96 protein-coding genes, 1 tRNA gene, 2 pseudogenes and 1 other annotated feature are annotated in these 90,912 nt (G+C 43.4%); of the genes and pseudogenes, 65 read left to right on the forward strand and 34 right to left on the reverse strand.

From position 1 onward, the window contains the following. Positions 1–299: 299 nt before the first annotated feature. Positions 300–512, forward strand: a pseudogene (locus tag Q7J41_RS02500) (tyrosine-type recombinase/integrase); the annotation flags it as partial. 528 nt (positions 513–1,040) lie between these two features. Here the strand turns inward: Q7J41_RS02500 and Q7J41_RS02505 are convergent. From Q7J41_RS02505 to Q7J41_RS02525, 5 genes are read right to left on the reverse strand one after another with little or no spacing between them, the layout of a single operon-like run. Beyond that, the gene (locus tag Q7J41_RS02505) at positions 1,041–1,244 is read right to left on the reverse strand and encodes a hypothetical protein (protein ID WP_304884916.1); all 204 of its coding nucleotides are present in this window, start codon (positions 1,242–1,244) and stop codon (positions 1,041–1,043) included. Between the two features lie 49 nt (positions 1,245–1,293). Next, the gene (locus Q7J41_RS02510; protein ID WP_304884919.1) at positions 1,294–1,647 is read right to left on the reverse strand and encodes an ImmA/IrrE family metallo-endopeptidase; all 354 of its coding nucleotides are present in this window, start codon (positions 1,645–1,647) and stop codon (positions 1,294–1,296) included. A gap of 21 nt (positions 1,648–1,668) precedes the next feature. Continuing rightward, positions 1,669–1,998: a hypothetical protein gene (locus tag Q7J41_RS02515; protein WP_304884921.1), complete on the reverse strand. Its 330-nt coding sequence runs from the start codon at positions 1,996–1,998 to the stop codon at positions 1,669–1,671. Next, the gene (locus Q7J41_RS02520) at positions 1,935–2,189 is read right to left on the reverse strand and encodes a hypothetical protein (RefSeq protein ID WP_304884923.1); all 255 of its coding nucleotides are present in this window, start codon (positions 2,187–2,189) and stop codon (positions 1,935–1,937) included. The genes Q7J41_RS02515 and Q7J41_RS02520 overlap by 64 nt, the downstream gene beginning before the upstream one ends. A gap of 30 nt (positions 2,190–2,219) precedes the next feature. After that, positions 2,220–2,633 carry a hypothetical protein gene (locus Q7J41_RS02525; protein WP_304884925.1) on the reverse strand — a complete coding sequence of 138 codons (414 nt, stop codon included), beginning with the start codon at positions 2,631–2,633 and terminating at the stop codon, positions 2,220–2,222. A gap of 156 nt (positions 2,634–2,789) precedes the next feature. On the opposite strand from Q7J41_RS02525, the gene Q7J41_RS02530 reads away from it, so the two are divergent. From Q7J41_RS02530 to Q7J41_RS02540, 3 genes are all read left to right on the forward strand, one after another. Continuing rightward, positions 2,790–3,002 carry a helix-turn-helix transcriptional regulator gene (locus Q7J41_RS02530; RefSeq protein WP_304884926.1) on the forward strand — a complete coding sequence of 71 codons (213 nt, stop codon included), beginning with the start codon at positions 2,790–2,792 and terminating at the stop codon, positions 3,000–3,002. Positions 3,003–3,379: 377 nt separating this feature from the next. Continuing rightward, positions 3,380–3,562, forward strand: a complete 183-nt coding sequence (locus Q7J41_RS02535; protein WP_370650975.1) for a type II toxin-antitoxin system HicA family toxin — start codon at positions 3,380–3,382, stop codon at positions 3,560–3,562. A 26-nt stretch (positions 3,563–3,588) separates the two neighbouring features. Then, a complete protein-coding gene (locus Q7J41_RS02540; protein WP_304884931.1) occupies positions 3,589–3,987 on the forward strand; it encodes a type II toxin-antitoxin system HicB family antitoxin in 399 nt (132 codons plus the stop codon). Between the two features lie 815 nt (positions 3,988–4,802). Here the strand turns inward: Q7J41_RS02540 and Q7J41_RS02545 are convergent. The 13 genes from Q7J41_RS02545 to Q7J41_RS02605 all read right to left on the reverse strand — a co-directional run bounded on the left by Q7J41_RS02545 (position 4,803) and on the right by Q7J41_RS02605 (position 11,957). Next, positions 4,803–5,003, reverse strand: coding sequence for a hypothetical protein (locus Q7J41_RS02545; protein ID WP_304884933.1), 201 nt, complete (start codon positions 5,001–5,003; stop codon positions 4,803–4,805). A 2-nt stretch (positions 5,004–5,005) separates the two neighbouring features. Further along, positions 5,006–5,218, reverse strand: a complete 213-nt coding sequence (locus Q7J41_RS02550) for a hypothetical protein (RefSeq protein ID WP_304884934.1) — start codon at positions 5,216–5,218, stop codon at positions 5,006–5,008. A gap of 128 nt (positions 5,219–5,346) precedes the next feature. Beyond that, positions 5,347–5,928 (reverse strand): terminase small subunit, encoded by a 582-nt coding sequence (locus tag Q7J41_RS02555; RefSeq protein ID WP_304884936.1) that lies wholly within the window; start codon positions 5,926–5,928, stop codon positions 5,347–5,349. A gap of 255 nt (positions 5,929–6,183) precedes the next feature. Continuing rightward, entirely contained in the window at positions 6,184–6,600 is a 417-nt protein-coding gene (locus tag Q7J41_RS02560) for a hypothetical protein (RefSeq protein WP_304884938.1), read from the reverse strand. A 393-nt stretch (positions 6,601–6,993) separates the two neighbouring features. Next, a complete protein-coding gene (locus tag Q7J41_RS02565) occupies positions 6,994–7,443 on the reverse strand; it encodes a DUF1492 domain-containing protein (protein ID WP_304884940.1) in 450 nt (149 codons plus the stop codon). 124 nt (positions 7,444–7,567) lie between these two features. Then, positions 7,568–7,771 carry a hypothetical protein gene (locus Q7J41_RS02570; RefSeq protein WP_304884941.1) on the reverse strand — a complete coding sequence of 68 codons (204 nt, stop codon included), beginning with the start codon at positions 7,769–7,771 and terminating at the stop codon, positions 7,568–7,570. Then, positions 7,768–7,977 carry a hypothetical protein gene (locus Q7J41_RS02575; protein WP_304884943.1) on the reverse strand — a complete coding sequence of 70 codons (210 nt, stop codon included), beginning with the start codon at positions 7,975–7,977 and terminating at the stop codon, positions 7,768–7,770. Before Q7J41_RS02575 ends, Q7J41_RS02570 begins: the two co-directional genes overlap by 4 nt. A 5-nt stretch (positions 7,978–7,982) precedes the next feature. Beyond that, positions 7,983–8,516, reverse strand: a complete 534-nt coding sequence (locus tag Q7J41_RS02580) for an ERCC4 domain-containing protein (RefSeq protein ID WP_304884945.1) — start codon at positions 8,514–8,516, stop codon at positions 7,983–7,985. A gap of 10 nt (positions 8,517–8,526) precedes the next feature. Then, complete coding sequence (locus Q7J41_RS02585; RefSeq protein ID WP_304884948.1) at positions 8,527–9,171, reverse strand: hypothetical protein; 645 nt, start codon at positions 9,169–9,171, stop codon at positions 8,527–8,529. Between the two features lie 90 nt (positions 9,172–9,261). After that, positions 9,262–10,914, reverse strand: a complete 1,653-nt coding sequence (locus tag Q7J41_RS02590) for a YfjI family protein (RefSeq protein ID WP_304884950.1) — start codon at positions 10,912–10,914, stop codon at positions 9,262–9,264. Next, entirely contained in the window at positions 10,915–11,493 is a 579-nt protein-coding gene (locus Q7J41_RS02595; RefSeq protein WP_304884952.1) for a CHC2 zinc finger domain-containing protein, read from the reverse strand. After that, positions 11,490–11,777: a helix-turn-helix domain-containing protein gene (locus tag Q7J41_RS02600; RefSeq protein WP_304884955.1), complete on the reverse strand. Its 288-nt coding sequence runs from the start codon at positions 11,775–11,777 to the stop codon at positions 11,490–11,492. Before Q7J41_RS02600 ends, Q7J41_RS02595 begins: the two co-directional genes overlap by 4 nt. Further along, complete coding sequence (locus tag Q7J41_RS02605; protein WP_304884957.1) at positions 11,778–11,957, reverse strand: hypothetical protein; 180 nt, start codon at positions 11,955–11,957, stop codon at positions 11,778–11,780. It lies immediately after the preceding gene. 190 nt (positions 11,958–12,147) lie between these two features. Here Q7J41_RS02605 and Q7J41_RS02610 point away from each other — a divergent pair, with 190 nt between their 5' ends. Then, positions 12,148–12,873: a helix-turn-helix domain-containing protein gene (locus Q7J41_RS02610; RefSeq protein ID WP_304884960.1), complete on the forward strand. Its 726-nt coding sequence runs from the start codon at positions 12,148–12,150 to the stop codon at positions 12,871–12,873. 61 nt (positions 12,874–12,934) lie between these two features. Further along, complete coding sequence (locus Q7J41_RS02615) at positions 12,935–14,320, forward strand: site-specific integrase (protein ID WP_304884962.1); 1,386 nt, start codon at positions 12,935–12,937, stop codon at positions 14,318–14,320. Between the two features lie 132 nt (positions 14,321–14,452). On the opposite strand, the gene Q7J41_RS02620 is transcribed toward Q7J41_RS02615, so the two are convergent. Next, positions 14,453–14,528 (reverse strand) — tRNA-Ala (locus Q7J41_RS02620). A 402-nt stretch (positions 14,529–14,930) separates the two neighbouring features. Here Q7J41_RS02620 and Q7J41_RS02625 point away from each other — a divergent pair. From Q7J41_RS02625 to Q7J41_RS02760, 28 genes are all read left to right on the forward strand, one after another. Then, positions 14,931–16,184, forward strand: coding sequence for a PocR ligand-binding domain-containing protein (locus tag Q7J41_RS02625; RefSeq protein WP_304884965.1), 1,254 nt, complete (start codon positions 14,931–14,933; stop codon positions 16,182–16,184). 2 nt (positions 16,185–16,186) lie between these two features. Further along, the gene (locus Q7J41_RS02630; RefSeq protein WP_304884967.1) at positions 16,187–17,305 is read left to right on the forward strand and encodes a response regulator; all 1,119 of its coding nucleotides are present in this window, start codon (positions 16,187–16,189) and stop codon (positions 17,303–17,305) included. Positions 17,306–17,598: 293 nt separating this feature from the next. Further along, positions 17,599–17,874: a propanediol utilization microcompartment protein PduA gene (pduA, locus tag Q7J41_RS02635; protein ID WP_014356948.1), complete on the forward strand. Its 276-nt coding sequence runs from the start codon at positions 17,599–17,601 to the stop codon at positions 17,872–17,874. Between the two features lie 28 nt (positions 17,875–17,902). Next, positions 17,903–18,688, forward strand: a complete 786-nt coding sequence (pduB, locus tag Q7J41_RS02640; RefSeq protein ID WP_026396058.1) for a propanediol utilization microcompartment protein PduB — start codon at positions 17,903–17,905, stop codon at positions 18,686–18,688. Positions 18,689–18,732: 44 nt separating this feature from the next. After that, positions 18,733–20,394 carry a propanediol/glycerol family dehydratase large subunit gene (locus Q7J41_RS02645; protein WP_304885095.1) on the forward strand — a complete coding sequence of 554 codons (1,662 nt, stop codon included), beginning with the start codon at positions 18,733–18,735 and terminating at the stop codon, positions 20,392–20,394. Positions 20,395–20,410: 16 nt separating this feature from the next. Further along, on the forward strand, positions 20,411–21,058 hold the full coding sequence (locus Q7J41_RS02650) for a propanediol/glycerol family dehydratase medium subunit (RefSeq protein ID WP_304884975.1): 648 nt from the start codon (positions 20,411–20,413) through the stop codon (positions 21,056–21,058). 15 nt (positions 21,059–21,073) lie between these two features. Beyond that, the gene (locus tag Q7J41_RS02655; protein ID WP_304884976.1) at positions 21,074–21,577 is read left to right on the forward strand and encodes a diol dehydratase small subunit; all 504 of its coding nucleotides are present in this window, start codon (positions 21,074–21,076) and stop codon (positions 21,575–21,577) included. 36 nt (positions 21,578–21,613) lie between these two features. Further along, the gene (locus Q7J41_RS02660) at positions 21,614–23,428 is read left to right on the forward strand and encodes a diol dehydratase reactivase subunit alpha (RefSeq protein WP_304884977.1); all 1,815 of its coding nucleotides are present in this window, start codon (positions 21,614–21,616) and stop codon (positions 23,426–23,428) included. A gap of 1 nt (position 23,429) precedes the next feature. Beyond that, entirely contained in the window at positions 23,430–23,804 is a 375-nt protein-coding gene (locus Q7J41_RS02665) for a glycerol dehydratase reactivase beta/small subunit family protein (protein WP_304884978.1), read from the forward strand. A gap of 12 nt (positions 23,805–23,816) precedes the next feature. Beyond that, on the forward strand, positions 23,817–24,239 hold the full coding sequence (locus Q7J41_RS02670; RefSeq protein WP_304884979.1) for a BMC domain-containing protein: 423 nt from the start codon (positions 23,817–23,819) through the stop codon (positions 24,237–24,239). Positions 24,240–24,298: 59 nt separating this feature from the next. Next, positions 24,299–24,952: a phosphate propanoyltransferase gene (gene pduL, locus Q7J41_RS02675; protein ID WP_304884980.1), complete on the forward strand. Its 654-nt coding sequence runs from the start codon at positions 24,299–24,301 to the stop codon at positions 24,950–24,952. Positions 24,953–24,956: 4 nt separating this feature from the next. Then, positions 24,957–25,781 (forward strand): ethanolamine utilization protein EutJ, encoded by an 825-nt coding sequence (gene eutJ / locus Q7J41_RS02680; protein WP_304884982.1) that lies wholly within the window; start codon positions 24,957–24,959, stop codon positions 25,779–25,781. 24 nt (positions 25,782–25,805) lie between these two features. Next, positions 25,806–26,645: a flavoprotein gene (locus Q7J41_RS02685; protein WP_304885097.1), complete on the forward strand. Its 840-nt coding sequence runs from the start codon at positions 25,806–25,808 to the stop codon at positions 26,643–26,645. Positions 26,646–26,661: 16 nt separating this feature from the next. Beyond that, a complete protein-coding gene (locus tag Q7J41_RS02690) occupies positions 26,662–26,940 on the forward strand; it encodes a EutN/CcmL family microcompartment protein (RefSeq protein ID WP_026396049.1) in 279 nt (92 codons plus the stop codon). Between the two features lie 12 nt (positions 26,941–26,952). After that, the gene (locus tag Q7J41_RS02695; RefSeq protein ID WP_304884985.1) at positions 26,953–27,963 is read left to right on the forward strand and encodes a cob(I)yrinic acid a,c-diamide adenosyltransferase; all 1,011 of its coding nucleotides are present in this window, start codon (positions 26,953–26,955) and stop codon (positions 27,961–27,963) included. A gap of 27 nt (positions 27,964–27,990) precedes the next feature. Further along, on the forward strand, positions 27,991–28,401 hold the full coding sequence (locus tag Q7J41_RS02700; protein ID WP_304884987.1) for a heme-binding protein: 411 nt from the start codon (positions 27,991–27,993) through the stop codon (positions 28,399–28,401). 35 nt (positions 28,402–28,436) lie between these two features. After that, positions 28,437–29,846 carry an aldehyde dehydrogenase family protein gene (locus tag Q7J41_RS02705; protein WP_304884989.1) on the forward strand — a complete coding sequence of 470 codons (1,410 nt, stop codon included), beginning with the start codon at positions 28,437–28,439 and terminating at the stop codon, positions 29,844–29,846. Positions 29,847–29,860: 14 nt separating this feature from the next. Further along, on the forward strand, positions 29,861–31,186 hold the full coding sequence (locus Q7J41_RS02710; RefSeq protein WP_304884991.1) for a 4Fe-4S dicluster domain-containing protein: 1,326 nt from the start codon (positions 29,861–29,863) through the stop codon (positions 31,184–31,186). A gap of 23 nt (positions 31,187–31,209) precedes the next feature. Then, entirely contained in the window at positions 31,210–32,166 is a 957-nt protein-coding gene (locus tag Q7J41_RS02715; RefSeq protein WP_304884993.1) for a hypothetical protein, read from the forward strand. 61 nt (positions 32,167–32,227) lie between these two features. Then, the gene (locus Q7J41_RS02720) at positions 32,228–32,776 is read left to right on the forward strand and encodes a BMC domain-containing protein (RefSeq protein ID WP_304884995.1); all 549 of its coding nucleotides are present in this window, start codon (positions 32,228–32,230) and stop codon (positions 32,774–32,776) included. 143 nt (positions 32,777–32,919) lie between these two features. After that, the gene (locus tag Q7J41_RS02725) at positions 32,920–34,128 is read left to right on the forward strand and encodes a hypothetical protein (protein WP_304884998.1); all 1,209 of its coding nucleotides are present in this window, start codon (positions 32,920–32,922) and stop codon (positions 34,126–34,128) included. Between the two features lie 135 nt (positions 34,129–34,263). After that, complete coding sequence (gene dnaX / locus Q7J41_RS02730) at positions 34,264–36,021, forward strand: DNA polymerase III subunit gamma/tau (protein ID WP_304885000.1); 1,758 nt, start codon at positions 34,264–34,266, stop codon at positions 36,019–36,021. A gap of 81 nt (positions 36,022–36,102) precedes the next feature. Further along, positions 36,103–36,447, forward strand: a complete 345-nt coding sequence (locus Q7J41_RS02735) for a YbaB/EbfC family nucleoid-associated protein (protein ID WP_304885002.1) — start codon at positions 36,103–36,105, stop codon at positions 36,445–36,447. 7 nt (positions 36,448–36,454) lie between these two features. After that, positions 36,455–37,063: a recombination mediator RecR gene (recR, locus tag Q7J41_RS02740; protein WP_304885003.1), complete on the forward strand. Its 609-nt coding sequence runs from the start codon at positions 36,455–36,457 to the stop codon at positions 37,061–37,063. A gap of 13 nt (positions 37,064–37,076) precedes the next feature. Beyond that, positions 37,077–38,810: a phosphoenolpyruvate--protein phosphotransferase gene (gene ptsP, locus Q7J41_RS02745; protein ID WP_304885004.1), complete on the forward strand. Its 1,734-nt coding sequence runs from the start codon at positions 37,077–37,079 to the stop codon at positions 38,808–38,810. A 25-nt stretch (positions 38,811–38,835) separates the two neighbouring features. Beyond that, entirely contained in the window at positions 38,836–39,099 is a 264-nt protein-coding gene (locus tag Q7J41_RS02750; RefSeq protein WP_304885006.1) for an HPr family phosphocarrier protein, read from the forward strand. A gap of 96 nt (positions 39,100–39,195) precedes the next feature. Beyond that, positions 39,196–39,576: a YtxH domain-containing protein gene (locus tag Q7J41_RS02755; RefSeq protein ID WP_304885008.1), complete on the forward strand. Its 381-nt coding sequence runs from the start codon at positions 39,196–39,198 to the stop codon at positions 39,574–39,576. A gap of 16 nt (positions 39,577–39,592) precedes the next feature. Next, complete coding sequence (locus Q7J41_RS02760) at positions 39,593–39,949, forward strand: DUF948 domain-containing protein (protein ID WP_304885009.1); 357 nt, start codon at positions 39,593–39,595, stop codon at positions 39,947–39,949. 46 nt (positions 39,950–39,995) lie between these two features. On the opposite strand, the gene Q7J41_RS02765 is transcribed toward Q7J41_RS02760, so the two are convergent. The 6 genes from Q7J41_RS02765 to Q7J41_RS02790 form a co-directional block, all read right to left on the reverse strand. Further along, positions 39,996–40,748 (reverse strand): transposase, encoded by a 753-nt coding sequence (locus Q7J41_RS02765; protein WP_304885010.1) that lies wholly within the window; start codon positions 40,746–40,748, stop codon positions 39,996–39,998. Beyond that, positions 40,745–41,245 carry a helix-turn-helix domain-containing protein gene (locus Q7J41_RS02770; RefSeq protein ID WP_304885012.1) on the reverse strand — a complete coding sequence of 167 codons (501 nt, stop codon included), beginning with the start codon at positions 41,243–41,245 and terminating at the stop codon, positions 40,745–40,747. The genes Q7J41_RS02765 and Q7J41_RS02770 overlap by 4 nt, the downstream gene beginning before the upstream one ends. Positions 41,246–41,427: 182 nt before the next feature. After that, positions 41,428–42,240, reverse strand: a complete 813-nt coding sequence (gene fdhD / locus Q7J41_RS02775; protein ID WP_304885014.1) for a formate dehydrogenase accessory sulfurtransferase FdhD — start codon at positions 42,238–42,240, stop codon at positions 41,428–41,430. 75 nt (positions 42,241–42,315) lie between these two features. Then, positions 42,316–42,954 carry a molybdenum cofactor guanylyltransferase gene (locus tag Q7J41_RS02780; RefSeq protein WP_304885016.1) on the reverse strand — a complete coding sequence of 213 codons (639 nt, stop codon included), beginning with the start codon at positions 42,952–42,954 and terminating at the stop codon, positions 42,316–42,318. 620 nt (positions 42,955–43,574) lie between these two features. Next, a complete protein-coding gene (locus Q7J41_RS02785) occupies positions 43,575–44,150 on the reverse strand; it encodes a formate/nitrite transporter family protein (RefSeq protein ID WP_304885018.1) in 576 nt (191 codons plus the stop codon). Beyond that, complete coding sequence (locus Q7J41_RS02790; protein WP_304885020.1) at positions 44,110–44,403, reverse strand: formate/nitrite transporter family protein; 294 nt, start codon at positions 44,401–44,403, stop codon at positions 44,110–44,112. The genes Q7J41_RS02785 and Q7J41_RS02790 overlap by 41 nt, the downstream gene beginning before the upstream one ends. Before the next feature lie 327 nt (positions 44,404–44,730). On the opposite strand from Q7J41_RS02790, the gene Q7J41_RS02795 reads away from it, so the two are divergent. The 7 genes from Q7J41_RS02795 to Q7J41_RS02825 all read left to right on the forward strand — a co-directional run bounded on the left by Q7J41_RS02795 (position 44,731) and on the right by Q7J41_RS02825 (position 53,475). Then, positions 44,731–44,979 carry a hypothetical protein gene (locus tag Q7J41_RS02795; protein ID WP_304885022.1) on the forward strand — a complete coding sequence of 83 codons (249 nt, stop codon included), beginning with the start codon at positions 44,731–44,733 and terminating at the stop codon, positions 44,977–44,979. 504 nt (positions 44,980–45,483) lie between these two features. Further along, positions 45,484–48,162 carry a formate dehydrogenase subunit alpha gene (gene fdhF / locus Q7J41_RS02800; RefSeq protein ID WP_304885024.1) on the forward strand — a complete coding sequence of 893 codons (2,679 nt, stop codon included), beginning with the start codon at positions 45,484–45,486 and terminating at the stop codon, positions 48,160–48,162. A 277-nt stretch (positions 48,163–48,439) separates the two neighbouring features. Beyond that, entirely contained in the window at positions 48,440–49,069 is a 630-nt protein-coding gene (locus Q7J41_RS02805) for a B12-binding domain-containing protein (protein WP_304885026.1), read from the forward strand. Between the two features lie 619 nt (positions 49,070–49,688). Next, a complete protein-coding gene (locus Q7J41_RS02810; RefSeq protein WP_304885028.1) occupies positions 49,689–50,348 on the forward strand; it encodes a B12-binding domain-containing protein in 660 nt (219 codons plus the stop codon). A gap of 17 nt (positions 50,349–50,365) precedes the next feature. Continuing rightward, positions 50,366–51,070, forward strand: coding sequence for a GntR family transcriptional regulator (locus Q7J41_RS02815; RefSeq protein WP_026395095.1), 705 nt, complete (start codon positions 50,366–50,368; stop codon positions 51,068–51,070). A gap of 22 nt (positions 51,071–51,092) precedes the next feature. Continuing rightward, positions 51,093–51,788: a DUF1638 domain-containing protein gene (locus Q7J41_RS02820; protein ID WP_304885031.1), complete on the forward strand. Its 696-nt coding sequence runs from the start codon at positions 51,093–51,095 to the stop codon at positions 51,786–51,788. A gap of 199 nt (positions 51,789–51,987) precedes the next feature. After that, on the forward strand, positions 51,988–53,475 hold the full coding sequence (locus Q7J41_RS02825) for a UDP-N-acetylmuramoyl-L-alanyl-D-glutamate--2,6-diaminopimelate ligase (protein ID WP_304885032.1): 1,488 nt from the start codon (positions 51,988–51,990) through the stop codon (positions 53,473–53,475). A 224-nt stretch (positions 53,476–53,699) separates the two neighbouring features. Here Q7J41_RS02825 and Q7J41_RS02830 read toward each other — a convergent pair whose 3' ends face one another. Next, a complete protein-coding gene (locus tag Q7J41_RS02830) occupies positions 53,700–54,461 on the reverse strand; it encodes an exodeoxyribonuclease III (RefSeq protein WP_304885033.1) in 762 nt (253 codons plus the stop codon). 72 nt (positions 54,462–54,533) lie between these two features. After that, positions 54,534–56,438: an ABC-F family ATP-binding cassette domain-containing protein gene (locus tag Q7J41_RS02835; protein ID WP_304885035.1), complete on the reverse strand. Its 1,905-nt coding sequence runs from the start codon at positions 56,436–56,438 to the stop codon at positions 54,534–54,536. A 163-nt stretch (positions 56,439–56,601) separates the two neighbouring features. Between Q7J41_RS02835 and Q7J41_RS02840 the strand changes: the two genes are divergently transcribed. After that, positions 56,602–57,075 carry a gamma carbonic anhydrase family protein gene (locus tag Q7J41_RS02840; protein WP_304885037.1) on the forward strand — a complete coding sequence of 158 codons (474 nt, stop codon included), beginning with the start codon at positions 56,602–56,604 and terminating at the stop codon, positions 57,073–57,075. A gap of 216 nt (positions 57,076–57,291) precedes the next feature. Here the strand turns inward: Q7J41_RS02840 and Q7J41_RS02845 are convergent, their stop codons facing one another. Together Q7J41_RS02845 and Q7J41_RS02850 are read right to left on the reverse strand one after the other, a co-directional pair. After that, entirely contained in the window at positions 57,292–57,786 is a 495-nt protein-coding gene (locus tag Q7J41_RS02845; protein WP_304885039.1) for an ECF transporter S component, read from the reverse strand. 131 nt (positions 57,787–57,917) lie between these two features. After that, positions 57,918–58,511: a hypothetical protein gene (locus tag Q7J41_RS02850; RefSeq protein ID WP_304885041.1), complete on the reverse strand. Its 594-nt coding sequence runs from the start codon at positions 58,509–58,511 to the stop codon at positions 57,918–57,920. A gap of 222 nt (positions 58,512–58,733) precedes the next feature. After that, positions 58,734–58,959: a binding site (T-box leader), on the forward strand. A 218-nt stretch (positions 58,960–59,177) separates the two neighbouring features. Here Q7J41_RS02850 and ileS point away from each other — a divergent pair. Next, the gene (ileS, locus tag Q7J41_RS02855; protein WP_304885043.1) at positions 59,178–62,276 is read left to right on the forward strand and encodes an isoleucine--tRNA ligase; all 3,099 of its coding nucleotides are present in this window, start codon (positions 59,178–59,180) and stop codon (positions 62,274–62,276) included. An 84-nt stretch (positions 62,277–62,360) separates the two neighbouring features. On the opposite strand, the gene Q7J41_RS02860 is transcribed toward ileS, so the two are convergent. Beyond that, on the reverse strand, positions 62,361–63,269 hold the full coding sequence (locus Q7J41_RS02860) for a prephenate dehydratase (protein WP_304885045.1): 909 nt from the start codon (positions 63,267–63,269) through the stop codon (positions 62,361–62,363). After that, complete coding sequence (locus Q7J41_RS02865; RefSeq protein ID WP_304885047.1) at positions 63,259–63,894, reverse strand: lactate utilization protein; 636 nt, start codon at positions 63,892–63,894, stop codon at positions 63,259–63,261. The genes Q7J41_RS02860 and Q7J41_RS02865 overlap by 11 nt, the downstream gene beginning before the upstream one ends. A gap of 122 nt (positions 63,895–64,016) precedes the next feature. Between Q7J41_RS02865 and Q7J41_RS02870 the strand changes: the two genes are divergently transcribed. The 5 genes from Q7J41_RS02870 (at position 64,017) to Q7J41_RS02890 (ending at position 69,351) form a co-directional block, all read left to right on the forward strand. Further along, on the forward strand, positions 64,017–64,748 hold the full coding sequence (locus tag Q7J41_RS02870) for an HAD family hydrolase (RefSeq protein WP_304885049.1): 732 nt from the start codon (positions 64,017–64,019) through the stop codon (positions 64,746–64,748). A 192-nt stretch (positions 64,749–64,940) separates the two neighbouring features. Continuing rightward, positions 64,941–65,213 (forward strand): Veg family protein, encoded by a 273-nt coding sequence (locus tag Q7J41_RS02875; RefSeq protein ID WP_026395084.1) that lies wholly within the window; start codon positions 64,941–64,943, stop codon positions 65,211–65,213. Between the two features lie 140 nt (positions 65,214–65,353). Continuing rightward, on the forward strand, positions 65,354–66,586 hold the full coding sequence (locus Q7J41_RS02880) for an arginine deiminase (RefSeq protein ID WP_304885056.1): 1,233 nt from the start codon (positions 65,354–65,356) through the stop codon (positions 66,584–66,586). Positions 66,587–66,708: 122 nt separating this feature from the next. Further along, positions 66,709–67,692, forward strand: coding sequence for an ornithine carbamoyltransferase (gene argF, locus Q7J41_RS02885; protein WP_304885058.1), 984 nt, complete (start codon positions 66,709–66,711; stop codon positions 67,690–67,692). A gap of 174 nt (positions 67,693–67,866) precedes the next feature. Then, positions 67,867–69,351 (forward strand): phosphomannomutase/phosphoglucomutase, encoded by a 1,485-nt coding sequence (locus Q7J41_RS02890; RefSeq protein ID WP_304885059.1) that lies wholly within the window; start codon positions 67,867–67,869, stop codon positions 69,349–69,351. A 145-nt stretch (positions 69,352–69,496) separates the two neighbouring features. Here the strand turns inward: Q7J41_RS02890 and Q7J41_RS02895 are convergent, their stop codons facing one another. Both Q7J41_RS02895 and Q7J41_RS02900 read right to left on the reverse strand, forming a co-directional pair. After that, positions 69,497–70,543: a hypothetical protein gene (locus Q7J41_RS02895; RefSeq protein ID WP_304885060.1), complete on the reverse strand. Its 1,047-nt coding sequence runs from the start codon at positions 70,541–70,543 to the stop codon at positions 69,497–69,499. A gap of 309 nt (positions 70,544–70,852) precedes the next feature. After that, a complete protein-coding gene (locus tag Q7J41_RS02900; RefSeq protein WP_304885062.1) occupies positions 70,853–71,563 on the reverse strand; it encodes a FadR/GntR family transcriptional regulator in 711 nt (236 codons plus the stop codon). Positions 71,564–72,044: 481 nt separating this feature from the next. Between Q7J41_RS02900 and lctB the strand changes: the two genes are divergently transcribed. From lctB to larA, 5 genes are all read left to right on the forward strand, one after another. After that, complete coding sequence (gene lctB, locus Q7J41_RS02905) at positions 72,045–72,839, forward strand: lactate dehydrogenase subunit LctB (RefSeq protein ID WP_304885063.1); 795 nt, start codon at positions 72,045–72,047, stop codon at positions 72,837–72,839. Positions 72,840–72,852: 13 nt separating this feature from the next. Further along, complete coding sequence (gene lctC, locus Q7J41_RS02910; protein ID WP_304885064.1) at positions 72,853–74,109, forward strand: lactate dehydrogenase subunit LctC; 1,257 nt, start codon at positions 72,853–72,855, stop codon at positions 74,107–74,109. 1 nt (position 74,110) lies between these two features. Continuing rightward, the gene (gene lctD, locus Q7J41_RS02915; protein ID WP_304885066.1) at positions 74,111–75,511 is read left to right on the forward strand and encodes a lactate dehydrogenase subunit LctD; all 1,401 of its coding nucleotides are present in this window, start codon (positions 74,111–74,113) and stop codon (positions 75,509–75,511) included. An 8-nt stretch (positions 75,512–75,519) separates the two neighbouring features. Further along, positions 75,520–77,061, forward strand: a complete 1,542-nt coding sequence (locus tag Q7J41_RS02920) for an L-lactate permease (RefSeq protein WP_304885067.1) — start codon at positions 75,520–75,522, stop codon at positions 77,059–77,061. Positions 77,062–77,207: 146 nt separating this feature from the next. Further along, positions 77,208–78,479, forward strand: coding sequence for a nickel-dependent lactate racemase (larA, locus tag Q7J41_RS02925; protein WP_304885069.1), 1,272 nt, complete (start codon positions 77,208–77,210; stop codon positions 78,477–78,479). Between the two features lie 119 nt (positions 78,480–78,598). Here the strand turns inward: larA and Q7J41_RS02930 are convergent, their stop codons facing one another. After that, positions 78,599–79,024, reverse strand: coding sequence for a pyridoxamine 5'-phosphate oxidase family protein (locus Q7J41_RS02930; protein ID WP_304885071.1), 426 nt, complete (start codon positions 79,022–79,024; stop codon positions 78,599–78,601). Positions 79,025–79,850: 826 nt separating this feature from the next. Here Q7J41_RS02930 and Q7J41_RS02935 point away from each other — a divergent pair. The 12 genes and pseudogenes from Q7J41_RS02935 to Q7J41_RS02990 form a co-directional block, all read left to right on the forward strand. Continuing rightward, the gene (locus Q7J41_RS02935; RefSeq protein ID WP_304885073.1) at positions 79,851–80,681 is read left to right on the forward strand and encodes a GIY-YIG nuclease family protein; all 831 of its coding nucleotides are present in this window, start codon (positions 79,851–79,853) and stop codon (positions 80,679–80,681) included. A 113-nt stretch (positions 80,682–80,794) separates the two neighbouring features. Further along, positions 80,795–82,255, forward strand: coding sequence for a helix-turn-helix domain-containing protein (locus Q7J41_RS02940; RefSeq protein WP_304885075.1), 1,461 nt, complete (start codon positions 80,795–80,797; stop codon positions 82,253–82,255). A gap of 426 nt (positions 82,256–82,681) precedes the next feature. Further along, positions 82,682–83,239, forward strand: coding sequence for a hypothetical protein (locus tag Q7J41_RS02945; RefSeq protein ID WP_304885077.1), 558 nt, complete (start codon positions 82,682–82,684; stop codon positions 83,237–83,239). A 239-nt stretch (positions 83,240–83,478) separates the two neighbouring features. Beyond that, positions 83,479–83,904: a hypothetical protein gene (locus tag Q7J41_RS02950; RefSeq protein ID WP_304885079.1), complete on the forward strand. Its 426-nt coding sequence runs from the start codon at positions 83,479–83,481 to the stop codon at positions 83,902–83,904. Between the two features lie 264 nt (positions 83,905–84,168). Beyond that, positions 84,169–84,807, forward strand: coding sequence for an acetolactate decarboxylase (locus Q7J41_RS02955; RefSeq protein ID WP_304885081.1), 639 nt, complete (start codon positions 84,169–84,171; stop codon positions 84,805–84,807). A 166-nt stretch (positions 84,808–84,973) separates the two neighbouring features. Beyond that, positions 84,974–85,411: a hypothetical protein gene (locus Q7J41_RS02960; protein WP_304885082.1), complete on the forward strand. Its 438-nt coding sequence runs from the start codon at positions 84,974–84,976 to the stop codon at positions 85,409–85,411. 428 nt (positions 85,412–85,839) lie between these two features. Next, positions 85,840–86,469 carry a hypothetical protein gene (locus tag Q7J41_RS02965; protein WP_304885083.1) on the forward strand — a complete coding sequence of 210 codons (630 nt, stop codon included), beginning with the start codon at positions 85,840–85,842 and terminating at the stop codon, positions 86,467–86,469. Positions 86,470–86,480: 11 nt separating this feature from the next. After that, complete coding sequence (locus Q7J41_RS02970) at positions 86,481–87,038, forward strand: hypothetical protein (RefSeq protein WP_304885085.1); 558 nt, start codon at positions 86,481–86,483, stop codon at positions 87,036–87,038. A gap of 103 nt (positions 87,039–87,141) precedes the next feature. Beyond that, positions 87,142–88,161, forward strand: a complete 1,020-nt coding sequence (locus Q7J41_RS02975; protein ID WP_304885087.1) for a DUF3089 domain-containing protein — start codon at positions 87,142–87,144, stop codon at positions 88,159–88,161. 108 nt (positions 88,162–88,269) lie between these two features. Beyond that, positions 88,270–88,479: a hypothetical protein gene (locus Q7J41_RS02980; protein WP_304885089.1), complete on the forward strand. Its 210-nt coding sequence runs from the start codon at positions 88,270–88,272 to the stop codon at positions 88,477–88,479. A gap of 53 nt (positions 88,480–88,532) precedes the next feature. After that, positions 88,533–89,918, forward strand: a complete 1,386-nt coding sequence (locus tag Q7J41_RS02985; protein ID WP_304885090.1) for a uridine kinase — start codon at positions 88,533–88,535, stop codon at positions 89,916–89,918. A 228-nt stretch (positions 89,919–90,146) separates the two neighbouring features. Further along, positions 90,147–90,912, forward strand: a pseudogene (locus Q7J41_RS02990) (hypothetical protein); the annotation flags it as partial.

Raw genomic sequence — 90,912 nt, forward strand, 5'->3', positions numbered from 1 at the left:
TAAAGTAATCGCCTAATTTGGTGGCAAAAAACTTTCCCACAATCCGCATAGTTGGAAGAGGTAACTCTATCCAATGACTGATAAATCCAGAACTGTTATTTCAAGGGAGGGGGGTCACGCATGCGACCTGCGTGTTATAAGAAAGTTGACCGCCGGTACGTTGTTATAAAAAAACATAAAAAATTAAGGGGGGGGATCGTGGCAAGATCATGATTTTGTCTTTACCCGGTGGAATGGTGAACCGATGAGCCTGGACACGATCGGCGGTTATTTGAAAGAAATTCACAGACAAGCATGGATTAAAGCCGGTGCATCTGCATTCACTCAGGCACACAAACGCCTCGATACTCATTGCCAGCGGTGTGGATCTCAAAACGGTATCCTCACGGCTGGGACATTCTAATTTATCCACAACCGGCAATATATATGCCCATGTGATTAATTCGGCCGATGCAAAGGCCAGTGATGCCTTGGATCATATTTTAGTCACTAAAGCCCGTAAAGCACAGTAACTTTTGTTATTGGGCTTTAATTATTATAAGAACTGTCGCCAAATTGTCCCCAAGGTAGGTGTTTTTTGACACGATTCTATACATGGACATAAAAAAAGAGAACCTCAACGGCTCTCTTGTGTAATTCTTATTGGTGGAGATGAGGGGACTCGAACCCCTGGCCTTCTGACTGCCAGTAAGACAAGTGAAAATCAATGAACTTTCATTAACTCAATAAATGCGGATAATATGCGATACTAGCGTTTTATCTTTTAATAAATGATCATGAATAACAATCAAAAAATCTACTAAAATCCAAAATAAACACCAAATAAACACCAAGGTAGGTATTTTTAATTCCCACTGCAAAGCCATTTAATGACATGCTTCTTAAAATAATTTGAAAATAATAATTTAGATCCGGGCTTTATTGTTTTTGCCCTTTAAAGCCCCATTTAAAGCCCTCAATTCTCCACACATAATCATACAAGCTAAACCCCCTGTTATTATCCAGAATCACCCCCTAGGGGCATAAAAAAAGACCACTCATCAAGTGGCCTGTAAAACAGTGTCGAAAAATCTATGAAAGCTATCATTGTCTAGCTCAGGATACTTCTTTAGCAACCTGTTTTTCTCTTTTAAAATGGTTTTATTGTCACATTTGATTAATAAGTCAGCGTATTCAGCCAGCGCTTTAAATGTTTCAATGTGTTCTGGTTCAATATCTGGGATGTCATTCACCGTTAAATTCAAATTCAATACCTCCAGGGTTAAATTATTTATTCTGGGAAGAGGTCTACCCTCACTGCAAATAACACCATTCAAGACGTATTGCAGCTCTAAGACCGGCCCCAAATGCATCAGCTTCAGCCTCAATAAGTTTGGAATAATTTTCGTCTCTTTGTTCACTCTCACGGCTGTATTTCTTCATATCTATTTTATTTCGATGTAAATAATGATGCCCTAATTCATGGGACAATACTTTTGAGGCTTGCTTGAGGTCATTTTTTAATAATTCCCCAAGATATATACTCGAACAAGATTCGCTATTCACAAGATAAATACCCAGGTCGCTATCTCTGGCCCATGCAAAATCAACCAGCGATTGTTTAGCATATTGCTGCAATATTTTAAATACTTTTTCTTCTTTTGTCATGCTTTTAATTCTCACTTTCTTTTAATTTATGCTGCTGCAAATCTGTTTATGACCGGCGGCCCTTTCAATGGCCTGTAATGATGGTGGGTATACTCGTATCAAGTCTGCCTGTTTTATCGTCCCGATCAGGACATCTGACAATAAATTTCTGAACCCCTGCAGCTGCTCCACCTCTTCCGGGGTGATGCCCTCGACCTTGACGGCCTCAAAATACTTCACCGCATAGAATAACAATAAGCACCGGCTCTTATGATCGAATCCGGCCGCCATGGCTTTGGCTGTCCGGGTCATACCAGCCAGGTAAAGCAGCCGGTAACAGGTATGGTCTGTTGCGTTGGTAAGCTTTTGCATCGATTACCACCCCTTTCAAGCATTCTGTAACGCCCCAATAGCTGTTCACTGTCAAGGCCACATAAGATATCACCCAGAAAATCAAGGGCTGATAAAACCTCATCAGCGGGGTTATTGATACTCAATAGCGTGTTTTGGGCCATCTGTACGGCCTCTTTTACCAGTAGTAACTCTGTGTACTGCGTTCTCATGGGTACAAGCTCCTTTCCTGCCTATACAGGCTATGCAATCTGTGCGTTGATCCGCAACCCATAATATAAGCCATTGCCGCCGACGATCTGTTTTAATGCACCCTTTAGGGCCGTCCCAAAATCCATGACCTTTGATAACCACTCAGCAACCGAAGAGGCCAGATAGCCCACACAGTAGGAATTGCCGTGGATCGTGGCCACTACTTCAACAGCATCGGCTTCAAAGTATCCGGTGGTGTTTCTTTTAAGACTGATGGTAACTTCTGATGGGTCATACTGTTGCATATGGTTGATGGCTGTTTGTCGCTTCCCCTGGGTGACGCCTTTAACAACAAGTGTTTTACCCTTTGCCAGCTCCCAGGCTCTTTTGAATGCCTGGCTTTTGGTTAATCCGGTGGTGGCTAGTTTGTTGGCGGTCCTTGCGATTTCTGATAGGTTATACATGGTGGCTCCCTTCGATGTTTTATTAATTCTATAATTAAATTATAAACTTAAGAGTTAAAAATGTCAAGAGTTATTTAACTTTAAAATTAAATATATAAATAAATATTGATTAAATTCACTTTATAGTTTAATATTAAATGAAAGGAGGTGTTTTAAATGGGTATGACCGAAAAGATAAAAATCGCAATGCTGAAAAGAAATATGTCGCTTAATGATCTTGCTGAAAAAATAGGGCAATCACCACAAAATATAAGTGGGAAGTTTAAACGTGATAACTTCAAAGAAGACGAGCTCAAAGATATCGCCACGGCTTTGGGTTGCACGGTGAATATTGAATTAATTATGGAGGATACCGGGGAAAAGCTTTAACCAATACCAGCCCGGCGACATCGTGGAATATCATGAAGAGGAACCAGAGCCCCAATAGATCGGCTGAAAATTGCGGACATCTTTATAAGCCTGTAAGAAGAGGATCAAACAAAGACCTCTTCTTTTTTATTTTCTGGATCGTGTCGTAAATGTCGTAAATTAATTGGTAACATCTGTTATATATGTTATAAATGTTAGAAACCCATGAAATTAATTCGCAAACGTCCTATTTGTGGGATTCTCAGCACCTCCTATTTTTGATCAAATAAATGGCATAATGAAAATAATTATCACATTCAGGTAAGACATCAATTGACACACGTGTTAACACGTGTTATAATTAATTATGATAAGGAAGTGGGGTTAAGCCAATGCCAATGACACCAAAACAGATGATAAAGCTCCTTAAAGAAAATGGATTTATTGAGGAACGCCAAAACGGCTCCCATAAATTCTTTGTGAATCCAGATACAGGGAAAAGAACCACCGTGCCTTATCACTCAAAAGACCTTAAAAAAGGTACTGAGCAGCAAATATTAAAAGATGCCGGGCTGAAATAGCCCGAACCATAAAGGAGGGAATACCCATGAAGAAATTGTTTTATCCAGCGGTTTTTATTCCTGAAGAGGATGGCGGTTTTTCCGTGTTCTTTCCAGACCTTCCCGGCTGCAATACCTGTGGAGATACCATAGATCAATCGTATGAAATGGCCTTTGAGGCGTTGGGCCTTGTTTTGTCCTATATGGAGGATAAGAAAGAACTGATTCCACAGGCTTCTAACCCACAAGCCATCAAGCTGGAAGAGGGACAGTTTTTAGTAGTGATTGAATTTGATATGGCTGCCTATAAAAAAAGAACTGAATCCAGAGCGGTTAAGAAAACACTTACTATTCCTTCCTGGTTAAATGATGCTGCACTTGAAAAGAATGTCAACTTCTCTCAGGTGCTCCAGGATGCACTCATGGAAAAGCTCCATATTGCATAACCTCAAACCCTTATAAGCCAACCATTAAAGCCCGGGCCAGCGCCTTGGCTTTTTTATTTGCTCAAATTTGAGTAAAAGACGATGGTCAAAATTGTCCACCGTGGGGGTGCTGTTCTAAAATGCACACTATGCACTTTTCAGATATGCATGATCTGCACATCCGGTTTAAGCCTGTAAAGTCAATAATCTTGACAATTCAACTGTCCACTTAAAGGACATTAGGCCTCAGATGTCAACAGTTTTGACGTCCGGTTTCTAAAGTCGGTGATCCCGACTATTCAGGTGTCCGTTTAAAGGACATCAGGCTTCAGATGTCGGCTTTACCGACAACCGGTTTCGCCAACTTGGACAAAAATGTCCGTGTTCAACTGACTATGGTTTTGACAGCCGGTTTCGCTCCTCCAAATTGAGGAACGAGATATGAGGGAATTATCCCACATCTGGCCCTGGCTCCAGTATCTGCAAACAACCGGCAAACAATTTGCTACCGTCATTCGTGTCGGTGCCAGATCCCCGGCCCCTGAAGGGGTTTCCAATATGGTAAGGCCTTGAAGAGGGTATGCCCAACTTGGTAATACCTTTCCCCAAAATTGGGGACATCTTCAGGTATGGTATAACCTGTACCAGACCATTTTTTTATAATTGGTGTGCCTTAATCCGGGGTGTGTCGCGTTTTGCTACCCACTGGCCCTTACTGATGGTGTGCCCTGATCCGGGGTATACGGCGTTTTGCCGTACACCTCCAATAACTCCATAGGTACAAACATAAGCACCACCCAATAAAAACGGCTGTATGAGGCTGTCAGAGGATTATTTTATGGCAATGCGATTGCAGCCACATCACAGCCGAAAATTCCGCCCTGATACCCCTGGTATTTCAGGGTAAACGGTGGAGCCGGTAAAATATCCGTGTCCTGGTGACACGGTTTATTTTCAGCTATAGAGGACTCCTCAATTTTGAGGGCACCCATCACAACCCAGATTTGGGGGTTGACCTTTCGTCGAAATTTCGACAAAACTATGTCCTGGTGTAACTACTCAATTTTGAGCACACCCGGTACAACGGAAAAACCCGTTCTATTTGGCGGCGGAAAATTCCGCTGTGACATTTGGTGGTCGAAAATTCGGCTACCAGATCGGCCCAATTTTCGGCCGGTGTTTCTTCCACAATTGGAATAAAGTATTGGCTCCCGTTTTTTCGGGTACCAATCGCCATGGTACTTTCGCTCATTTTTGCGCAAAAGTCTGAACCCTCAGATTTTTCAGAAAGTTCAGAGGGTACTTTTTCCGTTTTTTCCGATAAAGTCCAACTGTCCGATTTTCCGGATAGTTGGCCAGCCTATATAAAGCTGAATGCCATCATTTGCCATCATTCAACCCCAATGCCTCAATGAACCCGTCATTTTCAAATAGTTCAGACTCTATGTTTTTGCCGTCGATCTCTGCATTTAATTTATCAATCCTGATCCTCTGCTCTAATGTGGCCAGATCCATGTGATCCGATAGCCACTGGAGGGCTTTCATGCGGTCAAGAAGCTTTACCTTTATCCCATTATCCGTTAAGGCTATCTCAGATATTAAGCGACCGTCAACCTCTTCAGAGTTCCTGAGATACACACCATCACTATTGAAAGACACAATATCCGATATATCAGCAAAAGCAATCTCCATGAACAGCTGAAATATATCCTCTGGCCCAATTAACAAGCATTCTGACCTTATCTGCATAAGCTTCTGAATTTCACTTTTTATACTACCATTTATTAACAACCGGGCACCATGGGCGTTGGCCTGGGCATAGTTGCAACCATAAGCCTTCTGATAACTCTTGGTTGCGTTAAAGCAGCATATGTAATGCAAGCAGAAATCCCTCTGTTTGTCCGTTAAATCAGGATTTTCGAAGACTGAACAAATTACTTTTTCGATAACATCTTTAGTCATATTCCCACCTCAAAACATTCCGAACGTTCACTAAAAAAGTTGCAACGTTGCGAACGTTCGCTTTTTTCAATAGTAACGTTACCATTGGAGCATAGGCCATAATAAAGCCCGTATTAAATGTCTCGACCTTAGCATTTCTTAGCATTTCTTAGCATCTGATACCGCCCATACCTTGACATTTCTCAACATCTGAAGAGGTTCTTTTTAGGGTGTCACAAATGTCACCATGCTTCCTTTTTAGGGCCTCTAAAATCTCTAAATATCCTCTTCAGGTGCCATAAAAACCCACGGATAACGTTCGAATAATAAGAGGTGTATTCTGGCTAAATGACCATTAAAACAATAATATAGCATCGTATCATATGGAATTGGGAAAACCGTTGCTGTACCATCGGGATTTATCCGGGTTATCTTCCTTGCGCACATGGCACGGATATACTTAAAAACGGCCTCTGCCGGTTCCGGATCCTGATAGAGCTTAACCAAATTATTGAAGAGGTGCTTTTCATCGTTTGGTAATGTTTCGGGGGCAATGCGCTCATGAACGCCCGTTTTTAATGCGTTGCTATTTCCAGTGGGGGCGCCGTGATTGAGTGCGTTCTTATTGCCGTAAGGTGCACCATGGCCAGCAGCGTTTTTATTTCCCAGTGGCGCACCGCCTTTATTTTTCATGTTTTCACCTCACCGGTTGTTTGTTTGTTTTTGAATGTTGTTATTTTGCACGTTCCTTTTTAGGGCGTCCGATTTGTCCGGATACAATTCAAAAGGTGAGTTTTTCATAGAGATATGAACCTTAACATTTCTTAACATCTGGAAGAGGGGCAATAATTGGTAACCCTTTTTTAGGGACTGACAAATCTGACTATACTTCTTTTTTAGGGCCTTGGAAATCTTGGGATACTGTATTCCGCAGTAGCCCCTTTTTAGGGTGTTAGAAATGTTAGGACACTTATATCTTAACGTTAGCAATAGTTAGCATTTCTAAGCATTTCTAAGCATATTATTCTTGAATGTTAAGTTTTGTTAAGCCCTTTTATTATGGCCATTAGGATTAAATGGTGTACATCAGCGGTCTATTGCCACAAGCTCCAGCGCCTGGTTGTGCAATGCCCCCATTTTTTCACCCCGGCCGATGCCTATTTTATTACCAGCCTCTTTATAGTCCATGCCATTAAGATAAAGCAAGTTTAGCAATAGTCGATATTTTACAGGCTTTACACTATCTATCATTTTTATGGTCTCCGTTCTGATTCTGACTGATTCCCTGACCTCTGCATCAGCTTTTACCCTTAAAGGTTCCAGGTCGTTGATCCGGTCATACAGATCTTTTTTATCCCCGCCGGTTATTCTGTCGCCCTTAATGTATTGGGTGGTCATGGTTGCCCGTTCAAAGGCTTTTAAGTATTTGTCTGTTGCCGCTTCCTGTTTGTCCAGCTGGTACCGGTACCCGGATAAAATCGAGTGCTTCCAGACGTTCCCCGGATCCACCCCGATTGCAATGTTTGTCTTTGCCATTTAAGCCCCCTTATGGTAAAATGATTTCAATGCATTCATAATATCCACAAAGGGGCCCGTTCCTTTCCGGGTCTTTTTTTTACGCCTGTAAGGAGAGGTCACACCATGCGCCGGGCTTGCCATACTAATTGACCTCTGGCTTATTTAACGCTCTAAAATATTCCAATACGGGCTCTAAACGATAAATAGCAGTCTCAACATTACAACAAACGGCCATCTCATCTTCCAACGGATTATCTTCATCAACGATGGGGGTCAGTTCCATTAATGCCAGTGTGATTCTGGTTTCAATTGATTTGTTTAGGCTCGTGTTTTTTTCACTAATCATCGCAAACCCCTTTTTTTACAGTAATGCTTAATTTCTTTATAAACCCGTTCACCTTCATCTTTTGCCCGGTCAGCCATCAAACACAGGTCTTGCCCTTTTATACAGGCCTCTTCCCAGTTTGCGGCGTAAACATCAATAATCACCGGCACGTCTGCACCATATTCCTTGTCTTCAAAGACAAACCCATATTTTTTTAAATTCCTCATGTTTTTCATCCCTTCAAAAATTTATTGCGTACATGGTAGTATAAAAACGAATAAATATATAACCCGGCGTCATTCCGGTCAATGAAAGCCAAATTGAAGCCGTGTTCACTCTGTAAGGACAAGAGGGAAGCCATATAAGCCTTTTCATTGAATTGGGTGGTATACCGGTGGTTTATGATGTCACTGAAGCTTTTGCCCTCAATCATCAGGTGAAATTCTGCCTTTGATGCCCGGGTCAACTCATCTTTGAACCGCTCCCGGCCGTTGGTGAGATTCCCGGACAGCTCTTCCAGGGATCCCTTGCGCTCAATAACCACCGACTGGTCAAAGAAGAGGTCTCTCATGATGCCCATTTCAGCGTTGGCCGGGATCATAGCGGAATAATCGCCAAAACTCAGGGCCTTGGACTGGTAAGGCACCTCTTTCTTTTTTAAATAGCCTGTAATGTGGTCGTTTGCCTGCTCCCTGGTATCACACAAGATCACCATGGTCTTAAGCAGCGCCTTTAATTCGGTGTCAGAATATCGATATAAGTTCATTGGCACCCCCTTAATTCACTAATTTTAAATGCCGTGGCACTGGCTTTTTCACCGGAAATGATCGGCCATCGTCACCCATCATGAAGGTTTGCCCGTCGTCGGTTTCATATTTCCTGAAGGTTTCCACCTTTACGCCCTGATCCTCAAAGAATTGCTCCATTAACCCTTTGCCGGTGTCCATGGTATGGATCTCACTGACAACGCTCATACAATGCACCTGATACATCATGACGGTGGGGTTCATATAGGCCCATAAGAGGGAAGAGGCCGTTTCCGGTAACCGGATCGGCTCATGTAACCCGTGGGCCTGTAATGCCTCCATGGTGCTGAAATAGTCCTTGCACTCGTATTTTGCCCCATCATAGGACTTTGTAACCGGAAAGATCGTCAACAGTTCGGCCGGGGTTAATTCACAGATTTCATTTAAGAGCATCTGATCAAAGACTAGCAAGCTTTCCAGATTTTCACGGTCCATGGCCTTAATATCCACAATGGCCAGATAATTGACAGTGTAAAATATAATCCTCTTCGTAACATCTTTATTATCCGGTACCAATTGTTTTGCCTTTATAGCCCGGATCATGCCTTCAAGGTATTTGCGTTCATAACCAACCGGTGGGTGGTCTTTTTGGGTTCCTTCAATGAGTTTTAACATGTTTGATCCCTCCAAATTATTGATTTACTGTTAGATATGTTGCAAATGTTAGAAAAGATAGTTTTCTTGAATTTACAACATATCTAACATTTACAACAGCTTATTAAAAATAAAATACAATGGGTTAAGCTTATAAATAGTAGCTGACTTTCTGCCTAATCTTCCAGTATCGAGTGGTTTAATTTCAAATAGATAACCGTACTCAATGAGGGTATCCAGTAAAGGCTCTAAATCAGCTGTTACTTTTATCACTGGGTTTCTGCACATGATTAATATTTCATTTTTCTTATATTGTTCTTGTGGGTTCTGCTCCAACTTCCTTAAGACAAATCTAACTTGCTTCATCTGGTCATCTGCACCCATCAGATCATAGGCATTCATTGAATGAATTAAAAAATATCCCCCTATATCCATTGCGTTTGCCATGGTTTCCATACTGACCGGATCGCCATTAAGTAGGCTTTCGTATCCCATGCAATGGAGTATTCCAGCTATCCGCAATACTGCACCGTGTAATTTACTGGCAAAATCTGTCATAGTGCTTAAATCATTTCCAACCTGCTGCCTGTTTTCAATGTCTTCATAAAACAAGCGATATGCAGCCGTTGCCTCTTCTGACAGTTTAATTATTTTAGGCTGATCGTTTTTTATTTCAAGCAAGCTATAAATTAGATCCCTATAGGCTCTTTCATAAACCGGTGATATCGGGGTAGTGTCAAAACTGCGATGCCCAACCATTGAATTAGGTTTGCAATATAAAAATCGTGCTGTTAAGCCCCTGCCTTTAAAGGTGCCATTATCAAACATTCCTTCAATGACATTACTTTGGACGGCCAAAAGAATGGTTAATGTTGGGGCCGGTATGTATTCCGGGGGCCGTCCCCTCCGGTCTACCCTGATCGAGTCGCCACAATGCGCTTTTAATGTAGTATCAATGGAAACTGTGTTTGAATATTTACCGGCCAGTGTGTCAAAGAAACCTCCTTCTGCTGAAATCACTGATAATTTACCGTCATTATCAGCCAACAAAGAGGTTAACGCCTCTGGTGTAACATCATCAGCGATCAACCGAAGAGGCCTGATCTGTTCCGCTTCCAACTCCCTGCATTCAGTTTTAAGGTAATATGCTTCATCGGCTTTGTTTGCGTCCTCAAGCTTTTTAATTTGTTTTTCTTTGGTGCTGAGTTCGATCTTCTGCCTATCTATTTCGGCTTGCCTGCTTTTATTGACTTCCCGTTCAAATTCATGAACATGTTTTGTCATTGCGTTGATAATGGCACTCTTTCTTTCCCCGGGGTTTGCAATAATCAGGGTATATATGTTTAAAGGCTCAAAATAATCAGGTTTACCTCTGATTTTAAATTTACCTTGTACAGTACCGGCAATCACTGCCAGTGATGCAACGGCGCACATATCAATAGGTGTGGCCGTGCTTTCTGAAACAGCCTGGACATAGTTTTTCACCACTGGCGGTAATGATCCAAGTGGAAAAGATGGTAATTTCACTTCTTTTTCAAGCGGTTTTGGCTTTTCCCATTTTATTCCTGGTGTGCTTTCTGGTATAATAGTTGTATTATCACATTCATTCAACACCACAACATTACCCATTATGTCACTGTTATTCGAGGTTTTATGAGGCTCCTCGGCTTTTAAGGCCTCAATTTTTTTTATGATCTCATCTTCATGCTTCTTTTTTTCTTCTTCCTGTAATGCTTCCAAAAGTCGTAATTTTTCGCTGTTCATCTAAGATGCCCACACCTCCAGACTGTTTAAATTTTTGTATAATTCAATTTTTTCCTCATGACTGCCTTTAAGGAGGATATCCAATAAATAATTGACGGTTTCCCATTGGTGCATGGCCTTAACATAACGGGGGTGAAACTCATCCATTTCACTTACCGGCTGGTATTTCAAGATATTTTTCCAGTAAAAACGTGCCAGCTGTGCATGATCCGAATACGTCTTATCACACCAATCATCAAAAGCCTGTTTTAATTGCCGTTGCCGTTCCATTTCCTGTATTTTGGCGGTATTCGGTTGATAATCGCCTTTAAGATCAAGACCTAGCCCGAAATCAGCATTAAGCTTGTTCACTACCTCTAAAGGCTCCAGGTCAAATAGTTTGGCCACCAGATCAATTGCCGATCCACCAGCACCACACGCAAAGCATTTAAAACGGTTGTTTTTAAAGCTCATGCTTTCATGATGATCATTATGGAAGAGGCATAAGGCTTTATGATGCCGGTTGACCTCAAGCCCGTATCGCCTGGCAACCTCTTCAATGTCAAGGGTTTGGCGAATATGATCAAAGGGGTCAATCATTTTATGCGGCCTATGTTCCTTTTAAACTCCGTCATCCTGTCGGTGCTGATATGGGTAACGGCGGCTGGGGCTTCCTCTTCCTGCGCTTCGTCCTGGAAGGGGTTAAGCAAATATGCCAACAGGTCGTCAAAATTAATCAGATGCTTACGGCCTGCCTTAACGCTCTTGATTTTGCCATCCAATACCAGCCGTCTAATGGCGCATTGGGTGAGGGCTGTTTGTTCATCCAGAGCCTTTAATTCGGCTGATGCCTCTGGCACTGTCCGCATACGTGGGATATTCATTTATTTTTCCTCCTTGCTTAATTTTTTGATTGCTTCAAAAATCCGCTGTTTTTCTGTGTCTGGCAGTTCTTTTCTAAGTCGCCTAACAAAAGTGTTTTCGTGTATCCCTAAATAATCGGCTAATTCCCAATGCTTTACACCATTTACCTTTAATGCTTCACGAATATCTTTGTTTTTCATATATTTTCGAACCTCCTATAAATAATTTTCTTGTCAATTAATGGTGATGGTGATAATATATAATCACCAATAGTTGATGATAGTGATATCATACCAGAACACGGATGAATGATCAACATAAATTGTAATTATAAATTTGTCAATTATTGCGTACCATTAATTCGATAAAAGTTTAGGAGTAAATAAAACAATGGCAATTAATACTATATTTAGTGAACGTTTAAATTTATTAATGAAGGAAAGAGGGGTAACACAAACTACCCTTTCTGATGCTGTAGGAATAACAAAACAGTCTATAAGCATGTATTCAAATGCACATAGGGTGCCGGATATTGAAGTCTTTAAGAAAATTTGCGATTTCTTCGAAGTGTCGGCTGATTATTTATTAGGTACCAGCGATATCAAAAGCTTCGATATTGATAACGTCGGAATTAATAAAAAATTAGGACTTAGTGATGAAGTGATCACTATGATTGAATTAATTAAAAGAAAAGACGAATTTCTTGGAATTGATTTCTTTAATTATTTTATTTCCGAACCATTTTTCATAGATTTATTTATGCTTATTCGTGAATATATGGTTAATCTTGCACAAAACACTTTGGTCGATAATAGCTTCTTTAGAAAATACATTACTGAGAACAATTTAATAATAAGCGATGAAGAATTAGTTGAACGCCGTGAATATGCATTTAATTATGATGATAGAAGCGATTGTATGCACGCACTCAATTTACAAAAGAAAGCAAAAAAAATATATGATGACCGGGGGTACTTGAGTTACAAAATAAATGAAGCAATAGGAGATGTACTTTATAATGCAACAATTGAGAATTTGGAAGAACTACAATTTAATAAAGAAGTAAAAGATACATTAGATTTATTTTGGGATAAAAAAACTGAAGAATTTGAGTAATACTTAATTGCAAATCAAGTAATTTTTTCATTTATGATTTTATTTTCAAGGAGGTACCCCCATGGCCAACATACAAAAAAGAGGAAACACCTATAAAATAACTGCCTATAGTGGTTATGATACCGCTGGCAAACAAATCAGGCACACCATGACCTATAGGCCTCCAGAGGATTTAAGCCCGGCCAAATTAAAAAAAGAGCTGGATAAGATCGCCCTGGAGTTTGAAGAAAAATGCAATCTGGGCTATGTCATGGACAGCAATATTAAGCTCATTGATTTTATTGAGATCTGGTTTAAGAACTATGTAGGCAATAAGAACCTCTCCCCGGTAACGGTCAGGGGCTATCAAAATGAATCGATTAAAATAATTGAAGAGCTAGGACATATTAAAATGGGCCAGATCACGCCTAAACACATCCAAGACTTTTATGCAAAGATCAAAGGTAGTACCGGTGTAAGGGGTGGGGAAAAATTCACGGTAACGCCGGAATATCTGGCAACCGTGGCCAGCATGAAACAAAAGGATATTTCGGATAAAGCCGGGATCAATGACGATGCACTGCGACGATTAAAAAAAGGCGGGAACACTACCCATGAAATAGCCTGTAAGGTGGCTGATGCCATTGGAAAAGATTTTGATACCCTCTTCCTGTCTACCAACCCACAAAGGGAAGTCTCAAATGAAACAGTGCTGCATTACCACAAATTATTGAATAACATCATGAATACCGCTGTTAAATGGGGCGTTATAGCCTTTAACCCCATAGAAAAACGGGTAGAGTTGCCAAAATCAGACCGCAAAGAACCGGCCTATATGGATGATAAAGAAGCCCTGGCATTTCTGGAACTGCTGGAAGAGGAACCCATCAAATATAAACTAGCGCTTAACCTTCTAATATTCAGTGGTTTACGGCGTGGGGAGATCGGCGGCTTGAAATGGTCGGACATTGATTTCGATGATAAGATCATCACTGTGAAGAGGGCTTTAAAATACATTGCCGGTGTGGGCCTGTTTGAAGGGGAAACCAAAACCTTTAAATCAAGAAGAAGCATTAAGCTGCCTGATTTCGTCTTTGATCTGTTCAAGGCCTATAAGGTGTGGCAACTGGAAGAGCGCCTTAAGGTGGGGGATCGGTGGCAAGATCATGATTTTATTTTTACCCGGTGGAATGGGGAACCCATGAGCCTGGACACGATCGGCGGTTATTTGAAGAAATTCACAGACAAGCATGGGTTAAAGCCGGTGCACCTGCATTCACTCAGGCACACCAATGCCTCAATACTCATTGCCAGCGGTGTGGATCTCAAAACGGTATCCTCACGGCTGGGACATTCTAATTTATCAACAACGGGGAATATTTATGCCCATGTGATTAATTCAGCCGATGCAAAGGCCAGTGATGCCCTGGATCATATTCTAGTCACAAAAGCCCGTAAAGCTCAGTAACTTTTGTTATTGGGCTTTGTTTTTTTTAAGAATAAACACCAAATAAACACCAGACTAGGGGTTTATTGACCTCTTCCAGCCCCGGGACATAAAAAAAAGAGAACCTCAACGGCTCTCTTATGCAATTCTTATTGGTGGAGATGAGGGGACTCGAACCCCTGGCCTTCTGACTGCCAGTCAGACGCGATCCCAACTTCGCCACACCCCCAGATGATACTGCTTTCAGGACACTTTTACAGTATAATTGAGCTGCCTTTTTTTTGCAAGTGTTTTTTTAAAAAAAGTCGAGAAAAAAGGAGGCTTTTTTATTTTTGGGGATAAAATGAGGGGAAAAGTACTGATTGAATGATTAGAAATGCGAAAAAATAGGTTTGTTGCTGGCCACCGATAAAATACAGAGTTGTTCAAATACCTGAAGTCAAGAAAATATCTGTTTTGTCTGAAATGCTAATATTTATAAAAATACGAAGCAATATAATACTGAAGTAAAGCGAAATATTCTAAAACAGTAAAAAAAATGCCAAAAATTTCCTGTATGTGTTATAATATTACTCAATGGAAATCGATGTAAAATGAAAATTATGGGATTATTGTCTAAAGGGGTTGTTTTATGAGAGTCTTACTAAAGATTACTGACATTATTGACGTAGAGGTGCTGCAAAGAATACAGGATTCTTTTTCAGATGCCACCGGACTTGCCGCGGTTACGGTTGATTACAAAGGCAATCCAATTACGGAATACAGTAATTTTTCGGAATACTGTACCTGTGTCAGAAAAGACAGCAACAATCGCGATTGTTGTTTTCAGTCAGATGCCCATGGTGGCATTGAATCGGCACGATCCGGAAAACCATCGATTTACATTTGTCATGGGGGACTGGTAGACCTTGCCGTTCCAATCATGGTCAAGGGAAATTATCTGGGCGCCATTATGGCGGGACAGGTAAAAATTGATGAAGAAGAAATGAAACGTCTGCCTTATGGCACCAGCCATGAACTGACGGATTTTTCGAAAAACCCGGAAATCACGGATTTGTATGACAAAACGTTAAAAACAACATTAACCCAGGTCAGAGCAGCAGCGGATCTGCTCTATACTATTGCCAATTATCTGGTTGAAAAACAAATGATTCATATTATCCAGGAGGAATTACATAATAAAAACCTGGAATTAATGGAAGAGGTTAAGCTGCGAAGTGAGGTTGAGGCTTCATTGAAAGAAGCGGATTTAAAAGCTTTGCAGGCTCAGATTAATCCTCATTTTCTGTTCAATGTATTAAACACTATTGGCCGGTTGGCACTTCTGGAGGGGGCAGACAAAACCCAGGAAATGATCTATGCATTTTCGGACATGATGCGCTACACCCTTAAAAAAGAAAAGAACAATGTGGTGACGCTGAAAGAAGAAATGGAACATGTGCAAAACTATTTATCGATCCAGAAAATGCGCCTGGGAAATCGATTGAATTATTCGGTGGAAGTGGATGAGATGGCTGAAGATATCTTATGTCCATTTATGACCATCCAGCCGTTTGTCGAAAATGCCATTATTCATGCCATTGAACCCAACGCCAAAGGCGGAGCGGTGAGGATAACAGCGGATATTCTGAAAGAAATAGCGATTTTGAAAATTGTTGATGACGGGAAAGGAATTCCTGGTGATCGTATCCATAAAATTTTGGATGGAACCTACGAAGCTGACGGACGGGAAAAAAATACCGGAATTGGAATAAATAACGCAAACAAGCGGCTTATGTATTACTACGGCGTTGATTATGGGGTTGAAATAAAAAGTGAGCTTGAAAAGGGCACTGAAATCACTATTAAAATACCTCGTAAATCTCTAGCTGGGAGGGGATTATAATCATGTATAAACTGTTTATTGTTGAAGACGAGCATTTAGAGATTGAAGCGATTAAACTCATTCTAAGTCAACATGGCGAAAACATCGAAGTTGTGGGCGAAGCATCTTCGGGACTGGTGGCTATTGAAGAAATCCGTCGGCTGAATCCGGACATTATTCTATTAGACATCAACATTCCGGAAATTAACGGCATTGATGTTCTAAAGATGATCAAAAAAGAAGATCATGAAAAGAAGGTCATTTTAATTACCGCATTTAATGAATTTGATTTTGCTCATCAGGCCATCAAAGCTCGAGTTGATGATTTTTTGTTAAAACCGATCCGTCCCCAACAACTCATGGATTCAATCAATCAGAGTATTGCTTCATTAAAGAACAATGCCAAAGAGCGATTTGATGAAAAAATGAATGAAGTTATTTTTGCCATTATCCAGAAAAAATACAGTGATGCCCGAACAGCCCTGATTAGTTATCTGGATATGATCTATGATTATCATACCTATGATATCATGTCGGTACAGGCAGAAATTAAGCATTTTATGGAAGAACTTAATATTGTTACTCAGGACATGTGCGGTTATGAACTGAATAGTCCGCTCTGCTCAAGTAACAACATGCAATTTGTCAACGGCTATAAAAATCGTTATGACTTGAAAATTGAAATTATGAAAACTATTGACAAGGTCTTTGACCGGATGCTTGACAATAAAGAAACGCGAAAGAACAATATCGAAGATATTTTGAATTATATTGACCGAAACTGTTATAAGGATATTTCCCTTGATCAGGTTGGCGAGTATGCCAACATGAGTTCTTACTATTTAAGTAAGATCTTTAAAAAGGAAACCGGCGTCAATTTTGTGACCTACCTGACGGAACGAAAAATTGAGATTGCCAAGGATATGCTGGCCAATACCGACGTTCCGATTATCAATATTGCGCTGGATCTTTCTTACCATGAACCGAATTATTTCAGCAAGGTATTTAAAAAGAGTACCGGAATGACACCGACTGAGTATCGGAAAGAGCGCCGCGGCATCGCTCTTGAGGAAGATGAACAATTAGGAAACGGCCATTCAAAAGATGAAAAGTATGCAGAAAAGCATCGGGAAGTATCCTGATACAAAAAGCAAATAAAAGAGTAAAAATATAGAACAGGAAAACCTGATGGTTGACCTGTTCTTTTTATATGCCAGAATAATTAGAGGTGACCTTATAGTGCAGGGATTAGACAAAATATTCCACTATGTTTTTGTGTACAGAGACAAAAAACCGCGGTAGTAAAAGGTTTTCAAGGCGATCTTGAGAAACCCACAATAATTTTATAAGAACAGCACAAGTAATTATCATAGCCTTTGCATTAGAATATAGGTAGTTCAGTAACAAAATCTTGTAATTAAGGAGGATAGAGCTTATGACAAACGAAGCTTTAGGCATGATTGAAACCAAAGGTCTGGTTGCCGCTATTGAAGCAGCAGATGCTATGGTAAAATCAGCAAATGTATCATTAATGGGCTACGAAAAAATCGGTTCCGGTTTAGTAACTGTAATGGTTCGTGGTGATGTTGGAGCAGTTAAGGCTGCAGTTGATGCAGGTGCTGCAGCAGCTGACAAAGTTGGACAAGTTGTTTCAGTACACGTAATCCCAAGACCACACGGTGATGTGGAGAAAATTTTACCAAGTCTATAATATTTAATAATTACGGAGGTGTAAATTAATGAAAGATGATTTAATGAACAAGTTGATGGAAGAAGTTATGAAAAAAATGAGTGAAGTTGAAGAAACTGGCTCAGTTGCCGCTGCAACAGGTGTATGCGGATTGACCGAATTTGTAGGAACAGCTGTTGGTAACACAATTGGTTTTGTTATTGCAAACGTGGACAGAACTTTACATGAAGCTATGAAAATTGATCCTAAATACAGATCTATCGGTATTCTTTCCGCTAGAACTGGTGCTGGTCCTCAGATTTTTGCTGCTGATGAAGCTGTAAAAGCTACTAATTGCGAAGTCGTTTCTTGTGAACTTGCAAGAGATACTGAAGGTGGCGCAGGTCATGGTTCTTTAATTATCTTTGGTGCGGAAGATGTATCTGATGCAAAACGTGCTGTTGAAGTAGCTCTTAACGACTTAAACAGAACCTTCGGAGATGTATATGCAAACGCTGCAGGCCATTTGGAATTCCAATATACTGCCCGCGCAAGCTTTGCTTGTAATATGACTTTAGGTGCTCCAATCGGAAAAGCTTTCGCAATCATTGTTGGTGCTCCAGCTGGTATCGGCGTATTAATGTCTGATGCTGCTTTAAAAGCTGCTAACGTAGAACTTTGTGGTTATGCTTCACCTGATAATGGTGGTACTAAATATTCGAATGAATCAATGATCTTCATTTCTGGAGACGCCGGTGCAGTTCGTCAAGCCGTATACGCTGCTAGAGAAGTTGGTAAACAAGCTTTAGAAGCTCTTGGCGGTCCTTGCCCACCTGTAACAACTCCTTATATTTAAGTAGCTGTTGTTAGTTTTCTAAGAAAGAAGGAGGAATAATGACTATGAAGTCAAAAAGATTTGAAGCTTTAGCAGCTCGTCCAGTCAAAAAGGATGGTTTCGTTAAAGAATGGCCAGAAGTAGGTCTAATTGCAATGAACAGCCCTGGGGACCCAGTTCCTAGTTTACGTGTTGAAAATGGTGTAGTTGTAGAACTGGATGGAAAAAAACGAGCAGAATTTGATATGCTTGATACTTTCATCGCTAACTATGCAATTCGTTTAGAAAAAGCCCAAGAATATATGGCAATGGATTCGATCAAAATTGCTAATATGCTTGTTGATATTAATGTTCCAAGAGATATCGTTGTAGATATTACTACCTCGATCACGCCTGCTAAAATTACTGAAGTACTTGGTCACATGACAGTATTAGAAATGATGATGGCTCAAAGTAAAATGCGAGCTCGTTTAATGCCTTCTAACCAATGTCACGTAACCAACGTAAAAGATAACATGGTTCAAATCGCTGCTGATGCTGCAGAAGCTGCAATCCGTGGATTTGATGAAATGGAAACAACAGTAGGTATCGGTCGTTATGCACCATTTAACGCTCTTGCTATCATGGTCGGCGCAAATGTTGGTCGTCCAGGTATCTTAACACAATGTGCTGTTGAAGAAGCTACCGAACTTGACCTTGGTATGAAAGGTTACACCGCTTATGCTGAAACTATTTCGGTATATGGTACCGAACCAGTTTTCATGGATGGTGATGATACGCCATACTCAAAAGCTTTCTTAGCATCAAGCTACGCTTCTCGTGGTTTGAAAATGCGTTTTACATCTGGTTCTGGATCAGAAGTACAAATGGGTTATGCCGAAGGCAAATCAATGCTTTATCTTGAAGCTCGATGCTTATACATCACTAAGGGTGCCGGCGTACAAGGGAGCCAGAATGGTTCAGTTTCTTGTATCGGTGTTCCAGCAGGTGTACCAGGCGGTATCCGAGAAGTATTGGCTGAAAACTTATTGGCAGCATGCCTCGATTTAGAGTGTGCTTCTTCTAATGACCAAACCTTTACTCACTCAGACTTACGACGAGTTGCTCGTTCATTAATGCAAATGGTACCAGGAACTGATTACATCTGTTCTGGTTACTCTGCTACACCTAACTATGATAATATGTTTGCAGGCTCTAACTGGGATGCAGATGATTATGATGATTGGAATGTCATCCAACGTGACTTAAAAATAGACGGTGGTTTACAACCTGTTGGCGAAGAAGAGCTTGTTGCTGTTCGTGCTAAAGGCGCTCGCGCAATGCAGATCTTATTCAGAGAATTAGGCTTAACCGAAATCACTGATGCTGAAGTTGAAGCGGCAACTTATGCTCGTGGATCTCAAGATATGCCTGACCGTGATGTTGTCGCTGACTTAAAATCTGTTGAAGATTTAATGGGTCGTGGCGCAACAGCAGTTGACTTTATTAAAGCTTTAGACCGCGGCGGCATGAGAGATGTTGCTGAATCGATCTTTAACATTCAGTTACAGAAATGTGCGGGTGACTACTTACACACTGCTTCTAAATTAAGCGCTACATGGGAATGTATCTCAGCAGTTAACTATCCAAATACTTATCATGGAGTAAAAACTGGTTATGTAATCAGTGATGAAAGATGGGCACAAATCCAAGATATTCCATGGGCTGTTGACCCAGCAAGCATATAGGAAGGGGTGTAAAAAAATGGCTATAAACGAACAAATGTTAAAAAGCATTATCGAAGATGTTTTAAAAGAAATGACTGGCGCTACTTCAGCTTCTGCACCAGCTGCTTCTGCTGCTGGCTCAGTTAAACTGACTCCAATCGGAGAAGCAAAACAAGGAATGGCTAGTGATGAAGTAGTTATTGGTTTAGCTCCTGCTTTTGCAGAATCTCAAACGGTAACAATCGTCGGTCTGCCACACGATAAGGTTCTTAAAGAAATTATCGCCGGTATCGAAGAAGAAGGCTTAAAAGCCCGAGTTATCAAAATTTACCGAAGTTCTGACGTTGCTGTATGCGGTCATACTGCTGCTAAACTTTCTGGATCCGGTATTGGTATTGGTATCCAGTCAAAAGGTACTTCCTTAATTCACCAAAAAGATTTACCACAGTTAAGTAACTTAGAATTATTTTCTCAAGCACCATTGATCGATTTAGAAACATATCGAATGATTGGGAAAAATGCTGCTAAATATGCTAAAGGCGAAAGCCCAGCACCCGTTCCAGTAAGAAACGACCAAATGGCTCGTCCAGCTTACCAGGCGAAAGCAGCCTTATTACATATTAAAGAAACTGAACATGTTGAAGCCGGTAAAAAAGCCGTCGAACAACAAGTTTCGTTTGTATAAGTGGAGGTGACCAGAATGACACAAGAACAAATGTTGGAACAAATCGTTAAACAAGTTATGAGTTCGATGAGTACCGCTGCAGCTCCAGCTACAGGCGCTACTGGAACTGTTTCGAAAGCTGATTACCCAATCGGAGATAAAAGACCAGAACTGATCTTCTCTGCTACCGGAAAGGCTTACAAAGAATTAACCTTAGATAAATTATTAGCTGGCCAATTAACACCAGAAGATTTACGTATCAGACCAGAAACCCTTGAACTTCAAGCTCAGGTTGCTGAATCTGTAAAACGTGATGCATTTGCTAGAAACCTAAGAAGAGCTGCTGAACTGATCGCTGTTCCAGATGCTCGTTTATTAGAAATCTACAATGCCCTTCGTCCATACAAATCAACTAAAGACGAATTATTGGCGATTGCTGCTGAACTTAAAAATCAATTCAATGCTCCAATTTCTGCTTCTTTAGTAGCAGAAGCTGCTGAAGTATACTACAATAGAAAAAGATCAAAAGAATTCTTATAGAATTAGCAGAATAGGAAGTGTTGGGAGGACTAACATATGATTATTGCAGGAATAGATATTGGAAATGCAAGCACTGAAACAGCTCTTGCCCGATATGTCGACGGAAAGCCTGAATTTCTTTGTAGTGGTATTGTTGATACCACTGGGATGAAGGGAACCCGTCAAAATATTCATGGAGTTTTCGCCTCTCTCAAACAAGCCCTTGAAAAAGCTGGTTTAACCGTAGAAAATGTTGATTTAATCCGGATCAATGAAGCTGCTCCTGTTATTGGGGATGTAGCAATGGAAACAATTACGGAAACAATTATTACGGAATCAACCATGATCGGTCACAATCCCTCTACACCAGGGGGATTGGGGATCGGTGTGGGTGTGACCGTAGACATAAGAGAAGTTAGTAATTGTGATAAAGGCGAGTCAGTTATCGTTGTTATCCCAAGAGAAGTGGATTTTGAAGATTCCTCTCGGATTATTAACCATGCTGTTAATAACGGCATATTTATTAATGGTGCCATTGTCCAACGTGATGATGGCGTTTTAATTAATAACCGACTTGTCAAAAAAATTCCGATTGTTGATGAAGTTTCACTGATTGAAAAGGTGCCAAGAAACATGCGCGCAGCCATTGAGGTTGCCGCACCAGGTTCGGTAGTTGAACAGCTATCAAACCCATACGGCATTGCAACCGTATTTGATTTAACATCCGACGAGACAAAGCAGGTTGTCCCTGTATCACGAGCACTCATCGGAAATCGTTCAGCAGTTGTTATCAAAACGCCGGCAGGGGATGTCAAAGAAAGAAAAATCCCGGCTGGCCAAATCATTATTCAGGGATCTAACAAAAAAGCCCAGGTTAATGTCGATGATGGTGCTGAAAAAATTATGGATGCAATACGTTCCGTAGCTCCTGTAGAAGATATTAAAGGAGAAGCTGGCACTAACGCCGGTGGAATGCTCGAAAAGGTCAGACAGGTCATGTCGAACCTGACAGATCAACTGCCAAGTGCAATTAAGATTCAAGATTTATTAGCCGTCGATACTTTCGTACCACAAACTGTCAAAGGTGGGGTTGCGGAAGAATTTTCCATGGAAAATGCCGTTGGTATTGCCGCCATGGTTAAAGCCGATAAATTGCAAATGAATATGATTGCTCATGAATTGGAAGCTGAACTGGGTGTAAAAGTTGAAGTGGGTGGAGTGGAAGCTGATATGGCGATCCGCGGCGCCTTAACAACACCGGGAAGCAATCGGCCTTTAGCAATTATCGATATGGGTGCAGGATCGACAGATGCAGCAATTATTAACAGGGCAGGTGAAATCAAGTCCATCCATTTAGCAGGTGCCGGAAATATGGTCACACTGCTCATCGCATCTGAGTTAGGATATGACAACATGGCTCTGGCGGAAGATATCAAAAAATATCCGCTGGCAAAGGTTGAAAGTTTATTCCATATTCGTCATGAAGATGGAACCGTTCAATTTTTTGACAAGCCACTTGATCCCAGAACTTTTGCACGGGTTGTCATTTTGACACCGAATGGAATGATGCCCATGCCGGGTAACTACTCACTGGAACGTATTCGAGCAGTACGTCGAGAAGCGAAAACAAAAGTATTTGTTGTAAATGCCATTCGTTCTTTAGAACGAGTTAGCCCCACCGGAAACGTCCGGGATATTGAATTTGTAACTTTGGTCGGAGGATCAGCTCTAGATTTTGAGATTCCGCAGTTAGTAACAGATGCCCTATCCAAGTACAGCATTGTTTCAGGACGGGCGAATATTAGAGGGGTTGAGGGTCCACGTAACGCAGTAGCCACCGGTCTCGTACTTGCTTACGAAGAAGGTGAATAAGATGCGGATGGATTTCGATGCTCCAAAACCAGAAATTAAAGTTGTCCATGGCAAAAATATTACGTATCAAAAGGTCGTTGACGAAGTATTACATGGAATCGAAGAAGAAGGTGTGCCTTTTTCCATCGAAGAACTGGAAGAAACCAATCCGGTGGAGCTTGCTTTTAGAGGAGCTGAATTATCCCACCTTGGCGTTGGAATCGGAATTACCGAAAATGAAGTGGTGCTCCATTATATTAAATTAAAAGAGGACCATCCAATTTTTAAAATTCCATCTTTCAGTGACGAGGCCACGCTACGAGCAATCGGAAGCAATGCCGCAAGACTGGTAAAAAGAATGCCGTTTAAGAATCTAGATAATACTGAGCTGTCGTAAGGAGGGGTTAATTTGAATAGAGGAGAGGCCATTGGCCTAATAGAAGCTATTGGGTTGGCCACAGCGATTGAAGCTGCCGATGCGGCAGTCAAGTCAGCAAATGTCAGGCTGATTGGCTATGAAGCGTGTAAAGGTGACGGTATGTCTACCATTAAAGTGGCAGGCGATATTGGCGCAGTTAAGGCGGCGGTTGACGCGGCTACAGCTGCTTGTGCCAAAGGTCGGGGTGTTTGGGGAACCAAAGTGATCGCCAGACCCAGTGAAGGTATTGATAAATTAATTTACAATAATCAAACAGTGGGTTACACACCACCGGAAGAACCAAAAGCTGAAGTAGTCATTATCGATGAAAATGAAGAAACAGTAGAAGAAACAGTAGAAGAAACAGCAGAAGAAACAGCAGAAGAAACCGCAGAAGAAACCACAGAAGAATAATCACTGAAATCTGCTTAATGTTTCAGACAGAGAGATCTTTTGAAGAAAAGGTGTTAGATATGAATGCAGACGAAAAAAAAGTAATTGAACAAATCGTAATCAATACGGTTAAGAAATTGATGGAAGAAAAAGACAGTCCGAATCGTGTTGCTTTGGGAATTTCTAATAAACACATTCATCTTTCCCAGGAAGATATTGAGACACTTTTTGGCAAAGGTTATGAACTGACCAATATAAAAGACTTAAAACAACCAGGACAATATGCAGCCAAAGAGTCGGTTAAAGTGATTGGACCCAAAGGAAGTTTTGACAAGGTTCGCATTTTAGGACCAGCCAGACCAGAAAGTCAAATCGAAATATCTTTAACTGATGCCAGAACCCTGGGGATTAAAGCTCCTGTTTGTGAATCAGGGAAACTTGAAGGCACCCCGGGAATTACCCTTGAAGGACCATGCGGTTCCGTTACACTTAGCCATGGGGTGATTGTTGCACTTAGACATATTCACATGCCACCTGATGTTGCTGAAAAACTTGGAATTAAAGATAAAGACTGGGTATGTGTTGAAACAAGCGGCGTTCGAAAAACTATTTTCTGTAATGTGCTAGCCCGGGTATCCGATAAATTTGATTATGAAATGCATTTGGATACGGATGAAGCGAACGCAGCAGGACTTAATAACGATGATTATTTAAAAATAATCCCAAACAGGTGAAATAATGGATTGGAAATCTGGTAACGACGCAATATTGGAATTTGCAGAATTAATTCGAGAGAAAAAAGCCAATGCTTACACTGGTGAGCTAAAAGTTGGTGTCGATCTCGGTACTGCAAATATTGTCATCGCAGTGGTAGATGAGAACAATCGTCCCATTGCTGGAGCTACTCAAGGCGCGTCAGTTGTTCGCGACGGAATTGTTGTCGACTATCTCGGAGCGAGCCAAATCGTACGAAAACTTAAAGGTGAGGTTGAGGGGATTTTGGGCATTGACTTATCATATGCCAAAGCCGCCACGGCCATTCCTCCTGGTATCTTGGCAGGGAATACAAAGATTATTTCTAACGTGGTTGACTCGGCCGACTTTGTAGTAACAAATGTTGTTGATGAACCCACTGCAGCAGCAACCGTTCTTGGTATTCAAAATGGCGCTGTTGTGGATGTTGGGGGCGGAACCACCGGAATCAGTATTCTCAAAGATGGTGAAGTTATTTTCACAGCCGATGAAGCGACCGGAGGGACACATATGAGTCTGGTACTGGCAGGTTTTCATCATATAAGCTTTGAAGAAGCAGAGGAACTTAAAAAAAACGAATCACAGAAAAAGATATTTCCAATTATCAAACCCGTCGTACAGAAGATGGCGTCGATCGTCAATCGTTTTATTGTCGGGTACGACGTTGATGTTATTTATGTGGTTGGCGGGGCTTGTGTCTTCGATGATTTTGAAAAAACATTTGAAGACGAAACAGGCATCAAAACCATTAAACCAGTAGAACCATTATTGGTAACACCCTTAGGGATCGCCTTTAATTGTCAAAGGTAAGAAATGTGGTGATAGAATTTGGACATGGAGAAAATGCTTGAAAATGGTTTGTTGGATATACTTATTCAAAAAATCGTTGACGAGGTTGTCAGGCGAATAAAAAATCAACCTAAAAAAGCAGTTGTTTTCTTTACGGGAGCTTCGATTGGTTTTAGAGAGTCGATGGATTCACTGTTGAAATTACAAAAAGATGGTTGGCAATTAAAAGTTGTTCTTTCTGATGATGGCATGAAGGTGTTAGATCCTGTTGCTATGCAAAAAGAACTGAATCTTGACGTGATTTATCACAGTGGCAACATCAAAAGCCAAAAAGAGCTGTATGGATCAGCTGATATGTTTGTGATTGCCACCATGAGCGTGAATACAGCAGCCAAACTGGCTGTGGGAATAACCGACACCGTTTTGTTATCCCTCGTAAATCACGGATTTATGGCCGGTACACCGGTAGTTGCGGCAATCAATGCATGTGATCCGGGTGATCCCCAGAGAGCATCGCTGGGGATGGGAAAATCGTCTCCAAAATATCGGGAAATGTTGAATAACAACATCAAAACACTGCGAGATTTTGGAATGAAATTAGTAAGTGGCAATGACTTGTATGCTACTTGTGTTGGTGGAACCCCCACAGAAGCTAATAATTTAATCGTTGAAAAGACAGCCAAGCCGGTCGGAAAAGAACCAGTGGTTAACCAGATCTCACCGGTCAATAATAGCGAATGCGTGATTGATAAGAACGTTATCTCACGGGTCGATATTTTAAAAGCCCGGGGAGCAAAGCTGGTTAAGATACCATCTGGATCAATTTTAACAGGCTATGCTGCGGAAGCTGCAAAGGAATTTGGGCTCCAGATTATCAGGATTTAATAAGGGTGGTGAATTTATGCAGTTAGCAAAAGTAGTCGGAAACGTAGTATCAACCCAAAAAGATCCTAATCTTGTGGGATGTAAACTGTTGATTATTAAAAAAATTGATGAATACGGCGAATTTGAAAAATATTCAAGTTCTTCTACAGCAATTGCCGTGGACTCGGTGGGCGCAGGGATTGGTGAAACCGTCATCGTTACATCTGGCAGTAATGCCCGGTATGTTTATGGTGATAAGATGGCACCAATTGATATGACCATTGTCGGTATCATTGATGAAATTCAGATTGTTTAGTGAGGTGAAGAGATGCCAAATGTGTATACCCGAGGAGGGGACAAAGGCGAGACTGGTCTTTTTGGATCCAGTCGGACGCCGAAGGATAATATCCGTGTTGATGCATATGGAACGATGGACGAAGCAAATTCGGCCATTGGTTTAGCGTACTCACTTTGCGAAGATCAAGATATTAAAGAAATATTGCACTATTTACAAAAACGGATTTTTGTTTTAGGTGCAGAACTTGCCAGTGATGAAAAAGGCAAGGCGATGCTGACAGACAAAATTTCCCAGGCCGATGTGGATTACATGGAATGCACGATGGAACAATATTTAGCAATCATTGGTCCGCAGAAGGCTTTCATTATCCCAGGTGCCAGTCCGGCATCAGCAGCACTACATGTAGCGCGCACAGTTGTCAGACGGGGTGAGCGATTAATTGTCAAATATAATCGCAAAAATGAAGAAAGTCGACCAGAATTAGTAAAATTCGTTAATCGACTGTCTGATACCCTTTTTGTTTTGGCACGGACAGTAGAGTTTAATGGTGTCGTAAAAGAAATTGTCGACCGGGTAAAAGAAAAGTTGAGTCGATTAGAAACTGCGCAAGCGGGCATTGTTAATGGCGAAGCTTGTGAAAAAGAATATTCTTTACTCACTCTAGCAAAAAAAATGGCTGCTGCAGCCAGAGTTAAGGCGGAAGAAATCAATGTTCCGATTGTTTTTTCAGTTGTCGACTCAGGTGGAAATTTGGCCTACTTTGAACGTATGGAAGATGCGTTGATGGTCAGTATTGATATTTCAGTGAATAAGGCATATACTGCCAATGCACTGAAAATGTCCACTGATAAAGTCGCCAGTGTGGTAAAAGAGGATGGCTCACTTTATGGCCTGCAATGGACCAATAATGGTCGGATGGTCGTTTTTGGCGGGGGCTATCCACTAAAATACAATGGCGAAGTAATTGGTGGAATTGGCGTCAGCGGCGGAAGTGTCGATGAAGATATGATTATTGCGAAGAGTGCTTTAGCTGTTTTATAAAATACTAATTAATCAGGAGGAAGAAAAATGACGACTACTGGAAAATTATTAGATATGGCAAAGAAAATGGCAGAAGCGGCTGCTGTAAAAGCAATCGAAATCGATGTGCCAATGGTTATTGTAATTTGTGATGCCAGCGGCAACACCGTATTATTTAACCGGATGGAAGATTCTTTACTCGCTAGTATGGATATTGCCACCAATAAGGCTTATACTGCCGTTGCGCTTAAAATGGGTACCGATCAAGCCGCTGATCTTGCTAAAGAGTCAGGACAACTTTTCGGAATCGCTAGCTGCGATAAGGGCAGAATGGTTGTATTTGGCGGTGGCTTCCCTATTTTTGAAGGGGATAAAATCATTGGCGGTATCGGAGTAAGTGGTGGAAGTGTCGCCGAAGACATGACTGTTGCTCAAGCTGGACTAGACGCTCTAAAATAAGACAAAAAATTAACACGATCCAGGAGGTACCTCGTATGAATATAGATACCACAGGTATAGAATATATTGTAAAAAAAGTAATGGCAGAAATTGATTGTGCAGATGAAGGCGGAAAGCCTCTCAAAGACGGCGAGTTGGGTGTTTTCAATGATATGGAAAATGCCATTGATGCAGCCTTTACCGCTCAAAAATCGTTTATGAGAGAATCTTTAGCATACAGAAGTAAATTGATTGCCGCCATGCGAGCAGAAATGCTCAAAAAAGAGAATATGGAAATGATCTGCCAAATGGCGGTTGAAGAAACCGGCATGGGAAATTATGAACATAAGCTTTTAAAACACGAATTAGCGACCGTTAAAACACCGGGTGTTGAAGATCTGGTGGCAGAAGCATTTACCGGAGATGATGGTTTAACTCTTATTGAACAATCACCATTTGGTGTAATTGGTTCGGTTTCACCTTCGACCAACCCCAGTGAAACAGTTATCTGTAATTCAATAGGGATGCTGGCAGCAGGAAATACAGTTGTATTTGCGCCACACCCCAGTGCTAAAAAAACCAGTGCTTTAACAGTTAAACTGTTAAACAAAGCAATTTTAGCAGCTGGCGGACCAGAAAATCTGATTGTTACAACGGCAGAACCAACCATTGACAGTGCCAACACGATGTTTGCCAGTCCCAAAATCACTCTGTTATGTGCAACTGGTGGACCTGGGGTCGTTAAAACGGTTTTACAAAGCGGTAAAAAAGCCATCGGTGCCGGAGCGGGGAATCCCCCAGCTTTGGTTGATGAAACGGCCGATATTGAAAAAGCGGGAAAAGATATTATTGATGGCTGTTGTTTTGATAATAACTTACCTTGTATCGCCGAAAAAGAAGTCGTTGTTGTTGAACAAGTAGCCGATTATCTGATCTTCAACATGAAGAAGAACGGCGCTTATGAACTCAAAGATGCCAAGAAAATCGCCGAATTAGAAGAACTTGTTATTCCTGGTGGTCGATTGAACCGTGATTACGTTGGCAGAAATGCCAAAACGATTTTGGCTGGGATTGGGATCAATGTGGACCCGGCGGTACGCGTTGTCATTATTGAAACCACAAAAGATCACATATTTGCTGTTGAAGAATTAATGATGCCTATACTGCCAATCGTCCGCGTAAAAAATGTTGCAGAAGGTATTGATCTTGCTGTAGAATTAGAGCATGGCAACCGTCATACTGCGATCATGCATTCAACAAATATCAATAACTTAACTGAAATGGCAAAAAGAGTGCAAACCACTATTTTTGTTAAAAATGGTCCTTCATACGCTGGTATCGGAGTTGGCGGGGAAGGTTATACAACCTTTACCATTGCCGGCCCTACCGGTGAAGGCCTAACATCTGCTAAGACATTTACTCGTAAAAGAAGATGTGTATTAGTAGGAGGATTTACGATTAAATAATAGAGGTGTTGTTCATGAGCGCAAATTTAGTAGAATTGGTACAAAACGCCGGCATCGTTGGTGCTGGCGGGGCAGGGTTTCCAACCCAGGTCAAATTAAATTGCACCGTTGACACAGTTGTTGTTAACGGCGCAGAATGCGAACCATTATTGCGCGTTGATCAACAACTAATGGCACTGGAGGCTGTTAAAATGTTAACAGCTCTTCAGGCTGTTATGGATCAAACACAAGCAAAGGAAGGCATTGTTGGCCTTAAGAAGAAATATACACCTGCCATTGATGCTTTAAACAAGGAACTGGTGGCATTTCCAAAGATTAGAATGCATTTATTGAAGAATTTCTATCCTGCTGGAGATGAACAAGTACTTGTTTATGAAACAACCGGACGGATTGTCCCTGAAGCCGGGATTCCGTTAAATGTCGGTACATTGGTGATAAATGTGGAGACACTTTTGAACATTTATGATATAATGGTAGACAATAAACCGGTTATGGATACATATTTGACATTAACAGGTGAGGTTAAGAACAAGCTTACAACAAAGGTACCTTTGGGTATCACCGTTCGTGAAGCATTGGAATTGGCTGGCGGAACAACCATCGAGGATTTTGTTGTGATCAATGGCGGACCGATGATGGGAAAAATCGTCGATTTAGAGTCTACGATTACGAAAACAACCAAAGGACTGATCGTATTAGCAAAAAATCATTCGTTGATTATTTCTAAAATGAAGTCCATCAAGGAAACCATGAAAATGGCGGGAATGGCTTGTATGCAATGTAACTATTGTACCGAGTTGTGTCCGCGATACGCTTTGGGTCATAACCTGGAACCCCATAAATTAATGCGAATCGCCGCCTATGGTTCAACCTGTGACACGTCCACTCAAGCTACAAACGCTTTTCTATGCTGTGAATGTGGCTTATGTCAATATGCATGTGTAATGGACCTACAACCTTGGAAGTTCAATACCATGCTCAAGCGAGAACTTGGAAGCAACGGGATCAAAAATCCTCATCACAATGTACCAACTTCAGCTGTGCCGTTCAGAGAAGGCAAACAGTTTAACGTTTACCGTTTAGTATCACGATTGGGACTGACGAAGTATGATCTTCCGGCTCCGATGGTTGAAACGGATAAGACGTTTGCTAAAGTTAACCTATTATTGTCACAACATATAGGTGCTCCTGCAGTGGCTGTTGTAAACGTTGGAGATCATGTGGAAAGAGGACAACTTATCGGGGATATCCCTGAGGGAAAACTGAGCTCAAAAGTTTTTGCTAGTATTAGCGGTAGGATTTCAGCCGCGGATAGTGAAAAAATCACTATCGAGTCCTAAATCATATTTTAAGGGGGAAAATTATGGACTTTACAATGTTAATCGCCGCATTTGGCGGTGGCGTCTTAGCCACATTTATGGGCGGGATCACAGCCTTTGTTTTCACTGGTTTAACCGTTTTAGCGGCAATCATGGGTGGAGATTTTGGAGCTCCTGCAATTGGTATTATTAGTTTTGGTTCTTGGTTTGGTCCACATGTTGCCTTCGCTGGTGCTGTAGCCGGTGCTGCGTTTGCAATGACAAGAAATCATATTGAAAATGGTCAAGATATCGTAACTCCACTTGTAAAATTTGGCGATCCGATGGTATTGATCGTTGGTGGTATCTTCGGTATGGTTGGTTTCTTGATTCAATATATCGTTGGCCCACTGGTTGGTCCAATCGTCTTTGGTGGAATCCTTGGTGAAGGCGCTGCCGGCTGGACTGACACCGTTGCATTCACTGTTTTGCTTTCTGGTATTATAGTACGTTTAGTATTTGGTAAAACTGGTCTGACAGGAAAAACACCAGCAGGCGAAAAACGCGAATGGATCTCAACTGGAAACCGTTTAGGATTTGTTCTTACTTATGGAGCTGCTATTGGTATCCTTATCGGTGGCGTTGCTGCTACTTTAGGAACACTTGGATTAGTTGATGGCGTTGCCGAAGCGGCTTACTTATTCTCAATGACACCAGTTATTGGTTTCTCAATCGCTGCTATTTCTCTGATCCTGATCATGTGTGGACATTACTTTGAAGGATGGCATCATATTGTTTTACCTTCAGGTTCTACCGCAGTAATCGTGTTCTCAGCTACATTAAATCCTTTTGCTGCGATCATTGGTGCAGCAATCACAGGTATGTTTACAGCTTTCGTAGGCGAATGGGCGGCAAAAACTCTTAACAGTCATTGCGATACCCATATCGACCCTCCAGCCGTAACAATCTTTATTACACAAACAATCAACTTTGTTATTTTAGGCGGACTAATTCTCGTTTAAACATAACTCTAAGTAATTTGGTAAAAAATTAAACATTCACAGTATAGAAAGAAGTGGTATTTTGAAAAAAGCAGTTGGTTTTATGGAATTTAAGAGCATTCCAGTTGGTATAGAATCCACTGATGAAATGCTGAAATCCGCAAATGTTGAGCTGCTGATGGCATCACCTTTATGTCCTGGAAAATACGTCAGTATTATTGCCGGAGATGTAGGAGCCGTCGAGGCATCAATAAAGAATGGGGCAAATGTGGGTGGTATCCACATGTTAGAGTCTCACGTTATACCGAATATTCACCCCGATGTTTTACCAGCCATGTTAGGTGCCGGTGAAATAGGCGATGTGAAATCTCTAGGTATTGTTGAAACGATTAATGCAATCTCTTCAATATTAATCGGAGATATTTGTGCGAAAGCATCAAACGTAGAACTTCTTGAAATTCGAATTGCTAGAGGCTTGGGTGGAAAAGGCTTCGTATTAATCACTGGTGAAATTTCTTCTGTTAAGATGGCCATTCAAACGGCACAAACAGAGATGGCAGAATCGAATCTCATAACGAGTTATTCAGTTATATCATCTCCGCACAAGGATATTGCAAAGATCCTATTTTAATAAAAGATTAAAATTTAAGTGTATAAAAGACAAATGGCTTCGGTCATTTGTTTTTTATACACAAGATTTCTATTTTCTATAAATGCTCCAAGGCCATTTATAAAAAATAGAACGATAACTACGTCATTAAAAAGGAGATTGTCATGGCTCGAAAAAGTAAACCTAAATCACAATTAATAAAAGACACAGCTATTCAAAGTAGTTTGGATACATCGAATTTAAGTGAAGTGGGGAATAAAGAAGTGGGAAAATTGGATGATTTCATGAAAAAAGTTAGCAGCGTGATCACCGGTAAAGAGGAAAAAACTGAGGATTTAAGTGACAACAATCACCAGAAAATGAATGAAGTGAAAACTGATAAAACAGATACGGAAGCTAAGGCAAAAGCAGATGCAGAAAATAAAGCTAAGAAAGCGGCAGAAGCAAAGGCCAAGAAAGAAGCTGAAGCCAAAATAAAAGCAGATATGGAAATCAAAGCCAAGATAGAAGTGGAAACTAAAGCAAAGGCCGAAGCAGAAGCCAAAGCAAAGGCAGAGTCGGCAGCTAAAGTAAAGGCAGAAGCGGAAGCAAAAGCAGAAGCGGCAGCCAAAGCAAAGGCCGAAGCAGAAGCTAAAGCAAAGACAGAAGCGGAAGTGAAAGCCAAGATAGATGCAGAAGCCAAAGCAACAGCAGAAGCAGAAGCGAAAGCTAAGAAAGAAGCCGAAGCAAAGGCAGAAGCTAAAGCCAAGAAAGAGGCCGAAGCGAAGGCTAAAGCGGCGGCGGAAGCCAAGGCGAAAAAAGAAGTCGAAGCTAAAGTTAAGGCAGAGTTGGAAGAGGCCGAAGCGAAAGCAAAGGAACTTGCAAAAAAAGCAGCAGAAGCTAAAGCTGAAGCAGAGCAGAAGGCTAAAGCCGTAGCAGAAAAATCCAGGGACTTAATCGAAAAAGTTCACAAAAAAGTTCAGGACGAAGCAATCGCACTAAAAAAAGCGGCTGAAGATAAACAGGCATTGGCAGAAGCTGAAAAACAACAAGAAGCCAAAAAACAGGCTGAAATTAAAGCGAAAAAAGAAGCTGAAAAAGCAGCGAAGTTAAAAGCTGAAAAAGAAGAAGCAAAAAAAATAGAACAAGCACGTCAAAAGGAAGTTGAAGAGGAAGCGAAAAATAAAATAGAGCTGGAGAATCGTCTTCGCAATGAAATCAGGAACAAAGCCAAGGAACTGCAAGACTTAACTGCAAGCGCCGTAGAACGTGCAATTGCAAAGGAGAAAAAAGTTCGGGCAGAAATTGCTGAAAGACGACAGAAAGCTCAAGCTGAAAAAGAACAGGCAAAAAAAACTAAAAAAGAAAAAGATCTACCATTCCACCTATTATAAAAGTCAAAGAAGTTCCTATTAACGGGAGCTTCTTTTTTTAATTGAACATCCACCTGGATATATGCTTTTAGCTATACAATTAATTCAGATTGTAATATAATAAAACCATTAAAAGTACAGAATAAAGAGGGAACAATGTCATATTTAGCGCTCTATCGGAAATATCGGCCGCAAACCTTTGACGAGGTGGTTGGTCAGGATAGTATCACCCGAATACTTAAAAATCAAATTAAATATAATCGGATCGGACACGCCTATCTTTTTTCAGGGATTAGAGGGACGGGAAAAACCTCCATGGCAAAAATATTTGCTAAGGCAATTAATTGCCCCAATGGAATTGATGGGAATCCCTGTAATCAGTGCGATGTTTGCCTAAAGATTGATCGACCAGGGGTCATGGACATCATCGAAATCGATGGTGCATCGAATCGTGGCGTAGATGAAATACGCGAAATTCGTGAACGAATAAAATATCCGCCAACTGTTGGTAAATATAAGGTGTATATAATCGATGAGGTTCATATGCTCACGAAGGAAGCGTTTAATGCATTATTAAAAACGCTCGAAGAACCACCTGAACACGCCGTGTTCATTTTAGCAACGACAGAACCAAATAAGTGTCCGGTGACGATTTTGTCGCGATGTCAACGCTACGAAATTCGGCCAATTCCCAAAGCCCTAATCATCAAACAGATGAAAAAGATCTGTCAAGACCTTCAGGTTAAAATGTCAGAGGAAAGCTTTGATTTTATCGCAACCCGGGGTGAAAATTCGATGCGAGATTCCCTCAGTTTATTGGATCAGATTATTGATTTGCAAGATGAAACGGGAAACGTAGCATTTTGTGATCTGCTGGCATTCACAGGGATGGCTGATAAACAGAGCATTTTCGATCTGGTGGAACGAGTTATTTCGCATGATAGCGCTGGTGTTTTAACCTGCTTAAGAGAACTGGTCAGTAATGGCAAAGATAATATCCTGCTGATGGATCAGTTGATTGAATATATGCGGGGAATCCTGATTACAAAAACAGCAAATGAAACAGCAAAAGAAATTTTACTCTGCACCATCGAAGATTTTGAGGCCTATGAGAAATTAAGCGAACAGCTGACATTTGAGCAATTATATCAAATGATCAGCCAACTTATTGATGAAAAAAACAAGCTCAAATACAGCAGTCTTCAGGGAATTATTGTGGAAATGGCGATATTAAAACTTTGTCTGGGCAAGCAGATGCCAATATTGGTTCCAAGAGCAGAAACCGTTTCACAAAAAAAAGAGATCAGATCTTTACTGCCAATTGACCCTCAGAGCAGAGCGGCAATTAAAACAGTGCCACCCGAGAAGCTGCCACAACAGCAAAATCAGCCGTTTGAGCACAGCTTGTTTGAAACTGAATTTGAAGAGCAGGAAGAGGAACGGTTCGCACCAGGTGTTGAGACCTGTGAAGCACCACCTGAAAGAAAAGTCATGGTAGAACTACCGGATCAAGAAAAAACAGCAAGCCAACCGTCTGCAGATAAAAAAGTGAAAACCGGCAGCAGCCGTCATGATGGGATGCGATTCTTTAAAATTCTCTGCGACGAAATTGGAAAAACAAACTCAGGCCAGGCGATGTTTTTGAAACGTGGTGAACCGGTGTTGGAGGATGAGGGACATCTGTCAATTTTCTATTCGGTGGAAAACAAGAATTTCTATCAGTTTGTCAATAAACCAGAGCTAATTAAAGGATTTGAAACGGTACTCCTTCAGAAAACAGGAACTCCCATTACGGTCGCAATTAAATTGGAAGAAGAAAATTTCAATGAACTTGACTTAGTCGAAAAAACTTTGCGAATTGTCAACGACGAGGCTGTAAAAATAATCAAAACTGAGGATGAACTAAAAAATTAGCTTAAAAAGATAGTGATATCCATGGACTATTAGTGTTATAATAATGAGGTTATTAAGAATAGTAAACTATTGGAGGACAGAATGGCAAAAAGAAAAATGCCGGCCGGAATGGGCGGCGGAAACATGAATAATATGATGAAACAAGTGCAGAAAATGCAACAAGATATGGCTAAATTACAGGAAGAACTTGAAGAACGGGAAGTTGAAGCGACAGCCGGCGGCGGCGCCGTTAAGGTCGTCGCAACCGGTAAAAAGACCATCCTGTCGATCAAGATTGATCCGCAAGTAATTGACGAAGATGACATCGAAATGCTGGAAGACCTGGTGCTGGCGGCTGTTAATGAAGCGCTTGTTAAAGCAGAGGATATGGTCAATACCGAAATGGGAAAAATTACCGGTGGAATGAATATACCGGGTTTAATGTAGGTCATCGATGGGCTATTACCCAAAAACCCTTGAGCGGCTGGTTCTGGAGTTGGGAAAACTGCCAGGTATCGGAGAAAAATCAGCTCAACGATTAGCATTTCATATTATCAACCTCTCAGAGGAAGAAATATCAAGCCTTTCCGAGGCATTAATATCAGCAAAATCAAAAATAGTATTGTGTCAGAAATGTTTTACCATCACAGATAAAGAAAACTGTGATATTTGTGAAAATCCAAAACGGGATCAGCAAACCATTTGTGTGGTTCAAAATAGCCGGGATATTTTTGCAATTGAAAAAACCCGGGAATACAATGGGCTGTACCATGTTCTTCATGGTGCCATTTCACCGTTGGATGGGATTGGGCCCCAGGACATCAAAGCCCGAGAACTATTGCTACGGATTGGTGAAAGCGACATTAAAGAGGTCATCATGGCAACAAGTGCCACTGTTGAAGGGGAAGCTACCGCCATGTATTTAGGAAACCTGATCAGTCCGCTTGGGGTAAAGGTTACCCGGTTGGCTAAGGGAATCCCCATTGGTGCCGACCTTGAATATACAGATGAAATCACATTAATTAAAGCCTTTGAAGGAAGAAATGAGCTAACCTTTAAATAAAGGAGAATAAAAAATGTTTGTTAAAGAAGGAATTATTGCATCACCTGGTATTGTTATCGCTAAGGCGCTTGTTTATGAAAAGATTCTGGTTGAAGTGAACAAGCAGAAAGTTGAAGACACCGAGGCAGAAATTGTTAAATTTCAGAATGCTGTCAAAAAAAGCCATGAGCAATTGGAGACGATTCGAACAAAAGCGATTAGTGAGCTGGGGGAAGAAGAAGGGGCTATTTTTGAGGCTCATGCCATGGTTCTGGATGATCCGGAATTTGTAGAAGGCGTCGAAACAGAAATCAATGATAATCATCTGGGTGCCGATTATGCGGTTAAGATCGTCACCGACCGGTTTTATGAAATATTTGATCAGATGGATGATCCCTATTTCAGCGCTCGGGCAGCTGATATTAAAGATGTAGGTACCCGGGTGCTTCATAATATCCAAGGAATCGTCCAGGCCGATTTGTCAAGTTTGGATGATGATGTGATTATCATTGCTGATGATCTGACCCCCTCAGATACGGCACAGATGGATAAGAAACGGGTGATGGGTTTTGCCACCAATATCGGAAGCCGAACATCCCACACTGCTATTATGGCTCGAAGTCTGGAAATACCAGCGGTTCTCGGCCTATGTGATATCACTGAGACAGTCAAAACAGGGGATTTGATGGTTGTTGATGGATTGACTGGCAAGGTGTGCGTTAATCCCACTAATGAACAATTAGAATTGTATGAAAACGAAAAACTGAAATACCAGAATTATCTCAAAGAACTGGAAGCGCTCAAAGATTTGGACGCCGTCACCTTAGATGGCAGAAAAGTCGAATTAGTCGGAAATATCGGCGAGCCCAATGATGTGGTCGGGGTACTGAAGAACGGTGGGGTCGGGGTCGGACTCTATCGAACCGAATTTTTATACATGAATAGTGATGCGATGCCCAGTGAAGAAAAGCAGTTTGCTGCTTACCGTTCAGTTTTGGAAGCTTTTTCCAACGGCCCGGTAATTATTCGAACGCTGGATATTGGCGGCGATAAAAAACTGCCCTATTTGCCGATGGATGATGAGTTGAATCCATTTTTGGGTTTGCGGGCAATAAGGCTATGCTTTAAAGAGATCAGTTTGTTCAAAATCCAGCTCAGGGCAATATTAAGAGCCAGTGTTTATGGCCATGCCCATATTATGTTCCCGATGATTTCATCAATTACCGAAGTCAGACAGGCAAAGGCCATCCTTCAGGATTGTATGAAAGAACTTGATAAAGAACAGCTACCCTATGATAAAGATGTAAAGGTAGGGGTGATGATCGAAATTCCTTCGGCCGCCATTGCCGCAGATATTATTTCAAAAGAGGTGGATTTCTTCAGCATTGGTACTAATGATCTCTGCCAGTATACCTTGGCAGTGGACAGAATGAATCAGGAAGTTTCTTACCTGTATGACCCATTCAATCCGGCTATTTTACGACTGATTAAACAGGTTACGAGCACATCAGACAAAAAAGATAACTTTTTCACCGGGATGTGCGGCGAAATGGCTGGGGATCCTTTAGCAGCTGTGCTGCTGTTAGGATTGGGACTTGATGAATTCAGCATGAGTGCTTTATCTATTCCCCAGATTAAAAAGATCATTCGTAGTGTCCGTTATGAAGATGCGAAAAATATCGCCGAAACCGCTCTGAATATGGACACCGGTGAGGAGATAATGGATTTTGTTCAAGACTCAATAAAAAAATTAAATATAAATATTTAGGAAAGAATCATTAGGAGGAATTACAATGGTAAAAAAAGAAGTTACAGTATTAAATGCAACAGGTTTACACGCCCGTCCGGCATCGATGTTCGTTCAAACTGCCGGAAAATTCAAATCAAAGATATTTGTGGTTAAAGAAGGAAATACGATTAATGCTAAAAGTATTATGGGCATTATGGCTGGAGGAATTTCTCAGGGAACAACCATCGAAATTCAGGCCGAAGGTGATGATGAAGCTGAAGCAGTGGATGCTTTGGTACAATTAATCAATGATAAGTTTGGTGAATAGTTTCTTTGAAATAAAAAATAAAATAAATATCTGTTAATTAAGGGTGTTTTGAGGTAAAATGTAGTAAATATCACAATGAAAGTGGAGGAATTTAAAATGAGCAGTAGCAAATTATATTTTGTTGGTGGACTTTTTCTAGGAACCATCATCGGCGGAACGCTTGGCGTGTTATTGGCACCAGCAGCGGGCGATGAAACACGCAAAAAATTGGCTGAAGGCACAGAAGAAGCTCTGGGCAATGCCTATGATCAAGCCGTTGAATATGGTGAAAATCTCAAAGAACAATTCCAGGACATGCAAGAACAATTTACGGAACGTGTTAATGAATATAAAAACCAGATTGAAAGCAAAATTCAGGAAATTCAAGACGAGGTTGAACAGGATATTGCTGATTTAAGCGAAGAACTGGAAGCGCTTGAAAAAGAAGAAGCAGAATTGACTGAAGAAACTGAAGTTGCTGATAAACAAGAAGCGTAAGGATTGGAAGCTATAAATGATAACGTTAAATTTTAGCTTGTGGGAAATGGCTCTGTTATTAGTGGGGGTTGCCTTTGTGGTCGGAACGGTTTATTTAGTCAAGCTGTTTAAAAGTCTGGCAGCTACCTTTGACACAACCACCAAGCTGATGGAAGATAATCGTCTGGCACTTCGCAGTATTATGGAAAATGCCGACGATATAACCAAATCCACAGCGCATATCGTGGATAAGTCAAGTCTGATGGTGGATGAGGTTGAAGTTGCGCTAAACACCATCAAACATGATGTTATTGATCCGGTGGTAAAGGCCGCATCGGTATTAAAACGAGGCTTGGGAGTTTTTCAAACAAGGAATAGAAAAGATAAGGTATAGGCCGTGGATTACAGCCCTAGTACAGCATTGCAAAAATGTCTGTGAATTAAATTGTTAATGGTACTCCTGCATAGGTCCATTTAAAAGGATGAGCCGTAAGGTTGTATTGTTCCACGAATTTTTGGATGCTTTTCATTAATTCTGCTATGGAAGAATAGCTTTTACGCTTCAGAAGCTTGCGGCTGATGATGCCAAACCATATCTCGATCTGATTCATCCAGGAACAGTGTTTTGGAGTATAAACAAAACGAATTTTATGCTCCAGATCAAGTAGAAACGCTTCCCGGCTTTTCATGCTTTGCAGAATCCCTGATTTTCCTTTTTTACCAAGTGCTATATCCAGCTGACATGCTTCTGCCACAAATTTGACCAGTGATTCTGACTTATGGGTGTTTAATCCATCGCAGATAAAAATCCATTCCTGTTCAGGGGCTGTTTCAACAACCTTACGAACGGCCTGACAAAAGTCATCTTCGTTTCTGGTCTGATTCAAATAAGGTGGATAGAGTGTTCCATTTGCGATGTGGAAAAATCCAATCAGGCTGGTCGTCCCATGACGAATGTACTCGAATTCCATTTTGGCACATTGCTCCGGCAATGGCAGTTTAGCTGGATATTTATGCTCTAATGCCTGGATGCCAGTCATCTCGTCAGTGGATACCACATGAATGTCCTTTTGTTCCAGTTCCTGAGCATTCAAGTATAAATTACAGATGGTGTTCACCTTGGCAGCGAATACTTCGGGAGCTTCCTGTTTTTCAGGTGAATTCAGCCAGTAACGTATTTTATGTGGTTTCAAATTGACTTCATTTTTAAAAAACGACTGACCGATTTTGCAGAGATCTGTTCAGCAATGCCTTGTTTTTTTATTTCAGCAACCAGCAGATTAAGACTCCATTGGCTCACTTCGTAACCGAAATCAGAGGGAGCTTTACAGGCAAGGTCAATTATTTTAACAATCTGCTCCGGCGTGTATACCGCTGGACATCCTGAACGCTGCTTATCTGAAAAAATATGTCGGATCGCTTCGGAAAGCTTGTCTGGATCCGTGGCTTCTAATTCACACAGAAAAGGAAGGGCATCCATAAAACGAGTTCGCCAAAGGGCTACACTGTTGTAATGAAGATCAATTTTTTTAGCAATGTCCTGATTGGTGCATCCACGAGAAGCCATTATGACAACTGTGGAACGCTTCGTCAAACTGGAAGGTAAGGAACGACTGTTCGAAAAGGATGCCAAAATGGCTATCATGTCATCGGATAAAACCGGTATTGTATCAATTGTTTTCTTTCGCATAATAAACCACCTTGTATATAAATGATAAGGTCATTATGCATCAAACGTTGAGAAAATGATAGCATTAATTTATTCATAGTATTTTATGCAACGTTGTACTAGTTATTTCAAAATTAAAAATGTGGCCCGCTAAATTTAGCTCTGAGAACTGATGATTCTGACTAAAAAGTCGGCCCAGATAGTTACCGAAGATTTCCGGCATAAATATTAAGTCGTCTGCCCCGGACAAAGCCAATCAATGTCAGATTAAACTGACGTGCCAGTTCGATGGCTTCATTGGTTGGCGCCGAATGAGAGGCAATAACGGGAATGCCGCAGCGAATGGCTTTAAAAACCATATCAGACGGGATTCGTCCGGTGGTAAAAAGAATGGGGTGGGCTAATTGCTGGTTTGCTGTCAGTGCCATCCCGATCGTCTTATCAACGGCGTTATGACGACCAATATCTTCACAGACATACATTTCGTTTCCGTCAATGCACATTGCGGCACAATGGGTCCCGCCGGTTTCATTAAACAAAGCCGCATTTCGGTTACAGGCGTTGGCTAATTTAAAAATTGTCTCGTAGGAGCATTGATGAGCAGGTAATGGTTTAAGGTTGCTGATTTGAGCAGCCTGCCTTATTTTTTTATTATTGCCACAAGAAATTGATTCGCTGGTGGTATCATGATCGATACTATTTAAGGAAATGATTTTGTTTAATTGCACTTTTACCCGCTCACCGCTTTGGCAAATATAAATAAAGTCAATATCATCTAAACGATCGATATAACCCTCACTAAACATGTAACCTAACACCAGGGCATCAAGTTTTTCCGGGGTGCAAACCAGCTTAAAAGCCAATTGTTCATTAATATAACAGCTCAGATGATGTTCGGTAATGACGATGTCGTCGAAATGTTCATGATTAAGCTCGTTATTGGCGTTCTGACGGATTCGTGTTATTGAAAAAGCTTCTTTTAATTCTAAATCAAGTGCTTCGTTAATTATTTTCAAGTAATCGTCCTCTTTTGTTTAAATTGCGGTAATTATTGGATAAACCGATATAGCTGATCAGATTAATGGTTAAGATTATTCTATTATCGTCTTTTTAGTACGTTGAATATGATTTTTTAACTCTCTCGGAGTATTCAAATTACTGAACATTTCCCAACCGGGACTATAACTGCGACCAACAGCTTCGTCAATATAATGTAAATTTTCGGCTTCAAAACATTTGTAAATACTTTTTCTGCCAGAGTCCAGAAATGTTTCAATTTTGGGAATTAGATCAACACTGTAAAAAGCATTAAATGGTTCAATCCACTCATCAAAGCGCGTAACGCAGCCTGATATATCAGGGTTTTCGGTAATGATACTTACCATGTATTTAACATAATCGCTATTATAGTAAGGCATGTCACAAGCAGTGACATAGAGAAACCGCGATTTGGACAGCAGAAGTGCTGAATAAATACCAACCAGCGATGCCGACAGCTCCAGGGCATCCTGGTAAATACCCCTTAAACCTGAAATATTTGGAATATCTTCCTGGTCGCAACCGACAACGATGATATCATCAAAGTCTTTTGAAAGCTGTTTGACGATCTGATTTAAAATGGTCTCTCCGCCAATCCGTAATTTCTTTTTGTCATATCCCATCCGCTGACTTAGTCCGCCAACCAGAATTGCGGCTGTTTTTGTTTCTTCCATGATCGTTTGTTCTTTCATAAATTCGTAATGCCTTTCGGTAACTACTTATTTTTGGAAAACTCCTATTTATCTTTAAAAAATGGGAGCATTTTTTAAGTTAACCATAAATGATTTTTTCTTGCTTCTAGATTTTTATTATATTCTAAATTCTTGGATTTGTCATTGACGTTTTCCCGTATTTACTAATGTTTCCGAAAAAATCGTTTGATAAATTACCGCCTCTTCAGATTAGAAGCTTCTTTAAAACGCGTCGTGCTAACAAACAGAATAACTGGAGTGGTTGAATTATGAGGGAGATTGAAAGAGGGCTACGGATTGAAGGTAAGTTTGTAAATGACATAACTGTGCCAATAATACCGGGGAAATTGCATAGTCGGTGGGGAAATGTGAATGTAAAAAAGGCCAGCATCACTTTGAAAATGACTTAGCCGGGTGTGCAAATATAGATGATACAAAACAAGCAAGGCTGTTTTAATCAAGGTGGCGTGTTAAAACGAAAGCTTGGTGGATGACAGATAAGTAACGTCGAGAAAAAAATGACTTAAACATTCAAAGCGGTTCGGACGGTAATGTTGTTTATGAAAATGAAGACGAAGACAATGCTACCCTCAGGATTGCCTCCGACTTCATGAAGAAAACTATTCTGCAGTTGCAGCAATTACCGGGTCTGAAGCGGCATTGATAGCCTCTTTATTTGTTCGCAGATATGTATAGTAGTAAACACCTGGAACCACAAAGGCACCGCCAATAACATTTCCGATAGTTACCGGAATAAGATTATTTATGATGATCTGACTCCAGGTAATGTCTGCTCCCAAAAATAATCCAATTGGTAAAAAGAACATATTTGCGACGCAATGCTCAAATCCCGCGAGCACAAAAAGCATAATTGGGAACCAAATTGCAAATATTTTGCCAATAATGTCTTTTGAACCTGCTTGCATCATGACTGCCAGCACCACTAATATGTTACAAAAGGTAGCGCGGATAATGATCGGCAACAACGGAATCGCTGTTTTTGCTTCAGCAATACCAATTGCTTTAGCAGCCATGGCTTCGCCGCTGTATAAGCCGCTTTTGAAAAGTAACCAGGCTAATAAAACAGAGCCCACAAAATTTGCAAGATAAACTACAGTCAAATTACGAAGCAAGGAGCCGAGGGTGATTTCTTTTTTAGCTAAAGCTAAGGTTAAAGTACAGTTTCCTGTAAACAACTCTGCGCCGCAAAAAAATAATCAGCATCAAACCAACCGGGAAAACACCGGCACCAATGAATTTGGCAAGGGTTGCTTCAAAACCACTTCCTGCACCTGAAGTAACAATGGTGAATCCATAGGCACCTAAACCAACATACATACCAGCAAAAATACCGAGTAAAAGCATTTTACCAATGGGTAAAGAGGCTTTTGCTTTTCCGCTGGTCACCATACACTCGTTAATCTCTTTTGGGGTCAAAAAACCGTTCACACTATTTTCCTCCTAAACAAGTTACGACTTTCATGAATCGTTTGCAGAAGTATAGCACAGAAATAATTATTTGTATATAGTTAGCGTCGCTTAAGTTTACAATTAGTTCGGAGGACATAACAAAATTTAAAAGTAAATATAAACTTATGATAATATTTTGTCTAATTAGGACAAAAAAAGTCAAAGAAAAAATTTCGAGTCAAGTGAAATACTTACAATTGTAAGGGGACGTTAAATTCAAGACAATCGGAGTAAATACTTTTTTTAAAACGGTGTAAGGGCGTTTGACCACTGAAAGATAATAACAAAACCACAAGGTGATGAAATTTGGATATGTTAAATAACGTTAACTGGAATAAAAGTTGCGATTGGAAGTTGGGAAGCAGGCGTAAAAAAGCGGTTTATTTACCAAAAAAATTGTTTAGGACAATGATTCAAGAGATAAGAAAAATAGAAAGGAATACCAGTGGATCAGCGACAGCAACTCCTGTTAATAATAACTATGGTAACGTTTATCAGCTTGGGCGGAACTGCCTTTTGGTCAATGAGCAGAAACAGTCAGCAATAAAAAGGTAAAAAATAGTCCAATAAGAGTAAAAATAAGCTTTTCGTAAAGAATGGCGCATATAACAAAATAGCATCGTTTTATATTCGCTATTCCACAAATCACGGCTAACGGAAGTATTTTCAAGGAGTTACGGACAGGGTATCATTTATGATGCCCGACAAGTCTCGCTAACAGTGGATTGTATGCTAGACAAATAGAGACAGAATCAAGCCTGATGAAGCCGGAAAAGAACCGGTTTTCGCTGAATCAGGCCAGTCGAGTACAATAAAGTACAGATGAGTCGATTGAGAAAGAGAAAAGAAAAAAAATAGAAAAAAATATTCTGATCAAGAGAATGGTAAATTATCATCTGGCGGGATTGAAATGATGAATAACGGGGGCGTTAGGTGTTTTAAACACGACATACTATTAAAGATGACCAAATGTAAAAAAAAGATTGATGTTAAAAAAGTATCAATGACAAACGAAGAGTTATCAATTATAATTAAACTACTAAAAGAAAGGGGAAAAATATGGTTAATTTAACAATTAATGGGCAGAATATCAGTGTCGAGCCTGGAACAACAATTTTAAAGGCAGCAAGTTCCATCGGCATTGAGATTCCAACCCTGTGTAGTTTTAAAGATTTCACACCCGTTGGAACTTGCGGGATGTGTGTGGTAGAGGTGGCAGGTTCAAAAGAATTTGAAAAAGCTTGTTCAACTCCAGTTGCTGAGGGTATGGTGGTTGATACCGATACATTTGCAGTTAGAAATGAGCGACGTAAGGCGATGAAAGCTTTGATGGTGGATCACAAATTTGATTGCATGGCTTGTTATAAGTATGAGGCGTGTTTCTTTGTGGAAAACAATGCTAATTTGATTGATTATGATACCTACAAGGCAGTAGGAACAGAGGGGTATGCGGATCGACCAATTGATGATTCGAATCCATTTTATACTTATGACCCTAGCAAATGTGTTTTATGCGGGCGATGTATAAAAGCATGTGACTATTTACAATGTAATCACGTTTTAGCAGCATTTGATCCTGAAAAGGATAACATCATTAAAACAGTTAATGATTTGCCTAGAGGTAAAACAACAGAGTGTGTCAGCTGTGGAAATTGTATCGCGGTATGTCCAACCGGTGCATTAGCACCTAAGAAGTTTAAACCATTCAGCTATGCAAAACAGGTACAAACCGTCTGTCCCTATTGTGGAGTAGGCTGTACTTTAAATTTAAAAGTAGTTGATAATAAAATTACCGACGTATTCAGTACCGAGGGAAATGTAAACGATAATTTACTATGCGTAAAAGGTCGCTTTGCTTATGATTTCGTAGGCAGTCCGGATCGATTAACAACACCATTGATCCGAAAAGATGGGGTATTACAAGAAGCGACTTGGGAAGAGGCCATTACATTAGTGGCTAAAAAACTTAAAGAAGCAAAAACGGAAGGACCACAGGCAGTAGCAGGTTTTTCTTCTGCACGTTGTACCAATGAAGATAATTATGTCTTCCAGAAGTTTATCAGAACTGCGGGAGAAACGAATAATGTCGATCATTGTGCGCGGTTGTGTCATGCTTCCACCGTGGCTGGTTTAGCTAAGTCTTTCGGTAGCGGCGCGATGACCAACAGTATTGAAGAAATCGCTGTGATGGATGTTATGCTGGTGTCAGGCTCAAATACTACTGAGACCCATCCTGTCATTGGTGCAAAAATAAAACAACGGAAAGCTCAGGGAGCTGCTCTGATTGTTGCCGAACCCCGTAAGATCGAACTGGCGAACTATGCAGATGTTTATTTACAGATTAAACCAGGCACGAATGTCGCCTTATTTAATGGACTGATGCGTGCTATTCTGGATGCCGGTCTTGAAGACAAAACCTTTATCAATGAACGTACTGAAGGTTATGAAGCATTCTTAGAATTCATGAATACGATCACGGTCGAAAAATGTGCCGAAATTTGTGGCGTAGATCCCGATGAAATGCGAAAAGCAGGGGTTCTTTATGCGACAAAAGATAAAGGCGGAATCTTCTATTCCATGGGTGTTACCCAGTTTAATACCGGGACTGATGGGGTTATGTCCACCGCTAATCTGGCCATGTTGACCGGAAAAATTGGTCGGGAAGGCTGTGGCGTTAATCCGCTTCGGGGCCAAAACAATGTTCAGGGGTCCTGTGATATGGGTGCCCTGCCAGGCGATCTTCCTGGTTATCAAAAAACAGCAAATCCTGAAGCTGTGGAAAAATTTGAAAAAGCCTGGGGTGTTAAGCTGCCATCCAATACGGGTAAAACACTAACCGAAATTATTGATGATGTCGGAAATGGTACCGTCAAGTTCCTCTATGTGATGGGTGAGAATCCAGCGGTTTCAGATCCAAACACCAATCATGTTAAAGAAGCGCTGAAAAAGGCTAATTTCATCGTAGTTCAGGATATTTTCCTGACTGAGACCACTGAATTTGCTGATGTTGTTCTACCAGCTTATGTTTATGCTGAAAAAGACGGAACCTTCACCAATACAGAGCGACGTATTCAGCTGCTCAGAAAAGCCGTTGATGCCCCAGGTACCGCTAAAAACGACTGGGAAATTATTGGAATGATAGCCAAGGAAATGGGTGTTAAAGGCTTTGACTTTACCAGCGCGGCTGAAATCATGGACGAAATTGCCTCAGTAACACCAAGTTATACGGGCGTATCCCATGAACGATTGAATAATGGCGATCGTATTCAATGGCCATGTTTAAGTAAAGACTCAGAAGGTGCAAAATTCCTTCATGCCGGAAAATTCACCAGAGGTCTGGGGGCCTTCATGATTGCCGATTACATCCCACCAGAAGATCAGGCCGATGAAGAATATCCACTTATTTTAATGACCGGTCGAATTCTTGAGCATTATCATACCCGAACAATGACAAAACGTTCACCGGGCATCGAAGAGATTGCCGGCGATGCATTTGTTGAAATCAATCCAGCCAAAGCATTGGAACTTGGAATTGAAGAGGGTGATATCGTTAATGTCACATCTCCACGGGGAAGTGTTTCTGTCAAAACACGTTTTAATGAAGGGATCATGGAAAATAACCTGTTCATGCCGTTCCATTATGGCGAAAGCGGAGCAAACTCCCTGACCGGTGGTGCGGTGGATCCAATTGCTAAAATTCCGCCTTTCAAAGTGTCTAAGGTTTGCGTTACAAAATAACGGATAAAATTTTTATTTTACTAAAGGGGTACGAAAGTGCCCCTTTTTAATTGGGTAAATCGCCTGGATGAATGAATCGAACCATTTAAGTCATCATTCAGTTCGCTTGTTAAGTTACGTAAGAGCGTGGATAAGCGTATGACAGATTAAAAATGATAACAAATTGGAAGCGTTTACTTGACAATTGGGGAGCAAAGGTGTATCATATTACTAAACATGTACACACAAGTCACACAAGTTTTTTATAAATATATTTTTTAAAAGGAATGTTATTTAAATGCTGGATTTAAAGGTATTAACACAGGCAGTTGGAGATTTAGAAGAAGAAGACGTGATGGACATACTCAATGATTTCGTTGCTACAAATCCCTCGGAAGCAGAAGCACAGGAAGCAGTTGCAGCATGTCAGGGTGGTATGGCAATTGTCGGTGATCTTTTCGAAAAAGGTGAATATTTTGTTGGCGATCTGATCTTCGCCGGAGAATTATTAACTGAAGCAATTAATGTCTTAAAACCCGTTTTAGGCAGTGATGACTCTGCTGTTGCCGGGACCATCATTATCGGAACGGTCCATGGTGATTTACATGATATCGGAAAAAACATCTTTAAAAGTATGTCGGAAGCGGCCGGTTTTGAAGTGGTCGATTTGGGAATCGATGTGGCTCCGGAAATCTTCGTGGAGAAAGCCAAAGATTGCAACCCCGCAATCATTGGCATGAGCGGTGTTTTAACCCTGGCGATTGACTCAATGAAAGAAACTGTTGACGCATTAAAAGCGGCAGGTATTACTGCTAAGGTAATTATTGGCGGAAATCCGGTAACCAAAGAATCGTGTGAGTATGTGGGCGCGGATCAATTTACAACGAACGCGGCAGAAGGCGTAAAAATTTGCCAGGGTTGGGTATAAGCGGTCACGTGTGATCAACAACCCCAGGTCGCTGGATAAATAAATAGAAAAATTAGAGATAAAAGGAAGAGACATGTCTCGGCTTTTTATCTTTTTTTTGTTGAAAATGAGCGGTTATGTTGAGTAAAAAGAGAACGATTTTTTACCCTAAATTTCTAAGATTTGTAGATATTTGTATATACAGGTCGATATAAGTATGGTATAATTTCGACAAACGATTTCATGAAAATGGGATGTATTATAGGCTCAAAACACGAGAATTGCTTCTTTACACGGTCGGGTATTAGGGCATTGATATCAAAATTACTTTGATGTGGATGGGTATTTCGGGAGCAGCATTATTGATGAAAAATTACCTGATAACTATATCTAAAAAATCAGTTTAGTAACTTTTGCTCTTCTATTATGAAGAGCAAAGGCCTCTAAATTCAAAGACGTTAAAATTTGCAAGATTTATATCAATTATACCATTATCAAAAAAAATAATTTAGGTTATAATTAAAAGGATCTTGAAAATATTAAACTAGAAATTCCAGGTGTGATCATTTAGATAAAACCAGGTCGACAAAACATGACGGTGGTATTCAATTTACACCTTTAAGGGAGTGGAACTTAAATTATGAAACATAGCATTGTAAGATCCATCGAAGGATTATATGAAGATCGAACCCTGGAGCTCGTGCGAATTGCTATTCGAAAAGGGTTTAAACCAATTGATATCTTCAATTGGTTGCAAACCGGAATGGAGCGGGTCGGTAAATTATACGAAACCAGTGATTATTTTATTGCCGATTTGATTTTTGCCGGGATCATCTTTCAGGAAGTGATGGAACTCGAAGAACTAAAAGAAATTACCAAAGTAACTCCAAAAAATAAAATCGGCAGATTACTGCTTTTTTCTGTTTTCGGTGATTGTCATGATATTGGCAAAAATATTTTTGGCTCATTTGCCAGAACCGCTGGATTCGAACTCATTGATTTAGGGACAGATGTTTCCCTGTATCAGGTTATTGAAGCCATTGAAACGGTCAAACCGGATATCATCGGTATGAGTGGCATGCAGCAGGAAACCATTTATGAAATGCGGGCGGTGGCCTGTGAATTAGTTAACCGGGGTATCCGGGATGATTACCGGGTGATTATTGGCGGTGCTGTCATTGATGAAAAAGCAGCACAGATTGTGGGGGCAGATTTTGCCACGAAAGATGTGATGACCGGGGTCGAAAAATGCAAATTATGGATGATCGAAAAAACCGGGAAAAAAAATAATGATAAATAGACCAAGGTGGTAGAAAAATGGGATCCCCCGAATATTTAAAAATAGTAGATGCAATAAAAAATAGAATAACCAGTGAAGAAATTAAACCGGGTGATGCCATACAGTCAGAAAACCTGCTCTGCGAAGAATTTAATGTCAGTCGTATGACGGTCAGAAAAGGTTTGGCAGTTCTTGTCAATGAGGGTTATATTTACTCCATTCCGGGCAAAGGCAACTATGTCTGCGAGCCTAATTTGGATTCCTACACGCTTCATTTTGATGAAATGATGACAACTGAAAAAAAAGGTGAAGAAATCCGGCTGATTGAGGTCAATGTCGTGAAACCCAGCTATGAGGTAGGTTTTAATCTCGAAATCCCCGAAAATAAACATGTCATTGTGGTGAAGCGGGTTTTTGTCAGCGATGGCATCGTTAAGGCCTTTGATGTTAAATATATTCCCTATTATCGGGGCATTCCGATTGTCGAAAAAGAAATTCGTTATGCCACCTTTCCGGAAATGGTGGCCAAAAAGAACTCCATCTTTGCGATGACCAAAAAGCTCAAAATTCGGGCGATGGCGGCCAAAGGGGAAGTCAGTCAGGTGTTGGACATTATGGAAGGCGATCCTGTTCTGGTTGTGGAACAGAAGCTGATGGATGAAAAAGATCACCCCATTGGATGGGGTCTTATGTACTTTACCGGTGAGGATTCTGGGTTGGAGGCAATTGCTTCCTTCGATTAGTTATGAATAACTGAGGTATGGGATGAAAGAAAGTATCTTATTAATTGCGTGTGGAATGATTCAAGATGAGATGAGCTTAGCGATGAAGAATACCGGCATCAATTATGATACCATTTGGATGAGTGCAGAACTTCATAACAACCCGGACATGTTAAACCAGGAACTCCAAAAAGTGATTGACAGCCATCAGGAATACGATACCATTCTTTTGGGTTACGGTAACTGCGGCAAAGCATTGATCGGATTGCGAAGTGATTATTCCAGACTGGCCCTGTTGCGTTCTGAAGATTGTATTCAGATCCTGCTTCATAATAAAGAGAAACTTAAATCCATCCGGGGTGAAACCTATTTTATTACCAAAGGGTGGATGATGGGGAAAAAGTCATTAAAAGAAGAATATCACTATGCCATTAATAAATATGGTCCTAAACGGGCCGAGATGATCATGGGGATTATGTTTAAAAATTACAAGTCCCTGATGATGATCGATTCCGGCGCCTATAATCTGGAAGATTGGATCCATTGTGCCCGGCATTTGAGTCAGGTCCTGAAATTGGATTTTATTATTACCCAGGGGGATGTAGAGCTGCTGGAAATGTTTCTTTCGCTGGCGTGGGATCATCGGGTGGTCGTGATTGAACCCGGCGCAGAAGTAACCAAGGATGATTTCGGCGTTGAATGTGCTGTGGCATCCTGTGCCAATATGTTTACTATGTAAAAATTCGGCAGGGATCACGATTGCAGTGACTTAATCGGGAGATACTAATAGTGTCTCTTTTTTTATTCTGCAAAAATAGTGTCGACAATCTGAGCTATGTTTTGGAACATGACAGCCAACACAGCTAGACAGATAAATTGGAAAACAGTATAATAATAAAAGAGTTGTATCGTGAGATAAACAAAAGAGAGGGAAACCAATGAAACTGGAAAAACTATTAACCGAACTGAAAATAATTGAAATAAGAAACAATCAGCCAGATTGTGATATAAAAAAGATTTGCTACAATTCCCGGGAAGTGGTTCCGGGCAGCCTGTTTGTCGCCATCCCCGGCTATGTCACGGACGGCCATCAATACATTGGCAAGGCCATCAGCCAGGGCGCCGTGGCGGTGGTCCATCAGGATGACCTGACTGACTATCCGGCCGGAGTAAGTTACATCAAAGTCGGGGATTCCCGCCATGCCCTGGGGCTCCTGGGGAGCTGTTTTTATGGAAAACCCTCGGCGTCGATGGTGGTCACCGGCATTACCGGAACCAATGGCAAAACCTCGCTGACCTATATGCTTAAACATATTTTTGAAACAGAGGGCAAAAAATGTGGACTGATCGGTACCATCCATAATCTGATTGGCGATCAGGTGGTTGATAATCGCGGCCGCACCACCCCGGAATCCCTGGAAGTCCAGGAGATTATCAACGAAATGAAGGAGCGGGGCTGTACCCACTTATTTATGGAAGTTTCCTCCCACGGTCTGGCTCTGGATCGGGTCAATGGGGTGGACTTTGATTACGGCATCTTCACCAACCTGACTCAGGATCATCTCGATTATCATAAGACCTTTGAAAATTATTTTGAGGCCAAAGCCAAGCTCTTTTTTCAGGCCCAAAAAGCCAACATTATCAATGGGGATGACCCCTGGGGTCGGAAGCTGTGCGATATGTTAAAAGAAAAAACGAGTGTACCGGTGCTCACCTATGGTATGAATCCGGGCCATGACTATTACGCCAGAGACCTGATCTTTGGCGCTAAAGGAACTGACTTTACGCTGGTTACACCGGACGGGGAAGAAAAATTATGGTTAAATATCCCCGGCGAGTTTATGGTTTATAATGCCATCGCCGCGATCATTGCCGCGGTGGTCGAAGGAGTGCCGATGGCGGTAATCCGGACGGCCCTGGCGACGATGCCGGGGGTTGAAGGGCGGATGGAAATTCTGGATCTCGAGGCGCCTTTTGATGTGATTATCGATTATGCCCACTCTCCAGATTCCTTGGAAAAGCTGCTCCAGTCGGTGCGAAAAATATTTACCGGCCGGATTGTTCTGGTCTTTGGCTGCAACGGCGACCGGGACAAGGAAAAACGGCCGATCATGGGCCGGATTGCGGGAGAGTATGCCGATATGGTGGTAGTGACTTCGGACAATCCCGCCAGTGAAAACCCAATCGACATCATCAATGCGGTAGTGGCCGGCGTCCGGGAAAAAACCGATCAGGTTGCCACCGTCGAACTCCGCCAGGAAGGCATCTATTACGGCGCCACCCTGTGCCGTCCTGGAGATGTGTTGGTGCTGGCCGGCAAAGGCCACGAAAAACAGGAAATCATGAAAGACGAAACTCTCTATTACAACGAATGGGATACGGCCCGAGAGGCTGTCGCCCGGCTAAAACTGAAGTCCGAGAATTAGATAATGACGAGAAAAAAGCACCCACTGGGTGCTCGGGCGAATGCGATTCGCCCCTACGAGCTGATGATAGCGGGTGCTGTTAAATAAATAGCAACGTAACGCATTATTTTGTAGGGGCGAGCATTGTTCGCCCGCAACTGCTGCGATAATAATACTGTAAACAAATATCTCTTGAACCAATCCAAAATTGATCACTATTCCTAGGCACCCAATGGGTGCTTTCGTCATTTCAGGCTCAAAACAATCGGGCAATGATCCGAGCCCATTACTTCATCCAAAATATCGGTGCTGTCAACTTGAGCCATGAAGTTTTCAGATACAAAAAAGGAATCGATCCGCCACCCGGCGTTGTTGGCCCGGGCATTAAAGCGGTAAGACCACCAGCTGTATTTGATCGCTTCGGGATGTTGCACCCGCCAGCTATCGACCATGCCGATGCTGAGGAAATCATCAACCCAGGCCCGTTCTTCTGGCAGGAAACCGGACCGCTTGGAGTTTTCCTTGGGATTTTTCAAATCAATTTCGCGATGGGCGATGTTAATATCCCCGCAGACAATGACATTTTTGCCGGCTGCCAGCAGTTCCTGGACATCATTTTGAATGCAGCGGTTGAAGTCCATTTTAAAACTCAGCCGCTCATCGTCTTTCTGGCCGTTGGGGAAATAGACATTGTAAAGGATAAAATCCGGGTATTCCATGATAATGGTACGGCCTTCATTGTTGAAGGCCGGGTCGGATAAACCGGTGCGGATGGCCAGGGGTTCTTGTTTGTAATAAACCGCTGTACCGCTGTACCCTTTTTTTTCACCGGAGTGAAAATAGGCGAAATAGCCGGGGATATTGAGTAAAGCATCTTCCAACTGATGGTCATGGGCCTTGGTTTCCTGAATGCAGAGGATATCTGGATTGGCTGCTTCAATAAAGGGGACAAAGCCCTTTTTTTCTACGGCCCGAATGCCGTTGACGTTCCACGAAATAATCTTCATATGTAACCTTCCTATATAATCAAATTTAATTACTGCATCGGTTAGTTTTGGGTCTGACACGCGCTGGCCAGATTATTCCCCTTTTTCGAGATTTTCCAGGGTCTCCAGCCGATCCATAATCTCCAGCAGTTCTTCTTCCAGCGCCGCCTTTTCTTCAGCCAGTTCCTGCAAAACGGTGTAGTCTTTGGTGATTTCGGTCAGCTTCTTGGTGACAAAATCCAGCCGCTGATCCTTGGCTTCCAGATCCAGCAGCAGCGCCTCCTGCTCCCGTTTTTCCTTATAAGTCAGGCCGGGTTTGCGGGTTTTCGGTTTTTCGCCGGCCGGAGCTGCAGCTTTTTTCATGGTTGGCTCCGGGGTGTCCTCGCGATGGCCCAGGCCGGTCAGTGGATGTTTCTTGATATAGTCCGAATAATTACCGGTTTGGGTGGTGATCTGACCTTTGCCGTCGAAGGAAAAAATCTGTTCACAGGTACGATCCAGAAAATAACGGTCATGGGAAACGGTCAGCACCGAACCCTGAAACTCGTCCAGGTAAGCCTCCAGAATCGTCAGGGTGTCAATGTCCAGATCGTTGGTGGGTTCATCAAACAGCAGCACGTTGGGGGCCATCATCAGGATCCCCAGCAGATAGAGCCGTCGCCGTTCGCCACCGGAAAGTTCGGAGATATAAACCCATTGGCTGTTTTTATCAAACAGAAAAAGTTCCATCATCTGGGCGGCAGTAACCGTTTCACCCCGGGAATTTTCCATCACTTCGGCTTTTTCGCGGATATAATCAATGGCCCGGAGGCTCAGATCCATATCCTCAGATTCCTGGGAAAAATAACCGAGCTTGACGGTATCACCCAGGGTGATGGTGCCACCATCCGGCTTAAGTTTTCCGGCCAGCAGGTTCAGCAGGGTCGACTTGCCATAACCGTTTTTGCCGATGATCCCAATCCGTTCGCTGGGGCCGAGAATCATCGAAAAATCGGCGATGATTTTCTGGGGGCCGAAGGACTTACTTAAATGCTCGATTTCAATGACTTTTTTTCCCAGCCGGGAAAAGCCCACCGAAATTTCCATCTGGTTTTCAGAAAGATCAGTGGCCCGCTCTTTGATTTCGTCAAACCGCTGAATCCGGGCTTTCTGTTTGGTGGTCCGGGCTCGGGCACCGCGACGGATCCAGGCCAGTTCGCGGCGATAGAGGTTTTGGCGCTTGGCTTCGATGGCGGTTTGAGCTTCCCGGCGATTGGCTTTCTGCTCTAAAAAGTCCGAATAATTGCCGGTATATTCATAGAGGTTGCCCATATCCAATTCGATCGTTTTAGTGACGACCCGATCCAGAAAATAGCGGTCATGGGTAACCATCAGCAGGGCTCCTTTACGGTTTAACAGGTAATTTTCCAGCCAGGCAATGGTGTCATTATCGAGGTGATTGGTGGGCTCATCGAGGATCAGCAGATCGCAGGGGGTCAGCAAGGCCGAGGCCATTGCTACCCGTTTGCGCTGCCCACCGGAAAGCTGGCCAATCTGTTTATGGTAGTCGTGAATGCCCAGTTGGGAGAGGATCGTTTCCACCTGGGATTTCAGGTTCCAGAGGTTTTCATCATCGATGCGTTGGGAGAGCGACATCAGTCGTTTTTGCAGCGCGCCGTCCTCCGGGGAATCATCCAATGCGGCCAGGGTGGACTCATAATCCCGAACCAGGTTCATTTCCGGCGAGTTGGCCGAAAAAACCTGAGAAAGCACCGTGGTATCGGGGTCAAGATCGGGGTCCTGGGACAAAATTTCCACCCGTTTGGTACCGAAAAATTTAACCTCGCCAGCATCCGGGCTATCGAGATTTCCAATGATCCGCAGCAGCGAGGTTTTTCCCGACCCATTAACGCCAATCACCCCAATCTTATCGGTATCGGCGATGGAAAATGAGAGTTGATTAAAAAGGGTTTTCACCCCATAGGTTTTTTTAAGATTTTCAATACTGGCAATATTCATTGACTCGTCCTTTGTGTTTTCGTTTTGCTGATATTTTATCATAAATTAGGGGATCTTGGAAAAACTTTACAAAAAGTCCTGAAAATAGTATCATGTAGACACGAATTGTAGAAACAAATTAGCGACAAGAATGATCGAAACGAAAAAAGGTGGGGTGAACAAAATGATGTTGGGTAAAACCATTTTTATTGCAAAAAGTGCCGATGTGGTAGGAAAAGTAAAACTGGGTAATTTTATCTCAGTGTGGTTTCAGGCGGTCATCCGCGGTGATGTCGACAGCATTACCATTGGTGATCGGACCAATATTCAGGATGGTACGGTGGTGCACGTGGCTCCGGGTTATCCCACGGTCATTGGTGACGGGGTAAGCATCGGCCATAATGCCATTATTCACGGCTGCGAAATCGGCGATAATGTCCTGGTTGGGATGGGGGCGATTATCCTCAACGGTGCCAAAATTGGCGACAACTCGATTGTTGGGGCCGGCTCGCTGGTGACCCAGGGTAAGGTCTTCCCGCCAAATTCACTAATCATGGGCAGCCCGGCCAAAGTCGCCCGGGAGTTGAAACCCGAAGAAATTCAGAGCATCCGCGACAATGCCGAAGAATACCTGGATACCATGAAGGGCTACATGTAAGCCATCAGCGAACTCTGTGCAAATAAAAAAAGACCCGTTGGGTCTCAGCGGTTAAAAAAAGATAACCCAGTACCGACAATTGTTACATCATGTTGTACGCATCGGAGCGGACACGGCAGCGCCTGTCCGATGCCGCGGCGAACAACAGATTAACAATTGGTCGGTACGGTAGTTTATCACTAACCTCAAAGACCCAACGGGTCTTTTTTTTGATTCCTAAAACTTGACGGGTTTCAGGCGAAAACGTTCCAGGGGTTTGTGCAGAATCGTCACCAGCACGATCCCAACCAGACCTTGAAGGGCGCTGAAGGGCAGGTTTACCAAAGGGCCGGCAAGGTTGCCGTACATGATTACTTCGGAAACAAAATAAACGGCGGTCATCGCAATCACGGCCGGAAAAGCAAAGTACAGCAGATTCTTTTCGGGAAAGCGCTTCATCAGATAGCCGAAGATAAAGGCCATCGAGCCTTTAGCAATAAAGGTAGGCAGCATATAGGCGCTGTAGCCACCGAAGTAGTCGGCACTGGCCGAACCGATCCCGGCGGCAATCAGACCGCCCCAGGGTCCTAAAATATAAGCGGATAACAGCACCGCTCCATCACCGGGATGAATATAACCCGTCGGCAGTGGGATCTTCACCAGTGATGTCATCACAAAGGTCAGGGCCATCAATAACGCCGTATAGGTGATTTTTTTTGTTTGATCATTCATTCGTATGTCCTCGATTCTAAAAAAATACTAAGCCGACGATGAGCCGTTGGCTTAGTATAAGATTAGCGCATATTTCTTTTCAAAACAAGGTCTTGAATTGAGGTATTTTTTTAAAAATCTGAACCCATCGATTAGACCTGTTCGATAAAAATACTGACGGCAGAGTTGCCGGGTAGGTCAGTTTTATCGGGGTTGTTGGGTGAAATCGTAATGCTGATGCTGTAGCCGCTGACGGTTCCCTTCAGGCTGGTTGACTCAGAAATGGGTTCCTCGGTGTAATCAGGGGCACTGGCCAGCAGGTTCTGATAGAAAACAAGAAGTTCATCGGTGCTATAATCAGAAACATAGGTGGCTTTCCAACCCGGTTTCCCGGAGGCGTTGGTAATCTGATTGGATTCAGAAACGTTCTGGACGCCGTAAAGCGGGACCATCTGGCTGGGATAATTGCCAGCTAAAAGACCGGCTTCGTCAACATAGATTGCTTCAGTATTTTCCTCAATGACAGTCTGCATTTCCGACGGCACCGTAATCGTGGTGGTGGCGGTTGTATCGGGTTGATTATTCTTGATCGGCTCGGGCTGCTTGGTTACCGCGGTGGTGCTGCTGTTGCTGGCTTCATTGGTGGTGCTTGCTTCATCGCTGATCAGCTTTGGCATGATAAAGACAGCGCCGACAATAAGAACCCCAATGAGTAAAACCGAAAGAACGACATAACGTATTTTCATAAATAACTCCTTTGGATGCAATCAGCAGGTGATTGAGAAACAGCACATGAAACTCACAGCCTTTCTCAATGTTCTGAGCTGATTACGAATTGGATGATTACCTCATTATAACCGAGATTCTTAATTTTTAGAATAAAGATTTCAAAAAACTTGATTTTATTAAGGATATTGGATAGAATATAGAACAGACCTTTTTACTTTTAAATAGTTATAAATAAGAACATAAATGTCAGGACAAGGACGCTGTGGGGAAGGCTTTAGCAGAGAGATAATCATTTTGGTGAAAGATTATTAAAAGATACCTCAGGGAGATCACCTTTGAACAGGATTTCTGAAGGCTGGTTAGCCATTGCTTAAACCAGATTAGGAAACCCCGGGGAATCGTTAACTTCAGAGAGTGGGCAGTTTTCTGCCAACTTGGGTGGTACCGCGATTTTTCGTCCCTTGATTTTTCAGGGGGCGTTTTTTTGTTGATGCGGTTTTGTTAGGCAGGATCGTGTCGCACACTTATTTAGGAACAGTTGTGTAAAAGCATTTGATTTATTCAACAGCGAGGAACACATTCGGATCCCGCAATTAATTCAGAACATTTACTTAAGGCACTTAATTTAACTAAGAGAATTTAACACAGAGAATAACTCAGAGAGACTTAATGGAGGTAGAAATTTGGCACAGTTTAAAACACTAATAGAGGGAAAAATCGGCGAGCGCGAAGATGCGATCTCACAACAATGGGAAGCGATGAATCTGTTGCAGCAAACCATTGATAACCGCGAAGGAAAAGAAAATTTTGTTTTCTATGAAGGCCCCCCCACCGCTAATGGTCGGCCGGGGATCCATCACGTACTGGCCCGGACCCTGAAAGATACGGTCTGCAAATACAAGGTGATGGACGGTTACCGGGTCCTTCGTAAGGGCGGCTGGGATACCCATGGCCTGCCGGTGGAAATCGAAGTTGAAAAACAGCTGGGGCTGTCCAGCAAACCCGAAATTGAAGCCTATGGCATCGATAAGTTCAACGAAAAATGTAAGGAATCGGTCTTCAATTACGAAGGACAATGGAAGAAAATGAGCCGCAAAATGGGTTATTTCATTGACATGGAAGATCCCTACATCACGTTGGATAATAATTATATTGAAACCGTCTGGTGGATTCTCGATAAGTTTAATAAAGAAGGCTTTCTATATGAAGGTCACAAGATCATGCCCTATTGCCCCCGTTGTGGCACCGGTCTGGCCTCCCATGAGGTTGCCCAGGGCTATCAGGAAATCAAAAGCAATACCGTCGTCGCCGCATTTAAACGCAAGGATGCCGATGAATACTTTTTAGTCTGGACCACCACCCCCTGGACATTGGCCGCCAATGTGGCCCTGGCCGTTCATCCCGATGCCGATTACATCAAAGCCCGCAGCAATGATGAAGTCTATATCTGTGCCAAGGTGCTGGCGCCCAAATTACTGGGCGACGACTACGAAATTCTCGATGAAATGAAGGGATCAGCCCTGGAATACGTCGAGTATGAGCAGCTGATGCCATTTGTGACGCCCGATAAAAAAGCCTTTTTTGTCACCTGTGCTGATTATGTCACCACCGAAGACGGTACCGGGATTGTTCATATCGCTCCGGCTTTTGGGGAAGATGACTACAAGGTTGGCCGGGCGTACAATCTGCCGGTGCTGCAACCGGTGGCTGAAGACGGAAAATATACTGACACCCCCTGGAAGGGACAATTTGTCATCGATGCCGATCTCGATATTATCAAATGGCTGAAAGCCGAAGGCAAACTGTTCAAAAAAGAAAAGGTGCTGCATAATTATCCGCATTGCTGGCGTTGCAAAACTCCGCTACTATATTATGCCAAACCAAGCTGGTATCTGGAAATGACCAAAATTAAAGATACCCTGATCGAAAACAATAATGGTGTTGAATGGTACCCGGATTTTGTCGGCGAAAAACGTTTCGGCAATTGGCTGGAAAACCTCAACGACTGGGCCATCTCGCGCAGCCGTTACTGGGGAACACCGCTGCCAGTGTGGCGCTGTGATGATTGCGGTAAACTGGAAACCGTCGGTTCCCGCAAAGAACTGGTGGAACGAGCGATTGAGGATATTGACGAAAGCATTGAGCTGCATCGCCCTTATGTCGATGATGTCCATTTCACCTGTCCTGATTGCGGCAAAACGATGACCCGGGTCAAAGACGTTATCGACTGCTGGTTTGATTCCGGTTCGATGCCCTTTGCCCAACATCACTACCCGTTTGAAAATAAAGAACTGTGGGAAGAACAATTCCCGGCTGATTTCATCTGTGAAGGGATTGACCAAACCCGCGGCTGGTTCTATTCATTGCTGGCGATTTCTTCCTTCGTGACCGGCAAAGCGCCTTACAAAAAGGTGTTGGTCAATGACCTGATCCTCGATGCCGAAGGACAGAAAATGTCCAAAACCAAGGGCAATACCGTTAATCCGTTTGAAATGTTTGAAGAATATGGGGCTGATGCTCTGCGCTGGTATCTGCTTTATGTGTCGCCGGCCTGGACGCCCACCCGTTTTGATGTCAAGGGGATCAAAGAAGTTCAAAGCAAGTTCTTTAACACCTTGAAGAACACCTATCATTTCTTTGCTCTTTATGCCAATACCGACAACATCGATCCCCGCGAATTCTTTGTGCCCTATGCCGAACGTCCCGAAATCGATGCCTGGATCTTGTCCAAATATAATCGCCTGGTCAAAGAAGTTCGCGAAGAAATGGAAGTTTTTGATTTAACTAAAGCAGTCAAGAAAATCCAGAACTTTGTCAACGAAGATTTATCCAACTGGTACATCCGCCGCAACCGTCGCCGTTTCTGGGGATCCGAGCTGACGGAAGATAAAAAAGCCGTTTACAACACCACCTGGGAAGTATTGGAAGGGGTGGTTCGCCTGTGTGCTCCCTTTGCCCCTTACATCACCGAAGAATTGTATCAAAAACTGACCGATGGTGTTTCTGTTCATCTGGCCGATTATCCGACTGTCAACGAAGAGCTGGTTCAGGATGCCATTGAAGAACCGATGGATCTGGTCAGAGAACTGGTCAGTCTCGGCCGGGGTGCCCGGGAAGAAGCGCAGATTAAGGTCCGGCAGCCACTGTCCAAGATTATTGTCGATGGCAAATACCGGGAAACCCTCGGCGATCTCTGCGTTCTGATTGAAGAAGAACTGAATATCAAAAAAGTCGCTTTTGAAGATAACCTCGGTGACTTTATGAATTATGCGTTAAAACCGGACTTCAAGGTCGCCGGCCCGGTGCTGGGCAAAAACGTCAAGCTGCTGGGCAAGGCCCTAGCCTCTGTCGAAGCCAGTGAGGTGGTGGCCAAGCTGGAAGCAGACGGCAGCTTTGTGATTGAGCTGGATGGAGAAAGCCTCGAACTCCGCAAAGATTTCATCGATATCCGGATTTCGGCTAAAGAAGGCTTTAACGTCCAGATGTTCAATAACAAGTTTATCATCCTGGATACCAGCTTAGATCAGGATCTATTGGATGAAGGCTGTGCCCGGGAATTTGTTTCCCGGATTCAGCAGCTGCGAAAATCCAACGGCTACGAAGTCATGGACCGCATCGACATCAGCTACAGCAGCGACGAAGCGATGGATCGGGCGATTGAAATCTATACTGATTTTATCAAAACCGAAACCCTGGCAGATACGATTACCGTAAAAGCCGGTGTCGGCGAAATGTTTAATCTGAATGGTCATGATACCTGGATTGAACTGGCGAAGAAATAACGAGAAAAACATATAAATAAGCAAAAAAACAACCCCCGCTAAAGCATATCAATGCTTTAGCGGGGGTTAATTATTTTGTCGTGATTACTCGGCTTCAAACTGCGGATAATAGCCTAGAAATTGAAAATATTCGGCCTTTTCTTCAATGATCGGCAGCAGGTTGACCAGGGTATTCTGGGAGATGTTGCCGGTGAAGTCGATGAAGAACAGGTATTCCCAATTCTCTTTTAACAGTGGCCGGGATTCGATCTTGCATAGGTTGAGTGAAAAGACCGAAAAGATCCCGATGATTTCGTACAGTGCGCCGGGACGGTGGGGCAGCCGAAAGGCAATGCTGACCCGGCTGGGATTCTCAAACAGTTCGATCGCCCGGGAAATAACGACAAAGCGGGTCACGTTGGTTTGGGAGAAGTTGATATCTTCGGCCAGGACCTCAAGGTCATAGATTTCGCCGGCCCGCTTGCTGGCAATGGCGGCCATGGTCGGGTCATTCTGCCCAGCCACGTATTCGGCGGCGATGGCGGTATTAAAGTATGGAATACACTTCCAGTCCGGATAGTCTTTGAGAAATTCCTCGGACTGGGAAAAACCCTGAGGATGGGAATAAACCTCGGTGATCGTCGCCAAACTGGCGCCCTTGGGAGCCAGCAGACAGTGCCGGGCTTTGATCTCTTCTTCGCCGACAATAAAGTACTGATAGCGGGACAGCAGGTCATAAACGGCGGCAATCGACCCGGTCGATGAGTTTTCAATCGGCAGCACGCCGTAATCAATAAAGCCCTGACTGAGGGCCACAAATACATCCTCAAAGGTTTTATAGGCAAACAGTTCACAATCCTGTTTAAAAAATGCCAGGCTGGCGGCTTCGCCATAAGAACCGCGGGTGCCGGCATATGCCACCCGCGGTTCGGTTTTGATGCGTTGAGGATAAACCGAAAAAGCTTGTTTTAAAGCATTCAGGGCATTCGCTTCAGTCGTCATCTCAGTAGCCAATATTTTCTCCCACCAGAATCACCTTGATCCGGTCTGCGACGCGGCTGTGTCGGGTGATCACGATATTGGCGCACATACAGTCATCGGCATGACATTGGGCACAGTTTCCGGTGTCATAACAAGGGGTTTTAGCACTTAAGCGAATGGCATTCACCGGCGCGGCAATATTCTGGGCCCGATAAACGCCGGCATCGGTATTGGCCACCATCTTGTTGATCCCGGCAATGACTATCACCTGCTCCGGACCAAAACACATCAGCGCCACCCGGTTGCTGATGCCATCGACATTGACCAGTTCGCCATCCATGGTGATGGCATTGGTGCCGGTAATAAAGGTGTGAGCCAGGACGCCCTGGGCCACTACCTCTCTTTTTTCCTGGGCGGTTTTCGCCAGGCTGCGGTCAATATATTGATAATCACCATTCTTAACGGCATCAAGCAGGCCAATTTCCTTGATCGATTCCGAACCGCCATGGGTCACGCTGGCCCCGCTGGGAATCAGTGACAAGGCCAGTTCCAGTGCCTCCTGGGCAGTTTGGCAATAGTAGCCTTTAAAATTTCGTTTTTCAAGTTTTTTAATTAAAGATTTACTGAGATTCAGATAATTATCTTCCTTATAACCCAAAATATTACCTCCAGAGAAAAGAATAATCTTATTATAATCCAAAGCTGTTAAAAAAACAAAATTTATTCAAAAAATGGGGTATAATAATAAAAAAACATGCAATCGCAGAAGAGGAGGACGTCATGCATAAGTATAAGGGGATTATCTTTGATCTGGACGGCACCCTGGTCAATTCATTGGAAGACCTGATCGATTCGGTCAATGAGATTATGAAATATCATCAATTTCCGATCCATTCCTATGATGAGGGCAAAAAACTCATCGGCAGAGGGCTGAGAAATCTGACCCGGGATGCCCTGCCGGAAAAATATTGGGATGATGAAGCGTTTGTGGATCGGCTGACAGAAATGGTCTCAGCGGAGTATTCTGTTAATTATCGCAAGAAAACCAAACCCTATCCGGGAATTACGAAATTGCTGGACTATTTAAAGGCTAACGACATTCCCTGGAGTGTCTGTACCAACAAACCGGATATTGCCGCAAAATCACTGGTCAATGCGTTATTCAGCGATTATGATTATGTCGATGTGCGGGGCTTTACCAAAGACGCGCTGAGAAAGCCGAATCCGGCGGTAACCCTGGAACTGGTCGCTAAAATGGGCCTGAAACCTCAGCAATGTCTGTATGTCGGTGATTCTACCGTCGACTATGAAACCGCCGTGAGAGCGGGAATGCTGCCAGTTTTATGCACCTGGGGATTTGAACCCTTTGAAGTGCTGACCAAGCTGGATGACGCCATCTGGTTGCATAACCCGATGCGGATTGTCGATGCCCTGCGTTATGGCAAAGAAATGTATTCGCTATTTAACGAAACACCCAACCCCGATCCGAATGCGCCAAAGAAAAAACACTGATCAGCGACGACGGTTAAAATTTAAGGAATGAAGAATCTGAAAACTTAAGAAATGTAAACGTTGAACAAGATGTAAACGAAAATCAAAATTACATATTGACAAAAAAAGCAGGTCTTGTTATAATAAAAAATTTTACTTTTCCGCAAATCTGTGGTATACTGACGTAGAGAAAACCACAGAGAGGTGAAGTTCATGCCAAAAGCAACCATTATGGACATTAGACGCGAGGTGGAAAATTATTTGGGCAGACGAGTCAAACTTGAAGCACATAAAAGCAAGAAGAAACTCTACCAAAAAGAAGGGGTAATTGAAAGCACTTATCCCAGTATTTTTACTGTACGAGTTCAAGAGGATCAACGAAAAGAACAAAAATTGTCTTTTAGTTATTCCGATCTCTTAACTCAAAGCGTAAAAATTGTATTACTAGATGAGAATGAAGCTGATGGTGCACTGTTAGTTTCATAACGACAAGATAAAAAGTTCCACATCAGGAGAAGAACTCAGGTTCTTCTTTTTTTGTTGACTTAATTTGTTGTCTTTAATGGTAGGTTTTTTATGAAACCGATGGTATAATAACCGGGTATTGAAAAAATTGGAGATAAAATATGAATACTAAGAACTTAAAAATAGAATCTGAAATTGGCACCCTGAAAAAGGTCCTGGTCCACCGACCGGGCAAAGAACTGGAGCGGATTGTACCGGACTCACTGAAAGAATTATTGTTTGAGGATATCCCCTGGTTGACCCGGATGCAGGAGGAGCACGATGCCTTTGCGGCGATCCTCAGAAAGCGGGGCGCCGAGGTGCTGTACGTGGAGGATTTATTAAAAGACATTTTAAAAAATACTTCCGTCCGGGAGAGTATCATTGCCGAAGTGATCGACAAAAATCCCTCATCGGGGAACTACATCGATGGTTTCTTAAATGAATATCTGATGTCACTGGACAGCAATGCCCTGGGTGATGCCCTGATTGCCGGAGTGCTGCAAAAAGAACTGGGCCATATGGAGCGGCATCTGGTCTTGACCGATTATTTAAAAGGCCCGGAACCCTATGCTTTTTATTTAAACCCGCTACCGAATTTATATTTTATGCGGGACCCGGCCGTGACCATTCATGACGGGATGTGTATTTCCGCCATGGCCACCCGCACCCGAAAACGGGAAAGCCGCTATATGTCCGCGATTTATGAGCATCACCCGCTATTTGCCAGCTGTGGCAATAAAACCTTTTACCAGGATACCAACTTCTTTTCAGTTGAAGGCGGCGATATCCTGATTTTAAGCCCGACGGTGGTGGCTGTCGGTTGCAGTGAGCGGACCGAGGTTCAGGGGGGTGAGGAACTGGCTAAAAACCTCTTTAATGCCGATCACGGCATCGAAAAGGTGCTGGCCGTAAAAATCCCCAGCAACCGCGCCTTTATGCATCTGGACACCGTTTTTACGATGGTGGACGTGGATAAATTCATTGTCTACCCGGGGATTCTGGAACAGGTGGAAACGGTCATCATGACCCCCGGCAAAAAAGACTATCTCCATTACGAGCGCAAAGACAGCCTCAAAGAAGCCCTTAAATCAGTGCTCGGTTTGCCGGCCATTAACCTGATTGAGAGTGGCGGTGGCAACCCGGTTGCCGCGGCCCGGGAACAATGGAACGACAGCACCAACACCCTGGCGATTGCCCCGGGGGTCATCGTCGCCTATGCCCGGAATGAGAAGTCCAACGAGGTACTCAGTCAAAACGGTATCGAAGTCATCGGCATCGAAGCATCCGAACTGGTCCGTGGCCGGGGCGGTCCCCGCTGCATGACCATGCCCCTCTATCGGGACGGGTTTTGATTTCGCCGCTCACGGCACTTTGGTAATAACCGATCAATCTAATTTCAAGCGAATGTTACCTTGCTAAAGGTATCAACAATCAGTTAAAATAAACTTAACAAGAGATAAACGGAGGAAGCATTATGAATTTAAAGGGACGTCATTTATTGACATTAAAGGATTTTACCCCAGAGGAAATCCAGTATCTGATCGACTACGCAGCCGAACTGAAAGCCAAGAAAAAATTAGGGGTGGTGGGCGATCTGCTCAAAGGCAAAAATATTGTGCTGATTTTTGAAAAAACATCAACCCGAACCCGTTGCGCCTTTGAAGTGGCCGCTTTTGACGAAGGGGCTAACGTCACCTTTTTAACCAACAGTCAAATGGGCAAAAAGGAATCGATTGAGGATACCGCCATCGTTCTGGGCCGTTTTTATGACGGCATTGAGTTCCGCGGTTTTGAACAACAGACCGTCGAAATGCTGGCCGAACATTCCGGGGTACCAGTCTGGAACGGCTTAACCGATTTAGATCACCCGACCCAAATTCTGGCCGATATGCTGACCATCCAGGAAAACTTTGGCGCCGTCAAAGGCCGACGGCTGGTTTATGTCGGGGATGCCCGCAACAATATGGGTAATGCCCTGATGATCGGCTGTGCCAAATTGGGGATGCATTTTGTGGCGGTGGCCCCCGAATCGCTGTTCCCGGAAGAAGCCTTAGTGGCCGAAATGAAAACCCTTTGTGAAACAACCGGGGGAACCATTACCCTGACTGCCGATATCAAAGCCGGCGTCAAGGATGGCGACGTCATTTATACTGACGTCTGGGTCTCGATGGGTGAAGAAGATCAGATGGCCGAGCGGATCAAACTGTTGTCGCCATACCAGGTTAATATGGAAATGATACGAGCCACCGGCAATGATGAGGTGATCTTCCTTCATTGTTTACCAGCCTTCCATGACCAGGAAACAGTCGTCGCCCGGGAAGTCAAAGAGAAGTTCGGGCTAACCGAAATGGAAGTCACCGATGAGGTTTTCCGCAGTGTACATTCCAAGGTCTTTGACGAGGCTGAGAATCGGATGCATACCATCAAAGCCGTAATGTGCGCCTCTCTGGTTGGCTAAAATGCCCGATTACGTCGTTGGATCAATTTATTCAAATCCTTGCGTATTAATTATACGCGGCGGCCTTGAATAAATTAATCCGCCTAGTACTCGAACATTTTCGCTCAACCAGTACAGAATAACTTAAACGTTCCGTTCATAGTATGTGATTCATTACCAGGAGATTAACAATAAATGGAAATTAAAGATATCAGAAAATTACAGAATGGCTCCGATGTCCGGGGGGTTGCCCTTGATGGGATTCCCGGTGAGGAAGTCAATTTTACTCAGGACATGGCCATGAAAATTGCCTATGCCTTTGCCACCTGGCTGGAGCAAAAGCTCGGGAAAACCCCGTTAACCTTTGCCATCGGCCGGGACAGCCGGCTGTCCGGACCTCATCTGGCTCAGGCGGTGGCGTTGGGGCTGGTCAGTAAGGGGAACAAGGTCTATCAATGCGGCATTGCCACCACCCCGGCGATGTTTATGACCACCATCGATCCGCTGCTGCAAGCCGATGGGGCGGTGATGGTGACGGCCAGTCATCTGCCTTTTAACCGCAATGGACTGAAGTTTTTTACCAAAGATGGCGGCCTTAATAAAGAGGATATCACTGCCATTCTGGAACTGGCCGAGACCATTGAAACCGGCTTTACCCCGGGCGGACAAGCGCTGGACTACGATTTTCTGCCCAGCTATTCCGAGAATATTTTAAAGATTATCCGGGCTAAAACCGGTACTGAGCAGCCGTTGGCCGGCGCCAGAATTGTGGTTGATGCCGGTAACGGGGCCGGCGGATTTTTTGTTGACCAGGTGTTAAAGCCGTTAGGGGCCGACACCACCGGCAGCCAGTATCTGGACCCCGACGGTAATTTTCCTAACCACGTACCCAACCCGGAAGATGCCGTCGCCATCGCCCATATCACCAAAGCCGTACGGGATAACCAGGCCGATCTGGGGATCATCTTTGATACCGATGTCGATCGCGCCGCGATTATCGACGAACAGGGCCAGGCGATCAACCGCAATGGCTTTATTGCCTTTATTGCCAGCATGCTGTTGACCGATTATCCGGGCTCGACGATCGTTACCGATTCGATTACGTCCACCGGGTTAACCGAGTATATTGAAAGCCGCGGCGGGCAGCATCATCGCTTTAAACGAGGTTATAAAAATGTCATTAACGAGGCGATCCGTTTAAATAACGCCGGTATCGAAACCCATCTGGCGATGGAAACCAGCGGTCACGGAGCCATCAAAGAAAACTATTTTCTCGATGACGGCGCCTATCTGGTCACCATGGCGCTGATCAAATTTGCCGAACTGTTTAAGGCCGGCCAGCCGATCAGTTCGTTTCTGGCCGGACTCAAAGAACCGGCTGAGGCCAAAGAAATCCGCCTGAAAATAACGGCTGATGATTTTAAAGCTTATGGCGAAATAGTGTTGGCTGAGTTTGCCCAATTCGCCGCCAGCCAACCCGGCTGGACGGTGGTCAGTCCTAACTTTGAAGGCGTTCGGGTGAGCTGTGACAGCACTGCCGGCAACGGCTGGTGTCTGCTGCGAATGTCCCTCCATGATCCGATTATGCCACTCAATATCGAATCCGATACAGTGGGCGGTTGCGCAGTCATTGAGACGGTTCTGAAAGAATACCTGCAAAAATTTGAAGCCTTAGTTTAATTAAAAAATGGTATTAAAAAACAGGATGGTTAAACCTATCCTGTTTTTTATTTTACTTCGTTAATGTGGGTGAATCTCCCAGGAGCTGAGGTACTCCGACTATTAGAAGCACCGGATTAACGATTGCCGCCGGATCGATCACGGTTTAAACGACCGAATATTCATAGATGTATTGGTTTAAAATATTGTCGTAAATATTGCCACCGGGGTAAACGGTATACTCGAAGATGGTAGTCTTTTTACCGTCAATTTCATCATAGCCATAAAACCTATAGCCGCCTTGCTCAAAGGTTCCTTGAAATTCGATCATTTCGGGAACATAGGTTTCGGATGCGATTAGATAGTCATCAAGATACTGCCTAGCTTCGTCTTCAGTGGCCAGATAGCAGATCGTTTCATCACCTGCGGCTTGAAATAAGTAGATTTGTTTAAAATCATTAAATAGACTTCCTTTAGGAGAGACAATGTAAGGTTGTGCCTGAATAGGACTATTAACTGCAGTTAATTTAAATCCTTTGTTACAATACCCTGTATATTTATAATCTTCATCTACACGCATCCCCAATTGACCCAGCAATTGTTTTAGATAGGTAATCGCCTCATGCGGGTTTTGGATCAATTTTTTATAAAACGGTTCGTCTTGATCCACTGTGCCACTGGGGGCACTTGAACCGGCCGGCAGGATCTGAATTTTGATGCCTTCGAGGCGATAGCCAAATCCTTCGGTGCCGGCACTTTCGCCGTTTTTAGCCCAGTTAAGCCAACCCATATTCTGAGCATGAACCTGATACCAGATATCAAATTGATCAGCAGTATCGCCAGTTAGTTTAATTTGAATGGCTTCTAACCGTAAGCTTTCGCCAGTGGTTCCGCTTGTTTCGCCGTTCTTTTTCCAGTTGGTATTATCGCCTTGATCTTCCCAACCGTAATTTTGGATATGCGTTTGATAAGATACGTCAAGATTCGCGTCCTGATTTTCAAGTTCGATTTTAATGCCTTCTAACCGTAGACCTTCTCCGATTGTCCCGCTGAGAACGCCATCGGATACAAATTCCTGCCAGCCTTCATTTTCAACGTGGGTACGATAGCGAACATTGGGGGTTGTTTCAGCCCACACAGTTGTTGGAACCATCCCGACACTCAGCAATAAGGTCAACATCAAAACTAAACATTTGCGAATACTGTTTTTCATTTTATTTGCCTCGCTTTCTTATTCGTATTAGATAAAAGTATACGCTTACAATTCAATATATTCAAGATAATATAAAAATTTTCTATTTTAGTTGTTTTATCGTTGATGTTTTTATTCATTTGCATCGACTATGCGGTGATGAGATACGATCTTATTTAGATTGAAGCGGACTGAAAGGTGCGGCTATTTTTTAAAGGACTATATTGATTGACCGGATCGCCTGTAAAAATATAATGGTATCTGAGATTATGAAATTTGCGTTAATAAAAAAGCAGGATGACAAAAAATCATCCTGCTTTTTTTCGGAAATTACTGCTTGTCAATTTCCAGTCCGGCCACAAAGCCATCAATCAGATCCATATGCTGGGACATCGCAAAGGCGGCGTTGAGCTGTTCCTTGTTGCCGAGAGCGTTCAAGATTTTGCGGTGCTGTTGATCGATAATTGGTCCCCGTTGGGTATCGTCGAGAATGGCAATTCGGATATCCTTGATCAGGGCTTCGATCAGGGTGGCCGATGACAGCAGGACGTTATGTATCATCTTGTTTTCTGAGGCCAGGGCAATTTCATAATGGAAGCGCTTGTCCAGTTCGGCCCGGACCGACTCATCGGTTTCGGTTTCAATGGCATCACAGATTTTTTCCAGACTGGCAAACCGTTCCGGCGTCATTTTTTTGGCCGCCAGTTTAGCCGCTTCGGTTTCCAGCGCCCGCCGCAGTTCCTGGACCTCTCTTAATTCGCCCTTGCTGAGCCAGAACATAATCGTCAGTGGCTGAGTCAGGGTATCTTCAAAATTTTCGGCAATAAAATTCCCTTCGCCCTGCTGACAGACCACCAGGCCGATCATCTCCAGCGCCCGGATCGCCTCCCGGATCGTTGCCCGGGAAACCCCTAACTGTTCCGCCCATTGCCGTTCCGAAGGTAGTCGGTCGCCGCTTTTTAAATTTCCTCTAATAATATTTTCTTTAATCTGCTCGAGGATTTGCAAATATATTTTCGTGTGTGCAATTTCTTTAAACATCTAAAACTTCACTTCATTTCATTCGATTTTTTCGTTTTCTCTTAGTTTTCTAGTAAGGATCATAATAAACCATTGTACCACAGCCACTTTTAAAATTCAAAAAGATAAAAAGTGGGATAAAAAATAATTTCTGAAAACGTTATTTTACCACTTGACAAATATTTACGAAACGCATATAATGGCAACAGGTTAGTGGTCTGACCACCAGACCAATAGTAGAATTTTATCAGAGATTTGTCAAGTGGTTTATGAATGGGTTTAAGAGGGTTTAAAAGTTTTCGTCGACTGACCAGCTCAGTCGATAGCGGAATTTATGATGAAAGAACATTTTCCTTGCTGTCTGTTGATGAAATGGACAGCAAAAGAAATTTCGCTCAGGTCTTAACCAAATGATTTGCATGATTCGGCGTTTGCGAAGCGGGGCACAAAGCTCATGGTACTATCGCAATTGTCAATTTAATTTATTTTATGGAGGGTGAGTATGAAAATACTGGTATGTATCAAACAGGTTCCGGGAACGTCCAACGTGGAAGTGGATCCGGAAACAGGTGTCCTGATTCGTGATGGGGTTGAATCAAAATTGAATCCCTATGATTTATTTGGTCTGGAAACCGCATTTCGCTTAAAAGAACAATTGGGCGGCACCATTACCACCTTGTCAATGGGTCCGATGCAAAGTAAAGAAGTGCTTTTTGAATCTTTCTATATGGGCGCTGACGAGGGCTGTTTATTATCAGACCGAAAATTTGGCGGGGCCGATGTGGTCGCCACCAGTTATACGCTGGCCCAGGGGGCTAAAAGACTGGGTGATTTTGATCTGATCATCTGCGGCAAGCAGACCACCGATGGCGATACCGCTCAGGTTGGTCCGGAAATGGCCGAATTTTTAGGAATTCCCCACGTTACCAACGTCATCAAAATTCTGATGGCGGATGAAAAGGGCCTGACCCTGCAAATGAACATGGAAGAATCCCTGGAAATCCAACGCGTGCCATACCCTTGCCTGATCACTGTCGACAAGGACATTTACACCCCGCGCTTACCTTCTTATAAACGAAAACTGGAAATTTCCGAAAATCCCGAAATTAAAGTTTTGACCCTGAAAGATATGTACGACACCGATGAAAAAAAATATGGCCTCAGCGGCTCACCAACCCAGGTCGAACGAATCTTCCCGCCGGAAAGCAACGTCGAAAAAACCAGCTTTGAGGGCGATGGACCAGCTCTGGCAACGGCGCTGATGGGAATTTTAACCGAAAAAAAATATTTAGGCTAGGAAGGAAAAAATCATGGCAGGAATTAAAATAATCAAGGAAAACGTCGATCAAAAAACCTTTGAGGCACTGGCAGAAATTTGCCCCTTCGATGCCTTTTCTTATGAAAACGCTAAATTAGAAGTGACCGCCGCCTGTAAAATGTGCAAGATGTGTTTAAAAAACGGACCAGCCGGCGTTCTCATGCTGGAAGAAGATGAAAAGATCGCCATCGACAAAAGCCTGTACAAAGGCATTACCGTCTATGTCGATCACATTGAAGGCAAGATTCATCCGGTTACCTTTGAGCTGATTGGCAAGGCCCGCGAACTGGCCGCAGTGATCGATCATCCGGTTTACGCCCTGTTTATGGGGACCAATATCACCGCCGAAGCCAGCGAACTGTTAAGCTACGGGGTCGATAAGGTATTTGTCTACGATCAGCCGGAACTTAAACATTTTGTGATCGAACCCTATGCCAACGTTCTGGAAGACTTTATCGAAAAAGTGAAACCATCTTCGATTTTAGTTGGTGCCACCAACGTCGGTCGTTCCCTGGCGCCACGCGTGGCCGCCCGTTACCGTACCGGTCTCACCGCTGACTGTACCATTCTGGAAATGAAAGACAATACCGATCTGGTTCAGATCCGACCAGCCTTTGGCGGTAATATTATGGCCCAGATTGTGACTGAAAACACCCGACCCCAGTTCTGTACCGTCCGTTATAAAGTATTTTCCGCTCCGGAACTGGTTAAAGAACCCTGGGGCAGTGTCGAAGTGATGGAAATCGGCAAAGAGAAACTGATTTCAGCCATTGAAGTGCTGGAAGTCATTAAAAAAGAAAAAGGCCTTGATCTTTCTGAAGCCGAAACCATTATTGCGGTTGGCCGGGGCGTAAAATGCGAAAAAGATCTGGAGATGATCCACGAGTTTGCTGAAAAAATCGGCGCTACCGTGGCCTGTACCCGACCCGGCATCGAAGCCGGCTGGTTTGATGCCCGCCTGCAGATTGGCCTCAGCGGCCGAACCGTTAAACCGAAACTGATCATTGCCCTGGGTATTTCCGGTGCCGTCCAGTTTGCCGCCGGGATGCAGAATTCCGAATATATCATCGCGGTCAATAATGATCCCAAAGCACCAATCTTTAATATTGCCCATTGCGGCATGGTCGGCGATTTATACGAAATCATCCCCGAACTGTTAAAAATGATTGCCGATCCGGAAAGCGCTGCCGTCGGGAAAACCCTGGCGATGCCTGAAGCCATTGAAACACCAGAAAGGATGGTTGGCTAAGATGAATTATAAAAAAGTGGAAGCAACGGATATTGATTTTTTAAAGGACCTGATTCCTGCTGAACGGATCTTTGTCGGCGACCAGATTGGTGAAGACTTCAGCCATGATGAGCTGGGCAGTATCCATTCTTATCCGGAAGTGCTGATTAAAGTAACCACCACCGAAGAAGTATCAAAAATCATGAAATATTCCTATGATCATAATATTCCGGTCGTGGTCCGGGGGTCCGGCACCGGGCTGGTGGGGGCCTGTGTCCCACTGTTTGGTGGGATTATGTTAGAAACCACCCTGATGAACAATATCCTCGAACTGGACACCGAAAACCTGACGGTTACCGTGGAACCCGGCGTGCTGCTGATGGAACTGTCCAAATTTGTGGAAGAAAATGATCTCTTTTATCCGCCCGATCCCGGTGAAAAATCGGCCACCATTGCCGGTAATATCAGCACCAACGCCGGTGGCATGCGGGCCGTGAAATACGGCGTGACCCGGGACTATGTCCGCGGTCTGACCGTGGTCTTATCCAACGGTGAAATCATCGAGCTGGGTGGTAAAATTGTTAAGAACAGCTCCGGTTACAGCTTAAAAGATCTGGTCGTCGGCTCCGAAGGAACCCTCTGTGTGATCACCAAAGCGATCTTAAAACTGTTGCCGCTGCCCAAGATGACCCTGAGTCTGCTGATTCCCTTTGATAATATTAGTGATGCGGCCGGAATTGTGCCCAAGATCATCAAATCCAAGGCGATCCCGACGGCGATTGAATTTATGGAACGCCAGACGATTCTTTTTGCCGAAGATTTTCTCGGTAAAAAATTCCCGGATTCCAGCAGTAATGCCTATATCTTATTGACCTTTGACGGCAATTCCAAGGAACAGGTCGAAGCTGAATACGAAGTTGTCGCCAACCTCTGTCTGGCCGAAGGCGCCAAAGATGTTTATATTGTCGATACCGCCGAACGGAAAGAATCGGTCTGGTCAGCCCGAGGTGCCTTCCTGGAAGCGATTAAAGCCTCGACCACCGAAATGGATGAGTGCGACGTGGTGGTACCGCGAAACCGGATCGCCGAGTTTATTGAATTTACCCATGAGTTAGCTGCCGAAATGGATGTCCGAATCCCCAGCTTTGGCCATGCCGGCGATGGCAACCTGCATATTTATGTGTGCCGCGACAAGCTGGACCAGGCCGCCTGGGAAGTCAAACTGGAAGAAGCGATGGACCGGATGTATGCCAAGGCCCTGACTTTTAACGGACTGGTTTCCGGCGAACACGGCATCGGCTATGCCAAACGAAAATATCTGCTCAACGATTTCGGTACCGAGCATCTGGCTTTGATGGCCGGTATCAAACAAACATTTGATCCTAAAAACCTGTTAAATCCTAAAAAAGTCTGTCAGATGTAGGGGGAAATATGGATAACTTGTTACTTTTCTTTATCGCCCTGATCCCGGTGGTATGGCTGATTGTTTCGCTGGGGGTCTTAAAGATCCCCGGCTACAAAGCCTGTCCGATCGCCCTGGCGATCACCGTCTTATTAAGTATTCTGGTCTGGAAAATGCCCGTGATCGACAGTCTCACGGCAGCCCTCGAGGGCGGTGCGATGGCCATCTGGCCGATCATGCTGGTCATTGTGGCGGCGGTCTTTACCTATAATCTGGCTACCCACACTGGGGGTATGGAAGTCATCAAAAAAATGATGACCAGTATCACCACCGATCAACGGATTTTAGTGTTAATCCTGGCCTGGGGCTTCGGTGGCTTTTTAGAAGCGATTGCCGGCTTTGGAACGGCCGTGGCGATTCCCGCCAGTATTTTAGCCGCTCTTGGTTTTAATCCGGTCTTTGCCGCCATTATCTGTTTGATTGCTAACACCACCCCCACCGCTTTTGGGGCGATTGGTTTACCTGTCAGCACCCTGGCTTCAGTAACCGGTCTTAATGTAAACGATTTATCATTTGCCGTGGCGCTGCAGTTGTTTATTATGATTGTCGTGGTGCCGTTTATTCTGGTCATGCTGACCGGGAAGGGCGTCAAAAGTCTCAAAGGCGTCGTCTTGATTACCCTGATGGCCGGTTTGTCGTTTGGCTTACCGCAGATTTTTGTGGCCAAGTATTTAGGCGCCGAACTGCCGGCGATTGTCGGATCGGTGGTGTGTATGGCCGTCGTGATTGCCATGGCCAAGATCTTCTATAAAGATACGGCTGCCAAGGATGCCGAAAAGATTCCGTTAAAAAACGCCGTGATGGCCTGGTTACCGTTTATTCTGGTGTTTGTCATTATCATCCTGTGCTCATCGCTATTCCCGGCTATTAACGGGGCGCTGGCGCAAGTGAAAACCACGATCCAGATTTACACCGGACCGCATGGCAAACCCTACACCTTCTTATGGATTTCTACCCCCGGAACGCTGATCATCTTTGCCACCTATCTGGCTGGCTTGATTCAGGGCGTTAAATTTGGCCAGATATCTAAAGTGTTGGGCAATACCATGAAACAGATGAGTAAGTCCGCCATTACCATTGTCGCCATTGTGGCGCTGGCCAAGGTGATGGGTTACAGCGGCATGATTGGCGTCATCGCCCAGATTCTGGTTTTGATTACCGGCGATTTTTATCCCCTGATAGCGCCGCTAATTGGAGCCCTGGGTACCTTTGTCACCGGCAGCGATACCTCCGCCAACGTCTTGTTCGGCGGGCTTCAGGTCGAAGCCGCCAACGCCATCGGGATGAACCCTTACTGGCTGGCCGCCGCCAATACCGCTGGGGCCACGGCTGGTAAGATGATCTCACCTCAAAGTATTGCGGTGGCCACTGCCGCCACCGGCATTATCGGCAGCGAGGGCAAGATCCTCCAGGCAACCCTGAAGGTCTGCGCCATCTACGTCATCGTCATCGGGCTGGTCGTCTATTTTGGAGCACCGCTGATGGAAGGATTGCTGAGTACCTTTGGATAAACCGCATGTTAACTAACGCTTTGTATTTTACGCATTGTATATAAATAAAAGAAAATTGAATAAGTAAAACCATCCTAAAAAGTTAAGACATTAGCGGAATGCAGAATTTCGCTAGTGTCTTTCGTCTAATCAGAAAGGAAAAAAATATGCAAATCAATATACCCTATGGAAAAGAAAAACAGATTCTTAATGTCGATGAAGCCAATCTTAATGGCATTCTCGTCTCGCAGATTGAAGATTATCATCCTGAACTATCCCAAAGCGAGCTGGTGGCAGCGGCGATTGAGCAACCCGAGGGGTCAGCCCAGCTGAGTCAGCTGGCGATTGGCAAACAAAAGATTGTCATTATTGCCAGTGATCATACCCGGCCGGTGCCCAGTAAAATTATTATGCCGCTGATGCTCAGCGAAATCCGCAAAGGTAATCCCGCCGCCGAAATCACCATTTTAATTGCCACCGGGTTTCATCGTTTAACGACCCGGGAGGAACTGGTCGGCAAATTCGGCGAAGCCATCGTTGAGAAAGAGCGGATTGTCGTTCATGATTCCGGGGATGACAGCAGTCTGGTCAAAATCGGCACGTTGCCCTCCGGCGGTGAGCTGATCATCAACCGCCTGGCCGCCGAAGCCGATCTGCTGGTTTCGGAAGGTTTTATTGAGCCTCATTTCTTTGCCGGTTTTTCCGGCGGCCGTAAAAGCGTGCTGCCGGGCATCGCCAGCCGGGTCAGTGTATTGGCCAATCATTGTGGCGAATTTATTGCCCACCCCAAAGCCCGCACCGGCGTGATTGAGGGCAACCCCCTTCATATTGATATGCTCTACGCCGCCCGCACTGCCAAACTGGCCTTTGTCGTCAATGTCGTGATCAATTCCGAAAAAGAAGTGATTTATGCCGTGGCCGGCGATTGCGATGCCGCCCATATCAAAGGCCGGACCTTTCTGGAGCAGCTCTGCAAGGTTCAGGCGCCCCCCAGCGATATCGTCATCACCAGCAATGGCGGTTATCCCCTGGATCAGAACATTTACCAGGCGGTTAAAGGGATGACTGCCGCCGAAGCCGCGGTCAAACCCGGCGGGGTGATCATCATGTTGGCCAAATCCAACGATGGCCACGGCGGCGCGGCCTTTTTCAATACCTTCCGGGATGAGAAAAATCTCGACAAGATGCTGGCCGGTTTTGTCAACACCCCCCGCGACGAAACCATCCCCGATCAGTGGGAAGCCCAGATTCTGGCGCGGATTTTATTAAAGGCCAAGGTGATTTATATCTCGGCCGCCCCGGATGAAATGATTAAAGAATTCCAGATGACCCCCGCCGGGGATGTCCAGGAAGCCTTGGCGATGGCCCGGGATTATCTTAACAATGAAGCCGCCACCGTAACAGTGATCCCCGATGGGGTCGCGGTAATTGTCGAATAAGAGCAGCGATAAAAGCAGAATAAAAGCAGTAATAAAAAAGATGACATTTCGGTGTCATCTTTTTTTGTGTTAGCAGAAGTTGTAAATTAATGCGCTGTTTTGCGGCTGCGTGCCAGGCCTTATAAATCACCCTGATCAGCATCCACCGGGCCATCCAACAACAGATAGGACGTTAATTTAATTGCAAAGATAACACTGTCGGGATGGTTGAGAATTTCTGTCAATTCCGGATGTTCCCGGGCAAAAGCGGTCGTAACCCGCTCGGTTTCAGCATCCACCAGGGTTTGAAAAAGGCCGGCAAAGGTAACCGAGACGATGTTGGCGCCGGCGGTCGGGTGCTGGCGGCTATCAACCAGGACACTGACCCGGGGATTGGCCAGCAGATTCTTGAATTTCCGGGATTCCCGGGTGGAGACCAGATAAAGCGTGCGGCAATCATCGCTCAGCAGATAGGTCATCAACGAGCAGTAGGGGTTTCCCGCGGCTTCGGTACATAAAACACAAAGGGAATTTTCGCGTAGAATCGTTTCCAGTTTAGCTAACATGTTACCACCTTTCATCAGGCGGGAGGAAGGGGTAGCCATCCTCCGGTCTGAGTAAATAAATTTTGACGAGTCGATGAATATGCCTGGGCATTGAACTTTTTTACATTATATCAGATTCTACCGGAATTTTCGGTCGTTATCCGTTTTTTTATTAATAAGTGTGCTTATTCACCAAAATGATCTCGCTGGCCGATCTGAAAGTGGCAGAACATTTGCTGGAGCCTACTTTTGTTTATCAGGGGGTTAGGTTTGGTGAGTTGAAGTCGCGGCGGTGGTACAATCTTTGTCATTTGTTAAATAAAGCGAATACAAGTAAGCTGCGTGGCGAAAAACGTGATTTTTTCTAGCCATTTAAGCGGGTGAGGCGTATAATTATAATTGCTCTGGTGCCTGCCCCTTAACTTATTGAACTTAACATATCGCAAGAAACATCGCCCGATTTAGCCAACTGTTTTTCCAGGTGGCGGTAATCCGATCCAAAAGTTGAAAATAATCATCAAACGGCTACTGAAATTTCATAAGTATCCCCCGGAACAGGCCGATCAGGCCCTGAAAATCGTCATGCGTTAGGCTGAGAAAATGTGTGGAAATGTTGGTGGCCGAAGGGGTCTGGTATAATAAGGTGGCCGAGGAGAAAGTAGCGTATTGAGTGGAGACTTGATTGTAGCAGTGCGCGGTTTTTATGCCACGGGCAGGAACGGTTCCTCAGAAAAAATTCTTTCATAGAACTAATTAAAAAAACATCATTGACTATGAAGGATTAATAGGAAACAATAACCGACTTCAAAACAGTTGATAACAATTGTGAAACAGAAAGGAATAATCAATGCAAAAATCAATCACCTACCTTTATCCGGATGCCGATAACGCCGCAAATCTTAAAATGTATCAGGATCGGACTAATCAGATTAAAGCCTTTTACTTTACAAAAGAAAGCTATAAAAAGGTTTATGACCTTCCATATGCCCTTAATTATGCCATTTACTTTCTGTTTAATGACAGTGAAGATGAGAATCTTGTTTACATTGGCCAATCTGTTAATGGGATTCAGCGGATCGAAGAACATGTTAGAGGTAAAGACTTTTGGACCTATGCCATTCTTTTTGTGACTGATAATAATAGTTTTGACAAATTATCGATTGACTATTTGGAATATGATTTCATACAAAAATTTAAGGAAAGCAGCTATGTTTTAACCAATAAAGATCTCAGACCTAATAAACCCAACATCAGTGTTTATGACCTCCCAAATCTGGAATCGTTCATTAATCAGATTGTGTTTTTACTGAGTGCAGAAGGAGTTGATATCGATGAAGTAAAAGACTCACCGGATAAAGTTAAATATTATTGTCCTTCACCCAAGCATCACGCTAAACTGTTTGTGCAGGACGGGAAATTTGTTTTGGCATCTGGCAGCGAGATTAAAAGACCGCCAGAATCAACAAAAGAATGGAAAAACAGCAGGCGCTTTGACAGGGGCAATGAGATTATTGACAGCTATATCGCAAACGAGAAGGTTAAAGAAATTGATGGGAATTTGATCACTCAGGTGAATATTGCGTTTAAGTCGCCATCGGCACCGGCGGATCTGATTACAGGATTGTCTGAAAATGGCTGGAAGTTTTTCAAGGGTCTGGATGAACTTAGAAACAAGTAGTTCTAAATTGTTGGTAGATGTTGGCAGTTTTATCTTAACATAATAGTGACTCACTACCCCAAAATACCCGTAATATCTAAGCATCATTTTACATCAAAATCCCGGGAGGACAGATGACTTTATTTAGCAAAAGAGTTGAAGAATTGATTAGCGAGAGCGGTGAAACCGTTGTGTCCTTGGCCGAAATTGGCGGCATCAATCGGTCTACCCTGCAACGGATAAAATCCGGTGAGCGCCTGCCAACCTCGGAGTTTTTCAGGAATCTGAGCCGGGCTTTACGGCTTTCGCCATTTGAGCAGGATGAACTCGCCCAACTGCTGGAAATCGCCCGGGTCGGGGAGACAGTAAGTTACAGTCGTCGGCAGATCTATGATTTGATTGAAATGATTTCTGAACTCACCGAATATAAGATTCCCTTTTCAAAAGAAGTAAACCGGAAAACAGGCGACCGGGAAAACCAGCCGGTCACCGAGCCCATTGAAATCTGCTCTGATCCAATGGCGGTTCTGAATCAGATTGAAAACAGCATCAATCAGGAACTTTTTTCTGCCGCCCAACCAGAGCTGAAACTGTGTATTCCTCATACCGAAAGCAAGGTGTATGACTACATTTTTCAGCAGATGATGGGTAATAAGAAAAAACTGAACCTCGCGGATGTGTTGGGGTTCCGACAACAGGCAGCGGCCGACGAACCGGGTCAGGCGTTGGCCGCCCTTCGTCATCTGATCGCCCTGTCCCTGCTGGAAAATATCAACTATCGCTCCTGCTATTATTATTTTTCGCCAGAAAGTCCGGTCAGCGCTCCAGTAACGGCGCTGTTTCCGTATTTTATCTTGACTTCCGAACGGGTCATCGCCATTTCAGCAGATTTTAATCAAGCGGTATTATATCGGGATGCGGCCATCATTGATGTGTATCGCACCGAGTTTGACCGCCTGGTTGCCAAGTCTCAGACCTTTATAGAAGAAAGTGACGATCTTTTTCGAGTTTACACCCTGGAAAAAGTCCGCCACTTAAAACATGTGGTCGAGCCCTTACCCTGCTTTTCCTACTATATTGACCGGGAACTTCTGGAATTAAAATTAAATAAGGATTTTCCTTATTATCAGCCCTTACTGGAAGCGGCTGCAAGCCATTACGATGACTTTAGAAAAGAAAGCCATGCAATGCTCAATGTGTTTTCGCTAAAAAACCTTGAGCAATTTATGCGTGATGGCAGCTTATCCTTTCCTGATGAAGTTTATCATGTGTTAACACCGGCTGAACGCTTGCGTCTGGTTCAACTGGTTAGGGATGACTTGGCTAATGATCGGCGAAATCTATTTGCTATTGACGATGAGTTGTTATTTATGAACGGCTCCACCGAATTTACCAATGAGCAGGATCTCATTCGTTTCATTTTGCACTACCGCAAAAATAATCAGCTGGTTTTTAAAGCCATTGAAATTCATGAGCCCAGCGTGGTTGCCGCCTTTGATGACTTTTTTACCAATATGATTAAGAGCAGCTATGTATTACCAAAAGAGCAAACCCTGGCTGAACTGGATCGCCTTATGCAGCAGTGTGAAGTGTAACAGCCTTTGCGCCCAGATTTTCGTTTTACGGCGCCAGGCTCAATATAACTTAAGGTAGAACACTAGGTGACGGGCTACATATGGGGACGGTGATGTTATGCTGACCTCGCACGCAACCCCCTCTAAAGAAAAAAACTGATTTGTGTAAGAATGGGTAAAAGTCAACCGCGGATTTCAAAAGCAATCCTACCAGAAAAATTCACAAATTTAAAAGCTAACCATGATCTCTCTGAAAATGAAATGCCGGATCGAATTATGGCTAAACATATAGATTTTAAAGTGATCCCGACGGTTTGCAATCTAAAGAAGATGCTTTTAAACTAAAAAAAGTAAATGGAGATTTAAACCAACTGAAACAATTGCCAAAGTAAAATAAAGTTTTACCACTTAAAAAAGAAAAAAGCTTTACGAACAAAGGAGAAAAAAATGAGCAAATTTGCTGTAATTGACACGGAGACAACCTGGGATGATGCGGTGATGTCCATTGGAATGGTCATCGCTGATACAGAGACCTTCGCGTTGGTTGATAAACGCTATTACATCCTCACGCCGTTTAAGGATCATGGCGGGATGTACAGCGACGGCTTGTATGCCAACGGCATCAAGCCGGACCTGGAGTGTTCCCGGGAAAAGGCAGTGGCCGAATTGCAGTATTTTCTTTCTGATTATCAGGCCGTGGCGATGTTTGCCTACAACGCCGCGTTTGACTACCGGCATCTGCCAGAATTACGACATCTGGACTGGTATGATATTATGAAGGTGGCGGCGTATCGACAGCATAATCCTAGCATCCCCGATGGTGCCGAATGCTGCCGCACCGGCAGATTGAAGCGCGGTTACGGTGTCGAGAGCGTATACCGGATGTTAAGTGCGGAGCGGGAATACTGCGAATTGCACAACGCCCTGACTGACGGCATCGACGAGTTGACGATCATGAAGTTGCTTAACCACGAAATGGATAAATATGCCTTGGCGAGGATTTGAGCAAGAACATTATCAATTGGTTAGGTCGGACATTTTGAAAAAACCGATGATGTGATGGTGCCTAATAAGGTGCCCGGTCCCATCCAGCATCAGGTGGAAGCAGCCTATTCAGTCTGTGCTTGAAAAAATCAACCTTGGTGCAAAAACAATGGTTTTTATTATTGGTCGTGGCGGTGTTTGTCATCGTTTAGTCATCGATGCAATAGATTAATAATTATGATTAGTAGAGGGATTAAAAAATGGATCAATTAAAAGAATTGAAAGAAGCAAAGAGAGCAGCGGAAGAAGTCATCGCGAGAATCGATCATGCCTTATCATCACTCGAAAGTGCTTCATCTTGGGGTTTGTGGGATTTATTTGGTGGCGACTTCTTTTCAAGCTGGATGAAAAGAGGGAAAATCCAAGATGCCAATATGGATCTGCAAGCGATAAGCAGCTCACTCAACACGCTTAACAAAGAGCTTGAAGACGTGAATATGCGCTTGCCATCAGAGATTAGCGACACATTAGGCGATCATGCTTTTGATTTATGGTTTGACAATATCTTTACTGATATCAGGGTTCAAGGGGAGATAAAAGACTCTTTGCAGGAATTAAAAGATTTTAGAGGTCAGGTTATAAGTCTTATAAAAAAGATAAACGTTGACATAGCAAGCTTTAAATAGCTGAATGTGTGGAGGTAAGACGCGATGCGGACTCAAGGGGACGGCTGCCGACGGGAAAAAAGATTGTAGTGATACATGTGATTATGGCGGTATTATCGAACTTGCTAAAAGTTTTCCAAGCAAACAGACAAAATGATTTATTGAATGGTTTACCTATAGCGATGAAACGATTGATGAAAAAAGCCAATCAAAAGGGTATGGACTTCTCGACAGTTCTTCAGGCCCTGGTGCCAGGAATACTTAACTTACAGGAGGAATAAAACCGTGGATCAGCAGAATTTATTTCAGGTATCAAGCCTGGCACACTTTCAGAATAAGGGATATGATGGGCTTGTGTCCATTGAAGAAATGTTAAGCTATGGCGATACCGGTTTTGGAACTTACCACGCCCTTAACGGTGAAATGATTGTTCTTGATGGAATTGCTTATCGGGCTTTGGGGGATTGCCGGGTTGAACGGGCAACCCAAAGGGAAACAACCCCTTTTGCGACCTTGGGTTTTCTGGATGACGAAAAAAGTTATGATTGCAAAATTAATGGAGATATAAAAACCCTGATGGAACGATTGACGGCGCTGACCCAAAATACCCAGGCCCCGGTTATTGCCCGTTTGACCGGCGTTTTTCAGGAAATGGTGGTCCACGGGGTCTGGCCGGTCACGAAACCCTATCAGGAGCTGAACCTGATTATCAGAAAACAGGCTATCTATACCTTTCAAGAGATTCGCGGGCGACTGGTCGGTGTTTTTTGTCCCCCCTCGGCCAATGGCTTAAACGTAGTGGGTTGGCATTTTCATTTTCTCTCCGACGATTTAAAGGTGGGGGGTCATGTCAATGATCTATGGGTGCAAAGTCTGATGGTTACCTTTAGTGTCAAAAAAGAACTGGTGATAATCAAGCCCTAAACACTTAAAAAGGAAGTCGTTCCTGACACCATCATATAAACGTATTCAGATTAAATAAGAGGGGGATCTTATTGACTGTAAAATAAACGGCACATCAAGATAAATGGCTGGATGCCATCAAACGAAAAGAAAACCGATGGGATAAAAAAAGATCGGAGGTAGAATAATGAGAAAAAAAGTGCAGGTACTGTTGCTATTGGTGTTAATAGCAATGATCAGTACCGGATGTTTTCCCCAAAAGAAAGACATTTTGGTGGGAAAATGGCAGCGGGTGGAACCGGATAACATGTTCAATGGTCTGGTGGTCAATGTGGAAGCACTTGATGATGGCTATCGTGGATTGATCATTGAAATGGGTCCCGAATTGGAAAGTATCGGTTATCGGATTGGCGATACCAAATGGAAAAATGTGAAAAAATTGAAATCAGGTTTGTATGTCTTTGATGATCTTGGGAAAAATACAGAAACAAAAGAAACCCTATGGTTTGAAATGAATATAAATATCAGTCTGGAAGATCCTGACACCATCACGATTACCAGCGTGGCAAATACTGGTGAGGTGGGTTCAGTGCAGACATGGAAACGGGTGAAGCCATCGGTATAGAAAGAAATAGTGCCCGACACCAACTTATGAGCGGATAATGAGATCGGACTGGTGGATGAATTGGGGTCTGGCATCCGAAACACCTATAAATACAGTAAAGTAAGGTGGTGGTACCTGTCACTTAACATATTTGGCAATGGTATCATTGATCTCGATAATTATAGGATAAATAAACCTAAAAAATAAAGTTCATGAACCTAGGGCCAGGTAGAATGATTGCAGGAAAAAGCAAGTGTCAACGATCAGTTGACAGTTCAAAGCGAGGGACAGTCTAGTTAACCGGAATTTCCGGATAACTGGATTAGGAGCCAGGTGCCTTGGCTCAAATTAACTTCCTGCCCCTAAGCTAGTGACCAAGCTAGTGACCAAGCTAGTGACCAAGCCACCATACAAGATGATTTTACAGATTTAAAAGATCGGAGCACAAGTTGACAGATAAAAATAAAAAATCAATGCGAATGGACTATCAGGTCATTTTTAAAAAAGCCTATCATTTGATGGATGAAGCGATCATCGCGGGTAATTGTGGTGAACTATGTGGCTATCATTGTTGCCGCCGAATTGATGTCGACGGTAAGCGATTGGGCATGTATTTGTTACCCCTTGAATATGAATATATGCAACGAGAGGTCGTTGCCGATTACGATCTGCACCGTCATCAGGACTACAATCTGCCCCCTAAAATTAAGAAATACTATTATATCTATTGCCATTTGGCCGAAGGTTGCCTGAGAGATCATCGTCCTATTCAATGCCGGACCTACCCCTTTGAACCCCATCTCGAAAATGGTGTCTTCTCACTTGTGATTGAAAAAGAGCAGATTCATGGCTGTGTCCTGATTGAACGCCGCTCAGAGTGGCGCCAGGCCTTTATTGATGGTATTTATAATGGTTGGCTTGAACTGCTGAAGATCCCCATCATTAAGTATCACATTGAATATTTTTCCAACGAGCGAAGCGCAGCCAATAACATTATGATACGCTATACTCCAAATGGATATGATGATCCGATTTCCCCCAGCAACGACTGCCAAAGAAAATCAAATTTTACCATTTAAAGGAGAAAACAATGAGTAAATTCGCTGTAATTGACACGGAGACGACCTGGGGTGATGCGGTTATGTCCATTGGAATGGTTATTGCAGATACGGTGACCTTCGAGTTGGTTGACAAACGCTATTATATCCTCACGCCGTTTAAGGATCACGGCGGGATGTACACAGACGCCCTGTATGCCAACGGCATCAAGCCGGACCTTGAGTGTTCCCGGGAAAAGGCAATGGCCGAATTGCAGTATTTTCTTTCAGATTATCAGGCTGTGGCGATGTTCGCTTACAACGCCGCGTTTGACTACCGGCATCTGCCTGAATTAAAACATTTGGACTGGTATGACATAATGAAGGTGGCGGCGTATCGACAGCATAATCACAGCATCCCGGATTGTGCCGAATGCTATGGTACCGGCAGATTGAAGCGCGGCTACGGCGTCGAGAGTGTATACCGGATGTTAAGTGCGGAGCGGGGATACTGCGAGTTGCACAACGCCCTGACTGATGCGATCGACGAGTTGACGATCATGAAGTTGCTTAACCACGAAATGGATAAATACGCCTTGGCGCGGATATGAGTAAGAACATTATCAATTGGTTAAGTCGGAGATTTTGAAATAACAGATGATGTGACGGTGCCTGATGATGAAACGGCCTAAAAATTAAAAAAAGGAGCTCGCCATGAAAAAAGGAAACAATCTTTCAGTATCTGCCGCTATTGTGTCAATCTTTCTGATCATGACACTGTTGCTGGGCGGATGCATCCAAGAACCACTCGGAGTGGATTACAACAAAGCCGAGAACTGGGCTTATTTGCCGGTTGACGAAGCGGTCACTAAAGACTGTGATGTGTTTTTTGTGGCGCCGACGGTTTATCTGGGGACTGCGGAGTCCCATTCGATGGATCTCGGTGATGAACAAACAAAGGCCCAGTTTTTGGGGGCGACCAATATGGAAAAAGGTCTCTACGACGATGACGCCAATTTTTTTGCCCCTTATTACCGGCAGGCAGCGCTGAACGCCTACACCATGGATGAATCCCAGTCGGATCAGTATTTTGATCTGGCCTACGCGGATGTTTCGCAAGCCTTTGATCAGTACTTCAAAGATTACAATCAGGGCCGGCCATTTATTCTGGCCGGGTTCAGCCAGGGTTCGGAAATGCTGTTGCGCCTGCTGGCGGAAAAATTCGCTGATCCGGCATTAAACGACCGGTTGGTCGCCGCCTATCTGATTGGCTGGCGCGTCACACCGGAAGATTTAAGCAACTATCCCTTTTTAAAAATGGCCCAGAATTCTGGGGATACCGGCGTGATCATTACCTTTAATTCAGAAGCCGAGGGGATTCAAAGCTCGCTGATTGTTCCGGATAAAACATTGGGGATCAATCCCCTGAACTGGAGAACCGACAGCACCCCTGTTGCTGCCAGTGAAAATAGCGGCGCCGTATTTACCGATTATAGTGGGGCGATTGTCAAGGAAGTGCCCAACCTGACTGGGGCCTATCTGGATCCTGTTCGGGGTACCCTGCGCGTAACCGGTGTCAGCCCGGCCGATTTTCCACCGGTCCTCGATATTTTCCAGGAGGGGGTATATCATCTTTATGATTACCAGTTTTTTTACCGTAACCTGGAGCAGAATGTCAAAGAACGGATCGGCAATTATCTGAACGAGTCGGTGGCTGGGGATGCGGTTATTTAATATAGCTGGCGCGAAACATCATTGCGACGGAGCATAAAGAGACCGGAGGTATTGTGTCCCCAGGCCTGATGGCGGTCAATGCCATTGTTAAAGCAAGGAGGAATTGTTATGTTCAAAGAGCTATGTAAATTCTTTGCCGGGGTAACGGCATGGGAAGCAGTTGTTCATGCGTCACTGGGACTAAGCGGTGTTTTACCGATTAATCTCTTTGGTATTGAGATAACGCCATTTTTAAATACCATCCAAATCATCGGGCCGGCTTTAATGTCATGTCTGTTGATCTATTTGGGATGGCTACGCAAGTCTGGCCGATCCTGAGATCCGCAATAATAAACAATTCAAATTAATTAAATCGAAAGAAGGTGTAGGCTATGCGAGAAACGCATCTGATTAAAAGCCGGCAAACTTGTAAACTCGGATTGATCATTGTCATTCGGCAGCTTTTCCCTCAAGAATCCCTTAAAACCGCATATTCAATTATGGAGGGCGTGTTTTGCCGGTTTGCCAATTCGGCAATTTCAATCAGAGAAGTCGATCAGATTGAAAAGAAACTAAACGAGTGGATTTTAAGTAATCCGGAGATTGACTTTTTGAAACATGAGGGCGGCTACTACTTTTATCAGGTCGATGGCGATCTTGTTAAAATGATCTATCCCTGCGAAACCAATGTTAAAAATATGGATCCTTTCTGTGTGATTCCTTATGCCGACGGTTTTATCGTCGACTTTGGCGACATCGACCGCGATTGCAACACCTCGTTGATTCCGCCGGATAAACTCTCGGCCATGTATGATAAGACCCAGAAATGGCTGAAAAATATTAATATCGAGTTGCTCAATGATGTTAACGACTTTGTCAAAAGCAGCGCCAGCCTGAAGCTGCTGGGGATGGCCGAAGCCCTGCATGAAAAGGAGATATCCGATATTGCCGTGATGATTCTGCAGCAGCAGCGGGCGCTGCGGGTACTGCTGATTTCCGGACCCTCTTCTTCAGGCAAGACGACCTTTGCGCAACGGTTATCGACCCAGTTGAGTGTGAACGGATTAAAGCCGGTGACCCTGTCGATGGATGATTATTTTGTCAACCGCGAAAAGACGCCGCTGACTGAGGACGGCAAGCCCGATTTCGATTGTCTGGAAGCGTTGGATATCCCCTACTTGCAGCAACAGCTCAAAGAACTGATCGAGGGAAAAATCATTGAAACTCCGATCTATGATTTTAGAACCGGCCATCGTTCCGCTCAGACAAGGCGACTACAAGTGGGACACGATGAAATCCTGGTCGTCGAAGGGATCCACGCCTTGAATCCGGTATTGTTTATGGGGATCAACCGGAACATGCTGTTTAAGGTCTACCTCAGTTCGCTTTTTCAATTAAATTTCGACCTCGAAAACAGAGTGCCGAGTTCGGAAGTGCGGCTGATCAGACGCATTGTCAGAGGCGACCAATTCCGCGGGACGCATCCCGAGGATACCCTCGATCAGTGGCAAAATGTCCGGCGCGGGGAGTATCAAAACGTCTTTAAATTCCAGGAAGAATCGGACGTGATGTTTAATTCGAGCCTGCTATACGAACTCAATGTCATGAGAATTTTTGCCGAAACATCGCTTAATAAAATAGCGGATCACAGTCCCTATGCGAAGACCCGGGACCGCCTGCTTAATATTCTGTCCTTCTGTGAGCCGATGAATATAGAGAAAGTCCCTTTTAATTCAATACTGCGTGAATTCATCGGCGGCAGCATCTATTTCGACTAATGATTTAACATAGCGTTGCGGGTAGCCTCCCCTTAACTGTTATGGTTGCTGCTGGGTGCGAATGGTTTAACTAAAGATTAACTCTCTTTTAACAGAATCGACAATTAAGTGGATAATTAATGAGATACACTATACCAGAAAGCGAAAACTGCTAAAGTTTGAGTAAGACCCATTGAGGGCAAGGGGTCAGTTATTTCGCAAATGTCGAAAAATGTTAAAAGGAGAGTCATGAAAAAAACGATGAAACAGGGAATGGCAGTTTTATCAATTGCCGCAATGTTGGGGATGCAGATGGCCACTGGGGTGTTGGCTGAAGAAGTGACCGTGAATGCCGGTGGTGTTCCGCTGGTATTTGAAGGAAATTGCAGTTATCAGACCCAGATTCAAAATGTTGGCTGGCAGGATTGGAAATCAAAAGAATCGCTTAGCGGTACCACCGGAAAATCCTTACGGCTGGAAGGCATCAAACTCCAAATCAGTGATATCAAGAATCTGGGCGTCAGCTATCAGACTCACGTCCAAAATGTAGGCTGGCAGGACTGGGTCACCGATGGCGCCGTCAGCGGAACCGAAGGCGAATCACTGAGACTGGAAGCCATTCGCATCAAACTGACCGGAACTGAAGCCAGCAACTATGATATTTATTATCAGGTTCATGTTGAGAATACCGGCTGGATGAACTGGGTCAAGAACGGTGAATTATCAGGCACGGAAGGCAAAGGCTATCGCCTGGAAGGGATCAAGGTGGTGGTCTTACCAAAGGGCTCACCGGCACCAGTTAACACCGGAGCCATTAAAAATGTGATCTTAATGATTTCCGATGGTTGTGGATCCAATGAGATCCAGGCGACGAATTATTATACCGAGGGAAAAGCAGTTGCCCAGGTTTATGAACAATTTCCGACCCGGGTCAATATGAGTACCTATTCGCACAATGAATTAGGTGCCGATGACGATCTGGTCAGTGTTTATAATCCCCAAACAATCTGGGGCA

Source organism: Acetobacterium sp. (genome assembly GCF_030652775.1).
GTDB lineage: Bacteria > Bacillota > Clostridia > Eubacteriales > Eubacteriaceae > Acetobacterium.

Coding starts and splice junctions, on each gene's coding strand:
- Q7J41_RS02850 (WP_304885041.1), bottom strand. CDS start 58,511: ATGAAAATACGTTATGTCGTTCTTTCGGTTTTACTCATTGGGGTTCTT.
- Q7J41_RS02655 (WP_304884976.1), top strand. CDS start 21,074: ATGACACAAGAACAAATGTTGGAACAAATCGTTAAACAAGTTATGAGT.
- argF (WP_304885058.1), top strand. CDS start 66,709: ATGAATTTAAAGGGACGTCATTTATTGACATTAAAGGATTTTACCCCA.
- Q7J41_RS02590 (WP_304884950.1), bottom strand. CDS start 10,914: ATGAACAGCGAAAAATTACGACTTTTGGAAGCATTACAGGAAGAAGAA.
- Q7J41_RS02710 (WP_304884991.1), top strand. CDS start 29,861: ATGAGCGCAAATTTAGTAGAATTGGTACAAAACGCCGGCATCGTTGGT.
- Q7J41_RS02980 (WP_304885089.1), top strand. CDS start 88,270: ATGTTCAAAGAGCTATGTAAATTCTTTGCCGGGGTAACGGCATGGGAA.
- Q7J41_RS02815 (WP_026395095.1), top strand. CDS start 50,366: ATGGGATCCCCCGAATATTTAAAAATAGTAGATGCAATAAAAAATAGA.
- pduB (WP_026396058.1), top strand. CDS start 17,903: ATGAAAGATGATTTAATGAACAAGTTGATGGAAGAAGTTATGAAAAAA.
- Q7J41_RS02665 (WP_304884978.1), top strand. CDS start 23,430: ATGCGGATGGATTTCGATGCTCCAAAACCAGAAATTAAAGTTGTCCAT.
- Q7J41_RS02985 (WP_304885090.1), top strand. CDS start 88,533: ATGCGAGAAACGCATCTGATTAAAAGCCGGCAAACTTGTAAACTCGGA.
- Q7J41_RS02895 (WP_304885060.1), bottom strand. CDS start 70,543: ATGAAAAACAGTATTCGCAAATGTTTAGTTTTGATGTTGACCTTATTG.
- Q7J41_RS02755 (WP_304885008.1), top strand. CDS start 39,196: ATGAGCAGTAGCAAATTATATTTTGTTGGTGGACTTTTTCTAGGAACC.
- Q7J41_RS02560 (WP_304884938.1), bottom strand. CDS start 6,600: ATGAAAAATAAAGGCGGTGCGCCACTGGGAAATAAAAACGCTGCTGGC.
- pduA (WP_014356948.1), top strand. CDS start 17,599: ATGACAAACGAAGCTTTAGGCATGATTGAAACCAAAGGTCTGGTTGCC.
- pduL (WP_304884980.1), top strand. CDS start 24,299: ATGAATGCAGACGAAAAAAAAGTAATTGAACAAATCGTAATCAATACG.
- lctB (WP_304885063.1), top strand. CDS start 72,045: ATGAAAATACTGGTATGTATCAAACAGGTTCCGGGAACGTCCAACGTG.
- Q7J41_RS02930 (WP_304885071.1), bottom strand. CDS start 79,024: ATGTTAGCTAAACTGGAAACGATTCTACGCGAAAATTCCCTTTGTGTT.
- Q7J41_RS02510 (WP_304884919.1), bottom strand. CDS start 1,647: ATGACAAAAGAAGAAAAAGTATTTAAAATATTGCAGCAATATGCTAAA.
- Q7J41_RS02825 (WP_304885032.1), top strand. CDS start 51,988: ATGAAACTGGAAAAACTATTAACCGAACTGAAAATAATTGAAATAAGA.
- Q7J41_RS02750 (WP_304885006.1), top strand. CDS start 38,836: ATGGTAAAAAAAGAAGTTACAGTATTAAATGCAACAGGTTTACACGCC.
- Q7J41_RS02950 (WP_304885079.1), top strand. CDS start 83,479: ATGGATCAATTAAAAGAATTGAAAGAAGCAAAGAGAGCAGCGGAAGAA.
- Q7J41_RS02525 (WP_304884925.1), bottom strand. CDS start 2,633: ATGTATAACCTATCAGAAATCGCAAGGACCGCCAACAAACTAGCCACC.
- Q7J41_RS02695 (WP_304884985.1), top strand. CDS start 26,953: ATGCCAAATGTGTATACCCGAGGAGGGGACAAAGGCGAGACTGGTCTT.
- Q7J41_RS02960 (WP_304885082.1), top strand. CDS start 84,974: ATGAGAAAAAAAGTGCAGGTACTGTTGCTATTGGTGTTAATAGCAATG.
- Q7J41_RS02540 (WP_304884931.1), top strand. CDS start 3,589: ATGAAGAAATTGTTTTATCCAGCGGTTTTTATTCCTGAAGAGGATGGC.
- Q7J41_RS02780 (WP_304885016.1), bottom strand. CDS start 42,954: ATGAAAGAACAAACGATCATGGAAGAAACAAAAACAGCCGCAATTCTG.
- Q7J41_RS02650 (WP_304884975.1), top strand. CDS start 20,411: ATGGCTATAAACGAACAAATGTTAAAAAGCATTATCGAAGATGTTTTA.
- Q7J41_RS02605 (WP_304884957.1), bottom strand. CDS start 11,957: ATGAAAAACAAAGATATTCGTGAAGCATTAAAGGTAAATGGTGTAAAG.
- Q7J41_RS02900 (WP_304885062.1), bottom strand. CDS start 71,563: ATGTTTAAAGAAATTGCACACACGAAAATATATTTGCAAATCCTCGAG.
- Q7J41_RS02705 (WP_304884989.1), top strand. CDS start 28,437: ATGAATATAGATACCACAGGTATAGAATATATTGTAAAAAAAGTAATG.
- Q7J41_RS02940 (WP_304885075.1), top strand. CDS start 80,795: ATGACTTTATTTAGCAAAAGAGTTGAAGAATTGATTAGCGAGAGCGGT.
- Q7J41_RS02880 (WP_304885056.1), top strand. CDS start 65,354: ATGAATACTAAGAACTTAAAAATAGAATCTGAAATTGGCACCCTGAAA.
- lctD (WP_304885066.1), top strand. CDS start 74,111: ATGAATTATAAAAAAGTGGAAGCAACGGATATTGATTTTTTAAAGGAC.
- lctC (WP_304885064.1), top strand. CDS start 72,853: ATGGCAGGAATTAAAATAATCAAGGAAAACGTCGATCAAAAAACCTTT.
- Q7J41_RS02520 (WP_304884923.1), bottom strand. CDS start 2,189: ATGAGAACGCAGTACACAGAGTTACTACTGGTAAAAGAGGCCGTACAG.
- dnaX (WP_304885000.1), top strand. CDS start 34,264: ATGTCATATTTAGCGCTCTATCGGAAATATCGGCCGCAAACCTTTGAC.
- Q7J41_RS02870 (WP_304885049.1), top strand. CDS start 64,017: ATGCATAAGTATAAGGGGATTATCTTTGATCTGGACGGCACCCTGGTC.
- Q7J41_RS02615 (WP_304884962.1), top strand. CDS start 12,935: ATGGCCAACATACAAAAAAGAGGAAACACCTATAAAATAACTGCCTAT.
- ptsP (WP_304885004.1), top strand. CDS start 37,077: ATGTTTGTTAAAGAAGGAATTATTGCATCACCTGGTATTGTTATCGCT.
- Q7J41_RS02835 (WP_304885035.1), bottom strand. CDS start 56,438: ATGAATATTGCCAGTATTGAAAATCTTAAAAAAACCTATGGGGTGAAA.
- Q7J41_RS02725 (WP_304884998.1), top strand. CDS start 32,920: ATGGCTCGAAAAAGTAAACCTAAATCACAATTAATAAAAGACACAGCT.
- Q7J41_RS02600 (WP_304884955.1), bottom strand. CDS start 11,777: ATGAATATCCCACGTATGCGGACAGTGCCAGAGGCATCAGCCGAATTA.
- fdhF (WP_304885024.1), top strand. CDS start 45,484: ATGGTTAATTTAACAATTAATGGGCAGAATATCAGTGTCGAGCCTGGA.
- Q7J41_RS02735 (WP_304885002.1), top strand. CDS start 36,103: ATGGCAAAAAGAAAAATGCCGGCCGGAATGGGCGGCGGAAACATGAAT.
- Q7J41_RS02945 (WP_304885077.1), top strand. CDS start 82,682: ATGAGCAAATTTGCTGTAATTGACACGGAGACAACCTGGGATGATGCG.
- Q7J41_RS02920 (WP_304885067.1), top strand. CDS start 75,520: ATGGATAACTTGTTACTTTTCTTTATCGCCCTGATCCCGGTGGTATGG.
- Q7J41_RS02700 (WP_304884987.1), top strand. CDS start 27,991: ATGACGACTACTGGAAAATTATTAGATATGGCAAAGAAAATGGCAGAA.
- Q7J41_RS02715 (WP_304884993.1), top strand. CDS start 31,210: ATGGACTTTACAATGTTAATCGCCGCATTTGGCGGTGGCGTCTTAGCC.
- Q7J41_RS02550 (WP_304884934.1), bottom strand. CDS start 5,218: ATGAGCGAAAGTACCATGGCGATTGGTACCCGAAAAAACGGGAGCCAA.
- larA (WP_304885069.1), top strand. CDS start 77,208: ATGCAAATCAATATACCCTATGGAAAAGAAAAACAGATTCTTAATGTC.
- Q7J41_RS02875 (WP_026395084.1), top strand. CDS start 64,941: ATGCCAAAAGCAACCATTATGGACATTAGACGCGAGGTGGAAAATTAT.
- Q7J41_RS02975 (WP_304885087.1), top strand. CDS start 87,142: ATGAAAAAAGGAAACAATCTTTCAGTATCTGCCGCTATTGTGTCAATC.
- Q7J41_RS02575 (WP_304884943.1), bottom strand. CDS start 7,977: ATGAGGAATTTAAAAAAATATGGGTTTGTCTTTGAAGACAAGGAATAT.
- Q7J41_RS02660 (WP_304884977.1), top strand. CDS start 21,614: ATGATTATTGCAGGAATAGATATTGGAAATGCAAGCACTGAAACAGCT.
- Q7J41_RS02535 (WP_370650975.1), top strand. CDS start 3,380: ATGACACCAAAACAGATGATAAAGCTCCTTAAAGAAAATGGATTTATT.
- Q7J41_RS02625 (WP_304884965.1), top strand. CDS start 14,931: ATGAGAGTCTTACTAAAGATTACTGACATTATTGACGTAGAGGTGCTG.
- Q7J41_RS02760 (WP_304885009.1), top strand. CDS start 39,593: ATGATAACGTTAAATTTTAGCTTGTGGGAAATGGCTCTGTTATTAGTG.
- Q7J41_RS02645 (WP_304885095.1), top strand. CDS start 18,733: ATGAAGTCAAAAAGATTTGAAGCTTTAGCAGCTCGTCCAGTCAAAAAG.
- Q7J41_RS02565 (WP_304884940.1), bottom strand. CDS start 7,443: ATGGCAAAGACAAACATTGCAATCGGGGTGGATCCGGGGAACGTCTGG.
- Q7J41_RS02845 (WP_304885039.1), bottom strand. CDS start 57,786: ATGAATGATCAAACAAAAAAAATCACCTATACGGCGTTATTGATGGCC.
- recR (WP_304885003.1), top strand. CDS start 36,455: ATGGGCTATTACCCAAAAACCCTTGAGCGGCTGGTTCTGGAGTTGGGA.
- Q7J41_RS02610 (WP_304884960.1), top strand. CDS start 12,148: ATGGCAATTAATACTATATTTAGTGAACGTTTAAATTTATTAATGAAG.
- Q7J41_RS02595 (WP_304884952.1), bottom strand. CDS start 11,493: ATGATTGACCCCTTTGATCATATTCGCCAAACCCTTGACATTGAAGAG.
- Q7J41_RS02585 (WP_304884948.1), bottom strand. CDS start 9,171: ATGTTAAAACTCATTGAAGGAACCCAAAAAGACCACCCACCGGTTGGT.
- Q7J41_RS02515 (WP_304884921.1), bottom strand. CDS start 1,998: ATGCAAAAGCTTACCAACGCAACAGACCATACCTGTTACCGGCTGCTT.
- Q7J41_RS02685 (WP_304885097.1), top strand. CDS start 25,806: ATGGAGAAAATGCTTGAAAATGGTTTGTTGGATATACTTATTCAAAAA.
- Q7J41_RS02805 (WP_304885026.1), top strand. CDS start 48,440: ATGCTGGATTTAAAGGTATTAACACAGGCAGTTGGAGATTTAGAAGAA.
- Q7J41_RS02830 (WP_304885033.1), bottom strand. CDS start 54,461: ATGAAGATTATTTCGTGGAACGTCAACGGCATTCGGGCCGTAGAAAAA.
- Q7J41_RS02890 (WP_304885059.1), top strand. CDS start 67,867: ATGGAAATTAAAGATATCAGAAAATTACAGAATGGCTCCGATGTCCGG.
- Q7J41_RS02840 (WP_304885037.1), top strand. CDS start 56,602: ATGATGTTGGGTAAAACCATTTTTATTGCAAAAAGTGCCGATGTGGTA.
- Q7J41_RS02820 (WP_304885031.1), top strand. CDS start 51,093: ATGAAAGAAAGTATCTTATTAATTGCGTGTGGAATGATTCAAGATGAG.
- Q7J41_RS02810 (WP_304885028.1), top strand. CDS start 49,689: ATGAAACATAGCATTGTAAGATCCATCGAAGGATTATATGAAGATCGA.
- Q7J41_RS02630 (WP_304884967.1), top strand. CDS start 16,187: ATGTATAAACTGTTTATTGTTGAAGACGAGCATTTAGAGATTGAAGCG.
- Q7J41_RS02970 (WP_304885085.1), top strand. CDS start 86,481: ATGAGTAAATTCGCTGTAATTGACACGGAGACGACCTGGGGTGATGCG.
- Q7J41_RS02555 (WP_304884936.1), bottom strand. CDS start 5,928: ATGACTAAAGATGTTATCGAAAAAGTAATTTGTTCAGTCTTCGAAAAT.
- Q7J41_RS02935 (WP_304885073.1), top strand. CDS start 79,851: ATGCAAAAATCAATCACCTACCTTTATCCGGATGCCGATAACGCCGCA.
- Q7J41_RS02770 (WP_304885012.1), bottom strand. CDS start 41,245: ATGCGAAAGAAAACAATTGATACAATACCGGTTTTATCCGATGACATG.
- Q7J41_RS02580 (WP_304884945.1), bottom strand. CDS start 8,516: ATGAACTTATATCGATATTCTGACACCGAATTAAAGGCGCTGCTTAAG.
- eutJ (WP_304884982.1), top strand. CDS start 24,957: ATGGATTGGAAATCTGGTAACGACGCAATATTGGAATTTGCAGAATTA.
- Q7J41_RS02570 (WP_304884941.1), bottom strand. CDS start 7,771: ATGATTAGTGAAAAAAACACGAGCCTAAACAAATCAATTGAAACCAGA.
- Q7J41_RS02690 (WP_026396049.1), top strand. CDS start 26,662: ATGCAGTTAGCAAAAGTAGTCGGAAACGTAGTATCAACCCAAAAAGAT.
- Q7J41_RS02530 (WP_304884926.1), top strand. CDS start 2,790: ATGGGTATGACCGAAAAGATAAAAATCGCAATGCTGAAAAGAAATATG.